Source organism: Luteibacter sp. ME-Dv--P-043b (genome assembly GCF_030209605.1).
GTDB lineage: Bacteria > Pseudomonadota > Gammaproteobacteria > Xanthomonadales > Rhodanobacteraceae > Luteibacter.
Map to the genome: position 1 here is coordinate 1 of NZ_JARVRT010000005.1, position 115,343 is coordinate 115,343.

At 64.7% G+C, this 115,343-nt stretch carries 84 protein-coding genes and 2 pseudogenes; 39 read left to right on the forward strand and 47 right to left on the reverse strand.

All coding sequences use genetic code 11. The features are described from left to right. Positions 1–73: 73 nt before the first annotated feature. Positions 74–1,579 carry an aminotransferase class III-fold pyridoxal phosphate-dependent enzyme gene (locus tag QRN34_RS03020; RefSeq protein ID WP_285401877.1) on the reverse strand — a complete coding sequence of 502 codons (1,506 nt, stop codon included), beginning with the start codon at positions 1,577–1,579 and terminating at the stop codon, positions 74–76. 202 nt (positions 1,580–1,781) lie between these two features. Here QRN34_RS03020 and QRN34_RS03025 point away from each other — a divergent pair, with 202 nt between their 5' ends. From QRN34_RS03025 to queA, 8 genes are read left to right on the forward strand one after another with little or no spacing between them, the layout of a single operon-like run. Beyond that, positions 1,782–2,702 carry an ABC transporter ATP-binding protein gene (locus tag QRN34_RS03025; RefSeq protein WP_285401879.1) on the forward strand — a complete coding sequence of 307 codons (921 nt, stop codon included), beginning with the start codon at positions 1,782–1,784 and terminating at the stop codon, positions 2,700–2,702. After that, positions 2,699–3,478, forward strand: coding sequence for an ABC transporter permease (locus QRN34_RS03030; protein ID WP_285401881.1), 780 nt, complete (start codon positions 2,699–2,701; stop codon positions 3,476–3,478). Before QRN34_RS03025 ends, QRN34_RS03030 begins: the two co-directional genes overlap by 4 nt. 6 nt (positions 3,479–3,484) lie before the next feature. Then, a complete protein-coding gene (locus QRN34_RS03035; protein ID WP_285401883.1) occupies positions 3,485–4,696 on the forward strand; it encodes a sensor histidine kinase in 1,212 nt (403 codons plus the stop codon). Continuing rightward, positions 4,693–4,860 (forward strand): hypothetical protein, encoded by a 168-nt coding sequence (locus QRN34_RS03040; protein ID WP_285401885.1) that lies wholly within the window; start codon positions 4,693–4,695, stop codon positions 4,858–4,860. The genes QRN34_RS03035 and QRN34_RS03040 overlap by 4 nt, the downstream gene beginning before the upstream one ends. Further along, positions 4,857–5,459: a response regulator transcription factor gene (locus QRN34_RS03045; protein WP_036140485.1), complete on the forward strand. Its 603-nt coding sequence runs from the start codon at positions 4,857–4,859 to the stop codon at positions 5,457–5,459. The genes QRN34_RS03040 and QRN34_RS03045 overlap by 4 nt, the downstream gene beginning before the upstream one ends. Beyond that, positions 5,456–6,685 carry a DUF3142 domain-containing protein gene (locus QRN34_RS03050; RefSeq protein ID WP_285401889.1) on the forward strand — a complete coding sequence of 410 codons (1,230 nt, stop codon included), beginning with the start codon at positions 5,456–5,458 and terminating at the stop codon, positions 6,683–6,685. Before QRN34_RS03045 ends, QRN34_RS03050 begins: the two co-directional genes overlap by 4 nt. Further along, complete coding sequence (locus QRN34_RS03055; RefSeq protein ID WP_285401891.1) at positions 6,682–9,054, forward strand: hypothetical protein; 2,373 nt, start codon at positions 6,682–6,684, stop codon at positions 9,052–9,054. Before QRN34_RS03050 ends, QRN34_RS03055 begins: the two co-directional genes overlap by 4 nt. Before the next feature lie 56 nt (positions 9,055–9,110). Beyond that, a complete protein-coding gene (gene queA, locus QRN34_RS03060) occupies positions 9,111–10,145 on the forward strand; it encodes a tRNA preQ1(34) S-adenosylmethionine ribosyltransferase-isomerase QueA (RefSeq protein ID WP_285401893.1) in 1,035 nt (344 codons plus the stop codon). Here the strand turns inward: queA and QRN34_RS03065 are convergent. After that, positions 10,142–10,915 (reverse strand): IclR family transcriptional regulator, encoded by a 774-nt coding sequence (locus QRN34_RS03065; protein WP_036140488.1) that lies wholly within the window; start codon positions 10,913–10,915, stop codon positions 10,142–10,144. The two genes, queA and QRN34_RS03065, sit on opposite strands and share 4 nt — an antisense overlap. A 176-nt stretch (positions 10,916–11,091) precedes the next feature. Here QRN34_RS03065 and fucP point away from each other — a divergent pair, with 176 nt between their 5' ends. Then, positions 11,092–12,393 (forward strand): L-fucose:H+ symporter permease, encoded by a 1,302-nt coding sequence (gene fucP / locus QRN34_RS03070; protein ID WP_285401896.1) that lies wholly within the window; start codon positions 11,092–11,094, stop codon positions 12,391–12,393. Next, positions 12,390–12,743, forward strand: a complete 354-nt coding sequence (locus QRN34_RS03075) for an L-rhamnose mutarotase (protein WP_285401898.1) — start codon at positions 12,390–12,392, stop codon at positions 12,741–12,743. Before fucP ends, QRN34_RS03075 begins: the two co-directional genes overlap by 4 nt. A gap of 68 nt (positions 12,744–12,811) precedes the next feature. Here the strand turns inward: QRN34_RS03075 and QRN34_RS03080 are convergent, their stop codons facing one another. From QRN34_RS03080 to QRN34_RS03100, 5 genes are read right to left on the reverse strand one after another with little or no spacing between them, the layout of a single operon-like run. Next, positions 12,812–14,131, reverse strand: a complete 1,320-nt coding sequence (locus QRN34_RS03080) for an enolase C-terminal domain-like protein (protein WP_285401900.1) — start codon at positions 14,129–14,131, stop codon at positions 12,812–12,814. Next, positions 14,125–14,988: a fumarylacetoacetate hydrolase family protein gene (locus QRN34_RS03085; RefSeq protein ID WP_285401902.1), complete on the reverse strand. Its 864-nt coding sequence runs from the start codon at positions 14,986–14,988 to the stop codon at positions 14,125–14,127. Before QRN34_RS03085 ends, QRN34_RS03080 begins: the two co-directional genes overlap by 7 nt. 10 nt (positions 14,989–14,998) lie before the next feature. Then, positions 14,999–15,796, reverse strand: coding sequence for an SDR family oxidoreductase (locus QRN34_RS03090; RefSeq protein WP_285401904.1), 798 nt, complete (start codon positions 15,794–15,796; stop codon positions 14,999–15,001). Further along, on the reverse strand, positions 15,793–16,626 hold the full coding sequence (locus QRN34_RS03095) for an amidohydrolase family protein (protein ID WP_285401906.1): 834 nt from the start codon (positions 16,624–16,626) through the stop codon (positions 15,793–15,795). Before QRN34_RS03095 ends, QRN34_RS03090 begins: the two co-directional genes overlap by 4 nt. Beyond that, a complete protein-coding gene (locus QRN34_RS03100) occupies positions 16,623–17,645 on the reverse strand; it encodes an aldo/keto reductase (protein WP_285401908.1) in 1,023 nt (340 codons plus the stop codon). Before QRN34_RS03100 ends, QRN34_RS03095 begins: the two co-directional genes overlap by 4 nt. A 349-nt stretch (positions 17,646–17,994) precedes the next feature. Here QRN34_RS03100 and QRN34_RS03105 point away from each other — a divergent pair, with 349 nt between their 5' ends. From QRN34_RS03105 to QRN34_RS03115, 3 genes are all read left to right on the forward strand, one after another. Next, positions 17,995–20,724, forward strand: coding sequence for a TonB-dependent receptor (locus tag QRN34_RS03105; protein WP_285401910.1), 2,730 nt, complete (start codon positions 17,995–17,997; stop codon positions 20,722–20,724). 96 nt (positions 20,725–20,820) lie between these two features. After that, positions 20,821–22,419: an alpha-L-fucosidase gene (locus tag QRN34_RS03110; RefSeq protein WP_285402137.1), complete on the forward strand. Its 1,599-nt coding sequence runs from the start codon at positions 20,821–20,823 to the stop codon at positions 22,417–22,419. Then, positions 22,416–23,471: a glycosyl hydrolase family 18 protein gene (locus QRN34_RS03115; protein WP_285401913.1), complete on the forward strand. Its 1,056-nt coding sequence runs from the start codon at positions 22,416–22,418 to the stop codon at positions 23,469–23,471. The genes QRN34_RS03110 and QRN34_RS03115 overlap by 4 nt, the downstream gene beginning before the upstream one ends. Here the strand turns inward: QRN34_RS03115 and QRN34_RS03120 are convergent. Genes QRN34_RS03120 through QRN34_RS03140 form a run of 5 tightly spaced genes read right to left on the reverse strand, consistent with a single transcriptional unit; the run spans position 23,455 to position 32,685 of the window. Continuing rightward, a complete protein-coding gene (locus QRN34_RS03120; protein WP_285401915.1) occupies positions 23,455–24,834 on the reverse strand; it encodes an alpha-L-fucosidase in 1,380 nt (459 codons plus the stop codon). The two genes, QRN34_RS03115 and QRN34_RS03120, sit on opposite strands and share 17 nt — an antisense overlap. A 30-nt stretch (positions 24,835–24,864) precedes the next feature. Next, positions 24,865–26,697, reverse strand: coding sequence for a beta-galactosidase family protein (locus QRN34_RS03125; protein WP_285401917.1), 1,833 nt, complete (start codon positions 26,695–26,697; stop codon positions 24,865–24,867). Then, on the reverse strand, positions 26,694–29,246 hold the full coding sequence (locus QRN34_RS03130; RefSeq protein WP_285402139.1) for a glycoside hydrolase family 3 protein: 2,553 nt from the start codon (positions 29,244–29,246) through the stop codon (positions 26,694–26,696). Before QRN34_RS03130 ends, QRN34_RS03125 begins: the two co-directional genes overlap by 4 nt. Positions 29,247–29,302: 56 nt before the next feature. Continuing rightward, positions 29,303–31,651, reverse strand: coding sequence for a family 20 glycosylhydrolase (locus tag QRN34_RS03135; protein WP_285401919.1), 2,349 nt, complete (start codon positions 31,649–31,651; stop codon positions 29,303–29,305). Continuing rightward, the gene (locus QRN34_RS03140; RefSeq protein WP_285401921.1) at positions 31,648–32,685 is read right to left on the reverse strand and encodes a glucokinase; all 1,038 of its coding nucleotides are present in this window, start codon (positions 32,683–32,685) and stop codon (positions 31,648–31,650) included. The genes QRN34_RS03135 and QRN34_RS03140 overlap by 4 nt, the downstream gene beginning before the upstream one ends. 258 nt (positions 32,686–32,943) lie before the next feature. Between QRN34_RS03140 and QRN34_RS03145 the strand changes: the two genes are divergently transcribed. The 13 genes from QRN34_RS03145 (at position 32,944) to QRN34_RS03205 (ending at position 47,893) form a co-directional block, all read left to right on the forward strand. Next, on the forward strand, positions 32,944–33,261 hold the full coding sequence (locus QRN34_RS03145) for an STAS domain-containing protein (protein WP_285401923.1): 318 nt from the start codon (positions 32,944–32,946) through the stop codon (positions 33,259–33,261). A gap of 10 nt (positions 33,262–33,271) precedes the next feature. Continuing rightward, positions 33,272–33,634: a response regulator gene (locus tag QRN34_RS03150; RefSeq protein ID WP_036140506.1), complete on the forward strand. Its 363-nt coding sequence runs from the start codon at positions 33,272–33,274 to the stop codon at positions 33,632–33,634. A gap of 50 nt (positions 33,635–33,684) precedes the next feature. Next, on the forward strand, positions 33,685–35,661 hold the full coding sequence (locus tag QRN34_RS03155; RefSeq protein WP_285401925.1) for a chemotaxis protein CheA: 1,977 nt from the start codon (positions 33,685–33,687) through the stop codon (positions 35,659–35,661). A gap of 403 nt (positions 35,662–36,064) precedes the next feature. Next, positions 36,065–36,580 carry a chemotaxis protein CheW gene (locus QRN34_RS03160; protein ID WP_285401926.1) on the forward strand — a complete coding sequence of 172 codons (516 nt, stop codon included), beginning with the start codon at positions 36,065–36,067 and terminating at the stop codon, positions 36,578–36,580. An 84-nt stretch (positions 36,581–36,664) separates the two neighbouring features. Further along, positions 36,665–38,392, forward strand: a complete 1,728-nt coding sequence (locus QRN34_RS03165; protein ID WP_285401927.1) for a methyl-accepting chemotaxis protein — start codon at positions 36,665–36,667, stop codon at positions 38,390–38,392. 2 nt (positions 38,393–38,394) lie between these two features. Next, the gene (locus QRN34_RS03170; protein ID WP_036140513.1) at positions 38,395–39,270 is read left to right on the forward strand and encodes a protein-glutamate O-methyltransferase; all 876 of its coding nucleotides are present in this window, start codon (positions 38,395–38,397) and stop codon (positions 39,268–39,270) included. After that, positions 39,267–39,926 (forward strand): chemoreceptor glutamine deamidase CheD, encoded by a 660-nt coding sequence (gene cheD, locus QRN34_RS03175; protein WP_036140514.1) that lies wholly within the window; start codon positions 39,267–39,269, stop codon positions 39,924–39,926. Before QRN34_RS03170 ends, cheD begins: the two co-directional genes overlap by 4 nt. A gap of 90 nt (positions 39,927–40,016) precedes the next feature. Continuing rightward, positions 40,017–41,144, forward strand: a complete 1,128-nt coding sequence (locus QRN34_RS03180; protein ID WP_285401928.1) for a chemotaxis response regulator protein-glutamate methylesterase — start codon at positions 40,017–40,019, stop codon at positions 41,142–41,144. Positions 41,145–41,160: 16 nt separating this feature from the next. Next, positions 41,161–42,342, forward strand: a complete 1,182-nt coding sequence (locus QRN34_RS03185; RefSeq protein WP_285401929.1) for a methyl-accepting chemotaxis protein — start codon at positions 41,161–41,163, stop codon at positions 42,340–42,342. 11 nt (positions 42,343–42,353) lie between these two features. Next, positions 42,354–42,659, forward strand: a complete 306-nt coding sequence (locus QRN34_RS03190) for an STAS domain-containing protein (protein ID WP_036140518.1) — start codon at positions 42,354–42,356, stop codon at positions 42,657–42,659. A 593-nt stretch (positions 42,660–43,252) separates the two neighbouring features. Beyond that, positions 43,253–44,941 (forward strand): collagen-like triple helix repeat-containing protein, encoded by a 1,689-nt coding sequence (locus tag QRN34_RS03195; RefSeq protein ID WP_285401930.1) that lies wholly within the window; start codon positions 43,253–43,255, stop codon positions 44,939–44,941. Positions 44,942–45,029: 88 nt separating this feature from the next. After that, positions 45,030–46,691: a POTRA domain-containing protein gene (locus QRN34_RS03200; RefSeq protein WP_285401931.1), complete on the forward strand. Its 1,662-nt coding sequence runs from the start codon at positions 45,030–45,032 to the stop codon at positions 46,689–46,691. A gap of 95 nt (positions 46,692–46,786) precedes the next feature. Next, entirely contained in the window at positions 46,787–47,893 is a 1,107-nt protein-coding gene (locus QRN34_RS03205) for a catalase family protein (RefSeq protein WP_185754302.1), read from the forward strand. Positions 47,894–47,897: 4 nt separating this feature from the next. Here the strand turns inward: QRN34_RS03205 and phbB are convergent, their stop codons facing one another. Together phbB and gluQRS are read right to left on the reverse strand one after the other, a co-directional pair. Beyond that, complete coding sequence (gene phbB / locus QRN34_RS03210; protein WP_036144051.1) at positions 47,898–48,638, reverse strand: acetoacetyl-CoA reductase; 741 nt, start codon at positions 48,636–48,638, stop codon at positions 47,898–47,900. Between the two features lie 57 nt (positions 48,639–48,695). Then, the gene (gluQRS, locus tag QRN34_RS03215; protein WP_285401932.1) at positions 48,696–49,586 is read right to left on the reverse strand and encodes a tRNA glutamyl-Q(34) synthetase GluQRS; all 891 of its coding nucleotides are present in this window, start codon (positions 49,584–49,586) and stop codon (positions 48,696–48,698) included. A 189-nt stretch (positions 49,587–49,775) separates the two neighbouring features. Here gluQRS and htpX point away from each other — a divergent pair, with 189 nt between their 5' ends. The 4 genes from htpX to QRN34_RS03235 all read left to right on the forward strand — a co-directional run bounded on the left by htpX (position 49,776) and on the right by QRN34_RS03235 (position 54,159). After that, positions 49,776–50,666 (forward strand): protease HtpX, encoded by an 891-nt coding sequence (gene htpX, locus QRN34_RS03220; protein ID WP_285401933.1) that lies wholly within the window; start codon positions 49,776–49,778, stop codon positions 50,664–50,666. A gap of 65 nt (positions 50,667–50,731) precedes the next feature. Continuing rightward, positions 50,732–52,600 (forward strand): molecular chaperone HtpG, encoded by a 1,869-nt coding sequence (gene htpG / locus QRN34_RS03225; protein ID WP_285402142.1) that lies wholly within the window; start codon positions 50,732–50,734, stop codon positions 52,598–52,600. Between the two features lie 215 nt (positions 52,601–52,815). Beyond that, the gene (locus QRN34_RS03230; protein ID WP_285401934.1) at positions 52,816–53,721 is read left to right on the forward strand and encodes an AEC family transporter; all 906 of its coding nucleotides are present in this window, start codon (positions 52,816–52,818) and stop codon (positions 53,719–53,721) included. Between the two features lie 39 nt (positions 53,722–53,760). Beyond that, the gene (locus tag QRN34_RS03235) at positions 53,761–54,159 is read left to right on the forward strand and encodes a S4 domain-containing protein (RefSeq protein ID WP_285401935.1); all 399 of its coding nucleotides are present in this window, start codon (positions 53,761–53,763) and stop codon (positions 54,157–54,159) included. Between the two features lie 186 nt (positions 54,160–54,345). On the opposite strand, the gene mutS is transcribed toward QRN34_RS03235, so the two are convergent. The 3 genes from mutS to QRN34_RS03250 form a co-directional block, all read right to left on the reverse strand. After that, positions 54,346–56,928, reverse strand: coding sequence for a DNA mismatch repair protein MutS (gene mutS / locus QRN34_RS03240; protein WP_285401936.1), 2,583 nt, complete (start codon positions 56,926–56,928; stop codon positions 54,346–54,348). 164 nt (positions 56,929–57,092) lie between these two features. Further along, complete coding sequence (locus tag QRN34_RS03245; protein ID WP_285401937.1) at positions 57,093–57,881, reverse strand: hypothetical protein; 789 nt, start codon at positions 57,879–57,881, stop codon at positions 57,093–57,095. Between the two features lie 254 nt (positions 57,882–58,135). Continuing rightward, complete coding sequence (locus QRN34_RS03250; protein ID WP_285401938.1) at positions 58,136–58,711, reverse strand: DUF1349 domain-containing protein; 576 nt, start codon at positions 58,709–58,711, stop codon at positions 58,136–58,138. Between the two features lie 356 nt (positions 58,712–59,067). Between QRN34_RS03250 and QRN34_RS03255 the strand changes: the two genes are divergently transcribed. The 6 genes and pseudogenes from QRN34_RS03255 to QRN34_RS03280 all read left to right on the forward strand — a co-directional run bounded on the left by QRN34_RS03255 (position 59,068) and on the right by QRN34_RS03280 (position 75,431). Then, the gene (locus tag QRN34_RS03255) at positions 59,068–60,723 is read left to right on the forward strand and encodes a ShlB/FhaC/HecB family hemolysin secretion/activation protein (protein WP_285401940.1); all 1,656 of its coding nucleotides are present in this window, start codon (positions 59,068–59,070) and stop codon (positions 60,721–60,723) included. A gap of 43 nt (positions 60,724–60,766) precedes the next feature. Then, positions 60,767–74,227 carry a hemagglutinin repeat-containing protein gene (locus tag QRN34_RS03260; protein ID WP_285401941.1) on the forward strand — a complete coding sequence of 4,487 codons (13,461 nt, stop codon included), beginning with the start codon at positions 60,767–60,769 and terminating at the stop codon, positions 74,225–74,227. Then, a complete protein-coding gene (locus QRN34_RS03265; RefSeq protein ID WP_285401942.1) occupies positions 74,224–74,430 on the forward strand; it encodes a hypothetical protein in 207 nt (68 codons plus the stop codon). Before QRN34_RS03260 ends, QRN34_RS03265 begins: the two co-directional genes overlap by 4 nt. A gap of 144 nt (positions 74,431–74,574) precedes the next feature. Continuing rightward, positions 74,575–74,863 (forward strand): annotated as a pseudogene (locus QRN34_RS03270) (transposase); the annotation flags it as partial. 72 nt (positions 74,864–74,935) lie between these two features. Next, positions 74,936–75,037: pseudogene (locus QRN34_RS03275) on the forward strand (IS5/IS1182 family transposase); the annotation flags it as partial. A 115-nt stretch (positions 75,038–75,152) separates the two neighbouring features. After that, positions 75,153–75,431, forward strand: coding sequence for a hypothetical protein (locus QRN34_RS03280; protein ID WP_285401943.1), 279 nt, complete (start codon positions 75,153–75,155; stop codon positions 75,429–75,431). A 1,139-nt stretch (positions 75,432–76,570) separates the two neighbouring features. On the opposite strand, the gene QRN34_RS03285 is transcribed toward QRN34_RS03280, so the two are convergent. Genes QRN34_RS03285 through QRN34_RS03295 form a run of 3 tightly spaced genes read right to left on the reverse strand, consistent with a single transcriptional unit; the run spans position 76,571 to position 82,177 of the window. Beyond that, positions 76,571–77,698: a phosphatidylinositol-specific phospholipase C1-like protein gene (locus QRN34_RS03285; RefSeq protein ID WP_285401944.1), complete on the reverse strand. Its 1,128-nt coding sequence runs from the start codon at positions 77,696–77,698 to the stop codon at positions 76,571–76,573. 17 nt (positions 77,699–77,715) lie between these two features. After that, positions 77,716–79,962 carry a GH92 family glycosyl hydrolase gene (locus QRN34_RS03290; protein WP_285401945.1) on the reverse strand — a complete coding sequence of 749 codons (2,247 nt, stop codon included), beginning with the start codon at positions 79,960–79,962 and terminating at the stop codon, positions 77,716–77,718. A 28-nt stretch (positions 79,963–79,990) separates the two neighbouring features. After that, positions 79,991–82,177 carry a TonB-dependent receptor gene (locus tag QRN34_RS03295; RefSeq protein ID WP_285401947.1) on the reverse strand — a complete coding sequence of 729 codons (2,187 nt, stop codon included), beginning with the start codon at positions 82,175–82,177 and terminating at the stop codon, positions 79,991–79,993. Positions 82,178–82,454: 277 nt separating this feature from the next. On the opposite strand from QRN34_RS03295, the gene QRN34_RS03300 reads away from it, so the two are divergent. The 3 genes from QRN34_RS03300 to QRN34_RS03310 all read left to right on the forward strand — a co-directional run bounded on the left by QRN34_RS03300 (position 82,455) and on the right by QRN34_RS03310 (position 85,951). Next, entirely contained in the window at positions 82,455–83,156 is a 702-nt protein-coding gene (locus QRN34_RS03300) for a TetR/AcrR family transcriptional regulator (protein ID WP_036140546.1), read from the forward strand. A gap of 101 nt (positions 83,157–83,257) precedes the next feature. Next, a complete protein-coding gene (locus tag QRN34_RS03305) occupies positions 83,258–84,049 on the forward strand; it encodes a lysozyme inhibitor LprI family protein (RefSeq protein ID WP_285401948.1) in 792 nt (263 codons plus the stop codon). Between the two features lie 27 nt (positions 84,050–84,076). Beyond that, positions 84,077–85,951 carry a peptidoglycan-binding domain-containing protein gene (locus tag QRN34_RS03310; protein ID WP_285401949.1) on the forward strand — a complete coding sequence of 625 codons (1,875 nt, stop codon included), beginning with the start codon at positions 84,077–84,079 and terminating at the stop codon, positions 85,949–85,951. A gap of 177 nt (positions 85,952–86,128) precedes the next feature. Here QRN34_RS03310 and QRN34_RS03315 read toward each other — a convergent pair whose 3' ends face one another. From QRN34_RS03315 to QRN34_RS03445, 27 genes are all read right to left on the reverse strand, one after another. Next, positions 86,129–86,671, reverse strand: coding sequence for a hypothetical protein (locus QRN34_RS03315; RefSeq protein ID WP_285401951.1), 543 nt, complete (start codon positions 86,669–86,671; stop codon positions 86,129–86,131). A gap of 52 nt (positions 86,672–86,723) precedes the next feature. Next, positions 86,724–88,406: a type IV secretory system conjugative DNA transfer family protein gene (locus QRN34_RS03320; protein ID WP_285401953.1), complete on the reverse strand. Its 1,683-nt coding sequence runs from the start codon at positions 88,404–88,406 to the stop codon at positions 86,724–86,726. Between the two features lie 185 nt (positions 88,407–88,591). Then, entirely contained in the window at positions 88,592–89,164 is a 573-nt protein-coding gene (locus QRN34_RS03325; protein ID WP_285401955.1) for a hypothetical protein, read from the reverse strand. Positions 89,165–89,328: 164 nt separating this feature from the next. Continuing rightward, on the reverse strand, positions 89,329–90,807 hold the full coding sequence (locus tag QRN34_RS03330) for an XVIPCD domain-containing protein (protein ID WP_285401957.1): 1,479 nt from the start codon (positions 90,805–90,807) through the stop codon (positions 89,329–89,331). Continuing rightward, on the reverse strand, positions 90,804–91,394 hold the full coding sequence (locus QRN34_RS03335) for a hypothetical protein (protein ID WP_285401958.1): 591 nt from the start codon (positions 91,392–91,394) through the stop codon (positions 90,804–90,806). The genes QRN34_RS03330 and QRN34_RS03335 overlap by 4 nt, the downstream gene beginning before the upstream one ends. A gap of 15 nt (positions 91,395–91,409) precedes the next feature. Beyond that, the gene (locus tag QRN34_RS03340; RefSeq protein ID WP_285401960.1) at positions 91,410–92,900 is read right to left on the reverse strand and encodes an XVIPCD domain-containing protein; all 1,491 of its coding nucleotides are present in this window, start codon (positions 92,898–92,900) and stop codon (positions 91,410–91,412) included. Continuing rightward, complete coding sequence (locus QRN34_RS03345) at positions 92,897–93,469, reverse strand: hypothetical protein (protein ID WP_285401962.1); 573 nt, start codon at positions 93,467–93,469, stop codon at positions 92,897–92,899. The genes QRN34_RS03340 and QRN34_RS03345 overlap by 4 nt, the downstream gene beginning before the upstream one ends. Before the next feature lie 98 nt (positions 93,470–93,567). After that, positions 93,568–93,750, reverse strand: coding sequence for a hypothetical protein (locus QRN34_RS03350; protein ID WP_285401964.1), 183 nt, complete (start codon positions 93,748–93,750; stop codon positions 93,568–93,570). Then, on the reverse strand, positions 93,747–94,319 hold the full coding sequence (locus QRN34_RS03355) for a hypothetical protein (RefSeq protein WP_285401967.1): 573 nt from the start codon (positions 94,317–94,319) through the stop codon (positions 93,747–93,749). The genes QRN34_RS03350 and QRN34_RS03355 overlap by 4 nt, the downstream gene beginning before the upstream one ends. A 98-nt stretch (positions 94,320–94,417) precedes the next feature. After that, the gene (locus tag QRN34_RS03360; RefSeq protein ID WP_285401969.1) at positions 94,418–95,005 is read right to left on the reverse strand and encodes a hypothetical protein; all 588 of its coding nucleotides are present in this window, start codon (positions 95,003–95,005) and stop codon (positions 94,418–94,420) included. Then, entirely contained in the window at positions 95,002–96,276 is a 1,275-nt protein-coding gene (locus QRN34_RS03365) for an XVIPCD domain-containing protein (RefSeq protein ID WP_285401971.1), read from the reverse strand. Before QRN34_RS03365 ends, QRN34_RS03360 begins: the two co-directional genes overlap by 4 nt. 4 nt (positions 96,277–96,280) lie before the next feature. Next, positions 96,281–97,588: an XVIPCD domain-containing protein gene (locus QRN34_RS03370; RefSeq protein WP_285401973.1), complete on the reverse strand. Its 1,308-nt coding sequence runs from the start codon at positions 97,586–97,588 to the stop codon at positions 96,281–96,283. A gap of 324 nt (positions 97,589–97,912) precedes the next feature. After that, positions 97,913–98,422, reverse strand: a complete 510-nt coding sequence (locus QRN34_RS03375; protein WP_285401975.1) for a hypothetical protein — start codon at positions 98,420–98,422, stop codon at positions 97,913–97,915. A 2,468-nt stretch (positions 98,423–100,890) separates the two neighbouring features. Next, entirely contained in the window at positions 100,891–101,982 is a 1,092-nt protein-coding gene (locus QRN34_RS03380) for a type IV secretion system protein (protein WP_285401977.1), read from the reverse strand. Between the two features lie 88 nt (positions 101,983–102,070). Then, positions 102,071–102,865, reverse strand: a complete 795-nt coding sequence (locus QRN34_RS03385) for a hypothetical protein (RefSeq protein ID WP_285401979.1) — start codon at positions 102,863–102,865, stop codon at positions 102,071–102,073. A gap of 43 nt (positions 102,866–102,908) precedes the next feature. Further along, positions 102,909–105,377, reverse strand: coding sequence for a VirB4 family type IV secretion/conjugal transfer ATPase (locus tag QRN34_RS03390; protein WP_285401981.1), 2,469 nt, complete (start codon positions 105,375–105,377; stop codon positions 102,909–102,911). Positions 105,378–105,438: 61 nt separating this feature from the next. Further along, positions 105,439–105,750: a VirB3 family type IV secretion system protein gene (locus QRN34_RS03395; RefSeq protein ID WP_285401983.1), complete on the reverse strand. Its 312-nt coding sequence runs from the start codon at positions 105,748–105,750 to the stop codon at positions 105,439–105,441. After that, positions 105,743–106,168, reverse strand: a complete 426-nt coding sequence (locus QRN34_RS03400; protein ID WP_285401985.1) for a TrbC/VirB2 family protein — start codon at positions 106,166–106,168, stop codon at positions 105,743–105,745. The genes QRN34_RS03395 and QRN34_RS03400 overlap by 8 nt, the downstream gene beginning before the upstream one ends. A 132-nt stretch (positions 106,169–106,300) precedes the next feature. Continuing rightward, complete coding sequence (locus QRN34_RS03405) at positions 106,301–107,326, reverse strand: transglycosylase SLT domain-containing protein (RefSeq protein WP_285401987.1); 1,026 nt, start codon at positions 107,324–107,326, stop codon at positions 106,301–106,303. Positions 107,327–107,358: 32 nt separating this feature from the next. Beyond that, entirely contained in the window at positions 107,359–108,405 is a 1,047-nt protein-coding gene (virB11, locus tag QRN34_RS03410; RefSeq protein WP_285401990.1) for a P-type DNA transfer ATPase VirB11, read from the reverse strand. A 7-nt stretch (positions 108,406–108,412) separates the two neighbouring features. After that, the gene (locus QRN34_RS03415; protein WP_285401992.1) at positions 108,413–109,681 is read right to left on the reverse strand and encodes a TrbI/VirB10 family protein; all 1,269 of its coding nucleotides are present in this window, start codon (positions 109,679–109,681) and stop codon (positions 108,413–108,415) included. Next, on the reverse strand, positions 109,678–110,487 hold the full coding sequence (locus QRN34_RS03420) for a TrbG/VirB9 family P-type conjugative transfer protein (RefSeq protein WP_285401994.1): 810 nt from the start codon (positions 110,485–110,487) through the stop codon (positions 109,678–109,680). The genes QRN34_RS03415 and QRN34_RS03420 overlap by 4 nt, the downstream gene beginning before the upstream one ends. Continuing rightward, entirely contained in the window at positions 110,487–111,518 is a 1,032-nt protein-coding gene (locus QRN34_RS03425; RefSeq protein ID WP_285401996.1) for a type IV secretion system protein, read from the reverse strand. Before QRN34_RS03425 ends, QRN34_RS03420 begins: the two co-directional genes overlap by 1 nt. A gap of 20 nt (positions 111,519–111,538) precedes the next feature. After that, positions 111,539–112,030, reverse strand: a complete 492-nt coding sequence (locus QRN34_RS03430; protein WP_345782886.1) for a hypothetical protein — start codon at positions 112,028–112,030, stop codon at positions 111,539–111,541. A gap of 789 nt (positions 112,031–112,819) precedes the next feature. Further along, positions 112,820–113,362, reverse strand: a complete 543-nt coding sequence (locus QRN34_RS03435) for a hypothetical protein (RefSeq protein WP_285402000.1) — start codon at positions 113,360–113,362, stop codon at positions 112,820–112,822. A 20-nt stretch (positions 113,363–113,382) separates the two neighbouring features. Further along, positions 113,383–114,591, reverse strand: coding sequence for a peptidoglycan-binding protein (locus QRN34_RS03440; protein ID WP_285402002.1), 1,209 nt, complete (start codon positions 114,589–114,591; stop codon positions 113,383–113,385). 7 nt (positions 114,592–114,598) lie between these two features. Beyond that, positions 114,599–115,315 carry a hypothetical protein gene (locus QRN34_RS03445; protein ID WP_285402004.1) on the reverse strand — a complete coding sequence of 239 codons (717 nt, stop codon included), beginning with the start codon at positions 115,313–115,315 and terminating at the stop codon, positions 114,599–114,601. Positions 115,316–115,343 lie beyond the last annotated feature (28 nt).

The following is a 115,343-nucleotide window of genomic DNA, read 5'->3' on the forward strand; positions in this document are numbered from 1 at the left end:
CCGAGCGCAGAGTGTGACCACCCAGCGCCTCCTCGCCGCGCCATACGAGCGACGGTGGTTCTGGCTTTGTCTCTTATGCTGCCCGCGTCGAAGCCGCCACCTGACGCCGCGGACCTTCCTTCAACGCATGGCGGATTTCCTCGATGATGAGGTCCACCTCGGCGCTGGTGACGCGGAAGTGCGGCGTGAAGCGCAGCGAGTTGGCCCCACCGTGGATGACGCCCACACCGCGCTCGCGCATGTATTCCTCGGTGGAACCTTCGCCGTAGCACTTGAACTCGTGCGCCAGCTCGCAGGAGAACAGCAGGCCCGTGCCCTGCACCTTGGTGATCAGGCCGCCCAGTTCGGTTTTCAGGCCTTCCAGCTTCTGCACGAACTCGCGACCGCGGGCGCGGATGTTTTCGCGCACCTCGTCGGTCAGCTCGGCCATGGTGGCGACGGCGACGTCGAGTGCGCGCGGGTTGGCGGTCATCGTGTTGCCGTAGATGCCCTTGCGGTAGAGGTCGGCGGTGGCCTCGGTGACGGCCAGCACGGACAAGGGGTACTGGCCCGCGTTGAGCGCCTTGGAGAAGGTTTCCATGTCCGGCGCGTCCAGCGACTCGAAGCCGGGATAGTCGACGATGGAAAGCACGCCGTGCGCGCGCAGGCCCGCCTGGATCGAATCGACCAGCAGCAGCGTGCCGTGGGCCTGGGTGAGTTCACGCGCGGCGGCATAGAAATCGGGCGTGAGCGCGCGGCCCGGATCGCCTTCGCCCATGACCGGCTCGAGGAACATCGCCTCGATGAACCAGCCCTGGCGGTCGGCTTCGGCGAACGCGGCGCGTAGCTGCGCCACGTCGTAGGGCTCCACCGTGATCAGGGTGTCCTCGTTGCGGAAGCTGGCCAGGTGCTGCTGGTAGTTGCGGCGCGAGGAATCCGAATACAGCGCCGGGCGCTCGGTGCGGCCGTGGAACGCGCCCTTGACCGCCAGGCGCTTGATGGTGCGACCGGCGTGGCGTGCGCCCGGGTCGGTCATCATGCGTGCGTTGACGTCGGCGATGCGGCCGGCCAGCGTCACCGACTCGGAACCGGAGTTCAGGCAAAGGAATCGGGTGTACGGGCTGCCGCCACGCGTGTGGCCCAGCTCGCGGCGCAGCGCGTCGGAGAGGCGCACCTGGGCGACGTTGGCAGTCATCACGTTGGCCATGACCTGCGGGCGCGACATCGCGTCGATGATCGCCTGCGGGTTGTGGCCGAAGCCGAGCATGCCGTAGCCGCCGTTGTCGTGCACAACGGCGCCCTTGAGCGTCACCACCCACGGACCGCGCGCGGCGGCCGGCACATAGGGGTTGAGGCCGTCGTCCGGATAGAAGTTGACCAGGCTGGCCTGCAACTGGTGGATCTGCGCCACTTCGTCCAGTCGCAGGAAGTCGGCCATGTCGGCGCGCAGCGCACGGTGATAGGCCACGGCATCCTCGATCGCCTGCACCAGCGCGGGATCGGTGGCGGCGAAGCGGGAAACCACCGTGTCGGGGAGGCCCCGCGTGCGCGCGGCACCACCGAAGTCGCGAAGCTCATGCAGAAGACCGATCACGTCCATAACCCACTCCTGGTACTTGTCGCACTGGATGACGCGGCACTGCCGCTAAGTGTCTATATGTAAAGGGTTTAATGAGCCAGCATAGCATGCGGCTTTTTGCCCCGTAACCCCCGGGTGACGCTTGTCACATCCGCACAATGACGCAAGCGACTGCCGTCAAGGGGTTGCCGTCAAATATGGTGCGACGCAAGGGAGGACACTCATGAACAACGACACCTGCATCGCACGTCTGGATCGCGTCGGCAAACGCTACGGCAACGTCGTCGCGCTAGACGGCATCGATCTTTCCATCCACCGGGGTGAGGTACTGGCCCTGCTCGGTCCCAACGGCGCCGGCAAGAGCACCAGCATCGGCTTGCTGCTGGGCCTGATCCGTGCCGACAGCGGCACGGCCAGCCTGTTCGATCGCGATCCCCAGGACATCCAGGCGCGCCGACGCATCGGCGTGATGCTGCAGTCGGCCAGCCTGCCGCCCACGCTGAAGCTGCGTGAACTGCTGACCCTCACCGCCAGCTACTACCCGGCACCGCGCGGCATCGCCGAGTGCGCCGCACTGGCTGGGATCACGGACCTGATGGGTCGCAAATACGCCGACCTGTCCGGCGGCCAGCAGCGTCGTGCGCAGTTTGCCATGGCCCTGGTCGGACGCCCCGAGATCCTGTTCCTCGACGAGCCGACCGTCGGCATGGACATCGCGTCGCGGCAATCGCTGTGGTCGTCCATCCGCACACTGGTGGCCGGCGGCTGTGCGGTGGTCCTGACGACGCACTACCTCGAGGAAGCCGAAGCGCTGGCCGACCGCGTCTGCGTGGTAGCCCGCGGCAAGGTCATCTCCGAAGGCAGCGTCGATGCGCTGCGCGCCCATGTGGCGGTGCGTCGCGTCCGCTGTATCACCCGCACGGATATCGCCACCGTATCCGCCTGGCCGGGTGTTACCTCCGTCGAGTTGCAACACGGTCGCCTGAGCCTCGCCACCGCGGATGCCGAAAGCGTCGTGCGCCGGCTGCTTGCCGCCGACGACGGACTGTCCGAACTGGAAGTGCAGCGCGCCGGCCTGGCCGAGGCGTTCGCCGAAATCACCCGTGAATCCGAGACCGGCGACATGGCCCAGGAGGCCGCATGAACACTATCGAGAGCATCGCCGCGCCGGTCATGAGCGGTCGCCGTGTCGTCAACGCCTATGTGCAGGAAGCGAAGGCGGAATGCCTGCGTTACCTGCGCAACCCGGGTTTCCTCCTGCCGACCCTGCTGTTCCCGTCGGTGTTCTACATCATGTTCGGGATTTTCCTGTCCCATGCGAACAGTGCCGACGCGCCGCGTTACCTGCTGGCGTCGTACGGCACCTTCGGCGTGATGGCGCCCGGGCTGTTCGGCTTCGGCGTGTCGCTGGCGCTGGAGCGGGACTCGGGCCTGCTGACGCTGAAACGCGCGTTGCCGATGCCGCCGGGTGCGTACCTGCTCGGCAAGATGTGCATGGCCATGCTGGTCGCCGCCATCATCTCGATCATCCTGATGAGCCTGGCCACCTTCGTGGCCGGGGTGTCGCTGCCGGTGTCGCGTCTTGCCGCGTTCTTCGTCCTGGAAGTGCTCGGTGTGCTGCCGTTCTGTGCGCTGGGCCTGCTGATCGGCACGCTGGTGAAGGGGCAGGGCGCGCCGGGCGTGGTCAACCTCATCTACCTGCCCATGGCCTTCCTGTCCGGACTGTGGATACCGTTGCCGGTGCTGCCGTCGTTCCTGCAGTCGATCGCGCCGCTGTGGCCGGCCTACCATCTGGACCGCCTGGCCCTATCCGCGGTGGGTCTGGGCGAGGGCGGCAACGTGATCCATGTGGGCGTGCTGGCCGCCTTCACCGTGGCCTTCCTGTGGCTGGCGGCACGGCGCCTGCGGCGGCACGGTTGAAGTAGCATGAACGCCCACCTGTCTTCGGATGCCCGCATGCCCCGCCCGTGGTTCACGCCGACGCCGGATTCGCTCTGGAACCGCTTCCGCGACAAGCCGCGCATGCGCCTTGCCAGCCTGTTCCACCTGGTCTGGACGGTGTACGCGTTCGGCGACCTGGCGTTCGCCAAGACCCTGGAGCCTCATTGGTGGCTGGTTACCGGCATCTCGTTTCCCGTGTTCCTCGTGTTCTACGTGCTCGCCTATACGCAGTCGCTGCGCTTGACGCCGTGGTTCGCCGCGGCGTCCGCACTGCTCGGCTTCGCGGTCATGGACGTCAACGCCAGCGCGTGCGGATGCTATGTCATCTACGCCTGCGCCATCGTCGGCTTCGAGGGATCGCCGCGGCGCTGGCTGGGCGGGACGGCCGCCATCCTGGGCAGCTTCGTGCTGGTGGCCTACCTCCTTCACGACTGGCCGCCGGCCATCATTGCCGGCTTGAGTTTCATCGCGCTGTGCGTCGGGGCAATCAACGTCATCTACCGTTTCAATTCGCAGCGCGATGCCGAGCTGAAGCTGTCCCACGATGAAGTACGCCGCCTGGCGGCGATGGCCGAGCGCGAGCGCATCGGCCGCGACCTGCACGACCTGCTCGGGCACACCCTGTCGTTGATCACGCTGAAGCTGGAGCTGTCGCGTCGCCTGCTCGATCGCGACGAGGTCGCCGCGCGACGGGAAATGGAAGAAGCCGAACAGGTGGCGCGGCATGCCCTGGCGGAAGTGCGCTCGGCGGTGACTGGCATCCGCGCGTCGGGCCTGGCCGCGGAACTGGCGTCGGCGCGCCTGTTGTTGAATGCGTCGATGGTCGGCTTCGAATACACCAGCGAGTTGCCCGTACTGCCCGAGCGGATCGAATCCGAACTGGCCCTGGTCCTGCGCGAGGCGATCACCAACGTGCATCGCCACGCGCAGGCATCCACCGCGGAAGCGCACGTCGCGATCGAGGGCAGGACGCTGGTGCTCACCGTGACGGACGACGGCAAGGGCGGCGTCGGCGGCGAGGGCAACGGTATCTGCGGCATGCGCGAGCGCGTGCGCAAGCTGGGCGGGTCCATCGGTTTCGAATCCGTCCGTGCGCAAGGCACGCGGGTGCGCATCGCGATCCCGCTGATGCCCGCCGACCGGCTGGCGGCGCCGCCACGCGGCGAGCTGTCCACCGATGCCGGGTTCGCCCCGTGACCTCTTCATGCCGCGACCTGCGCGTTACCCATATCCATCGCCATTCGCGTGCCACCGAGGCACGCGTGGTCATCACCCGGAACCAGGAGGCTTTCTCGATGCGCATCACGGACAACGGCTGCGGCGGTCTGGCGGCACGCGGCATGCTGGAGCACGCCGCATGATCCGCGTCTTGCTGGCCGAGGACCAGGCCATGGTTCGGGGCGCGCTGTCCGCGTTGCTCGGGCTGGAATCCGATATCGAGATGCTGGGTACGGCCGCCGATGGCGAAACCGCCTGGCGTGAACTGCAGCGGCTCAAGCCCGACGTGCTGGTTACCGACATCGAAATGCCCGGCCTGACCGGACTGGAGATCGCGCAGCGCGTGCATCGGCAGGAACTGCCGATCAAGGTGGTGATCGTGACCACGTTCGCGCGTCCCGGCTTCCTGCGCCGTGCCCTGGACGCCGGCGTCAGCGGCTACCTGTTGAAGGACGCCCCGGCGGAGAACCTGGCCGAGGCGTTGCGCAAGGTGCATCGCGGTGGCCGCGCCATCGATCCGCAGCTGGCGCTGGAAGCCTGGTCGGATGCCGATCCCCTGAACGATCGCGAGCGCCAGGTGCTGCGCCTGGCCGGCGAGGGCCAGTCGGCCGGCGACATCGGCGTGCAACTGAACCTGTCGCATGGCACGGTGCGCAACTACCTGTCTGAAGCGATCGGCAAGCTGGGCGCGGCCAATCGTATCGAGGCGTACCGGCTGGCCAGGCAGAAAGGCTGGTTGTGAGCGACGCCCGTCGACGTTCGATCCGTCGCCTGGGCTGGGCCGTGGCCGTGTCGCTGGCCCTGGTCGTGTCGGCATGCCGCCATGCGGAGGCGCCGCTCACCCACGACGCCTATATCTGGCAGCGGCAGTGGACACCGTCGCTGGGCGCGTCGGTCATGGCCTCGCGCGACCTGGTCAGCGACTGGCGCGTGCTTGTCGCCCAGGCCGACCGCGACGGCACGTTCCACACGTTCGCGCCCGACCGCGCGGTCCTGGCCGCCAGCGGACGCCCGGCGATCCTGGTCGTGCGCATCGATGGGCGGCTTGCCCGGCTGGATGAAACCGGGCTGGTGAGTCGCATCGTCGGCATCGCCCGCGACGCGTCGCTGCCTGCGGCGGCCATCGAGATCGACTACGACTGCCCCACGGCACGCTTGCCCGCGTACACCGCGTTCCTTCGCCGCCTCAAGACCGCCCTGGGCGACACGCCGCTGTCGATCACGGCATTGCCGACCTGGATCGGCTCGGCCGATCTGGACGACCTGCTTGCCGTGCCCGACGCGTCCGTGTTGCAGGTGCATGCCGTGCAGGCCCCGCAGGCGGGCCTGTTCGATCCGGCCGTGGCGCTGGGCTGGATCGACGACTTCGCGCGGCATACGCGCAAGCCGTTCCGCGTGGCCTTGCCGACGTACGGCTCGCGGGTGAGCTGGAACGCCGACGGGTCGATGCTCGCCGTGGAAAGCGAGCAGGGCCTGCGGGCCGCCGGCATCGCGGCGTCGGAGCTCTATGCCTCGCCGCTGGCTGTTCGCCGCGTCGTCGATCGGCTGGCCGCGCAGCGTCCCCGTGGCCTGGTCGGTTTCGCCTGGTTCCGGCTGCCCACGGCGGAAGACAGCCGGGCGTGGAGCCTGGCGACGTGGCGAGGCGTCGTCACCGGCCACCTCGATGCACCGCCCTTGCGTGCCATGCTGCGCCCGGGCAAGGATGGCGCCGCCGCCGACGTCGTGCTGGAAAACACCGGCGGTATCGACATGGCTCCGCCGCTGTCGGTTACCCTGCCGCGTGGCTGCGATGTCGCCGATGGCATCGATGGTTACGTGGTGCATCACACCGGGGAGGGTCTCGAGCTGGTGTCGCAGCAGGCACGACCGTTACCCGCACAAGCGCAACGCGCGATCGGCTGGGCACATTGCCCGGCCGGTACGCCATCCACCCTTTCCCTCCGCGCTGAAGGAGCGCCGCTTTCATGATGAAGACCCATTCGCTGGCGATCGGCTGCGTGCTGGCCCTGGCCGGCGCGGTGACTTGGGCCTGCGGGCCCTGGTTCCCGACGCAGACGCTGGACGATCGCGCGGCCACGCTGGCCGCCGTGCCGCAGAACACCTTCGCCTTCGAGGCGGCGCACCTGCTGCCGGCCACGGACACGCTGGCCGCCGTGGAGACGGCACCGTTCGAGGAGCCGTCGGTCAAGCCGGACCTGCCTGCCGACCAGGCCGAGCGGGTCAAGGCGATCATGGCGTCGGCCGGTGCGGCCGAGGCACTCGATGCCGGCAAGGACCTGCCGGACGACGTACGCCATTACGTAGCGGGCGCGGTCGAGTGGAACCGTGCGACGGCGGCGTGCCCCGCCGCACCGGAAAACGAATACGGCCAGCCGAGCGGCAAGCCGCCGTGTGCGACCTTCGACGCGGCGGCCCTGGCCAGCGCGCAGGCGCAGTTCGAGGCGGTGACGGCCTTGCCCCCTGAATCATCGAAGGCGCGCGGCGCGTGGGCGGCGTACATGCTGGGCGAGGTGCACGCGCTGCGTGCGGCCGGAGCCACCGGCACACCCGCTTTTGCGACGGAGCGCGCCGCGGCGGCGAAAGCGTTCCAGGACACCCGGGCCCGCGTCCTCGCAGGCGCGTCCGATGCCCAGGGCCTTGCCGTGGCCAGTTTCGGCGAGGAAGCGCGCCTGAGCCTGTATGCCGGCGACACCGCCTGCCTCTGGGTCGACATGGTCAAGGGCGAGGAATGCGTGGCGCAACTGGCGCCCAATGACCTCAAGCACGCCATCGCGCTGTATGCGGCCCAGGCCGGGCACGGATCACGTGGCGCGGTGGAATCGCTGGCGGCCATCGCCGGCGCGGTGCTGGCCGTGCCCGAGCAGGCGCAGGCGCTGGTGGAGGGTCCGGTGTCGCAGCGGCTGCTGGTCACTTACGCGCTGGCAAGGGTGGCCCCGCAGTCCACCGACGGCAAGCCCGATCCCGTGCTCGGCGCCTTGCTCGATGCGATCGACAAGGCCGGCCCGGACAAGGTGGCCGCGGCCGATCGCCTGGCCTCGCTCACCTACGAGCTGGGCCGCTACGACGCCGCACAGGCGTTGCTGGCGCATGCGGACGGTCCGCTGGCCAGCTGGGTGCGCGCCAAGCTGGCCCTGCGCCGGGGCGATCGCAACGCGGCAGCCCAGGCCTATGCGGAGGCGGCCAAGGCGTTCCCGCGCGCGGACGATCCGAAGGCCTCGCTGGAGCCCGGCAGCGTCCATCAACTGATGGGTGAGCGCGGCGTGCTCGCGCTGTCCCGTGGCGACTACGTGGAAGCCATGACGCGCATGTTCGAAGCGTCCAACGCGGTCGGCGGCGACGGCAATGTCGTCGACGAGGATGGCGAGAGCGCAGGCGCGGGCTACGGCAACGACACGATGTACATCGGCGAGCGCGTGCTCACCGTCGATGAACTGAAGACGTTCGTGGACGCCAACGTACCCACGGCATCGGCGGCTCCCAAGGCCGACGACAAGGACGTGACGGCGGCCTCACTGCTGTTCGGCGACCGCCTGCGCTGGATGCTGGCGCGCCGGCTCATGCGCGCCGGGCGCTTCGACGACGCGCTGGCCTATTTCCCGGCGGGCGTGGACAAGCGCTACGCCGAGGTGGACCTGCGTGCCACGGCCAAGGCCTATGCTGAAGACGTGCACGATGGCGATCATCGCTGGACGGATATCGGCAAGGCCGAAGCCCGCTTCGCCGCGGCGACGGTCGCGCGCGACCACGGCATGGAAATCCTCGGCTTCGAACAGGCCCCGGATTTCGCGGACAACGGCGGCGTGTTCCAGGGCGGGAGCGGCCAGTCGGCCGCGACGCTCAAGGGCGACCTGGTGACCGCCGGCGAGCGGCAACGTTTTGCCGACAGCAACGCACAGCCCGATCGCCGCTTCCACTATCGCTACGTGGCAGCCGACCACGCCGCGGCAGCGGCGGACCTGTTGCCGCCGCGCTCGCAGGCGTTCGCGGCCACGCTTTGCATGGCCACCCGCTGGATGCGCGAGGGTCCGCCCGATTACGACGAGGCCGCCGATGGCGAAGCGGATAAGCCGCTCAACGAACGGTCGCGCCGTGCCCGCATCTATTACGAGCGCTACGTGAAGCAGGGGCCGCATGTCGCGTGGGCCGACAACTTCGGCATGAACTGCGAGCCGCCGAACTTCGATCGGGCGCGTGAACTCAAGCGTGCGCAGCAGGTGAGGGTGGTCAAGCAGTTCGTGCACAAGCACCTGGTGATCGAGATCGTCGTGCTCGTCGCGCTGGTGGCGGCCATCGGTGCCCTGATCGTCCGCCGGCGCCGCCGCCGGACGGTGGCCTGAACGGCCCGGAGCGGGATGGGGGATAATCCCCACCCGCTCCCGATGCCGTACCCGCCGTGAAGAAATCCGATTTCGACTTCGACCTTCCGCCCGACCTGATCGCCCAGGCACCGCTGGCTCGGCGTTCGGGCAGCCGCCTTCTGGTAGTGGACGTGGCGGCGCACAGCAAGAAGGATCGCAAGTTCGACGAACTGCCCGAGATGGTTCGCCCGGGCGACCTGCTTGTGTTCAACGATACCCGCGTGCTGCCGGCCCGCCTGCACGGCCGCAAGGAGTCGGGCGGCGCGGTGGAGATCCTGATCGAGCGGGTCACCGGTGCGCACGAGGCGCGGGCCCAGCTCGGCGTCAGCAAGAAGCCGAAGGAGGGCGGCCGTATCGAGCTGGCCGACGGCAGCATGGTCACCGTGCTGGGACGCGACGGCGAGTTCTTCCTGCTGCGCTTCGAGTCGGGCGAGCCGCTGGAGCGGCTGCTGTCGCGCCTGGGCGAGATGCCGTTGCCGCCGTACATCGAGCGCAGCGCCGATCAGTCCGACATGGAGCGCTACCAGACCGTGTTCGCGCGCGAGCCGGGTGCCGTCGCCGCGCCCACCGCCGGCCTGCACTTCGACGAGCACCTGCTGCAGCGCCTGCGCGACGCCGGCGTGGACATGGGCTACGTCACCCTGCACGTGGGTGCCGGCACGTTCCAGCCCATGCGTGCGGAGGATGTGCGTGACCATGTCATGCACCGCGAGTGGCTGAACGTAGGGGCTGCGCTGGTGGAGAAGATCCGCGCCACGCGGGCGGCGGGTGGTCGGGTGATCGCGGTGGGCACCACGGTGGTGCGGGCGCTGGAAAGCGCCACGGTGGAGGGCGTGCTGCGTCCGTTTGCCGGCGAGACGCAGATCTTCATCTTCCCCGGCTACACCATCACCAGCGTCGATGCGCTGATCACCAATTTCCACCTGCCGCAATCGACGCTGCTGATGCTGGTCTCGGCGCTGGCGGGGAAGGAAACCATCCTGGATGCCTACCGTTACGCCGTGCTGCAACGCTACCGTTTCTTCTCCTACGGCGACGCGATGCTGATCTACCCGCCGCGCGGCGGCTAGAGTCCCGGCACGCCGTGCGACAGCTCGCGTGAGACTTCGGCCGCGGCGTCCGCCAGCAGGCGGGCGGTGGCCGTGATGTCGATCCTTGCGCCGCGCCGCTCGATGAAGGGCACCGTGAGTGCGCATACCGCATGGTTGCCTTCGATGATCGGTGCCGAGAGATCGGTGACACCATCCACCACTTCGCTGGCGATGCGGGCCAGGCCCGCGGCGCGTACCTTCGCCACCGTCGCGTCCACACGCGCACGGTCCAGCGCCGGATCGTGCGCGGCCATGGTACGCAGCCAGCGCTCGCGGGTGTCGTCGGTCTGCCAGGCCAGCAGCACATAGCCCGATGCGGAATGCGACATGGGGCGACGATGGCCCACGCGTACCACCAGTCCGGTCTCGCCGGGGGGATCGACCCGCGCGATCACCACGATCTGCTCTTGCGAGGGCACCACGAGATGGCACGACTGGTCGATGCCGTCGGCCAGCCGGTGCATCACCGGCATCGCGGTTTCGATCAGGTTCCTGACCGGCGGTTGTTCCATACCCAGCCGGAACAGGCGCGGCGTGAGCGAGTAGGCTCCCTCGCCGTCGGGTCGGGCGATATAGTCGCGTTCCTCGAGCACCTGGAGCATGCGGAAGATCTCGCCGCGCGAGCGTCCCACGCCTTCGGATATCTCGGCGATGGATAAGGGCTGGGTGGCCCGGGCAAGCAGTTCGAGGATGTCGAGGCCCTTGTCCAGGGCAGGGGCGCGATACTTCGGCGAATCGGCAGGGGGCATGGCATTCCGTGGCATGGGCAGAAACGGTGCATGGCAAGTCTAGCGTGTGGCTGGCTGCGGGCGTGTATATACATCGCTACCGACATGCCATGCTGCAGCGCAGCTTGTTATGCTGGTGAATAATAAGTTCATATTTGCACATCCCGCGTCCCGGGCCATGTCAGCGGAGACATCGCATGCAGCAGCACACGCCGATCACGGCGACCCCGACGCGCGCCCTGGCGCGAGCCCCGCTGTTCCCGCTCGTGCTGATCGTCAGCCTGTTCTTTCTCTGGGGCGTGGCCAACAACCTCAACGACGTGCTGGTGGCCCAGTTCAAGAAGGCGTTCACGCTGTCCGACTTCGATGCCGGCCTGGTGCAGAGCGCCTTCTATCTCGGCTATTTCCTCGTGGCGCTGCCGGCCGGCATGTTCATGCGGCGCTTCGGCTATAAACCGGCCGTGGTGTTCGGCTTGCTGCTGTACGGCGCCGGCGCCTTGCTGTTCTGGCCCGCCGCGGCCACGGCCACCTACGGCACCTTCCTCGTCGGCCTGTTCGTGATCGCCGCCGGGCTGGCTTTCCTGGAAACCTCCGCCAATCCCTACGTGACGCTGCTGGGCCCACGCGAGTCGGCCGCCTCCCGGCTCAACCTCGCGCAGGCGTTCAATCCGCTGGGCTCGATCACCGGTGTGCTGATCGGGCAGCACTTCATCTTCAGCGGCGTGGAACGCTCGCCCGAGCAGCTGGCCGCCATGGATGCCGCGGCGCACCTGGCCTACATGAAGAGCGAAGCGGCGGCCGTGCAGATGCCCTACCTGGTCATCGGGCTGGGTGTGATCGTCTGGGCGGCGCTCATCGCCATCACCCGGTTCCCGCGCACCTCGGTCGACGCATCGGAATCGGCAGGACCGGTGGATCGCGGTGTGCTCGGTCGCCTGCTGCGTGACGGTCGCTTCATGTCGGCCGTGGTCGCCCAGTTCTTCTATGTCGGTGCCCAGGTGGCCGTCTTCAGCTACATGATCCGCTATGCCCAGGCCACCATGCCGGGCACGGTGGACAAGGCGGCGGCCAACTACATCACCGCCGCGCTGCTGTGCTTCATGGCGGGACGCTTTGCCGGCGCCGCCATCATGAAATACCTGCGTCCGGCCCACGTGCTGCGCACGTTCGCACTGGTCAACGTAGTGCTGGCGGCGGTGGCTGCCTTCGTGCCCGGCCACGTCGGCATCTACGCGCTGGTGGCTTCCAGTTTCTTCATGTCGATCATGTACCCGACCATCTTCGCGCTGGGCGTGGAGGGCCGTGGCGATACGGAACGCAAGTTCGGCGCTTCGTTGCTGGTCATGGCCATCGTCGGCGGTGCCGTGGTCACGGCGGTCATGGGTGCCACGTCGGATCGCCTCGGCATCGCCCACGCCATGCTGGTGCCGATGCTGTGCTTCGTCGCCATCTTCCTGTTCGCCTGGCGGCGCACGGCGGCCAGGGGCGTGGTCGCATGAACTGGCAATGCCTCGCGCTGGACCTGCACGACGATCCCGCGTCGATCGCCGAATACGAGCGCTGGCACCGGGCCGAATTCATCTGGCCCGAAGTGGTGGCGTCCATCCGCACGGCCGGCATCCAAGACATGCAGATCTTCCGCACGGGCAACCGGCTGGTGATGCTAATGCGTGTCGGGCCGGATTTCGACGGCGCGGCGAAGGCCGCAGCCGATGCCGCCAGCGAGCGCGTGCAAGCGTGGGAAGCGCTGATGTCGACGTTCCAGCAGCCGCTACCGTGGGCCGCTGCGGGGCAGAAATGGGTGCCTATGCAGCGGATCTTCGACCTGGCGGCCTGCGCGGCTAGCTGAAAGCCGTCTTCCGGCGATCGCGACGGAGGCCGACGCCACGGCGGTGCCGGCCGGGCGTCGGCGTGTTGTCAGGCGCCCGCGACGAGCGGCAGGCTACGCCATACGATCCCGTCGGGAAACAGGTGGTCGCGCACCGAGCTCGTGTGCATCTGCGCGGAAAACCCTGGCGCGGACGGCGCACGGTAGCGGCCCTGTTCGATGCGCACCGGATCGACGAAGTGCTCGTGCAGGTGGTCGACGAACTCGATGGCGCGATCTTCCTTCTTGCCCGTGATGGCCACGAAATCCGCCATGGCCAGGTGCTGCACCAGTTCGCACAGGCCCACGCCGCCGGCATGCGGGAAGACACGCACGCCGAAGTGCGCCGCCAGCAGCAGGATCGCGAGGTTGTCGTTGACCCCGCCCACGCGCGCGGCGTCTATCTGGATCAGGTCGACGGCCTCGGCCTGCAGCAGCTGCTTGAACAGCACGCGGTTCTGGCCGTGCTCGCCGGTGGAGATCGGCGTGGGTGCCACGGCACGGCGGATGGCCGCGTGGCCGAGCACGTCGTCGGGGCTGGTGGGTTCTTCCACCCAGGCCAGGCCCACGCTTTCCAGCGGCTTCAGCCAGTCGATGGCGGTGCCCACGTCCCAGCGCTGGTTGGCGTCCACGGCGATGGCGATGTCGGGGCCGACCGTCTCGCGGGCGAGCCGGCAACGGCGGATATCGTCTTCGAGGTGCAGGCCCACTTTCAGCTTGATGGTGCGGAAACCGTCGGCCACCGCCTGGCGTGCCAGGCGCTGCATCTTGGCGTCGCTGTAGCCGAGCCAGCCGGGCGAGGTGGTGTAGGCGGGATAGCCTTCGGCTTCCAGCTGCGCGATGCGTGCCTGCTTGTGCGGCTCGGCCTCGCGCAGGATCGCCAGCGCCTGCTCGGGCGTCATCGCATCGGTGAGATAACGGAAGTCGATCTGCGCCAGGATCTGCTCGGGGCTCATGTCGGCGATGAAGCGCCAAAGCGGCTTGCCCGCACGTCGCGAGGCGAGGTCCCAGGCGGCGTTGATCACCGCGCCGATGGCCATGTGCATCACGCCTTTCTCGGGGCCCAGCCAGCGCAGCTGCGAATCGCCGTTGAGCTCGCGCGCGAAGTCGCCCAGGTGATCTATCACGCTGTCCAGCGGGCGTCCCACCACCATCGGTTCGAGCGCCGCCAGCGCCGCCGTCTGCACGTCGTTGCCGCGGCCGATGGTGAACACCAGCCCGTAGCCCGCCAGGCCATCGGGGCTGTCGGTGCGGATGACCACATAGGCCGCCGAGTAGTCGGGGTCGGGGTTCATCGCATCGGAACCGTCGTGGTCCAGCGAGGTGGGAAAGCGGACGTCGTACGTGTCCAGCGCCGTGATGTTCACCATGCGCGGCGGTCCCCCGGATGCGCCACCACATCCTGGCGCTGGCGCCCCAGCCCTTCGATGCCCAGTTCGATGACATCGCCGGGCTTGAGGTAGGTGGGCGGCTTCAGGCCCAGGCCGACGCCCGCCGGCGTACCGGTGCTGATCACATCGCCCGGCATCAGCGTCATGTAGCGGCTGATGTAGCTGACCAGGTAGGCCACGCCGTAGACCATCGTGCGCGTGTTGCCGCTCTGGTAGCGATGACCGTTGACCTCGAGCCACAGCGAGAGGTTCTGCGGATCGGCCACCTCGTCGCGGGTGACCAGCCAGGGGCCGATCGGGCCGAAGGTGTCACAGCTCTTGCCCTTGACCCACTGGCCGCCGTGTTCCAGCTGGAACTCGCGCTCGGAGAGGTCGTTGATGACGGCATAGCCGGCGACATGGCTCATCGCATCGTCGAGCGACACGTCGCGCGCGACCTCGCCGATGATGACGCCCAGCTCCACTTCCCAGTCGGTCTTCACCGAGTCGCGCGGGATCACCACGGTATCGTTCGCGCCGCCGATGGCGGTGGTGGCCTTCATGAACAGCACCGGCTGCTCCGGCACCGGCGCACCGGTCTCGGCGGCGTGGTCCGCGTAGTTCATGCCCACGCAGATCATCTTGCCGATCCCCGCCACGGGCGTACCGAAACGCGGCTGGCCCGCGACGAGGGGCAGGGATGCGGGATCGAGGGCGGCAAGGCGCGCGAAGGAGGCGTTGCCCAGCGTCGCGCCGGACAGGTCGTCGACGATGCCGGACAGGTCGCGCAGCTGGCCGTCGACATCGATCATGCCGGGCTTCTCCTGCCCCGGTTGTCCATAACGTACGAGTTTCATGCGTGTTCCTTCAGTTCGACATGCCACCGTCCACGACGTGGACGGTGCCGGTGGTGAACGACGATTCGTCGGAGGCCAGGTAGAGGGCCAGCGCGGCGATCTCCTGCGGATCGCCCAGGCGACCCATCGGCTGCCGCTCGGTGAAGCCACGCCATGCGGCATCCTCGTCGCCGCCCAGCGCACGCACGCGATCGCCCAGCGAGGGCGTTTTCACCGTGCCGGGGCAGATCGCGTTGCAACGGATGCCACGGGCGACATAATCCGCGGCGATGGAGCGCGTGAGGCCGATGACCGCGGCCTTGCTGGTGCCATACGCGAAGCGGTTGGGGACGCCTTTGATGCTGGAGGCCACGGACGCCATGTTGAGGATGCTGCCCGCACCGCGTTCCAGCATGCCCGGAAGCACCGCGCGGCACGTATGGAACATGCTGTCGACGTTGATCGCGAACGAACGGCGCCACGCGTCGATGTCCGTGTCCAGCAGGGTGCCCGCGTGCACGTAGCCGGCGCAGTTGAAGAGGATGTCCAGCGGGCCCGCGTCGGCGACGAGCGCTGCGATCGCCGCCGCGTCGGTCACGTCGAGGCGCTGCGTGCGCAAGGCACCGCGCACGGCCGACGGCGTGGCGGCGAGGTGCTCGTCGAGCGCAGCGGCCAGTCCGGCCAGTCCGTGCTCGTCGATATCCGTGGCCAGCACGGTGGCGCCTTCGGCGGCGAAGGCCAGTGCGGTGGCGCGGCCGATGCCGGCGCCGGCAGCGGTGATCAGGGCGTGCTTGCCGGCCAGGCGGCCGGAACGGGCGGACGATGTCATGGGGAAGACCTCGATGCGGCGGAGTAGAGAGCGATGGCGTTGTCGCCGAAGACGGACGACTCGGCATGGGGGGCATGACGCAGCACGCAGGCGCGGGCCACGGTTTTCCAGGCGTCGTAGGTAGCGTGCGTGGTGACCACCGGCCAGTCGCTGCCCCAGATGAGGCGTGAGGCGCCGAAGGTCTCGAACAGGTGGCCGACGTAGGGTTCCAGCGCGCGCGGGTCCGCGACGGCACCGGTGCGGTCGAGCAGGCCGGAGAATTTGCAGTACACATCCGGCATCTGCGCCAGTCGCGCGATGGCGCCGGCCCATTCGGCAAAGCCACCGCCGGTGATGTCCGGCTTGGCCGCATGGTCGATCACCGTGCGCAGGCCCGGGTGCCGGGCCAGTCGCGTCGACAGCGTGCGAAGGTGGCGACCGTCGACCAGGGCCTCGAAGACCAGGTCGCGGTCGCGCAGGTGATCGAACGCCCGGTCGAGCCCTGGCGAGGCCAGCCAGGTGACATCGGGAATATCCTGCACCATCGGACGGATGCCGCAGAGCAGGCCCTGGCCGTCCGCGAGCAGCCAGTCCAGGCGCGCACCGACATCGGCCGCTTCCATGTCGATCCAGCCGATCACGCCCAACACCTCGGGCCGTGCGCGGGCCAGTTCGAACAGGAAGCGCGTCTCGCGTTCGTCCGGTGCAGCCTGGACGAGGAAGCAGGCATCCGTCGGCGCGCCGGCATCCTCGGGAAGGAAGGTCGCTTGCAGCGAGGGCGGTGCATTGGCCAGCCAGCCGTAGTGCAGGCGCGACGGATCCCAGTAATGGCGATGTGCGTCGACGATCATGGCGTGGGCACCCCGGGGGCGAGCAGGCCTTCGTCGATCAGTGCCTGCCATGTCGCAGCAGGCACGTCGGTGGCGCGACGCCGCAGCGCGGTGTCCACTTCCGCCACCGAACGCAGGCCGCAGACCACGCTGGCCACCGCGGGATGGGCCAGCGGGAAGTGCAGGGCGGCTGCACCGACGTCCGCGCCCGTGCGCCGGCACACGTCGTAGAAACGCTGCGCACGCTCGCGCACGGCGGGCGAAGCCGGTGCGTAATCGTAGGTGGCGCCGGGATGGTCGGCGTTGCCGAGCAGGCCGGAGTTGTAGGGACCGGCCACCAGGATGGCCACATCGTCGGCCTGGGCCTTCGCCATCACGCGCGTGCTGGCGGCCTGTTCGAACAGCGTGTAACGACCGGCCAGCATGATCGCGTCGAGCCGGAAGCGGGCCATGACATCGAGGCAGACAGCTTCCTCGTTGACGCCGATACCGATGGCGCCGACCGCGCCTTCGTCGCGCAGGCGCGCCATTTCCGGCAGCGCTTCGTCGAGGGCCTGTGCCAGTACCTCGGCATGCCGCGGGCCATGCGTCAGCGCGCCGATGTCGTGCAGGAACAGGATATCGATGCGATCGGTGCGCAGGCGACGCAGGCTTGCCTCGAAGCTGCGACGCACGCCGTCGCGGCTGTAGTCGAAACGGGCGACACGACCGTCCACGGCAAAGCCGTCCTGGTCGCCGTGGCGACCGGAAGCATCCTCGACCAGTCGGCCCACCTTGGTGGACAGCCCGTAGCTGTCACGCGGCAGGTCGGCAAGCGCCTCGCCGATACGGTTTTCGCTGAGGCCGAAACCGTAATAGGGCGCGGTATCGAAGTGGCGGATGCCACCCTCCCACGCCTGCCGAAGGGTTCGCAGCGCCTCGGCCTCGTCCACCTCGGTGTAGAGGTTGCCCACCGGCGCGCCACCGAAGGCCAGCGACGAAAGCGTGGCGCAACGGGCGGGCGGCACAGTGGCGGTTGGGCTCGCGAACGGCAGCGGCATGGGGGCTCCAGGGAAACACACGGCAGACGGTATCGCCTGCACAGGTATAAATACTACGTTTATAGGTGAACCTGTGTACAGGTGACGGCGCGATGAAATTTTTGTTGCAGCGCAACTTGAATCGTGCGAAACATATCTGAATACTGCGTTCGCCAGTAAACGGACGGTGGGTAGCAACACACCACGGATGACAACGTTGTCGGCGCGGGGTCGATGACGGGTGCCACGAATACATGGGCGTTAGCCCGCGCCGTCGCCGACGGTTGCGGTTCCGTACGGACGAAGCGCACTGCCTGCCGGGCGGATCGCCAGCATCCGGAATAAGAAGAGTTTGGGGGAGGACATCCGCATGACCATCAACAAGACCCTGCTGTGCGCCAGCATCCTTTGTGCATTCGCCGCCGCCGCGCACGCACAGGACACCACGACACCCGCCGCCGCGCCCGCCAGCGCGCCCGCGGACCCGAACAAGCCGGACGCGGCCAAGACCGCCCAGGAACGCGCCGCTGAAAAGCAGGCTGCGACGCTGCAGGCCGTGACCGTCACCGGTTACCGCGGCAGCCTGGAAAAGGCGATCGACATCAAGCGCAACGCCAACGCCGTGGTGGATGCGATCAGCGCGACCGACATCGGCAAGTTCCCGGACACCAACGCTGCCGAGTCGCTGTCGCACCTGCCGGGCATCACGGTGGATCGCCAGTTCGGCGAAGGCGAGAAGATCAGCGTCAACGGCACCGACGCCGCGCTCAACCGCGTGCTGCTGAACGGCCAGACCATCGCCTCGGGCGACTGGGGCGGCAACCCGACCGACACCAGCGGCCGCACGTTCAACTACTCGCTGCTGTCGCCCGAGATCATCGGCAACATGCAGGTGTACAAGTCGCCCGAAGCGCACATCGACGAAGGCAGCATCGGCGGCACGGTCATCATCCAGACGCGCAAGCCGCTGGACCTGCCGGCCAACACGCTGCGCGGCTCGCTCGGCTACAACTACAACGACCGCTCCGCGCAGGGCAACCCGCGCGCCTCGGCGCTGTGGAGCTGGAAGAACGACGACAGCACGCTCGGTTTCCTGACCAGCGTCACGCACGACAAGGAAAACCTGTCGCGCGCCGGTATCGAGTTCTTCGGCTACACCACGGGCGACAAGATCACCAGCAACCCCACGGTGACCGGCGACCCGAACTACGCCAATTCGAAGATCCCGGTGGGCATCAACAGCGACTACTTCCAGCAGACCCGTGAGCGCAACGGCCTGCAGTCCACGTTGCAGTGGCGCCCGGACGACCACAACGAATTCAACCTGACCGGCCTGTACGTCAAGGGCAAGTACGACAACTTCAGCGAGGCGCGCTATGTGTGCCCGGGTTGCGGCGACCTCAACAAGCTGACCAGCATCACCAACAGCAACGGCTACATCACCAATGGCGTGGTGTCGCCCAACACCGGCAACGGCCAGCCGTATGCCGAGCTGGATACGAACTACCGCAAGACGGAAGTCTCCACCAAGAGCATCAACCTGCGCCACGATTTCACCGGCGACGAGTGGCAGTTTACCAGCCAGTTGGGCTACACCAGCGCCAGCGGCGGCAAGGATCCCGAGTACCTGATGAAGTACCTGCTGAAGAACGGCGGTTACAACTTCGGCTACGACGGCCGCAACACCAGCACCAACTACGACAACGGCTCCGCCGCCAACTGGGGCCTGCCGGGTTCGCCGGCCAACTCGCCCCCGGGCGATCCGACCCTGCCGGGCCAGAACCAGGCCGGTGGCATCTACTACGAGCAGACCACCGACCGCGAGCGTTACGCGCAGTTCGACGCGCTTCGCGACCTGTCGTGGGGCCCGATCAACCAGATCGAAATGGGCGTGAAGTACACCAACCATTTCAACGGCACGCAGTCGCGCGGCAACCGCATCAACACCACCGATCCGGTGTCGTTGACCGACTTCGATCCGGGTTCCACCCCCAGCGGTCTCTACGACGGCCTGCATGCCAGCGGCAACATGACCGACTGGGCCACGGCCAGCCAGAGCAGCGTGGTCAACTACCTGAAGTCGCAGCCGCAGGGCCCGTACACCATCAACTACCCGTCGATCTTCGGCGTGGCGGAGATCACCAAGGACGCCTACCTGCAGCTGGACTTCGAATCCGGCAAGTGGCGCGGCAACGTCGGCGTGCGTTATGTCGATACCAAGGACACGTCCAACTACTACGTGAACAACAACGGCGGTACGTACAGCGCCGTGTCGAACACCACGCACTACTACAAGCCGCTGCCGTCGCTCAACGTCGCCTACGACCTGGATGAGGACAAGGTGCTGCGTGCGTCGATCGCCAAGGTGATCGCCCGCCCGCGTTACGGTGACCTCGCCGGTGCCACGTCGCTCAACGGCGCTTCCACGGGCAACTTCACCGCCAGCGCCGGCAACCCGGACCTGAAGCCCTACCAGTCGACCAACTTCGACGTGTCGGCGGAGTGGTATTTCGCCCCGGCAAGCCTGCTCTCGGTCGAAGGCTTCGTGCGCAAGATTGACAGCTATATCGTGACGACCACCAGCGAGCGCTCGCTGACCGATCCGACCACGGGTCAGACCAACCTGTACCAGGTGACCTCCCCGGTCAACGCGTCCAACGCCAAGGTCTCGGGCCTGTCGCTGATCTACCAGCAGGACCTGGGCTACGGCTTCGGCATCCAGACCAACTACACGTACAGCAAGGCCACCACGCAGACCCAGGCCGACGGCGGCAAGCTCAACCTGCCGTACCTGTCCAAGAACACGGTCAACATCATCCCCTACTACGAGCACGGTCCGTGGTCGGCGCGCATCAACTACAGCCGCCGTTCCCCGTATTTCACCCAGGTGGGTCGCCTGAATTCCAACGTGTTCGCCGATGCGTACAAGGAACTGGACCTGAGCGCGTCCTACCAGGTCAACGAATGGATGGGCGTCACGCTGAGCGCGACCAACCTGCTGGATTCGACGTACTACCAGTACGCCGACATCAAGTACGCTCCGATCGGTGAGTACAAGAGCGGCCGTACGTACTCGATGACCCTGAACTTCAAGCTTTAGCGCGCTACCGGCGGCGATCGTCTCCCTGCGGCGCCGCCGGGTTTTTTTACGGAACGAGGAGTGCTTTCGATGGTGCGACGATCCCTGGTCCCCCTCATGGTGGCGGCGCTGGCGTTCGGTGCCGCCCATGCGGGCGAAGCGACGGCGCCCACCGCCGGCACCGTGTCGCCACAGATCCAGGACCTGCGCTGGCAGCAGGCCACCGCCCGGTTCGCCCCGGCGCGCAAGGCCATCCTCGATCATGTCGGTGCCGACGTCGCCAAGGGTCCGTTCCGGCCCGACTGGGCTTCGTTGAAGGGCTACCGCTCGCCCGCCTGGTACGACGACGCCAAGTTCGGCATCTTCATCCATTGGGGCGTCTACTCGGTGCCGGCCTTCGGCAGCGAGTGGTATTCGCGCAACATGTACCAGCAGGGCACCAAGGAATTCGCGCACCACGTGGCCACCTATGGCCCGCAGTCGCGTTTCGGCTACAAGGATTTCGTGCCGATGTTCAAGGCGGAGCGGTTCGATCCGGACGCCTGGGCGGCGCTGTTCCGTGAGGCGGGGGCACGCTACGTGGTGCCCGTGGCCGAGCACCACGACGGCTTCGCCATGTACGACTCGAAGCTGTCCGAGTGGACGGCGGTGCAGAAGGGCCCGAAACGCGACGTCATCGGCCTGCTGGCCAAGGCGATCCGTGCGCAGGGCATGCGCTTCGGCGTGTCGTCCCACCGGGCCGAGCACGACTGGTTCTTCGATGGCGGTCGCCACTTCGATTCAGACGTGAACGATCCCGCCAATGCCGGGCTCTACGGGCCGGCGGTGGACCACCTCAGCAAGGACGACCAGAACCTGGCCGACGACTGGACCTTCGTCTCGCAGGCCTGGCTGGACGACTGGCTGGCCCGCACGGCGGAGCTGATCGACGATTACCACCCGGACATCATCTACTTCGACTGGTGGATCGGTCACCCGACCTTCCGCAACACGCTGCCCACCCTGTTGTCGTACTACTACAACCAAGGCGCGAAACGCGACGGCGTGGTGGTCAACTACAAGCTGGGTGACTTCCCCGAGGGCGCCGGCACGCTGGATATCGAGCGCGGGCAGCTCACCGGCATCCACGCCACGCACTGGCAGACCGACACGTCGGTCAGCGAGGCCTCGTGGGGTTACATCGACCACGACACCTACAAGTCGCCCACGGTCATCATCCACCTGCTGGCGGACGTGGTCTCCAAGAACGGCAACCTGATGCTCAACATCGGGCCGCGCGCGGACGGCACCATCCCGCAGGGCGCGCAGGATACGTTGCGCGGCATCGGTGCGTGGCTGAAGGTCAACGGCGAGGCCATCTACGGCAGCAAGCCGTGGCGGGTGTACGGCGAAGGCCCCACCGAGGTCATCGGCGGCACGTTCCAGGATACGAAGACCAAGCCGTTCACCGCGGACGATTTCCGCTTCACCACCGGCAACGGCAAGCTCTACGCGATCGAGCTGGGCTGGCCGGCGGCCGGTAAGGCCACCGTGCACGCGATCAAGCCGACCGACGCCGTGTCGAAGGTCGAGTTGCTGGCGGACGGTAGCAACGTGCCCTTCACCCAGGACGGCACCGGGCTTCACCTGCGGGTTCCCTCCCATCCCGTCGGCAGCGACGCCTACGTGTACCGCATCACGCTGGCCACGCCGACCACCCCCAAGGCCTCCCCATGAATCGCTGGAAACTCCTCATCGTCGCCGGCCTGTTCTGGCTGCCGCTGGCCGCGTTCGCCAAGGCGCCCGTGGCGCTGTTCTACCTGATGGGCACGCAGAAATCGGTGGCCTCGTTCGAGGCGCACGTGGACAAGATCGACCTGCTGGTGCCCACCTGGTACGGCGTGGACGAAAACGGCCTGGTCTCCGGTGGTCCCGACGACTACGTGTTGAAGATCGCCCAGGCACACAAGCTGCCGGTGATGCCCATCGTGTCGGCTGCGGGCGACCGCGCCAAGTTCCACGCGCTGCTCACCAACGAAACCGCGAAGAAGGCGATGATCGCCAGCATGATCGAACAGGCGAAGCTGCACGGCTTCGTCGGCTACCAGTTCGACTTCGAGAACATTGCCTGGACCGATCGCGACGCGCTCACCCTGATCACGCGCCAGACCTACGAGGCGCTGCACAAGAACGGGCTGAAGCTGAGCATGGCCGTGGTCCCCAATGCACCGGGGTATGCGGGGCAGGGCGCCTTCGGCAAGTGGATGTGGGAATACTGGCGTGGCGCGTACGATCTGAAGGAGCTGTCCAAGGTGCTCGACCTGGTCTGCCTGATGACCTACGACCAGCACACGCGCTGGACCACGCCGGGCCCGGTGGCGGGCATGCCCTGGGTGATGGAACAGCTGCAGTACGCGATCAAGATCGTGCCCAAGGACAAGCTGTCGCTGGGCATCGGCCTGTACGGCTACCGTTGGTTCACCGGCAACCCGGTGGGCGCGGATGGCAAGGAAAACTCGAACATCTCCGGCACCTATATCGATGCCGACGAATCGTTCCCGCTGGCCAAGCAGTTCGGTGTCACCATGCAGTGGGATCCGGTGGAGCACGAGTCGTGGTTCTACTTCTACCGCGACCAGATGCGCGAGTGGGTGTTCCTGCCCGATGCCCGCGCCTTCCGCGACCGCTACGACGTAGTCAAGCAATACGGGCTGGAAGGCTTCTGCGCCTGGGTGCTGGGTTCGGAAGACCCGAAGATCTGGGACGAGCTGCCTAACGCGGTGCGTTGACCGCGAACAGCTTGAACTCCCGGATACGCGCCGTGCCCACGGCGGACAGGATGTTCAGACGGACGCGCCGTGCGGTAACCGGCGCGAAGCGATCGATCTTCATGTGACCGATCGCCTGGGCCTGGGCAACGGTTTTCCAGCCGTTGCCGTCCCACACCTGCACCGCATAGCCGTGCACGGTCTGGCCACCGTCCAGCCATTCCATCGTCATGGCGCGGTCGAAGGTGACCTCGCGACCCAGGTCCACCTCCAGCGTGGCGTTGGCCGCCCCGTTCGGTGCGGACCAGAACGTCGACGGATCGCCGTCCAGGGCCGCCGCGGTGTTGGCGTCGGTAGGCGCGTGCTGGGCCACCAGGTTGGCCGCATCGCCGTAGCGTGCCTTGAGCGCCTTGCCGAAGTCGGCCAGCCGGCGCACGTCGGCCTCGGGCAACAGGCCATGGGTGTCCGGCGCCACGCCCAGCATCAGCTGGCCGCCGTGGCCGACGCTGCTTTCCCAGTTGTCCATCAGCTCGTCCACGGTCTTCAGCGACGTGCCGAAGTCCGGCCTGGAGCTGTAGAACCAGTGGCCCTTGTGCAGCGGCGTGTCCACTTCCAGGGGCCGCCAGCGAAGCTGTCCGTGGCGGTCGATGACGTTCCAGTTTTCGCCCTGCACCACGCCGTCCTCGTTGCCGACCCAGCGGATGTCGCCGTAGTCGAACAGGGCGACATCGGCGAAGATCATCGCGTTGGTCTGGTAGGTCCGCAGCGTTTCCACGTATTTGGCGAAGTCGTAGACATGCCCCGCGCTGCCGGCACCGTCCAGCCACCACTCGGTGAGCGGTCCGTAGTGCTGCACCAGTTCTTCCAGCTCGGACAGGTAGTACTTGTCATACGCAGCGGCGTTGGCGTAACGCGGATCGTGTCGGTCCCAGGGGGATAGATAGATGCCGAAGCCCAGGCCGTTCTTCTTCGCCGCGTCGGATGCCATGCGCACCAGGTCGCCCTTGCCGCCCTTCCACGGGCTGGCCTTCACCGAATAATCGGTCTGGTCGGTGGGCCACAGGGCGAAACCGTCATGGTGTTTCGCCACCAGCACCATGTAGCGCACGCCGGCCGCCTTGACCGCGCGCGCCCACTGGTCGGGATCGACCTTGTCGGGGTTGAACACGCTGGGCGACGCGGTGCCGTCGCCCCACTCGCGGTCGAGGAAGGTGTTGGTGCCGAAGTGCACGATGACGCCGAACTCCAGGTCCTGCCAGGCCACCTGCTGCGGCGACGGCTTGACGTCGGTGAACGACTCGGCCGGCGCGATGCCCGGCAGGGCCGCCAGCAGCGCCGTCGCGAGGCAGGTCTTCAGGCGGCGGAACGGAACGGACGTCGACATGGGCAGGCACTCCAGCACAGGCGCAAAAAGTCAGGGTTGTTTGGCGGGGTCGGACCACAGCCGGTGATCGACACCCCTTACGACGGGTTTGTCGCGCGTGTCCAGGTCGAACATCACCACGTCGTTGCGGCCCCGGTGGAACCAGGGGCCGGGCGCGTAAAGGTCATGCTGGGGTCCGATCGACCAGATCCGGCCCAGGTTCACGTCGTTGAGCCACAGGGCGCCCTTGCCGAACGCCCGCGTGTCCAGGAACGTGTCGGCCGGCGTGTCGATAGCCACGTGGCCGCGGTGGAACGCCGGGCCCGCGACCGGGGCGGTCGTCCAGCCGCGCAGCGTGCGCGGTGTATCCATGGGCAGGGGATACACCTGCCAGCCGGTCAACACATCGGTGCCGAGCATCACCGGCTCGACCAGGCCGGCGCGGCCGTCGTCCAGGTGCGGCCCGTAGTTCACGCGGCCGGTGTTTTCCACGAGGATGTCCAGCGTGTGGTCACCGCTGCCCACATCGATCGGCATGGACACCTGCTTCAGTCGTCGGTCGACCGTGCCGCGCGCGTCGCGATCGAGGTAGACCGCCGCATAGTCGCGTACGTCGCCCAGGTACAGCGTGCCGTGGAACGGACCATGCACCGTGGTGCGGTAGAGGATGTAGCCGTAGGACTGGCCATACGCTTCCATCGACCGGGGTTGCTCGGACGCGTGCGGCGCCGGCAGGTTGTCCCACAGCGATGCGGATTCGTCGAGGGTAAAGGCGGGAAGGCTGCGCAGGGGCGGCGACGCCGGCACCGGGGGTAGGGCCTGCCCGGTCGCCTTCGCGATCACCTCGCGAAAGCGCAGGTATTTCGGGGTCGGGCGTCCCGCTTCATCCAGCGCCGCGTCGTAGTCGTAGCTGGTGGTCTGCGGCGTGTAGTGGTCCGAGGGGTTGCCCTGGAAATTGGCGCCGTTCATGAAGCCGAAACTGGTGCCGCCATGCACCATGTACACGTTGACCGAGTCGCCCCGAGACAGCATCCAGGCCAGTTCGTCGGCCTGTTGCCTCGTATCGGTGTCGGCATGCTTGCCGCCCCACGCATCGAACCAGCCGGCCCAGTATTCGCCGGCCATGCGCGGTGCATCCGGCCGGAAGCGCGCCAGCGTCTCGAAGCTTTTCTTCGCCTCGCCCGGCGCGAAGTCGATCACCGCCGTCACATCGGGCAGGGTGCCATTGGCGAGCAGGTCGGGGCCGTCATAGGTGAGCAGCAGGTCGTCCGCCAGGCCCGACCGTTTGAGCATGTCGCGGATCTGGCCGAGGTAGGCCTTGTCGTCGCTGTAAGAGCCGTATTCGTTTTCCAGCTCGGTGGCGACGATGGGGCCGCCGCGGGACGCGAGCAGGGGTGCCAGTTCCTTGCCCAGGCGTTGCAGGTAGCGGTCGGCGGCGGCGAGGAAACGCGGGTCGCGAGTGCGCACGCGCATGCCCGGTTCGGCGAACAGCCAGGCGGGGAAACCACCGGCATCCCACTCGCCGCACACGTACGGCCCTGGGCGCAGGATGACGTTCAGACCTTCGGCCTGCGCGGCTTTCACGAAGGCCGCCACATCGTTGTTGCCGCTGAAGTCGAACTGGCCGGGCGTCGGTTCCACCGCGTTCCAGAACACATAGGTGGTGACGGTGTTCAGCCCCATCGCACGCGCCTTGCGCAGCCGGTCGGCCCAGTACGCCCGCGGCACCCGCTGGAAATGGATGTCGCCGGCGATGATCTGGTAAGGCTTGCCGTCACGCATGAAATGCGCGCCGGACACGGTCAGCGGCGGGTTGGCGAAGGCCGTGAGCACCGCGAGCAGGCCGGCCACCAGTAACGCGAGACGCGGCACGAGGCGCGTCATCGCGGCAGCGCCTGCCGGCCCTGAAGGGTGAACTCCAGCGACTGGCCCGGCGCATCGCCCGGCTGGCCGCCGCCGAGGAAGAGTCGGTAGCTGCCGGGGACGACGGCACGCTGGCCAGCCGCATCCACGGAGCTGAGCCGGCGGGGATTGAGGACGAAGGTGATCCGGCGCGTTTCGCCGGCGCGCAGGTGCACGCGCTGCAGCCCGACCAGCGTGCGGTGCGGCGCGAGTTTGTCGCCTTCGGGAAAACCGAGGTACGCCTGGACCACTTCGTCGCCGTCGCGCTCGCCGCTGTTGCGCACGTCCACGCTGGCGGTGAGGGTATCGCCCGCCGTCAGCGCCGGTTGCGACAGGCGTGCCTCGGCGTAAGCGAAGCGCGTGTAGCTGAGCCCATGGCCGAAGGGGTACAGCGGCGTGCCGTCGAAGTAGCGGTAGGTGCGCCCCTTCATCTGGTAACTGGTGAAGGGAGGCAGGTCGCGCACGGAACGGTAGAACGTAACCGGCAGGCGCCCGGCCGGGTTGTCGTCGCCCGCCAGCAGGCGCGCCACCGCGGTGCCGCCGCTCTGGCCCGGGTACCACGCGGCGACGATGGCGGCGGCGCGCTCGTTCGCCTCGTCCAGAGCCACCGCGCTGCCGGACATCAGCACCACGACCAGCGGCTTGCCGCTGGCCGCGGCACGCATCAGCAGGGCGCGTTGCGCGGCGGGCAGGCCGATGTCGGTACGATCGCCGCCGGCGAAACCCGGTACCTCGATCCGCAGTTCCTCGCCTTCGACGTCGGGCGACAGGCCGACGAAGGCCACGGCGACATCGGCGTCGCTCAACGCACGGTCCACCTCGGCCAGCTGCGCGTCGGCGGGCGCCAGCCACTGCAAGCGGACGCCCTGGTCGTTGCCGCTGTGCACGTACTCCAGGCGGATGTCGTGTGGCCGGGTGTCGTCGAAGTGCAGGCGGGCCTGCATGCTCGTGTCGCTACCGTCGTCCTGCACCACGGGCTTGCCGTCGACGAACAGGCGCACCGGATCGTGGCCGACGCAGTCGAAGCAGCGATCCACATGCACCGCCAGCGTGTAGTCACCGGGGCCGGGCGGCAGCAGGGCGCCGGTCCAGCGTACCGCGTAGGTGCCCTTGGGCAGGCCCGCGGGGGTCACGTGGTCCCAGTCGAAGTCGATGGTGCGATCCACGCGCGTGGCGCGGGGCTTGCCCTGGAAACCGGTGCCGACGAAATAGCTGCCGCTGAGGCCGGTCGCGGCGCCGGGGGCGACCTGCGTGCGCAGCGCGGTTTCCGGTACCGGCACCGGCACGCCCACGGCCACCGGCGAGCCCTGCGCATAACGAATGCGTTCGGTACCGAAACGCGTGCGCAAGCCCTGCAGCGGCGTGACCGGTGCGCGCGACGTGGCGTGGTAGTTCGCTTCCAGGGTTTCCACGGTGTCGGCGTTGGGTCCGATCACCGCGATGTGCGGGGTGCCGCGCAGGGGCAGCGCGCCGTTGTCGTTCTTGAGCAGCACCATCGATTGCGCCGCCGCGTCCACCGCAAGCGCCGCATGCGCCGGCGACTCGGCGGGCCGGGCACGGGGCGATGCGGACACGCCCAGTTCGCCGAGCCGGTAGCGGGCCGCGAACAGGCGGACCAGGGCCGTATCCAGCACGGATACGTCCACGTCGCCGCGGCGCACCGCCTCGCCAAGCTCCGCATAGGCGAAGCCGCAATCCAGGTCGGTGCCCGCGCGCAGCGCGGCCGCCGACGAGCCGGCGTTGTCCGCGCGGTAGTAGTGGAACTTGGTCATGTCGTCCACCGCGTCGCAGTCGGAGACGACGAAGCCGGTAAAGCCCCAGCTCGTGCGCAACGTGTCCTGGAGCAAACCCGCATCCGCGCACACCGGTGTGCCGTGCAGCGCGTTGTAGCCGCACATCACCGAGCCCGCGTGGCCTTCCGTGATCGCGGCGCGGAACGCCGGCAGGAAGGTCGCTTCCCTGTCGTGCGGCGACACGTCGATATCGAAGCCGTGCCGACCGGCCTCCGGTCCGCTGTGCACGGCGAAGTGCTTCGGCGTGGCGATGGCGCGCGGGTGCGTCGGGTCGGGCCCCTGGATACCCTGCACGAAGGCCACGGCCAGCCGGCCGGTGAGGTAGGGATCCTCGCCGTAGGTTTCCTGGCCACGGCCCCAGCGGGGATCGCGGAAGATGTTGATGTTCGGCGACCAGATGGTCAGCCCTTCGTAGCGGCCGTGGTCGTGGCCCGCGCCGATGGCGTCGAAGCGTGCGCGCGCTTCCTGCGCTATCGCCTCGCCCACCTGCTGCAGCAGGTCGGGATTCCAGCTGGCGGCCAGGCCGATCGCCTGCGGAAACACCGTGGCATAACCCGCGCGTGCCGCCCCGTGCAGGCCTTCGTTCCACCACTCGTAGGCGGGAATGCCGAGCCGCGGTATCGCCGGCGCCGCGCTCTGCAACTGCGCTACCTTCTCGTCCAGGCTCATGCGCGAGACCAGGTCGCGGGCGCGTTGCTCGGGTGCCGCCGCCGGGGTGACGGCCGAGGCGTGGCCCACCCACAGCAGCAACGCGGCCGCGACGGCTGCGACACGCCGCGTCGCGTGACGGCCGCTCACTGCGCCGGCCCGGTCAGTTTCACCGAACCCAGGCCGTAAAGCGGGCCGGTGATGGGTGCGGTGCTGCGCAGGCACAGATCGTGGTCGCCACGCACCGCGGGCAGCTTGCCTTGCAGGACGAAGCGTTCGCCGAGGGATTTTCCCGGTGGCAGGGGCAGGGAGGCCAGCAGCGGGCCCGCGCAGGTGTCCTGGTGGATCTCCAGCTCGCCGTAGGCGGTTTTCGCCGGGTAGGACACGACCTTGGACAGCTCGTGCGCCAGGCCGTAATTGCGGGCCAGCCGGGCCACGTCCACGCGGATGCCGGTGATGCCGTCCAGCGGCGCGGCCGGGTAGGCCCAGCAGGCGTGGAATAGGTCAATGTCGAACACCGCGGTGTCCATCGCGCCCAGGTCGGGCAACAACGGCATCCGCAGGCCCAGGCTGCCATCGGCACACTTCGTCAGCTCGCCGGTGCGTCGGGTCAGCAGCGTGTCGCGGTCTATCACGCGGCTGCGTACCGCGGCCATCCGCGTGCCGTCCGGGGCGAAGGTCGCGGCGCGCACGGTGGTCGGCAGCGTCACGTCGAAGGGCGCGGCATAGGCCTTGGCCTGCGTATCGGGCAGGCTGCCGTCCGTCGTGTAGCGGATCGTGCCGAACGTCACCTGGGTGTCGATCCGCACCGTGGCCTTGCCGGCGCGCAGGATGCCGGACACCGGTTCGTCGAGGTGGATGCCCGGCGCGAACGCGGTATCCGACGCGTCGATGTCCAGTGCCGCATAGCGACGCACCTGCGCGGGCAGCCGCTGCAGGAAGCTGTCCCAGTTGCGCACGTCACGTGGCGACCAGGCGATTTCCGCCATGGCATCCAGGCGCGGGAACAGTGCATGCTGTATGTGGCGAGTAGAGGGAATGAACTCGCTCCAGAGGGTGGCCTCGGTACCCAGCACATGCCGGGCCTGTTCCGGTGTCAGCGACGCATCCACCGGTTCGAAACCATAGACGCGCTTGAGGTCGAGCACGGACAGACGACCGTTGGGTTCGTCGGCGCGGTCGCTCTGCAGGTTGTCGAAATACATCCAGCCGGCGGGCGCGAGCACCACGTCGTGGTCCTGCTTCGCCGCGGCCACCGCACCCTCGACGCCGCGCCATGACATCACCGAGGCCGTGCGCGGCAACCCCCCTTCGAGGATCTCGTCCCAGCCGATCAGGCGCCGGCCGTGCTTGGCGAGGTAATCGCCCAGGCGATCGGTGAACCAGCTTTGCAGGGCGTTTTCATCTTTGATGCCCAGTGAGGCCATCTTCGCCTGCACGGCGGGCGACTGTTTCCACTGGTCCTTGACCGCTTCGTCGCCGCCCAGGTGGATGTACGTGGACGGGAACAACGCCATCACCTCGTCGAGCACGTTCTCGATGAAGGTAAAGCTCTTGTCGTCCACGTTGTAGAGGTAGGGATTGACACCCCAGTCCACGGAAACCGCGGGGTGCTCGCCGGTGACACCGACCAGTTCGGGGTAGGCGGCCACCGCGGCCTGTGCATGGCCGGGCATGTCCAGTTCCGGCACCACCGTAATGTGGCGGGCGGCGGCATAAGCCACCACGTCGCGGATCTGCTCCTGGGTGTAGAAGCCGCCGTAGCGCTCCGGCTCGCCGAACGTGCCCGCGCCCGGCGGCGTTCGCCAGGCGCCCACGTCGGTAAGGCGGGGGTAACGCCTGATCTGGATGCGCCAGCCCTGGTCGTCGCTGAGGTGCCAGTGGAAGACGTTGAGCTTGTGCTCGGCCATGGCGTCGAGCACCTGCTTGACCGCGGCCACATCGTGGAAATGCCGGGCGACGTCGAGCATCAGGCCGCGCCATGCAAAGCGCGGCCAGTCACGGATGGCGACGTCGGGGACGTGTGTCGCACCCTGCTGGCCATCTGCGCTCGCCAGCTGCCAGAGGGTGACCGCACCGTAGAAAAGACCCGCGTCGCCGCGCGAGGCGATCCGGGCGCCGTCGCCGGTAATGTCGAGGGTGTAGCCGTCCGCCTGGGTCACGCGGGTTGCCGGATCGGTACGCAGCACGATCGCGCCATGGGGTGGCTGCCGCGTGGGGATGGGCGTCAGGGACAGGCCGCGGCTGCGTTTCAGTTCGGCGGCGAGGTAGACCGCGGCGGCTTCGGCGCCACGATCGCCGGGCGCATAGGCAATGACGGTATGCGCGTCGATGGCCAGCGAGCCTTCGGTCTGCCGGATGTCGGCGGGCAGGGGAATGAGCGGCAGCGCGTCGGCGTGCGCCAGGCCGCCGGTGCAGGCCAGCGCGGCGGCCAGGGCCAGGCGGCGGCCAAGGTGCCGTGCTGCGGGCTTCCGGCCGTTGCTGCCGACGGTCATCGTGAGCCCACCCGCGAGCCCGCGCGCATCGTGGCCGCGCCCAGCACGCCAAGGTGACCGTGCTCCACCAGCCACACCGGCACGCGCTCCAGGAAAGGTCGCATGACGCCCTTGTTGAAAAAGCGCTCGCGGAACCGGCTGGCCAGGACGACGTCGCTGATCTGGGGAAGGATGCCGCCGGCCAGGAATACGCCACCCTGCGCGCCGTAGAGCATGGCCAGGTCGCCGACGAAACCGCCCAGTACGGCGCAGAAGACGTCCAGCGCGGCATGCGCGGTCGGATCGGTACCGGCCATGCCGGCCGCGCTCACCTCGCCGGGGGTGGCCAGCGGCGCGTCCCGCTCGTCCAGTTCGGCGAGGGCGCGATAGGTGGCCAGCAGGCCGGGTCCCGACAGCAGCGACTCGACCGACACGTAAGGCCGGGTTCGGGCCAGGACGCGCAGAATGGCCGCCTCGCGCTCGTCGCCGGGGGCGAAGGCGATCTGGCCCGCCTCCGTGGGCAATACCGTGGCCTGCCCGTCGCCCGGCAGCAGCACGGCCGAGCCGAGCCCGGTACCCGGTCCCATCACCACGACGGGACCGCGCGTACCACCGGGGATGCCCGGGAGCACGGCGACCGCCTCGGCAGGGTCGATGAACTGGCTGGCGAAGGCCACCGCCTCGAAGTCGTTGACCACCTCCAGCGCGTCGCCCGCCACGGCGCGGATATCGCCGAGCGCCACCGGCCACGGCAGGTTGCTGTTGGCGACCTGGTCATTCAGCACATACCCGGCGATGGCGATGGCGCAGCGCTCCACCCCCAGCGGGGCCAGGTACGCATGGGTCGCCAGGAAATCCTTTAGGATGGCGGCCAGGCTGGGCCATTCGGCGCCGACGTAGCGGCGGTGGCAAAGCAGCTGGACGGCCGCCTGTGCTGGCCCCTGGGGATAGACCAGCGCGACGCGCGCGTGCGTGCCGCCGACATCCGCCGCAAGCACCGGGCGCCGCGCCGACGCGATGTCCGTGACGACCGGCTGGTTGGAGAAGGTTCCCATCATTGACCCCGTGATTGCTGGCGATCGCCGCGTGACGAAAAAGGTCATGCGGCGCGACGATACGGTTCGAGTTTTTTCCGCCATGACAACGTTGTCAATGAATATCATGTTCACTGGTGAAGATGGGTGAATTTCACAATGGTCGGCGGTGGATTTCATAACCGGTGACGCATCGCCTAAAGCTTTCCCCCGTGGGGCCGATAAGCCCATCGAACGACCCCAGGCGATCTGCGCCACGGGGTCCCCATGGTACGGACGATGGCCAAGAAATCCTCCAAAGAAGCCACCAGCTCAGCGCTGGCACTCGATGCCGACCTGCGCATCGCCGCGGCCCCCGCGCTGCGCGATACGCTGTTGGCGGCGCTCGCCAGTGGCGGTCCGGTCGGTATCGACGGTAGCGCGGTGGCCCAGGTCGACACGGCGGCGCTACAGTTGCTTGCCGCGTTTTCCCGCGATGCGCGGGCGGCAGGACGCACCGTCACCTGGACAGGCGTCAGCGATCCCCTCCAGCGCGGCGTCGCCGTGCTGGGTCTCAACAGTCTGATTGAACTGCCGGCCCACGCCGGCGTGAACTGAAGGTGCTTCGATGGCTAAGATTCTTGCGGTAGACGATTCGGCTTCCATGCGCAGCATGGTCGCCTTCACCCTGCGTGGCGCCGGTCACGACGTCGAAGAGGCCGACAACGGCCAGGCGGCGCTCGATTCCGCCGCCGTGCACAAGTTCGACCTGATCCTCGCCGACGTGAACATGCCGGTGATGGACGGCATCTCGATGGTTCGTGAGATCCGCACCCGTCCGGATTACCGCGGCGTGCCCATCCTCATGCTCACCACCGAGTCCAATCCGGAAAAGAAGATGGAAGGCAAGGCCGCCGGTGCCACCGGCTGGCTGGTCAAGCCGTTCGATCCGGAGCAGCTGCTGGCCACCGTCGGCCGCGTTCTCGGCTGATCTTTCCGCAAGTCGCTTCCTTACACGTTCCGGTCATCCAGGGTTCCCCCATGTCCAAAGTCGATCTGGCGCAATTCCACAAGGCGTTCCATGAAGAGAGCCTCGACGGTCTCGACGCCATGGAGCAGGCGCTCCTCGCATTGGACGAGGGTGCCGAAGACCCGGAACTGATCAACGTCGTGTTCCGTGCCGCCCATTCGATCAAGGGCGGTGCGGCCACGTTCGGTTTCACCGACGTCGCGGCATTTACGCACGTGGCCGAAAACCTGATGGATGAGGTCCGCAGTGGCCGCCGTCCGATGGAAAAGGCCGTCGTCGAATTGCTGCTGCGCTCGGGCGATACGGTGCGCGACATGCTGTCCCTGTCGATGGCCGGCCAGCCGGCCGCCACGCCGGAAAGCCAGGCGCTCCTGGCCGAGTTGTCGGCCATGGTCTCGGGCGCCCCGGTGGCGCCGGTGGCGGTCAAGGCCGCCGCACCGGTCGAAGCCATCGAAGGCTGGGACATCGCGTTCCGCCCGTTCGATTACCTGCTCAAGACCGGCAACGATCCGGCACGCATGTTCCGCGAGCTGGAGGCCATGGGCCCGCTCACGGTCACCTGTGACACCAGCAAGCTTCCCGCGCTGGCCGACATGGACGCCGAGTCGTCCTACCTCGGCTGGACGCTGAGCCTGGACGCCGGCGCCAAGCGCGCCGCCGTCGAAGGCGTGTTCGACTGGGTCGACGGCGACTGCGACCTCACGGCCACGCCGCGCCTGTCGGCACCGGTGGCCGCGCCTGTCGTCGAGGCCATCGCGCCGGTTGCGGCCGCCGCGCCACGCGCCGTCCGCGAACCCGCGGTCAACAGCGAATCCAGCTCGGTCCGCGTCGGCATCGAGAAGATCGACGTCCTGATCAACCTGGTCGGCGAGCTGGTCATCACCCAGTCCATGCTCACCCAGTTCAACGACGGCGTGGACGAATCGCAGCTGGAAATGTTCCGCCAGGGCCTGGCCCAGCTGGGTCGGCACACCCGCGAGCTGCAGGAAAGCGTGATGAGCATCCGCATGCTCCCCATCAGCACGGTGTTCAACCGCTTCCCGCGCCTGGTCCGCGACCTCGCCCAGAAGCTGGACAAGAAAGTCGTGCTGGACATGCGCGGCGAAACCACCGAACTCGACAAGACCGTGCTGGAAAAGATCGGCGATCCGCTGGTCCATCTGGTGCGCAACGCGATCGATCACGGCCTGGAGATGCCGGACAAGCGCCTGGCCTCGGGCAAGGGCGACACCGGCACGCTGCGCATGGAAGCTTTCCATCGCGGCGGCTCCATCGTGGTCGAAGTGGCGGACGACGGCGCCGGTCTCAACCGCGACGCCATCGTCGCCAAGGCCGTGTCGCGCGGCATCATCAGCTCTGGCGAGCACCTGTCCGACGACGCCGTGGCCGACCTCATCTTCGAAGCGGGCTTCTCCACCGCCGCCGCCACCACCGACCTGTCGGGCCGTGGCGTGGGCATGGACGTGGTACGCCGCAACGTCATGGACCTGGGCGGCACGGTCAATATCCGTAGCGTGCAGGGCCGGGGCACCACCTTCACCATCACGCTGCCGCTTACGCTCGCGATCATCGACGGCCTGACGGCGGCGGTGGGCGAGGAAACCTACATCGTGCCGCTGGTGTCGATCGTGGAGTCCGTGCAGGTCAAGCCCGATGCGCTGCGCAGCGTGGCTGGTGGCGGCGAGCTGTTCCGCTTCCGCGACCAGTGGCTCCCCATCGTCCGCCTGTTCGACGTATTCAACTGCGAAGGTCAGCGCCGCACCATCGACGAGGGCATCGTCATCGTGGTGGAAGGCGAGGGCAGCCGCATCGGCCTGTTCGTCGACGAATTGATCGGCCAGCAACAGGCGGTCGTCAAGTCGCTCGAGGCGAACTACCGCCGGGTCAGCGGCATCTCCGGCGCCACCATCCTCGCGGATGGCTCGGTCGCCCTGATCGCCGACGTCGCCGGCCTGGTGCGCCTCCAGGCCCGCCGCAAGGCCGCCTGACGCAGGCCGGCACCACGGGGCACACACACCCCGCGGTGCATGTCTGTATGTAGGAGCGCGCGCTCGCGCGCGACATCTTCTCGCGATAACCCCGGAGCTGGCGCGCCAGATCCGGGCTCACGGCCTCAAACCATGTCGCGCGCGCACGCGCGCTCCTACATGCGCCCAGGCGCCCATGCGCCCGACCCGGACGCGCCCGCACCAGACGCGCCCGCACCAGACGCGCCGGTCCCATAAGCGCCCGTCCTGCACCCGCGCGTCCCACGCCTGCCGCCCGCCCGGGCCTGCCTGGCTCACATCCGCGCACATCACGTTGAAATTGGCCCTCAAGCTCCGCTGGGGATAGCCGATACCCCAAGGGAAGGGGTCCCGAACCGCCGATCCGATCCGCCGTGGGAACGACATGAACCAAGCAGCCAATACCGCCATCGACGCGTCCGAAGAGGCCGCGCAATATCTCACCGTCAACCTCGGCAACGAGGAATACGCGGTGGACATCCTTGCCGTCCGCGAGATTCGCGGCTGGACAGCCGTCACACGCATCCCGCAGGCACCGCCCTACGTGCTGGGCGTGCTCAACCTGCGCGGGGCCATCGTCCCTGTGCTGGACCTGCGCCTGCGCTTCAGCCTGGATCGCGAGGATTACACGGCCACCACCGTCACCGTCATCGTGATGGTCAACGGTCGCCAGTTCGGGGTGGTGGTCGACGCCGTCTCCGACGTGGTGGAAGTCGCCCCCGGCAGCATTCGCCCGGTGCCCGACATGGGTACCTCGGTCGATACCGAATACCTCAAGGGCCTGACCTCCGTCGGGGAGCGCATGGTCCTCCTGCTCGATGTTGATCGCCTGCTTCAGCCGCAGGACGCCCAGATGCTGGAAGCCGCCCTGGCCTCCACGGATGTCAAAGCCGTCGCCTGAGCCTGAGCCTGTCGCGGTGGCCCCGGCTACTGCGGCACGCGATGCCCGGTTTGCCTTTGCCGCACCTTGCCGATTGGAATCGTAATGAAGAAGTTCAAGTTCAAGAAGCCCGCATTGACCGTCCGCGGTCGTCTCTACGGCGTGCTCGGCCTGCTCACGATCATGTTGCTCGGTGGCGCGGCCGTAGGCCTGGGCGCCATGCACTTCCAGAACGAAGGCATGCGCAAGATCTACCAGGAAGGACTTGCACCTTCGGAGATGCTCTCGCACATCGCCACCAATTCGCTGATGTCGTTCGTGGTGCTCGGCGAGGCCGGCACCAAGGTCAGCAACGCCGACCAGGTGAAGCAGAAGCTGGCGGAGTTCGACAAGTACCAGGCGGACATCGACAAGACGCAGGCCGAGTTCCTCAAGATCCCGATGTCGGCCAACGTCAAGAAGCTCTACGACAAGTGGGAAGCCACCGCGTCCGATTACGACCAGGCCAAGGCCGACATGGTCGATGCGCTGAAGCAGGCCGACGAAGGCGCTTCCGACGTCCTGGAAATGCAGGTGCGCCCGTTGCTGATGGATCGCCAGTCGCAGCTGACCAAGCTGATCGAGGCCAAGCGTGAGGAAGCCTCCGAGATCTACGCCACCGAGTCCTCGCAGTACGCGCTGATCCGCACGCTGAGCATCGGCTCGCTCGCCATCGGCCTGGCGATCTGCCTGCTGATCGGTGTGCTGGTGATCCGTTCGGTCATCCGCACGCTCAACGAGGCGGTCGACATCGCCAACAAGATTTCCGAGGGCAAGCTGGGCCACGACGTGAAGGTCACCCGTACCGACGAACTGGGCCAGCTGCAGTCGGCGTTCCGCGCCATGGACGAGCGCCTCAGCGACATCGTGACCGAGGTGCGCCACGGCTCCGGTTCGGTCAGCACCGCCGCGCAGCAGATTTCGCGCGGTAACGACGACCTCTCCCAGCGCACGCAGGAACAGGCCTCCAGCCTGGAACAGACCGCGTCCTCGATGGAAGAAATGACCTCCACGGTCAAGCAGAACGCCGAGAACGCCAGCCACGCCAACCAGCTGGCCCGCGGTGCCCGCGAGCAGGCGGAGAAGGGCGGTGAAGTGGTCGCCCAGACGGTCGTGGCCATGCGCGAGATCAACAGCTCCAGCAAGAAGATTTCCGACATCGTCAGCCTCATCGACGAAATCGCCTTCCAGACCAACCTCCTGGCGCTCAATGCCGCGGTGGAAGCGGCCCGCGCCGGTGAGCAGGGTCGCGGCTTCGCCGTGGTCGCCACCGAGGTTCGCAACCTCGCCCAGCGTTCGGCGGGTGCGGCCAAGGAGATCAAGGGCCTGATCAACGACAGCGCCAGCAAGGTCAGGGCCGGTTCGGAACTGGTCGACCAGTCGGGCAAGGCGCTGGCCGAGATCGTCGAAAGCGTGAAGAAGGTGACCGACATCGTCGCCGAGATCGCGGCGGCCAGCTCCGAGCAGTCCGCCGGCATCGACCAGGTCAACCATGCCGTGCTGCAGATGGACGAAATGACCCAGCAGAACGCCGCGCTGGTCGAGGAATCCGCGGCGGCCGCGCGTGCCATGCACGAGCAGGCCACCGAGCTCAGCCGCCAGGTCTCGTTCTTCCGCGTTACCGGCAACGTCGCCTCCTCCACGCACGCCGCCAAGGCGCCGCGCAAGGACGCCACGCAGCAGGAAATGGAAACCGTCTTTGCCGCGGTGCGCAGCACGCCTGTCGCCGCACCCGCCACCCGCGCATCCCGCCCGGCCGAGTCGGCCGACACAGGCGCCTGGAAGGAGTTCTGATCATGAACGCGCTCGTCCATTCCAGCGACACCGTCGCGCAGACGAGCGCGTCGGGTCCGAACCTCGGCGACGCCGAGTTCACCTTCCTGCGCGAGTTCGTGCTGCAGCATTGCGGCATCTCCCTGGGCGAGCACAAGCGCCAGCTGGTCCAGGGGCGCCTGCTGCGGCGGCTGCGCACGCTGCAGCTCGACGGCTTTGCCGCCTATTGCGACCTCCTGCGCCGCGATCCGGATGGCGAGCTGGGCGAACTGGCCAGCTGCATCAGCACCAACGTCACTTCGTTCTTCCGCGAGATGCACCACTACGACATGCTGGTCGACGAACTCCTGCCGCGCTGGCTGGAGGAAAAACGCAACGGTGGCCGCCTGCGTATCTGGTCCGCCGGTTGCTCGACCGGTGAAGAACCCTATGCCATCGCGATGGTACTGGCCGAGGCCATGGAGCGTACGGGTATCCAGATCGACGCGAAGATCCTCGCCACCGATCTGTCGCCCCAGGCGCTGGAATTCGGTCGCAAGGGCGTCTATCCGGTCGAGCGCCTGTCGGGCGTGAGCGATGCCAGGCGCAAGCGCTGGTTCCTGCGTGGCGAGGGCTCGTTCGACGGCTTTGCCCAGGTGCACCCGCGGTTACGCGAGCTGGTTACCATCCAGCCGCTGAACCTGCTCCACGACTGGCCCATGCAGGGCAAGTTCGACGCCATCTTCTGCCGCAACGTCGTCATCTATTTCGACAAGCCGACCAAGCAGCGCCTGTTCTCCCGCTACGCCGGCATGCTGGACAGCCGCGGCTACCTCTTCCTCGGTCACTCGGAATCCATGTACGGACTGTCCGAGGACTTCGACCTGATCGGTCGAACGGTCTACCGGAAACGCACATGAGCGACACCTTCGTTGCGCAGCCCAGGACGTTCGCCAATTTCGATCCCAAGGCGGTGCTGCCGGGGTTCGAACACATCCGGCGATTCTGGGATCCCGCGCAGGAAGTGGTTACGGTCAAGATCCTGCCCGGCGAGTACTACGTCAGCCGGCAGGAGGAGATGATCTCCACCGTACTCGGTTCGTGCGTGTCGGCCTGCGTGCGGGATACACGCCTGCGTATCGGCGGCATGAACCACTTCATGTTGCCCGAGCCGGCCGGCGAGCGCGACAGCTGGAGCTCCACGGTCGGTCGTGCCGCGCGTTACGGCAACGACGCCATGGAACAGCTGATCAACGCCATCCTCAAGGCCGGCGGTCGCCGTGACGACTTCGAGGTCAAGATCTTCGGCGGCGGCCGCGTGCTCGCCACCATGACCGACATCGGCCAGCGCAACATCGCCTTCGTGCAGCGCTACATCGCCACCGAGAAGCTGCGGCTCTGCGCGTCGGACGTCGGCGACATCTTCCCGCGCCAGGTGCAGTTCTTTCCGTTCAGCGGCAAGGTGCGCGTGCGCCAGTTGCGCGCCGCCCACGACAACAATCTTGCCGATCGCGAGAAACGATACCTCAAGCGATTGGCCGACGATCCGATAAAGGGAGAGGTGGAACTTTTCTGACGACGATATCGTCAGGCCGTTCCACCCAGACATTCAGCGCCGTTCGGTTCCACCGACCGGGACGTCACGCCACCCGAGTTGCAAGCATCCATGCAGAAAGTTCGCGTTCTTATCGTCGACGACTCGGCCCTGGTACGTAAGGTGCTGTCGACCATGCTCGAGTCCGATCCGGGCATCGAAGTGGTCGGCACCGCCGCCGACCCCCTGATCGCCCGCGAGAAGATCAAGCAGCTCAACCCCGACGTGCTCACGCTCGACGTCGAGATGCCGCGCATGGACGGCCTGACGTTCCTCGAGAACCTCATGCGCCTGCGGCCGATGCCGGTGGTGATGGTCTCCACGCTGACCGAGAAGGGCGCGGAAGTCACACTGCGCGCACTCGAGCTGGGTGCCATCGACTTCTTCACCAAGCCGTCGGCCGACCTCGCCAATACCTTCATGGAACACGCGCCGGAGATCTGCGCCAAGGTTCGCCTCGCCGCGGGCGCCAAGCCGCGCGAGCGTTCCGAGGTCACCCGCCTGGACACGCCGCGGTACGACGTGCCGCGCATGGACGTGCCGCCCCGTCTGTCCGCCGACGCAGTGCTGCCGCGCGCACAGACGGCGGGCAGCCGCGGCGGTACCCGCATCATCGCCATCGGCGCCTCCACCGGCGGCACCGAGGCCATCCGCGTAGTGCTCGAGGCCATGCCGCCGACCGCCCCGCCGATCGTCATCACCCAGCACATCCCTGCGGCGTTCAGCGGTCCGTTCGCCGCACGCATGGATACCTGCTCCGCCATGCGCGTGTGCGAGGCCCGCGACGGCCAGCCCATCCAGGCCGGCCATGCCTACATCGCGCCGGGTGGGCAGCATCTGCTGGTGATGTGGGACGGCGCCAAGCATGTGTGTCGCCTGCACGACGGCCCGCCGGTCAACCGGCACAAGCCGTCGGTCGACGTGTTGTTCCGCTCCATGGCCGCCAGCGTCGGCGCGGCCACCGTGGCCGTACTGCTGACCGGCATGGGAGACGACGGCGCCCGCGGTCTGGGCGAACTGAAGGAAATCGGCGCGCCCACGCTGGTCCAGGACGAAGCGTCATCGGTCGTCTGGGGCATGCCGGGCGCCGCCTGGAAAGCCGGTGCCGCCAGCGAAATGCTGCCGCTGGACGCCATCGCCGCGCGCTTGCTCGCGCTTGCCCAAACCCCCGTTTCCGCCGTCGCCCGCGTCGGCACCTGAAGAACGAGACATCATCATGGTCATCCCGAAGAACGAACGCAGCATCGGCTTTATCGCCAGTGCCATCGCCCTGGTCATAGTCCTGGTGTTCCACGCTGCCTGGGTCGCCCCGGTCGTCGTGGCCCTGCTGACGGCTACCTGGATCGCCATCAGCCTGGTGCCGGCCCCGCTGCCGGAGGTCGAGGTGGTGCTCAACTCGCATGCCACCAGCGACGAGGCATCCGTACGCGAGGCGATGGAAGACGTGCGCAGCGCCATCGTCGACGAACTGGGCCACGCCAGCCGCGAACTGCACCAGGCGCTCGACCTGGTCCGCGACGCCGTGGCCGAACTGGGCGGCGGCTTCAACGGCCTCTCCCACAAGACCGGCAAGCAGCAGAAGCTGCTGACGGAGATCATCGAAAGCGGTGGCCAGGGCATCTCGGTGCAGGATTTCGCCTCCCGCACCGCCGGCCTGCTCGAGCATTTCGTTGGCCTGATCGTCCAGCTGTCGCGCGAAAGCCTGCGCATCGTCTACCGCATCGACGGCATGGCGAAGGAAATGGACGCCGTGTTCGCGCTGCTGAAGAACGTCAACACGATCGCCGAAGAAACCAACCTGCTGGCGCTCAACGCCGCCATCGAAGCGGCGCGTGCGGGTGAATCCGGCCGCGGCTTCGCGGTGGTCGCGGGGGAAATCCGCAACCTCGCCCAGCACAGCAACCAGTTCAACGAGAAGATCGGCACCCACGTGGAGCGCTCGCGCACCGCCATGGAACAGCTGCGCGAACTGGTCGGCCACATGGCCTCGCAGGACATGAACGTGGCGCTGTCGGCCAAGGGCGACATCGACCAGATGATGTCGACGATCACCGAGTCCAACCAGCGCACCAGCGCCGCGGCGGACGAGGCGGCCACGATCAACCGCGGTCTCGGCAACGACGTGTCCACCACCATCCGTTCGCTGCAGTTCGAGGACATCCTCAGCCAGCTGCTGCACCAGACGCGCTCGCGCCTGGTCGAGCTGCAGGAGATCACCGCCGACTGCACGCGCGACATCGAAGAACTCGCCTGCGCGCCGTCCGACCCGTCCGAGCTCGGTGGCCGCGCCCAGCGAGTGCGTGCCCGCCTTGCCGAGCAGCGTGAACGTGCCCGCCTGCGTGCCCGCGGCCCCGCCCTCCAGCAGTCGATGGCTGCCGGCGACATCGACCTGTTCTGAGGAAGACACCCATGTCCATCAACGTTCACAACGATGCCGAGCACGGCTGCCTCACCCTCCACCTGGGCGATCGCTTCGATTTCTCGATCCACCGTGCCTTCCACGATGCCTGCCTGGGCGACGTGCTGGCGGCGCGCAGTTATGTGCTCGACCTGGAGCAGGTAACCAGCATGGACAGCTCCGCGCTGGGCATGCTGATGCTGCTGCGCGAGCACGCCGGCGGCGATCGTGCGGAGATCCGTATCGTGAATGCCGGGGCGGATTTGCGGAATACGTTGCGTATTGCGGGGTTCGATAAGTTGTTCACCGTGCATTGAGCGGTTTTTTCAGGTTTTGAAACACGCCCCGGTATCGGGGCGTTTTTTTTGGGCTGGTGGGGGGTAGGGCGGGCTCGGCTGCGCCATCGCGTTGGGTGGCTCGGCTTTGCCATCGCACTGCCCGGCTCGGCTACGCCATCGCGTGCGGTTGTAGGAGCCGACGATGTCGGCGAACCCTTGCCATTCATTGGGCAAGCGAAGCCTTGCGCCTGTCAAAGCCGGCTTCGTTTTTCGCTCGGAAACGCCAACACGTATGTGATGCATGGCCTCTTTCGCCATAGCCACGTTTAGGGTTCGCGCACGTGCGTGCGCTCCTACAACGACGTCAGGGAAATGACGTGGATTTTTTGGCGTTTTGATTAGCTTGCGCGAATTCGTCGTTTTGCTCGATCCAGCGCGTCGGCGGCTTGACGCAGCTACACAAATGGCCGAATCGGCTTGGAATATGCGCGTTTATTGGCCAAATTTGCGTAATACGGCACAGGCGCGCGGCGTTTCATGAATCACCGGGTGTGACGTGGGTCACAGTCGATGTTCCGCTCCCACATGTCGGGAGCAGTGTCCAAAATGCCATGCGTTCGGAGGGGTGAATCATGAGCGAGCAGAAATTCAGCAAGGTTCTCACACGTACCGTCCTCGTCAGTTGCCTGCTCGCAGGCGCCGTGTCGATCACGGCCTGCAGTGGTCATGGCTCCACCCGCTCCGGCAGCAAGACGGGCACCAGCGTGAGCCCCGGTACGGCCGGCGGTCCTAGCGGCAGCGGTAGCGATGGCTCGGGAAGCGGCGGCTCCGGAAGCGGCGGTACGGGGAGTGGCGGCTCGGACACGGCGGGCGGACCGTCGGGTACGGGAAGCACCGGTGGAACGGGAACGGGCGGCACCGGTAGCACCGGCGGCGACAGCACGGCCGGTGGCCCCAGTGGCACGGGTAACGGCGGAACCGGCGGCGGCACCGGTGGTACCGGCGGTGGCACGGGCGGTACCGGCGGCACCGGCGGTGGTACGGGAGGTAGCGGCGGCACGGGAGGCACCGGCGGTGGCACCGGCGGCGACGGTGGCACGGGCGGTGGTACGGGCGGCGGCACCGGCCCGACGACTGCGGCGGCCAGCACGGCCGTCGGATCGCTGGCGACGGGAGCGGGCGGCATCATCGCGGCGATCGGCAGCACGGTGACCGGCGTCGGTGCGCAGTTGCCGACGACCACGGTGCTGGGTGGTACGGCGGGCCTGACCGATGCGCTGAGTTCGGCGGTGCAGGGCGTGGGTGGCGCGGTGACGACGCTCGGCAATGCGACCAGCGGCGGCCTGGGCCAGATCGGCAACATCGCCGATCCGGTCGGTACGACGACGGACAGCCTCGGCAACGTGGTGACGCAGGTGGGCGGCGCAGTGAACAACCTGGGCGACGGTGTCGCGACGGTGGGTGCGGGTACGCCGATCATGCCGATCACCCAGGCCGTGGGCAGTGTCGTGGGCTATACCGGCTCTGGCGTGGGGCAGGTGGGGTCGACGCTCGGCAGCGAACTGGATTCCGCCTCGGGCAACACGTTGACGCAGGCCGTGAGCAACGTTCTCACGCCGGTGGTCAGCGCGCTGGGCGACAGCGCCTCGCCGATCAACTCGGGCAACCTGGTCGCGGCGGTAGGCTCGGCAAGCGGCAGCCTGGTCAGCGGTGCTAGCGCGGGCGTGTCGTCGCTGGGTAGCACCATTGCCGCGGTGCAGGGACCGGGCGCGACGTCGGGCCTGACCGCAACTGCCGGTGTGGCGGTGCAGAACGTGGCATCGACATTGGCGCCGGTGGGCGCGGGCCTTTCCAACGGCCTGGGCAAGGCTGGCGTCGGCGGTGGCGATACCGTCGGTACCACGCTCGCTGGAGCTACCGCGGCCGTCACCGGTGCGGGCAACACGGTATCCGGCCTGGGTACTGGCGCGCTCGCACCGCTGGCTCCGGTGACCTCGGCGCTCGGCACCACGGTGTCCAGTGTCGGCAACGGCGCCACGGCGGCCGTCTCGAACGGTGGCGCGCTGTCGGGCGCTACCGCTGCGGTCAGCACCGTGGTCAACACCGTGGCCGCGGCCACGGGTAGCGTCTCGGGCGCCACGTCAGGTGGCGGCTCGACCGGTGCGGCTCCTGCCGGCCTGGGCGCTGCGCTGACCGGCGTGACCAACACGGTAAGCGGTACCGTCGGCGGACTGGTGGGAGGCCTCACGGGTGGCGCATTGAATGCGAACGAAGGCTCCAAGCTCGGCGTGAAGATCGGCCTCGGCGGCGGTACCCGCTGATCCCATCGTGATGTCGAAGACGGGCGGCGCTCCGGCGTCGCCCGTCCACCTGTTCCGTTTCCGGTCCGATGGACCCAGGGGAGTGTCCATGAATCGATGGTTCGGCTTCCTTATCGGTATGGCCGTCGTGTGTTCCGCGCAGGGGCAGGTGCGTGCGCCTGCCAATCCGCTGCAAACCCTTCCCCGTACCGAGGCGCCCACGCAGGCGCCGGTCAAGGTGAACGTCGAAGCGCCCAGCCAGGCTGTCGAGGCGTTGCTCGCCCGTCACCTGACGCCCACCCGTTTCGATGTGACGGGCGTGAAATCCATTCCGTTCGACAAGGTGGCCGCCGAGTTCGCGCCGATGCGCGGCAAGGACACCACGGTTCGCGACCTGATCGCCGCCGCCGACCGCGTCACGGCGATGTACAAACAAGCCGGCTACGCGCTGTCGTTCGCGTTCGTGCCCAACCAGAACTTCTCCGGCGGCGTGGTGCGTGTGGCCGTCGTGGAAGGCTATGTGTCCGAGGTGCGCGTCACCGGCGATGCCGGCAACATGGAGTCGCGCATCCGCGCCATCGCGGCGCACGTGGTCGGCGAGCGGCCGCTGCGGCAGGACACCTTCGAGCGTTACACCCAGTTGCTCGGCCAGTTGCCCGGGCTGACCATCGGCGCGAACGTGCCACCGCCCACCACGACCGACGGTGCAACCCGCCTGGAACTGAGCGCGAAGCGGCAGCGCTACGACGTCAGCTACGGCATGGACCTCAACCACCCCGGTGCGCAGGGCGTGTTCACGCTGCTGGAAAACGGTGCCACGCCGCTGGGCGAGCAAGTGAGCCTGTCCACGCTGTTTCCGAACGGCGGCGGCCAGCGCCTCTACGTGCTCGGGTACATGCAGCCGTTCGGCTCGCAGGGCTGGCAGGGCAAGGTGGACGCGACCCGCTATTGGGGTACGCCCGACACCGACAACCAGCTGCCGGCGTACCTGGACCACCGGCTCACCCAGGACCGGCTCGCCCTTTCGGCCGTCTATCCGCTGGTGCTGACCAACAGCAAGCGCCTGAACCTGACGATGGGGATCTATGCCTCGAAGCAGGATGATCGCTACCGCAATACGCTCAACGGCGCGATGGTGGCATTGCAATCCAGCGTTCGCGTGCTGAACGCCGAGTTGTCGTGGTTGCAGGTAGGCACGCAACGCACGCAGCAGTTCAGCGCCGCGGTGTTCCACGGCTTCGCGGGCATGGGTGCGTATTCCCGCGCGGTCAGCAACACCGGTCCGCTGGCCATTGCCACGCCCGATGTCAGCTTTACACGCTACACGACCAGCATGACCTGGGCCGAACAGTGGAAGCACCGCTTCGGCACGGTATTCCGGGCGACCGGGCAATACAGCGACAACGCCTTGCCATCCACCGAGCAGATCAACTTCGGCGGACCGAGCTACGCCTATGCATACGATCCCGGCGACGCCGCGGGTGACAGCGGCTGGGCCGCCTCGGCGGAAGTGAACCGCAGCTTCGTCATCGGCAGCCGATGGGTCAAATCCGTGGTGCCGTACGTCGTGTACCAGAGCGCTCATGTTTACCTCAACGGCGCGCGTCCCCTGATCGACAAGCTGGACTCGGCGGCGGTCGGGGTGAGGGTGTCGGACAACCGGCACTATTCGGTGGATTTCGCGCTGGCCCGCCCCACGGGCGACCGGCCGCCGGAAAGTAACGATCGCGATACGCGGTGGAACCTGACCTTCAGCTACAAGCTGATGTAGCCGCGGTTCCGTGCACACACCGGGTGGCACACCGACCCGGTGTTCACAAGCACGGCGGCACGATCCTTCCACGCCACCTGCCCGGAAGCCGCCCCATGCCCCTCTCGTTGACGCCGCCGCCCATCCTTTTCGACGAATCGCTCGAGCAAGTCGCACCCGATGAGGCGGAGACCGCCGAACAGCTGATCGAGACGCTGACCCGCATCAACGAGACGACGCTGGAGCACGAGAAACACGCTTACCGTTCCGTGCATGCGAAGAGCCACGGCCTGCTTACCGGTGAACTGGTGGTGCCGGACGGCCTGCCGTCTGAACTCGCGCAGGGCATTTTCTCGAAGCCCGGGCGCTATCCGGTGGTGATGCGCCTGTCGACCGTGCCGGGCGACATCCTCGACGACAGCGTGTCGACGCCGCGCGGCATGTCGATCAAGATCATCGGCGTGGAAGGCGACCGTCTGCCCGGCAGCGAAGGCGATGCCACGCAGGACTTCGTCATGGTCAACGGCCCGACATTCGGCGCGCCCACGGCGAAGAAGTTCGCCGGCACGCTCAAGCTGGTGGCCGCCACCACCGATCGCGCGGAAGGGGCGAAGAAAGTCATTTCCGCCGTGTTTCGCGGCACCGAGCGCCTGATCGAGGCGTTCGGCGGCAAGAGTTCCACGCTGCTGGCGCTGGGTGGCCAGCCCGAGACCAATCCGCTGGGCGATACGTACTACAGCCAGGCGCCGATCCGTTTCGGCGACTACGTGGTCAAGGTGTCCGTGGCCCCGCATTCGCCGAACCTCACCGCGCTCACCGATGCCGAACTGAACGTCAACGGCAAGCCCGACGGCCTGCGTGACGCGATGGTCGAGCATTTCGCGCGCGAGGGTGGCGAGTGGGATGTCCGCGTGCAGTTCTGCACCGATAGCGAGAGCATGCCGATCGAGGATGCGTCGGTGGCCTGGTCGGAAGAGAAAAGCCCGTACATCGACGTGGCCCGCATCGTGTTGCAGCCGCAGTCCGCATGGGATGAAGCGCGCAAGCAGGCGATCGACGATGGGCTGTCCTTCAGCCCCTGGCACGGCGTGGCGGCGCACCGCCCGCTGGGTTCGGTGATGCGCGCGCGACGCGTGGCCTACAGCGTGATGGCGAAGTTCCGCGCTCACCATAACGGTCTTGCGATCAGCGAGCCGAGGTCCCTGGACGACCTCAAGCTCTGACGCCTTACCAGCCCATGTAGTGACCGCCGTTGATGGCGAGATTGGAGCCGGTGATCCAGCCGGAATCCTCAGAGGTCAGGAAGGCCACCGCATGGGCGATTTCCTCGGGCCGCCCCAGGCGTCCGACCGGAATCTGGGCGACGATCTTCGCGCGGATGTCTTCAGGCACCGCCATCACCATGTCCGTACCCACATAGCCGGGTGACACGGTATTGACCGTGATGCCGAAGCGCGCGTTCTCCTGGGCCAGCGAAATCGTGAAGCCGTGCATCCCCGCCTTGGCGGCGGCGTAGTTGGCCTGGCCGTACTGGCCCTTCTGCCCGTTGATCGAACTGATCTGCACGATGCGGCCCCACTGACGCAGGCGCATGCCCTCGATGACAGGCCGGGTGACGTTGAAGCAGGCATTGAGGTTGGTGTTCACCACCTCGGTCCACTGCTGGTAGTCCATCTTGTGGAAGGTGGTGTCGCGGGTAATGCCGGCGTTGTTGATGAGGATTTCCACCGGGCCGGCCAGGGCTTCCACCTCGCGGACCATGGCTTCGGCCGCGTTGGGGTCGGCCACGTCCCCCGGCACCATCACCACGTCGATGCCGTCGCGGATCATGTCCTCGCGCCAGGCGGTTGCGCGGGCCTCGTCGCGGTAGTTGGTGGCCACCCGGTGTCCCTGCCGGGCCAGGTAGCGCACCAGCGCCGTACCGATGCCGCCGGTGCCCCCGGTGACCAGCGCCGTGCGTTGCGTGATGCCCTGCTTCATGTCTGACCGTATCCGTGGGTGATCCGCTGCGCGGTAAGCCGACTTTTATAGCGTCGGCGTGTGGGTAAGACTACTGCGGCGAAGCGACGCAGGGTCGAAGACCGCCAGGGCATCGTGCAGGAAGCGCTCCGGGCGGGTGGCCGCAGAGTGGGAGGGCACGCCCAGCTGCGCCAGCGCAAGGCGAAGGGCAGGCAGCGGATCGGCCGGGTCCACCGGCCACGACGCCGCCGATTTGGACAGCTTGCGCCCCTGCGCGTCGCACACCAGGGGCAGGTGCAGGTAACCGGGCGACGGCAGGCCGAGCCGGCGCTGGAGGTAGTGCTGGCGGGCGGTGGACTCGAGCAGGTCGGCACCGCGCACGACGTGGGTGATGCCTTGCCCGGCATCGTCCACCACGCAGGCTAGCTGGTAGGACCACAGTCCCTCCACCCGGCGGATGACGAAGTCGCCTGCCGTCGCACGGAGGTTTTCCGTTTGCGGGCCCTGCAGGTCGTCGGTCCAGGCGATGTCGATGTCCGGCGTGCGCAGCCGCCACGCCGCGGGACGCGAGGGGTCGGGCGGTGCCACGCAGCGGCCATCGCGGTGCACGCCGCCGTAGGGCGCCAGGTCGGCGCGGCTGCATCCGCAGGGGAAGAGGTCGCCCTGGTCCCGCAACTGCGCGAAGGCCACAGCGTACAGGGTGCCCCGATCGGACTGGAACACCGGCGGCTCATCCGCGACCAGGCCGAACGCGTGCAGCGTCGAAAGGATGTCCGCCGCCGCGCCGGGCACTTCGCGTGGCGGGTCGATGTCCTCCATGCGCACCAGCCAGTCGCCCCCGTGGTGCCGCGCGACCAGCCAGCTGCCGACCGCCGTCACCAGCGAGCCCAGGTGCAGCGCGCCGGTGGGGGAGGGGGCGAAGCGTCCCCGATAGCGGGAAGGAGGCGGTGGTGCCACGGGTTGAGTCGTTTCTCAGGGCGTACGGGACGCGATCGATCCAGTGTAGGCGATGGCGCCGGGCGGCGAGCCGCGCCGCGCCGAGTCCGGGCCGGAGGCGTGGGCCCCAGGCATTGAATCGTTCAGCGTCCGCCCCGAAAACTTGCCGTGCGCGGCGCCTTCCAGCCAGCCGCCCAGAGAGAGAAGACCATGTTCAAACGTATCGCCCTCTTCATCGCGACCAACCTCGCGGTCATCCTGCTGCTCACCTGCGTCACCCACGTGCTGGGTATCGACCAGTGGGCCGCCCAACGCGGCATGGGCATCGGCGGCCTGATCGTCTTCGCCTCCATCTTCGGCATGGGCGGCGCCTTCGTCTCGCTGGCCATCTCCAAGTGGATGGCCAAGATGACCACCGGGGCCAAGGTCATCACCCAGCCGGTCAACGAGACCGAGCGCTGGCTGGTCGACACCGTGCGCGGCCATGCGGAGAAGGCCGGCATCGGCATGCCCGAGGTGGCCATCTACGACGCCCCGGAAATGAACGCGTTCGCCACGGGCATGAGCCGCAACAATGCCCTGGTCGCCGTCAGCAGCGGCTTGCTCCAGCAGATGGACCGCGAGCAGGTCTCGGCCGTGCTGGGCCATGAGATCGGGCATGTGGCCAACGGCGACATGGTCACCCTGACCCTGATCCAGGGCGTGCTCAATACCCTGGTGATCGTCCTGGCGCGCGTGGTGGGCCGCGTGGTCGACAGCTGGATGAGCGGCGGCCGCGAGCGTGACGGCGAGGGCGGCATCGGCTATTTCGTGGTGGTGATGGTGTTGCAGATCGTGTTCGGCCTGTTCGCCTCCATGATCGTCATGTGGTTCTCCCGCTGGCGCGAGTTCCGGGCCGACGCCGCGGGCGCCAGCCTGGCCGGACGCACCTCGATGATCTCGGCCCTGCAGCGCCTTTCCGCCAATCATGGCGACACCAGCCTGCCGCAGACGATCCAGGCCTTCGGCATCTCCGGGCACCTCGCCTCGGGCTTCAAGCGCCTGTTCATGAGCCACCCGCCCATCGAGGAACGCATCGCCGCCCTGCAGAAGGGGCGGTGACCCACCTTTTTTCCTCACGGGGGCGCCCCCATAATCCGCTGCCTGTCCACCCATGAAGGAACGGCATCGTGAGCCAGGAAACCCGTAAGTTCGAAGCCGAGGTCGCCCAGGTCCTGCATCTGGTCACCCACTCCCTTTACTCGCACAAGGAAATCTTCCTGCGCGAGCTGATCTCCAACGCCTCCGACGCATGCGACAAGCTGCGTTTCGAGGCGCTGGCGGACCCACAGCTGGCCGCCGACGATGCGGACCTGCGCATCCAGATCACCTGGGACCCGGATGCCCGCACCATCAGCGTCCGCGACAACGGCATCGGCATGAGCCGTGACGAGGTGGTCGCCAACATCGGCACCATCGCCAGCTCCGGCACGCGCCGCTACCTCGAGGCCATGTCGGGCGAGCAGAAGGCCGACGCCCGCCTGATCGGCCAGTTCGGCGTGGGCTTCTATTCCGCGTTCGTCGTGGCCGACAAGGTCACCGTCATCACCCGCCGCGCCGGCGCGCCGGATGCGGAAGGCGTGCGCTGGGAAAGCGACGGCAAGGGCGAATACCTGCTCGAGGACACCAGCGTCGCTGAGCGCGGCACCACCGTGGTGCTGCACCTGAAGGCCGACGAGGACGAATTCCTCAAGTCGTGGCAGCTGCGCTCGCTGGTCACCAAGTATTCCGACCACGTGGCCTTCCCCATCCGCATGCCGGTGGAGAAGGACGGCAAGCCCGATCCGACCGAGTGGACCACGATCAATTCGGCGTCCGCGCTGTGGTCGCGTCCGAAGAGTGAGCTGACCGACGAGGAGTACCAGGGCTTCTACAAGGCACTGGGCCACGACTTCAACGACGCCCTGGCCTGGACGCACAACCGCGTCGAAGGTAGCCAGAGCTTCACCACGCTGCTGTATGTGCCCGAGCAGCCGCCGTTCGACCTGATGATGGGCGGCCGCGAAGAGCGCAAGGGCCTGAAGCTGTACATCAAGCGCGTCTTCATCATGGACGCCGCGGAAGAGCTGCTGCCGAACTACCTGCGCTTCGTGCGTGGCGTGGTCGACGCGGACGACCTGCCTTTGAACGTCAGCCGCGAGATCCTGCAGCAGAACCGCCAGCTCGAGCGCATCAAGGGCGCCTGCACGAAGCGCGTGCTCGACCTGCTGGAAAAGGTGGCGCGCGACGAGCCGGAGAAGTTCGCCACGTTCCTGGCCGGCTTCGGCAACACGCTCAAGGAAGGCATCGTCGAGGACACCGCCAACCGCGACCGCATCGCCAAGCTGCTGCGCTTCGCCTCGACCAAGGGTGAGGGCGCGGCCAAGACGGTGTCGTTCGACGACTACATCAACCGCATGTCGGTCGGCCAGGACACGATCTGGTACGTCACCGCCGACAGCTACGCGGCCGCCGCCGGCAGCCCGCAGCTGGAAGCGTTGAGGGCCAAGGACATCGAAGTGCTGCTGATGTTCGACCGCGTCGACGAGTGGATGCTGGGCTACCTGACCGAGTACGAAGGCAAGCGCCTGCGCAACGTGGCCAAGGGCGAGTTCCCGCTGGACGAGGCCGACAAGGCGAAGCAGGAAGCCGCCACCGAAGCCGCCGCCCCGCTGATCGAGCGCGCCAAGGCTCTGCTCGGCGATCGCGTCGGTGACGTCCGCATTTCGGCGCGCCTCACCGACTCGCCGTCGTGCCTGGCGCTGGCCGATTTCGACCTCGCCCCGCACCTGGCCCGCCTGCTGCGCGAAGCCGGCCAGGACGTGCCGGAGTCCAAGGCCGTGCTCGAGCTCAACCCCGAGCATCCGCTGGTGAAGCGCCTGGCCGCCGAGACCGACGACGGCAAGGCCGGCGATCTCGCCGGGCTGCTGCTGGAGCAGGCCGAGATCACCGCCGGCGCGCAGCTGTCCGACCCCGCCGCCTTCGTGCAGCGGATGAACCGCGTGCTGCTGGCGTAAAGCTCACGGTGTCGCACCGTCCCCCGGTGCGACACCGTCCGTCTGCCCCGCAACACCCGCCCGTCGTAGGAGCGCACGATGTGCGCGACATGTTTTGAGGCCGAACCCACGACCTGGCGCGCCAGCTCGATGGGCACCGCGAAACCATGTCGCGCACATCGTGCGCTCCTACATGCCGCGCGGCGCAACAGGCGACGATGTTATCGTCCAACCCCATGTCCGCCCTGCTCATCCTCTTCGTCTGCCTCGCACTCGGCATCCTCTGCCGGCGTTTCACCAGCCTGCCCGAGGGCATCGTTCCGGGCATCAACTGGTGGGTGCTCAGCGTGGCGCTACCGGCGCTGGTGCTGGCGCTCGTCCCGCAGGTCACCGTCGATGCCCACCTGTGGTTCCCGGTCGCGGGTATGTACATCACCTTCTTCGGCGCCTGGGCCCTGTTCGCGCTGCTGGGCAAACTCCTGCACTGGACACCGCAACGGATCGGTTGCCTGACCCTCGTGGGTGGCTTCGGCAATACCTCGTTCATGGGCTACCCGCTGATGGAGGCGCTGCACGGCAAGCCGGGCTTGTCCATCGCGGTGATCGCCGACCAGCTCGGGTGCTTTCCGCTGCTGGCGGCGGGCGGCATCGTCGTGGCGTCGCTGTATTCGGGCAAGGGCACACGCGCCACGGCCATCGTGCGGCGCGTGCTGACCTTCCCGGCATTCCTGGCGCTGCTGGTGGGCGTGCTGGTGGGCATGGCCGGGGGCTGGCCTCCCGCCTGCGAGAAGGTCCTGCTACAGATCGGCCAGACCCTGACGCCGCTGGCGCTGTTCTCCGTGGGCCTTCAGTTCCGTCTGCAGATGCGCAGGGAAGAAACCCTTCCCCTGCTGGCCGGACTGGGCTGGAAACTGCTATTGGCGCCGTTGGCCGTGCTGGCGTTGGGCCTCGCCACCGGCGTGGGCGGGCTGATCCTCACCGTCGGAGTGCTGCAGTCGGCGATGGCGCCGATGATCTCGGCGGCCATCCTCGCCGACCAGCATGGCCTGGAGCCGCGGCTGGCGAACACGGTGTTGGGCGCGGGCATCGTGCTCTCGCTGGTGACCTTGCCGCTCGGCAACCTGCTGCTTCCAGCCGCGTGAGCGCTTGGTTTTGCCCCGGCGCGTCCGCACACTCAGCCCATGACCGATCAGACCAGTAGTTCCGGGGTTCGCGCTGACGTATGGCTGTGGGCAGCCCGCTTCTTCAAGACCCGCAGCCTGGCCAAGCAGGCCATCGAGGGCGGCAAGGTGGTGCTCAACGACGCTCCGTGCAAGCCGGCCAGGCCCGTGGTGGCCGGCGACACGCTGCGGATCACCCGCGGCGACGAGCGCCTGGTCTGTATCGTGGTGGCGTTGTCCGCCAAGCGCGGCCCGGCGCCGGAGGCGCGCAAGCTCTACACCGAGACTGACGAAAGCATCGCCGAGCGCGAGCGGCTGCGTGAGGACAAGCGGTTGACGGGCGGTGCGCTGCTGCGTCCGGACTCGCGGCCGGACAAGCGTTCGCGGCGACTGATCCAGGACCTGAAGAAAACGCTCTGACGCCCAAAAAAACCGCCCCCGCATCCCATGTCCCGGGCTGCTGACTCGGGGATGGGGCGGGGGCGTCACGGAGTCGGAAGATGGAGAGTCGTAAGACCCCGTGAAATCGACAACGCCACTATAGGCAGCGCAGTTCCCAAGGGGAATTCGATTGTTTAGATCGACCCGATAGGGTGACTCAATGGTTCAGCGCAGCATTTTTCGCAGCTTGTAGAGCTGGTCCAGGGCCGCACGCGGCGTCAGGTCGTCGGGATCCATCGCGCGCAGCGCTTCCTCCACCGGCGAGGGCAACGGCGGGGCGAACAACCCCATCTGCGGCGCGGCGGCCGGCGGCGTCGCCACGGCGGCCGTTACTTCGTGCCCCTGTTCCAGGGCAGCCAGATAACGCCGGGCATCGGCGATCACCGCCTTGGGCAAGCCGGCCAGCGCCGCCACCTGCAAGCCGAAGCTGCGATTGGCCGGGCCATCCTTCACCGTGTGCATGAAGACCAGCTGCTCGCCGTATTCGACGGCGTCCAGGTGAACGTTGGCGATGGTGCGGTAATCGCCGGCCAGTTCGGTCAGCTCGAAATAATGCGTGGCGAACAAGGTGTACGCGCAGCTCGTCGCCGCGAGATGGACGGCCGCGGCGCGGGCTAGCGACAGTCCGTCGTACGTGCTGGTGCCACGGCCCACCTCGTCCATGAGCACGAGGCTGCACTCGGTCGCGTTGTGCAGGATGTTCGCGGTCTCGCTCATCTCCACCATGAAAGTGGACTGGCCCCGCGACAGGTCGTCGCCGGCGCCGATGCGGGTGAAGATGCGATCGATCGGCCCGATGGTGGCGGCGGAGGCCGGCACGTAGCTGCCGACATGTGCGAGCAGCACGATCAGGGCGTTCTGCCGCATATAGGTGGACTTACCGCCCATGTTGGGGCCGGTGATGACGAGCATGCGCCGCGCGGCGTCCAGCGCCAGGTCGTTCGGCTCGAACGGCTCGTCGCGCACCTTCTCCACCACGGGATGGCGGCCGCGTTCGATGTGGATGCCGGGCACGTCGGTGAGCACCGGTGCGGCCCAGTCGAGGGCCTCCGCACGGTCGGCCAGGTCGGCCAGCACATCCAGTTCGGCCATCGCCGCGGCGGCGATCTTCAGCTCGCCCAGGCGTTCGGTCAGCTTGTCCAGCAGCAGTTCGTACAGCGCGCGCTCGCGCATCAGCGAGCGTTCCTTCGCCGACAGCACCTTGTCCTCGAACTGCTTCAGTTCCTCGGTGATGTAGCGCTCGGCGTTCTTCGTGGTCTGCCGGCGGGTGTAGTGCGTCGGTGCCTTCTCGGAGTGCGCGCGCGAGATCTCGATGTAATAGCCGTGCACGCGGTTGTAGCCGACCTTGAGCGTCGGGATACCGCTGGCGGCTTTCTCGCGTTCCTCCATGTCGACCAGGAACTGGTCCGCGTTGGTCGACAACTGGCGCAGTTCGTCCAGCTCCTCGTCGTAGCCTTCGGCGAGCACGCCGCCGTCGCGCAGCAGCACCGGCGGCTGTGCGATCACCGCGCGCATCAGCAGATCGGCCGTGTCGGCATGGTCGCCGATGCGCTCCACCAGGTCGTGCAGGAGCGGACTGTCCAGACCGGCGATATCGTCGCGCAGCGCCGGTGCGGCGGCCAGGCCGTCGCGCAGCGTCGAGAGATCACGCGGCCGCGCGGAACGGAGCGCAACGCGCGCGACGATGCGTTCCAGGTCGCCGATGCCGCGCAGGCGCTCACGTAGCGTGGCGTGGCGGCGCGTATCGATCAGGCTGCCGATGGCCTGGTGGCGGCCACGCAGCACGCCGCGATCGCGCAACGGGCGGTTGAGCCAGCGTCGTAGCAGGCGCGCCCCCATCGGCGTTACCGTTTCGTCCAGCACGCCGAGCAGGGTGTTTTCCACACGGCCGCTCTGGTGCGTGTCGATCTCCAGGTTGCGTCGTGTCGCCGCGTCCATGGCGATCGTCTCGCCGGCGTTTTCCACGGCCATGCCGGTGAGGTGAGGCAGGGCGGCCTTCTGGGTTTCCTCCACGTAGCCCAGCAGGCAACCGGCCGCGGCGACCGCCATCGGCATGCCGTCCACACCGAAGCCGCGTAGGTCGCGCGTACGGAAGAAGCGGCAGAGTTCTCGCGTGGCGGCATCGCCGTCGAAGTGCCACGGCTGTCGCTTGCGCAGGCCGGGCAGGGAGGCGACCAGCTTGGGCCAGGCCACGTCTTCGCCGACCAGCGTCTCGGCGGGTTGGAGGCGGGCCAGCTCGGCGGCCAGGCCCTCGGCGCCCGTCACCTCGGTCAGCAGAAAGCGGCCCGTGGACAGGTCCACCCAGGCCAGTCCGTAACCGGTCTGGCCGGCGGCGATGGACAGCAGCAGGTTGTCGCGACGCTCTTCCATCAGCGCGGCATCGGTCACCGTGCCCGGGGTGACGATGCGCACCACCTCGCGCTTCACCGGGCCCTTGGACAGGGCCGGATCGCCGATCTGCTCGCACAGCGCCACGGACTCGCCCAGCTTCACCAGGCGAGCCAGGTAGTTCTCGACGGCGTGGTAGGGCACGCCGGCCATGGGAATGGGCGCGCCGGCCGACTGGCCTCGCTGGGTCAGGGTGATGTCGAGCAGTCGCGCCGCCTTGCGGGCGTCGTCGTAGAACAGCTCGTAGAAGTCGCCCATCCGGAAGAACAGCAGGATATCCGGGTGTTCGGCCTTGGCCGCCAGGTACTGGCGCATGAAGGGCGTGTGGCCCGCCAAATGGTCGTCGTGTGCTAAAGCCATGATTTACCTGGACATGATGCCTTGTGGCACGCCGCCCGTGGCGCGCCGGTCGACCATGATACCGCCCCGGCGGCGGGCGAAGCCCGGCGCTTTTCCCTGGCTCGGGCGCGCTCATGCCTCTCGAACCCAGACAACACCAGGATCTGGCGACCTCGAGTTCTGGCCTAGTCGTTGGTGGAACCTAGCGATACAAGGCATTCGTCTCGACGCGATCGAAGCGCAGGATCATCGACGCGGCTCACCGCCGATCGGGTCAGAGCAACCCACTGCGCGGCAGCGGCCGATAGCGGCTCGATGTCCCGATCTGCGCAGTACCACGCCGTGCCCGGCAGATCCGGATGATTAGCGAGAAGTCTCAGGACGCCTGTGGGATTCGGCAGCAGTGCATGGCTGATCGCGGAATCTATCGATTCCGTGCGCCCGGCATCGGTGACTGGGCGAAGTGCTGCCACGGCTTCAAGCCAGTCGGCTTTCCCTGATTCAGCCTGATTGAAAGCAACTGACCACTCGGTTTCGGACATCGACTGTGCGACCCGCGAGGCGCCTCCGCGGCGCACCGTGTCGAGAAGCTCCTGGCCTGATCGCTCAGCGCACTGCGATGGGGCAGTGCATTGGGTGAATTGTGCGCAAAGCCTTGCCGAGATGTCGGATAGATGCCCGGTCTGAGCCGAGATTTCCAGATCGCCAGCGTTAGAGCAGGTAGCCCCTGCCGATACACCAGCGCAGTGTTTTGCTTCGGCGGCATCCATCGCTGCTTGGGTTGGCTTGTCCAGCGTCATCTTGTAGGCGTCCAGAGCATCGCGAAGGTCGGCTGGCGACAGACGTTCCAGATGCGACGCCGGGCACTGCCGTGACAGTTCAGAGGTGGGCATGGTGCCCTGAGGCTCGGCGAAGGCGAGCGAAACATGCGGCAGTAGTGCGACCAACAAAACAGTTCTGAGACGAAACGTCATCGTATGCTTCCCCGCGGCCGAGGCCGGACATGGGCCGACGCCGGCCGATAGACGGAGGTTCGCTCGCCAGCAAAGCATTACAGGGCAAAAGTAGTGAATATTCTCTTTTTAAACGTGGAAGATTGCGGGCAAATAGGTCCGTAAGTGACATGGCGAGACGGTGTCACAGACTATCGCCCTTGAAAGTCCCGCCGCCGCGATCAGCGCGCTAAGGTGGGTCACCAGCCTCTTGCGAAGGTCGGCACCCGCGTCTATTAACTCAGGTCGTGCAGGTCTTTGCTCTGCGCAAACCCGACCGAAAAATGACGAAACGTCACCCGCAGGCCTTCGCCCTGCGGCGAGCAACACATCGGCCCGATCGAAAGTCCATCTTCCGCGGGAAAGGGACATAGCCGAAGCAGTGGCCAGCGATGGCCATCGGTCGAATACTGGACACGTAGCACGCCGTCCTTCAGCGTCATCCGTACCCAGAAACCGCCGGATGTTTCGGGCATGCGACAGGTCGCCCAGTCGGATTGCCCTTGGGTCAGCACACTGCCGATCATCCGTTCGCCGTCGCTGAACTCCACGCCGGCCTTGCACCATGTCTCGGGACTTGCCCGTAGCATAAGGCCGGCCTGTTCGTAGAGATGCTGGAAGTCCGCTTCGACGAAGACCTGTGCGGTGAAGTGGGCGGATACCGGGACGGCGAGTACATGACCGGAGTCGTGCACGAAACCGTAGTAGGTATGGCGCCAGAAATCGCCCTCCGGACCTGTGGTGACGTGCAGGATGCCGTCGGCGATGTTCCAGTGCGGCGGTTCGTTGAGCCAGGTTCCTTGTTCCAGCATGTTTCGTCTCCGGTCTTCGATGGTCGAAAGAGGCTAGCTCAATCGAGGGCGTGTGGGATTTCAGGAGACGTCTCGTAAGGGATCGCTGTTGATTTACAAATGAGAAACGTTATTGTTTCCGACCCGTGGCCGTATGACCCAGGCCGAGTTTGGCAATCGACGCCTGATCCATCGCATCGGAACTATTTTTTTTGTAACAGCCCTAAAGCTTTCGGCAGGACGGCCGACAACATCGCGGATCGCCTATACAGGGGGCGGTCCCGTCATGGAGAAGCCGCGCTCGCGCGGGCTTCCCGCACATTCGGACGTGTGGAGTGGACAGCATGGGTTTTCAGGGGGCGCGCCGGTGGCGTGCCATGGGTCGGACGCTGCTGGTCAGTAGCGCCGTCCTGATAGCGGGGGTGGCGCTTGGGCAGACCACCCTCGACAAGCAGGAACAACTGCGTCGTGCGCAGCGGTTGGACCAGAAAGAGACCGAACGTCAGGAAGAACCGTTCCTGCCATTGCCGCCGAGGGCCGTCGAGCGGCTCGATGCGCCGTTGCCGAAGGAAACGCCGTGCTTTACCTTGCGGGCGCTCCGTCTGGAAGGCGATCGGGCCAACGAGTTCGGCTGGGCACAGCGTTACCTGGACCGGTTCGTCGGCCAGTGCGTGGGGCGGGCCGGGCTCGAGGCGTTGCAGCGACGTCTTTCCAATGAGCTGATCGCCCGGGGTTTCGTCACCACGCGTGTCGGCGTGCCGGCGCAGGACATCGCGCAGGGTAGTCTGCGCATGCTGCTGGTGCCGGGCACGATCCGGCGCATCCGTTTCGCCGAAGGCTCGCCGACGCTGGACTGGCGCACCGCATTTCCCCTGCGCGAGGGCGACCTGCTCAACCTACATGCCATCGAGCAGGGGCTCGAGCAACTCAAGCGTGTGCCGTCGCAGGACGTGACCATGGATATCGCGCCGGGCGGGGAGGTCGGCGAGTCCGACGTGGTGCTTACCGTGCATACCACGCGGCGATGGCATGTCGTCCTCGACGCTGGCGACGCCGGGTTGAAAGGCACCGGACGGTACCAGGGCAACCTCAATATGTCCCTGGACAACCCGCTGGGCTGGAACGATCTGTTCTCGATCGGCGCGGGCCACGCACTGGCCACGCACGCGGACGGCGGGAGCACCTTCAGCGAGAACGCGACCTACAGCGTGCCGCTGGGCTGGTGGACATTCAGCGGCTCGGTGTCCACGTATCGCTACCGGCAATGGATCGAAGGCTTCCAGAGGCGGTTCCGATCCACCGGCACGTCCACGTCCGGCGACGTGACCATCCAGCGCCTGCTCACACGCGGCACCTCGAGCAAGACCTCGGTCGAGGCACGCGTGGCGACGCGTAGCGCACACAGTTATATCCAGGGCGTGGAAGTGGGGATCCAGCGGCAGCGCGTGGCGAGCGCCGAGCTGGCCCTGGTGCATCGCCATTACCTGGGCCACGCGCAGCTCGACGCGCGCCTGGGCTACCAGCGCGGCACGCCGTGGTTCGGCAGCCAGTGGAACGCCTACGATCCCGCGATCGGCTTCCCGACCAACCGCTACGGGCTGACCACGCTGGACATCTCGCTAAGCCAGCCGTTGCAGCTCGGCATGCAGGCGGCGATCTGGGACAGCAGCCTGCGCCTGCAGAACTCGACGGATCACCTGCCGGCCGCGGAACTGCTGACCATCGGCGGCCGTTACTCGGTACGTGGTTTCGATGGCGAGCAGACGCTCGCCGGCGAGCGCGGCGGCTACCTGCGTAACACGCTGACCTTCCCCATGGGGAACCTCGCTCCGTATATCGGTGCGGACATCGGCCGGATCTCCGGACCCGGCTCGCAGGCCAGCCACAAGCAGTTGGCAGGCGCCGTGATCGGCATGCGCGGCAGTTACCTCGGCCTGAGTTGGGACCTCTTCGCGGGACGGCGCCTCCATGCGCCACGTGGTTTCGATACCGAGCAGCCGGCGACCGGCTTCCAGCTGATCTACCAGTTCTGATTTGCCAGACGACGCCGCCGAGCGGCGATCCAGGGAACATGTCATGAAGACGAGCAAGGAAACGACGGGCCGCCCGCAGGGCGCGCGAATCGCCGGTCAGGCGCTGCTACGCAGCGTGCCGCTCGCCGTGGCGCTGGCCGCGGTGGGCATCCCGGTGGTCTCCTGGGCCCAGGTGGTCCCGGATGCCGCGGCAGGCGCCCATCGGCCGAAGATGGACTCGGCGGCCAACGGGGTTCCGGTCGTCGACATTGTCGCGCCCAACGGTGCGGGCGTCTCGCATAACAAGTACCAGCGCTTCGATGTCGATCAGCGTGGCGTAATCCTCAACAACAGCGGGGCGATCTCACGTACGCAGCTCGGTGGCTACATCGCCGGCAACGACAACCTGAAGAACGGCGAAGCCTCGCTGATCCTCAACGAGGTGACCTCCAGCCTGCCGAGCAGCCTGCGCGGTTACGTCGAGGTGGGCGGCAAGGCCGCGCCAGTGGTGATCGCCAACCCGTATGGCATCACCTGCGACGGCTGCGGCATCATCAACAGCCCGCGTTTTACCCTGACTACCGGCACGCCGGTGTTCGGTGGCAGCGGCAGTCTGGACGCATTCCACGTCACCGGCGGCAGTATCGCCATCGACGGTGGTGGGCTGGACACCGCGACTATCGATCGGACCGACCTCATCGCCCGCGCGGTACAGGTCAACGGGAAAATCTGGGCGAAGGACCTCGGCGTCGTCGCCGGTAGCAACGACGTGGGTTACGCGGATGCGAGCATCCGTGCCGGTGAGGTGACGGGGGCGCGCACTGGTGTGGCGATCGACGTCGCGGCGCTGGGCGGCATGTACGCGGAGAAGATCCGCCTGGTGGGTACCGAGGCCGGCGTCGGCGTGGTCAGCAGCGGGGTCATCGCGGCCCAGGCCGGTGACCTCACGCTCAGCAGCGCGGGCGAGGTGCGCCTGGGCGGCACCACGGTCGCGACGAACCGGCTGGGGCTCGACGCGGCCGGTCCGGTCACGCTCGACGGCACGTTCGGTACGCAGACGGGCGATGTGTCGCTGACCACGCAGGGCGCACTGACCTTGCGCGGTAGCGTCATCGCGGCGAATGCCCTGAGCATGCGCGCCTATGGCGACATCGACCAGTCCGCCCGGGTCAATGCGGGTGGCAACCTAACGCTCACCACGTCGGGTGCACTGCGCAATAGCGGGGTGGTCTACACCGCGCAGTCATTCGATATCTCGACGGGCACCGGCCTGCGCAACGACGGCATCGTCTATGCGACGGGGAGCGGTCGCGCATCGGTGGGTGGCGCGGTCGAGACGACGGCCACGAGCACGCTGCATGCCGGTAACGCCTTGTCGGTGGATGCGGGCGCCGTGAGCAGCCTGGGTGTCATGGATGCCGGTGGCGCGCTTGCGATGACGAGCCGGGGCGACACCACGCTCGACGGTGCCGTCCAGGCCGGCACCGATTTTTCCATGCAGGGCGCTGGCGTAATCGCCAACCGGGCAAACGTCGTCGCCGGGGGGCGCCTGGACATGCAGGCGGCATCCTTCGGCAACGAAGGTCCAGGTGTGCTCTCGGCCACCGGCGCTCTTGCGGTGACCACGGCCGGTACGCTGGCTAACCAAGGTACCTTGTATTCTGGCGGCGACATGTCGCTGGCAGCGGCGGCGCTCAGCCAGACCGCGACGGCCCAGATCTACGCCGACGGCAGCGTCCAGGCGCGTGTCTCCGGGGATACCGTCAACGGCGGCAGCCTGGTCGGTGGCCTCGGTCTGGCCGTGGATACGCATGGGCTGCTCAGCACCGGCGAACTGGGCACACGGCAGGGCGATGCGTCGCTGACCAGTGCGACGGACATGACCCTCGCCGGCAGTACCGTGGTTGGTGGTGCATTGCGCGCACGCACGGCCGGTAGCCTGCAGCAGACAGGACAGCTCACCGCCGGCTCGCTGGACATCGACGCGGCCACACTGTCGAATAACGGCTCGCTCTACGTCCGTGGCGACGTGGCCGTGCATACGTCGAAGGACCTGGCCAACAGCGGCTCGCTTTACGGCGACGGTTCGCTGGCCCTCCGTGCCGACGGAAGCGTGGTCAATGCCGGCACGCTGCACGCAGGCGCCGACCTCGGCGTGCAGGCGCGCACGATCGACAGCAGCAAGCAGCTCGACGCGGGCAGGGATGTACGCCTTTCGGCGGATACGATCCGCACGGCAGGTACGGTGCAGGCGGGCCGTGATCTCTCACTGGCGACCGGCGGTACGCTGGACAACGACGCTCAGGTGGTTGCCGGCCGGGACCTCGGCGTCGACGCGGCCTCCGTGACGAACACGGGCGCCTTGTCCGCTACCCGCGACACGGCACTGACCGTCACGGGTGACGTCGCGAACAACGGCAAGATCTACGCCGGCCATGGCTTGAGCGTAAATGCGAACGCATGGTCGCTCGGCGCATCCGGCGCGGCGACCGGGGCGGATACCGCGGTCGTGAACCTGCGCGGTGATCTCCACAACGCAGGCAACCTCGTCGCGGGCACATCGCTGAGCGTTACCGCCGCAAGTCTCGATTCCAGCGGCTCATTGGGGTCGACGCTAGGCAGCGTGCGTCTCACGTCCACACAGGGCGACGTGCGCCTGACCGGAAACACCTCCGGCGCGGGCGCGCTGGTCACACGTTCGGCCCAGGACCTCATCGTCGACGGCACCCTCAGCGGTGCCTCGCTCGACATGGGCGCGGCGCGCTCGATGGCCTTGGCGGGATCGATCCATGCGGTGGGCGCAGCGGCATTCGACGCGGCGCAGTCGATGGCGTCGACCGGTACAGTCTACGCCGATGGCGACCTCTCAATGCATGCCGGCACCACGCTGGATGCCTCGGGCACCATCCACAGTGGCGCCGACCTGAATGCGTCGGCCGACGCGCTGACGACCCGCGGCGTACTCGATGCGGGTCAGGATCTCCGTCTTCAGGCCGGGACGACAACGCTGGGCGGCACGCTGCAAGCAGGACGCGACGTGGCGTTGAACGCGACATCGACACTGACGAACGGTGCCCAAGTCGTCGCAGGGCGCGACGTATCCATCGAGGCAGCTACGGTTACCAACGACGGTGCGATATCCGCGACGCGGACGCTCGCCATGACCGGCAGCGGCGATCTCACGAACAACGGACAGATCAGTGCGGCGCATGCCATCGACCTCGTGTTGTCGGGCGCCTTCACCAACGCGGGACGCCTCGTCGCCGGACAGGGCCTGTCCATCACCGCGGGCAGCCTCGCGAGCTCCGGGCAACTCGGCACCCTCGTGGGCGACGTCGCGCTGAGCGCGACGCAGGGTGATCTCATCCTCAGCGGCAAGACCGTATCCGCCGGTGGCCTGCAAGCCACCTCGGCCGGCGACCTGACGCAGATCGGCTCGTTGAGCGCGAAGACGCTTGTGCTGGGTGCGACGAGCGGGATCGACCTCTGGGGCAGCACATACAGCGACGCCGATGCGACGCTGAACGCGGGAACGACCCTCGCCGTCGACGGCACGCTCTCGGCGGGCACCCAGGCCACCTTATCGGCGGCCCAGGGCATCACGGTAGGCACCGCCGGTGTGGTGCATGCCGGTGGCGACATCAAGTTCGACACGGCATCGATCACCTCGCAGGGAACGCTCGACGCGGGCAACGACGCGGCCCTGAATGCGGCATCGGTCGATCTGGCGGGACGCGTACAGGCGACGCGAGACATTCATCTCTCCGGTGGCACGCTGCGTAATGCGTCGACGATGGTCGCCGCGCGCGACGTCATCCTCGGCAACACCCAAGCGACCAACCTCGCCAACGGCGCGATCAGCGCGCAGCGCAATCTCGCGCTGACCATCGCGCAGGATGTCGTCAACGACGGTGTGCTTTACGCGGGCCAGCTCTTCACCCTCGACGCGACCCGTTTCATCCAAGGCATTCAGGCGCAGACCACCGCCCAGGCCGGGCTGACCATGGGCCTGAGCGGCGCGCTCGACAGCGCGGGTAGCATCGTCGGCGGGAATGGCGTGGCTATCCAGTCCGGTAGCCTGCGTAGCACCGGCCAGCTCGGAACCACGCAGGGCGATGTCGACCTGGCGACGACGCAGGGCGACGTCACGCTCACCGGCACGACGGTCGCCGCGGGCAACCTGCGCGGCACCTCGGCCGGTGCGCTGAGCCAGACCGGCTCGCTCAGTGCGATGACGGTGGACCTTTCATCCGCGGGTGACCTGACGCTGGCGGGCGATACGTCCAGTCATGCGGACATGACCCTGGGTACCGCGACGGCGTTGCACAACAGCGGCACGGTCTACGCCGGCAATGGGCTTGGCGTGCATGCCGGTGGCGGCTTCGACAACAGCGGCGCGATCGGCGCGCAGGGCACCGCGACGCTCGATGTCGGCGGCGCCTTCACGCAGACGGCGTCCGGCACGCTGCAGGGTAATGGCGCGCTGACCATCGTGGCCGGCAGCGTCGACAGCAACGGTGTCATAGCCAGCGCCCAGGACCTGCAGCTGACCAGCCATGGCAACGTCGCGCTGGCGGGAACCACGCAGGCAGCCGGCATGCTCCGTGTCGACGCCAATGGCGATCTCGTCAATGCGGGCAAGCTGGCGTCCGGATCGACGATGACGCTGACCGGCACCCGTATCTCCACGGCATCTACGGGCAACCTTTCCTCCGATGGCACCCTGGTCATCGCCGCGCGTGGCGTGCTGGACAATCAGGGCACGCTCTATGCCGGCAAGGCACTGACCCTGGGTGCCTCCGCGCTCAACCAGGGCGCCTCAGCGCAGATGTATGGCGCGGACACCGTCGCCATCGACGTGGCGGGTGCGTTGCAGAACGCCGGTAGCCTCGTCGCGGCGAAGGGCATGGACCTGCGCGCGGGCAGCGTCGCCACGACCGGCACGCTCGGTACGCAGCAGGGTGACATGGCCGTGCTCGCGCGACAGGGCGATCTCACGCTCGGCGGCACGGTATCGTCCGCGGGTCGCCTCGATGTGTCGAGCGCCGCCGCGCTTCACCAGAGCGGCCAGCTGACCGCCACGACTCTCACGTTGACGGCGCAGGGCGACCTGACGTCCGATGGCGATATCGTCGTGCAGGATGCCGCGCTGAAGAGCGGGGGCACCCTGAGCCAGAACGGTACCCTCGGCGCGAATGGCATCACCCTCGTTGGAACGACCGTGAACAACAGCGGTCGCACGCTGTCGTCGGGCGACCTGACCGTGCGTGCCCAGACCATCGGCGTCGACGGCGTGCTCGGTGCCGGCGTGAAGCAGGACGGCTCGCTGGGCACCAGCGGCACGCTGCATACGCTTGCCGACGCGGGCCTGACGGCGCACGGCAGCCTGCTGGCCGGTGGTGCGCTCGACGTGCAAGCCGGTGCGCTGGACCTTTCCAACGGCACGCAGCGTGCGGGTGGCGACGCCTCGCTGATCGCTCGCGTCGGCGATATCGATCACACCGGTGGCGATCTCGCCATCGGCGGCGTGCTGACCGCGCAGACCAACGGCAAGCTCACCAACCGCAGCGCGAATGGACGCACGGCGCGTATGCAGGCGGGCCAGCTCTCGCTAACCACGGGCAGCCTCGACAACGGTGCGGGACAGCTACTGCAGACCGGCGTGGGTGCGACCTCGATCAAGACGACCGGCGTGCTCGACAACACCGGTGGCACGATCGCCACCAACGCGGCAGGCCTCGCCTTGCGCGGCACCCGACTGGTCAACACCGGTGGCAACGTGCAGGTGGCGGGTACGGGTGTGCTCGATATCAACGTGTCCCAGGACGTCGACAACCGGCAGGGCAACCTCACGGCCAACGGCACGACACAGGTCGTCGCTGGCGGCGGCGTCGCCAACGACGGCGGCCTCATCAATGCACACGGCGGGACCACCGTTTCTGGTGCGTCGCTGAGCAACACCGCCAACGGTGCGATATCTGGCAGCACGCTGGACGTAACGGTGTCCGGCACGGTAAACAATGGCGGTGGCCTGCTCCAGGCGACGTCGGGTACGACGCACGTCGGCGCGGGAAGCCTGAACAACGCGGGCGGAACGGTGCAAGCCGCCAATGGCGCGGTGAACCTCGGCATCGTCGGCATGCTGGATAACGGCGGCGGCACGATCGCCGCCGGTTGGGCCGCGCAGCTCGATGTGGCGAGCCTGAGCAATGTCGGCGGCGTGGTCTCCGGCGGTACGCTGGGGCTACAGATCGGCGACACGGTGAACAACAGCAACGGCTTGTTGCAGAGCCGCGGCAACCTCGACCTGCGCACGGCGAACGGCCTCACCAACAACGCGGGCCGGATCGAAAGCAACGGTGCGACGACGTTCCATGCCGGCTCGCTGGCCAATGTCGGCGGCCGTATCGCCAATGCGAGCGGGCAGGTCACCCAGGTCAGCACCGGCGGCGCGATCGACAACCGTGGCGGCACGCTCGGTGGACAGGGCGACGTCAATCTCACGGCATCGTCGATCGGCAACAGCCAGGCGGGTACGCTGGTGGCGGCGGGCAACATGACGCTGTCGACCGGCCAGCTGGACAACAGCAACGGCACGGCATACGCCGGCAATACCTTCACCTTCACCAACGGTGGTGCGACCGCCTACAACGCAGGCGGCAAGATCACCGCCGGTCGCCAGCTCAACCTCAGCCTGCTGACGCTGGAGAACAGCGGCGGCACAGTGCAGGCCGGCATCGACGGCCTGGGCGGCGTGGGTAACGTCGTGCTCGACATCCGCAACCTCGTCGGGCAAGGCACCATCGTCGCCAACAACACGCTGAGCATGCACCTGGTCGGCGACTACATCCAGGCGGCGGGTTCGAGCATCAAGGCGATCGGTGGCTTCAACCTCGCGGTGGATGGTCAGTTCGTCAACAACGGCAGCATCCAGGCGGTGCAGGGCCTGACCATCAGCGCGGCGAACATCACCAACAGCGCCGGCGCGCTTCTCAACTCGTCGAACACCCAGCTCAACACGGGCGGCACGATCACCAATGCCGGTAGCATCCAGGGCGACACGGTCGGCCTCCATGCCGGCTGGGTGAACAACACCGGCACGATCATGGGTGGCGACGTCACGGTGCAGGCGGGTACCGTGATCAACGGTGCCGATTTCGGCACGCAGACCGCTAACGCGGCGTACCAGAGCGGTACGATCGCCGCGACGCGCAACGTCGACATCTACACGAACTACCTGCTCAACCGCGATGCGCAGGTGTTCAGCCTGGGCAACATCAATATCGCCGGCGCGGGTCGCAATGGGCAGGGCCAGTTCGACACACGCGCCGGTCAGGTGGACAACTATTCCGGCTCGATCCAGGCGCAGGGCAGCATCCTGCTGGCGGCGAACCAGATCAACAACGTGCGGCGCGTGCTGCAGACCGACAGCCATACGTTGACGCAGGCGGAGTACGACGCCTCACAACCGCTGCCGCGCTCGGACTACACCTATGCCATGAACAAGGTGCAGGAGTACGAGACCTGGACCGAGTACCACACGATTTCGCAGTCCACCGTCGTGGCCGCGAGCGCGCAATCGCAGATCGTCTCGGGTGGCAACATCTCGCTATACGGCTCGGTGAACAACAACACGTCCACGATCGCCGCAGCGGGTTTCCTTGCGGTCAACCAGGCCGGTGCGGGTGGCGGTACCGGCATGGTGTTCGGTAACGAGAATGTGGCTAACCAGTCGCTGGCGTTGGGGCGCACGATCCAGGCCGTTGCCGTCAACCACCATATGGGCTGCGGCTGGCAACAGAGTCTCTGCCGCCCCGGTCAGGAAAAGGAATCGTACACGCGCCGCCCGGATACCGATCCGTCGCATTACATCCACGACAATTACAACGCATTGCCGGCCGTGATGTCGGGCAGCCAGGGTGTATCGATCGGCGGTGTGAACGTCAGCAACGGCGGTGTCACGGCCGACGGCCGTTCCGTGTCGAACGTGCGCCTCGACCCGAACGCGCAGGCGATCGGTCTGTCGACCGCGAACAAGGGCGGCGCGCAGGCCGGCGGCGGCATCGCCATCGGTGCGCAAGTCGACCCCGCGACCGGCCATGCACCGCAGGTGCTCGGCGGCGCGGGCCAGCCGCTGGCGGGCGTGACCCTGCCGACCGGCGGTATCTACTCGGTACGCGCGGCCGGTGCCGGCCAGAGCGTGACCGTGGATGGTGGCACTTCATCGGCGCCGTTGACCGGCGGTAGTGGTGGCAACACGGTCACCGTCGACGGTCCGACCGGCGACAATCTCGTGCGCAGCACGGGTGGTGGCCAGCGCGTGGCGGTAGGTGGCGTCGATGCGGGCGTGCTCTCGGCCGCCGCCAGCGGTGCGTCGGCGCGTTCGGTGGGATCGATGGGCAGCGCCTATCTCACGGCCTTGCTCGGCCACGCACCGAGCAGCAACTACCTGATCGAGACGAACGCACGCTTCGCCGACTACAGCCAGTTCATCAGCAGCGACTACCTGCTCGACCACTTGGGTGTCGATCCGGCCCGCACGATGATGCGCCTGGGCGACGGCTTCTACGAGCAGCAACTGGTCACCCAGCAGGTGACCCAGCTCACGGGTCGTGCGTACCTGTCGAATTACGCCAGCGGCCTGGCCGAGTACCAGGCGCTGATGAACAACGCCTCGAACGTGTCCCGGGCGATGAGCCTCAGCGTCGGCGTGGCGCTGACGGCCGACCAGGTCAGCTCGCTTACGCAGGACATCGTCTGGCTCGTGCAGCAGAACGTGCAGGGTCACGAGGTGCTCGTCCCGGTCGTCTACCTGGCCGGCGGCAGTCTGGGCCTCACCGCGCAGGGTGCGGTGATCGCCGGCAAGGACGTATCCATCGACGCCAGCGGCACGCTCGCCAACGATGGCCTGATTCGCGGCCAGAACAGCGCCGTGCTGTCCGCGCAAAACCTGCTCAACAGTGGACGGATCTCCAGCGATGGCCTGACCGCGCTCTCGGCGAGCAAGGATATCGTCAACACCAACGGCCGTATCGACGGCGCCGGCGTGGCGCTCGTGGCGGGTGGTGACATCCGTTCGGAGAACCTGGCCGGGCTCGGTGTGCGTGGCCTGGCGGGTTCCAGCATTACGGCCACTCAGGGCTTGCAGGTCAGTGCCGGCCACGACCTGTCGTTGAGCAATACGGTGGTTTCGTCGGGTGGGAACGCGCTACTGACGGCGGGTCACGATCTGTCGCTCAGCGGCAACGGCGTATCGGCTGGCGGCAGCCTGGCCCTGATGGCGGGCAACAACCTGTCGTTGTCGTCCACCGTCACTACCGAAACGCCGTACCGCTGGAGCAGCATCACGACGACGCGTGCCGATGGTATCGGTCTGAGCGCCGGCGGCAACCTGTCGCTGGTCGCGGGTAACGACATGACCCTGTCCGGCTCGGCACTGAGTGCCGGCGGTGACGCCATGCTCCAGGCCGGTCACGACCTGACCCTCGGCGCCGTGCAGACCGGCAACCGTTGGAACACGCAAACGTTAGCCACGCAGATCGATGCGGGCGGCTCGCTTGGCCTGTCCGCCGGCCATGACCTCAACGCCCAGGTCGCGACGCTGAAGAGCGGTGCGGACATGGCGCTGCTCGCCGGTCACGACCTGTCGCTGACCGCCGCCGCCAATGGCAATGCCAACCACGTCACCCATCAGGTGACGACCCTCGACGCCGGCGGCAACCTGAGCGTCGCCGCCGGCAACGACGCGCTGCTGCAAGGTACGCAGCTGACCGCGGGCAAGACGGTCGGCCTCCAGGCCGGCAACGACCTGACGCTGGCTACCGTCACAGACAGCACCTCGCAGACGTCGAGCGGGAAGGAAGGCAAGAAGCGCATCACCCAGACGACCACGGACGAAACCGTGCGCGGCGTGACGGTGAACGCAGGCACCGGCGTGCAGATGGTCGCCGCGCACGACCTCACGCTACAGGCGGCGGACGTCAAGACCGCCGGGGATATCGCGCTGGGTGCGGGTCACGACCTGTCGCTGGCGACGGCCGACGAGACGCATACGGTCGTTACCGATACGAAGAAAAAGAAGAGTGGCCTGCTCAGCAGCAAGACCACCACGACGCACGATGAAACCTCGAAGACCCTGGCGGTCGGCACGAGTCTCGACGGCGATAACGTCAGGCTGGTGGCCGGTAACGACCTCAATGCCACGGCCGCTTCGGTCACGGCCAAGGAGGCTATCGGCTTGTCGGCCGGTCATGACGTGAACCTGCTGACGGGTGACGACGTCTACGACGAAAGCCACAACAAGACGACCAAGCGCTCGGGTATGACCCGTGGTCTGATGCCTACCGATTACAACTACCAGACCCAGACCAGGGCGAACGCCGACGTCAGCGAGGATCACGTAGCGATCGGTACGCTCCTGAGCGGCGACACGGTGACGGTCAGCGCCGGTCACGACCTCACCACGCAGGCGGCGCAGGTCGCCGGCACGCACGATGTGACGCTTGCCGCAGGCAACGACCTGAACATCGGCACGGCCGTGAGTACCCACGCCGAAGGTCGCAAGCAGAGCGTATCCACCTCGGGCTTCATCCAGAACGGCCTGAGCGTCACCATCGGCAACCAGAAAGCGAAGAACACGCTGGAGGTCACCCAGGTCGATGCCACCGGCAGCATGGTGGGCAGTACCGATGGCAAGGTGACCATGGCGGCCGGCAAGGACGTGCATATCACCGGCTCGACCATCCTGAGCCAGACCGGCACGACCATCGTGGGCCAGAACGTCACGATCGACGCTGGCCTCGGCACGCTCGATACCAAACAGACCCAGTCGGTGCACTCCGGCGGGATCAACGTCGGTCTCACCGGTGGCATGGCCAGCGCGGCGCAGGGTGCGTACGAATCGGCGCATCGCGGCGGTCAAGCCGACGACGACCGCCTCAAGGCGTTGTACGCGATGCAGGCGGGTTACGGCATCGTCGATACGGTGAAGGGCGCTGGTGCCGCGGCGGCGGGCGCCCAAGGACAAGCGGCCGGCGGCAACGTTCCGGACGCCGACGGCAACACGGCCAGCGGCGCGGAGGGTGCGGCCAAAGCCAGTGGGGTCAGCCTGCGTATCGGTTTAGGTGCCAGCACGGCGAACAGCCGCGCCACCACGCATGACGACACCACGGCAGGAAGCACGCTGCGCAGCAGCGGCGACATCACCATCGCCGCGACCAACGGCGACCTCAACGTCATCGGTAGCCAGGTCGACGGCAAGAACGTCAACCTGGCCGCGACCCACGACCTCAACCTGCTGAGCCAGCTCGAAACGCACACGCAGAAGAGCAGCAGCGCGAACGCCAGTGGCGAAGTCGGCTTCAGTGTCGGCAGCCAGACGGGTATCTACGTGACGGCATCCGTCGGGAAGGGCATCGCCCACGGTAACGGCACGACGAATGCCAACACATCGGTCAGCGCGACCGACAAGCTGAGCCTAATCGCGGGTAACGATGCCAACATCCTGGGTGCGCAGGCCAAGGGCGAAACCGTCGTCGCAGCGATCGGCGGCGACCTCAACATGGCCAGCCACCAGGCCACCAACGACTATGCCAGCCAGTACTGGCAGGTCGGCGGAACCTTCGTATACGGCTACGGCAGCCAGGTCAGCGTCGCCGTCGGCAAGACCACCAGCAACTACACCAGCGTCGACCAGATCGGCGGCATCGGCGCCGGCAAGGGTGGCTACGACATCTACGTCGGTGGCAACACCGACCTGAAGGGCGCGGTGATCGCCAGCTCGGCGGACGCATCGAAAAACGCACTCAGCACCGGTTCGCTGACCTTCAGCGATCTTCAGAACAAGGCCGAGTACCACTCCTTCAGCGCGAGCGTATCCGGCGGCGGTGGCGGCTTCAGCGGCAGCATGAGCGTGCCGCAGTCGAAGGATTCGAGCAGTACGACCAAGGCGGGTATCGCCGAAGGAACGATCGACGTTCGTGAGCAGCCGGGCAGGGATCTGAGTGGGCTTGATCGGAACCCGGACATCGACGCCGGCGGGTTGAAGACGATCTTCGATCAGAAGAAGGTGGCTGAGCAGCAAGAGATGGGGCAGGTGGCTGGGGCCGTAGGCATGAGGGCCACTGGAGATATGGCGCAGTATATGTACCAACAGGCTGCAGCTAAGGGCGATTCCGAACAGATGGCGCTCTGGCAAGACGGTGGCAGTGCAAAAATTTTGCTCCACGGCATGGTCGGTGCGGCGGCAGCCGCAATGGGCGGCGGCAACGCGTGGCAAGGCGGCTTGGGAGCAGGTACCAGTGAGGCGGCAAGTGGCGCCATGCAGACGTATCTCGAACAGCACAATATTCCGCCGGGGAGCCGTGAGGGCCTAGCGCTGTTGCAGCTCGCAAGCGTTGCCATCGGCGCCGCTACGGGCTCTGGCGCGGGAGCGAGTACTGCCTTGGCGGGCCAGGTCTACAACGAGAAATTGCACCCTGACTTGCTGAAAGGTGTTTTGGCGAATGTTTCGGAGTTTGCCAAGGAAAACGGACTATCTAATGAAGAAGCACAGAATCGACTTGTTTTGGAAGCTATTCGGCTACAAGACTCGGGAATTGACCTTGGCCTTGGTACGGATCAAATCGGTGGTGGCAAAGGCCTCTCAGATGACTCGTTGGCCCGTGGCTTCTTGCAGAAGAACAACCTCTACCAAGTAGGGGGGGAGACAGTTGATATCTTTAAACCTATGGCACCCGAGGATGGCTCGAAGAATGCATTCGCGCTGTATGACTACCTCAGCAGCAACGACAGCGCATCCAAGGCGTACTATGGCGCCATGGAGTATGGTCTCGGCCAGCGCGGTATAGCGACCAACGAAGCCCAGCAAGGAAGCCTTCTCGCACATTGGGCTAATAAAGATGTTCTGATGAACTATTATGCCAGCGACGTAATTAAGCAGTCAGACAACGATTTCTATAAGTTTTACGGTCAGCTTGCCCTTACCGGAGCCAGTGGCGGCCTGTCAGCAGGGGTTCCAGCACTCGCTGCAGCAAATGCTGCTCGCCCGGCGGGCACGACTGTAAATTTAGTTGGCTTAATGTTGACTACTCGCGCGGGCGTGGCTCTTACCGGCGCCACGGTTAATGTTGGCGCTCAACTTATAAAAAACGATGGAGACATGTCGAAAGTGAATCCTATCGAAGTTGGAGTTGCCGGAGTAACCGGTGCATTGGGTCCCGGTGGCGGCCTTTGGTGGAATGCCGGCGTTAACGCTACTGGCGGCTTTGTACAAACAGAACTTACCAATGCTGTCTACGGAAAAAACGACAATGTGTTTGTTAATACGGTAAATTCCGCTATTACAGGTGGGATAGGTTTTCAATTTGGCGAGAAGGTTACATCTCTATCGTCTCAAGTGTTGCCATCATCGCTTACTCCGACTGTTCTTGGAAACGTGTTCGGACCTGTGTCAACCGAAAGCTCGAACGTGGTTGTGGATTATTTTATGAAGATCGATGAAAAGAAGGTAGATCATAATCAATGAAAAAAATGCTTTGGGTGCTGCTGTTTGGAATATTTAGTTTTTTTGCTTTTATTGTTTTTATACCTATTTTAGCTTATATAAAAACCTGGATGCTTGGCCTTCCCTTTGACCTATGGGCGGTCATGCCTATCGTAGTTAAATTCGGAGCATATGGTGCAGTTATGGTGATGGTTGTTGTCGCATTAGGAACGGTGAAAAGATAAGTACGAGTAACTTCGTTTTTGATAGTTACATATCGGCCGTCCTTCTCCTTTACATTTGACTCTATGTATCGCGGGTGGAAGCGAAGTCCCCAAAATTTGGGTGGCGCGCCGGTTTCGAGTTCAATTTCCTAAGGGCGATTGAGCGTGAAGAAGCGTTTTTCCGAAGATCCGATCATTGGCTTCCTGCGCAGGCCGAGGCCGGCATGTCAGTCAAGGACCTGTCGCAAGCACGGTTTCATTGAAGCCTTGTACTACCTGCGGCGAAACAAGTTCCGCGGCATGAGCGTGCCCGAGGCCAAGCGGCTGAAGGATCTGGAGTCGGAGAACGTCCGGCTTAAGACGCTGCGGGCCGAGAATCTCCTGAAAAATGAGGTTGTCAAGGAAGCCCTGCGAAGAAAATGGTGAGCGCACCGGACCGGCGCAAGCTGGCGCGCTATCTGATCAGCCAGGAAGTGAGTGAGCGCCGGTCGCTGGCGATCGCCGGCATAAGCGGAAGTGTCGACATCGGTTTGTCGGTATCGAACTGGGACGCGAGCCGATTCCCAATGAGGCAACGGTTGGTAAGTTCCGTCACTTGCTTGAGAATCTCGGCTTGACGGCCGACCTGCTTGTAACCGCCAGTTGCTATCTGCAAGGACATGGGTGCGTCTTTCTCAGGCCACCAACTTGCGAAGGCTAGCCGGATTTAAAAGCGTTAGAACTGGAAAGTGAAATGAGGACGCATGACGAGAGATGAATTTGATCAATATATTAAACCCCATTTGTCGGGATATGTACTTTCTTATTCTTCATTTAAAGGTGGTGACTTCGGCGACATAGAAAGGGTTGATTTGGAGGGAAAATCAAGGATAGGGGGAATCGACTTCTGGTCTGAGGGGTGGGTGGGAATTCATGTCGTCGACCTACGCATTCAGGAAGAAGTTATGAATGTAATGATTGGGCCGGATAGGGTCGGCGAAGTTCCCGTAATCTTCGATAAGTTGATCAAGCTCCTCTATTGAAAGGTCTTAGTTAACCATGAGATCAACCCATTTACTGCTGGCACGCGAACAAGAGATTAGGCCTACATCCCCCGTCCAAAGGAAGGTATGCCACCAGCAATCATCGTATAGTGAGGTCTGGCATTAGGTCTGGGTATATAATGTTTCTCCAGTTTGAGAATGGTCAGGAGCTTAGGTTATCCCGGACGGCAATGCGATGGAATTGTATGTAATCACTACTCGCTCTGGGGTTTTTTCCGTTATGTTAAGTGAAAAGAATGGCTGTTGAGTAGCTTGCAGTTGGAGTTAACTAGTATGAACTTTCACAAGTTGAGTGAAGGTGGGGTACGTAATGATGCCGGGGTACTAATCCAGATAAAGCATCCGGACTACTTGGAGTATCGTGACGGAGGATGTTCTGCGGACATATCGATTGGGTATGATCGGGATGGAAAAAAAATTTACGTGTATGCTCGCGATTTGACGCATTGGGTAAGCACGGACTTGCGCTCGGTTATATCCGAAGCGAAAAGGCAGGAGATATGTAATAACTTAATCGAAGGACTCGGACTTCTGACCGGTAACTATGTAATTTGCTAGGTTATAGAGTGGCTTCGAGAACAGTTGTGGGGTGATGTCGGAGGTGGTCGTGGACAGGCAAGATCCGAGAATGTACATTCTTGAAAATTGAGAGGGCAGAAAGTTCTTATTCTTGAAAAGTACTTGCAAATGCTGGGCTAACCCCGTCGAAAAAGTGATAGAGGGCTTAAGCCCCAGGGCGTTTCTTCCCACGCCGGAACGATCCATAGCGTACTGTTCAGAAGTATCTGGCTCGGCCGTACTTCCTTTCGCGCAGGCCGTCGGTGAAGACCTAATGGCTTGTTTTTTGTCACGCCGTTCAAGTCCGTAGATGTAGTTCTGTTGAATCCTTGGGCCGATGATCAAAGAGAACGAATCAGAGCAAGATTTTCGAGCTACGAAGATTGGCTCGAGTATGCAGCGAATGTTTCTCAAGTTGTTACTGATCGCGATCGCTTGGAAGATGATGATTGATTAAATAATTTGCCATTTGATTTTTTTTAGGAGCTGATGGAGAAGGCGCGAAAACATCAATTTTTAGTATTGAAGAATTATAATTAAGTCACCTATCCCAATAGTAGCTATCGGGCCTCCAGCGCCGCGTGCGGACACTGCCCCTTCGTCGTAACCACCGGATTGCACCGCACCGTCACCCCACCCGGAAAACCCACCGAGTAACCATGCTCCGACGGCTCGCCAGCCGGGTAATCCGTGCTGATCAGCTGGGCTCCGCTGGCCAGCACAACATCGCGGCGTGTCGTGTCGTTCTTGACGCCTTGTCCCTGCGCCGGATCGTCGGTCCGCGCACGCACGATATAGCCCCGACGCACCAGCGCGTCGATCTCGTCCGCCGAGCATTCGTTGCACTCGGTGAACGCGGCATCGTCGGCGCCCGGCGTGGCGTTGGTGAAGATCAGCCGGCCACGTAGCGAAGGATGACCCTCACCGTACACGACTTCCACCTTGCGCTGATCGAGCAGGAACACCACCTTGCCGCGTGCCTTGCCCAGGGTGGGCCAGCCTCCCGCGCGCACGGCTTCGTCGAGGCTAGTGTGATCGCCGCGCACATCGTCGGGAACGATCATCTCGTCGCGCGGGAACACCGAGGCGATCTCCGCATCCAAGGCATCGAAGACGGCGGGCGTGAAGGGCTCCGGCATGACGGTCGGGATCTTCGCCTTGAGCGGCTCATCCTTGGTTTCGACCAGCACGAACAGCGGCGCGTGTCCGGGGTGCGCGCGCGACCACGCACGCAGTTCGGTCAGGCATGCGGTGAATGGTTGGCAGGTGCTGCGCTGGTCCACGCCCTGGATGTGCATGACCTTGAAGCCGGGTTTCTCCCAGACGCCCGGCGCCGCGGTCGGCGGGTCGGGCGGGAGGCCGTTCATCGCGATGAGGTGGTCGATCGCCGGGTCGAGGTACAGGCCGCCCTTGGCATCCGCGAACACGTCCAGCTCCACCTGGCGCACGCCGTCGTCGAGTTGGCGGGTCAGGGAAGGGTGGCGATAGTCGATCGCCGCGAACTCCTTCGGCGCTTCCTTCTGCATCACGCGCGTGGCGCTGGGTGCAAAGCCGGCGTGATAGCTGTTGTGCGTGCCGATGACCTGGATCTGGTTGAGGCGGAGGTCACTCGTCGCGGCAAACGCAGCCGATGCGACGAGGAACGAAGCCGCGGCGAGCGGCAGCAGGCGGAAACGAAGGGAAGCCATGGGTATCCTCGGGGCGATCAGTGGCGGGCGCGTGTGCACAGGGCGAAGTCGGGGTCGGACAGGGACGGCGGGGGCGACGTGGTACCCCAGCGCGAGGGCGACGGCCCCATGACGAGGTCGAGGGTGCCGCCTTTGTCGATCTGGCCGTGGCGGAACCACGCCGCATCGAGTGGCTGTCCGTTGAGCGTGGCCGACTGCACATAGCGGTTCGTACCGTCCGGCGTGAAGTTCGTGGCATGCACGGTAAAGGTCTCGCCACCGCCCAGGTCGATCCGTGATTCGCTGAATGAGGGCGTGCCGATCAGGTAGACGTCCTGGCCCGCGTTCGGATAGAAACCCATCGACTGGAAGGCGTACCAGCTGGACATCGCGCCGGAATCGTCATTACCCGGAATGCCCGAGCGATCCGCACCAAACGCGCGGTGCAGGAACGTCGTGACGCGATCGGCGGTGAGGTCGGGGCGTCCTGCCCAGAGGTAGAGGTCCGGGATCAGGAAGCCCGGCTCGTTGGTCATGTCGAAATGCAGGTTGTCGAACACCGTGTCCAGGCGCTTCACGAAGGCCTCGTTGCCGCCCGACAGCGCGATCAACCGGCGGACGTCCTGCGGGGCGTAGAGCGAATACGTCCACAGATCGCCTTCGTAGTAGAAGTCCGGCCAGGTGCCTCGGCGGACCAGGTACTGCGCAGCCCAGCTGCCATCGGCGTTGCGGGGACGAAGAAAGCCGGTGACGCCTTCCTGCGCGCTCATGGCATCCCACAGGTTGGCCCAGTTACCGGCGTGCTCGCGGTAACGCTTTGCCTCGTCGGCGTGGCCCAGGCCACAGGCCAACTCGGCGATGGCAAAGTCGTCGTAAGCATATTCCACGGTGCGCGACCCGGCCCGCTCGGTGGGCTGGGCCACGTAGCCCAGGCGGTTGTAGGTCTCCAGGCCGCCACGTCCTTCCTTGCGTGCATCGGCGGGAGCGACGGTGGCGTCTTTCATCATCGCCTTGAACGCCGTGGCGTAGTCGATGCCGGTCAGCCCTTTGACGTACGCATCGGCCACCAGCACATCGGCATTGCTGCCGCCCTGCGTGCGTCCGTTATCGTTACCGACCCGCGCATCGGGCATGTAGCCGGTGTGGCGGAAGGTATCGACCAGCGAGCGAATGATGTCACGCTGCACGTCCGGCACGATCAGGGTCAGTAAGGGTCCCTGGCTGCGGAACGTATCCCAGATGGCCTGGAAGTCGTCGTAGTAAGGTTCGTTCGAGGTCCACTTCGGGTTTTCGTCCGTGTGGTCGGAGGGCATCATCATCGTGTGGTAGAGCGCCGTATAGAACATGCGGCGCCGGGTCGCGTCCGCCCCCGCGATCTCGATACGTCCCAGTACCTTGTTCCACGCTGCCACCGCCGCCTGGTGCACACCGTCGAAATCCCAGCCGTGCGCTTCGGTCGTCGCGTTGCGACGGGCCTGGGATTCGCTGACGAACGAGATGCCGACCTTCGCCTGGATCGCCTGGCCGGCCGTGACCGCGTAATCGAACGAGACCCCGAGTGGCATGGCGCCGGTGGTGCTCACCGTGGATGCATTGCTCACGGCGGTGTCGCGCCACGTACGAGTGGCCGACGCCGGAGTGTCGACGATCATGTCCACATACACATCGTACGGTCCGCCTTCGTTCCAGCCGCCGACGTAATGCCCCACGCCCGTCACCTCGGTGGGCGAGACCACGCGCAGTTCGCCGCCGAGGAACCGCTGGCTTTCCGGGCCGGTGTCCTTGTAGAGCAGGTCGAGGTCGAGCGTGATGTGGCCGTCGCCGTCCTTCGCGAAGGTGTAGCGATGCATGCCCATGCGGCGCGTGGCGGTCATCTCGGCTTTTACGCCGTATCGCGTGAGGTCCACGGCGTAGTAACCGGCGGCGGACACCTCGTTGGCCCGTGGCGAGTGGAACGCGCCGGGTTCCAGCTCGCCGGTGGTGGCCATGACGCGCACGTTCTCGTATTTGCCCGATCCGCCGCTGAGATGCAGGTGCGAGAAGCCGCGGATGTCGCCGGTGCTCTGGAAACCCTTCCGATAGCCATAGTCACGCACGTCGGGACCGACCTTGACCATGCCGAAGGGCAGCGTGGCGCCGACGAACACCTCGCCGAACCAGTCCGATCCGATGAGCGGATCGACGTCGCCGGCATGGTCGGTGGCCATGGCGGCAGGCGTTGCTAGGATCAGGCAGGCGAGGGCGACAGCGAAGGTGTTTCGTACCGTGGAGCGGTGGGTATGCATCGATGCACTTTCCTGTTCAACGGTCCGATCAGAACGTGTAGGTGGCCTGCACGGTGTAGTTGCGCCGTGCCAGGTAGTAGTACGTCGGGTCCTTGGCCAGGCCGTTGCCCTGGATCGCGGTGCGATGGTCGAACAGGTTGTTGGTCGACAGCTGTAGCCTCAGGTCGGGCGTGAAGCGGTAGCCGATGTTGAAATTGGTGTAGTTGTAGCGGGGCAACCGCGTGTTCGGGTTGTAAGTGGCGCCGCCGGTCTCGCCCACGCCGGCGAAGCGCGTGCCCACGTACTTGACCAGGAACGAGCCATACAGCGGGCCATGGTCGTAGATGAAGCCGGCATCCGCCGTGGACATCGGCGCATTGGCGATCTGCCGACGGGTCGTCTTCGAATACGCGCTGTTGATGCTGCCGTTGGCGGTCACGCTGAACCCGGAGTCGCCCAGGATGTGCGTGAGCTCACCTTCCACGCCCTTGTAGATCACGCCGCCCTGGTTCACGAACACGCTGACCAACGCGCCGCCGGGCCCGATCGGTTCATCGACGCTGGTGACCAGGTTGCCGAAGTCGATGTAGTAGACGTCCACGTCCGCCACGGTGGTCGGGGTCTTCCATACCACGCCGGCCTGGTAGTTCGTGGTGGTCTGCGGCTCGACGTTGCCGGTGCCGGCTGTGCCCTGCAGAATATTGACCTTGGGCGCCTGGAAGCCTTTGGCTACCTGCGCATACGCGGCCAGGCTCGGCGAGAACCGGTAATTGGCCGCCACGGAGGTGAGCGTGGTGGCGAAATGGCCGCTACCGCCCACCGGCAGGAAGTTGGAGACACCGTCGAGCGTGCGGTCGAACACGATCTGCTTCACGCCCGGCACAATGCTCAGGTTCTCCAGCGGGTGCCAGTCGATCTCGAGGTAGCTCTGCGTCGTGTTCGTGTGCTGGCGGGTGTCGATGATGTTGGCGTTCGGCTCGCCCTTGAGGACGCGCGGCGTCATCGTGGAAAGATCCACCGTCACCTGGTCCTGTACCTGGTAGGTGCGCTCGGCCCAGATACCCGCTTTCACGGTGCTCTGGAGCCAGCCGCTACCGACGTCTTTCTCCGCGGTGAGGAAATCGCCCACCGCGCGATACCGGCTGTTGTTGAACGCACCCGGGACACCGCCACCGGGTAGGAGTGCGTTGTTCGGCACCGCACCGATCAGGCTCACGGCCCCCGGGCCGCTGTCACGCAGGCCGTAGGTGTAAAACTTGTTGTCGACGCGCCAGTCGCCGTAGTCGCCATGCAGCTGGAGGTATTCGAAATCGGCATGACGGTCGTCGATGTTGTAGCTGGCGTAGCCCTGCGAGGTCGGATCGTCGTTCAGGCCACCGAATTCCAGGCCATAGAGATCGGTGCGCTTCCGGGGCTGGGCGGTGAAGGTGTTCCACTTCACCTTGTTGTAGTCGGCTACCAGGGTGAGCGTCGTGTTGTCGCCGACTGGTTGGTTGACCTTGAACAGCACGTTGTCCTGGCGAAAGCCGGCGTGGTCGATCAGGCCGTCGGATTCGGTGTGGCTGTAATTGACCGAGGCCTCGGTGCCGATCTTGTTCATCGCACCGGTGTTGCCGGTGCCGGCCACCTGCCACGTGGCGCCGCTGCCGTACATGGCGGACACCTGGCCGGACGGTTTGTCCGTAGTGGGTGCGGAGTACAGCGCCACGGTGCCGCCGAAGGTCGCGTTGCCGAGGTTGCTGGCCGTTCCCGGGCCACGGTCGACCACAACCTTGTCCAGGGACGGCCCCGGAAAGAACGCCGTGGTGGCGTGGCCGAAGGCTCCGGGATCGCCGAAGGGAATGCCGTCGAACGTCACGTCGTATTCGCCGTCCTGGAAACCGCGGATGGTGGCGCTCTTGCTGGACAGGCCGGCACCGTTCGGAGCGGCGTTCACCGCGGAAGGCGTGAGTTCCACCAGCGCCAGGTAGTCCGCCTTCGGTGTCGCGATCGTGTGGATGAAATTCGCGCTCAGCACCGACTGCGGTTCGATCTCGAACAGGTTGCCCTGTGAAGGCGCGAGCGCCGCGGCACTGCCGGGTGGTGCGAGATTCGGATCGTCCACGCCTGCGGATACCGCGACACCTTGCAGGGTGGTCGTCTGTTTCGTGATGCCGGCGTCCGTGGTGCCTGCCGTCGCGCCGATGGCGGTGGCGAGTGCCGCCAGGCCGAATCCAAACCGTACCGTCTGATGCATTGCGTCGAAACTCCTGCGTAAATCGGCCGCGCGGTGGCCCGCAACGGTCAGCTCTGACGAGGCCGAAGGGCATGGGATGGAAGCTGTGGGGGAGGGGTGTTTAAAACAGTAATCAAAGCTATCGTGTGCACGTGACAGTGCCTTGACGTTTACATGGCGTCTGGTGCGGAAAGTCAGCGTCTTGCGTTGCAACGTGCGTGCACGCATGGAAGAACTATCATGCGAAACCCTTCAACTGATCGTCAGAATTTGCGATCACTCCTTTCGAGGTAGACCCATGAAAAGCGTTACGCGTCGAAGGAAGAACGACGCGCGTCCGGCGATACCGCTGGACACCAAGCAGCAGCCGGTCCAGCAGCGTTCGCTGGAAACCTTCGAGTCGATCCTCGAGGTCACTGCGCGGCTGCTTGGAGAAGTCGGCGTGGAACGGCTTTCGACGAACCTGATTTGCGCCCAGGCGGGCATCTCGCCGCCGGCGCTGTATCGCTATTTCCCCAACAAGTACGCCATCCTCAAGGTGTTGGGCGAACGCCTGATGGCCTGCCAGAACAAGGCCTATCGCGCGTGGCTGGAAGAGGAACAGGCACTGGAGTACGACGGCTCGCGCGAGGCCAGCATCCGTGGCCTGCGCGACATGCAGGCGGCGATCAATGCCGCCACGCTGGCCTTTCCCGGTGCCGTGTGGATCATGCGAGCGCTGCGCGCCATACCCACGCTGCGCCATATCCGTCTCGATTCACACGACGACGTGGCGGAAACGAGCTTCAAAGGTCTACGTGACCGCTACCCGAGCGCGGACCCGGAAGCGCTGCGCGTAGCGATGAGACTCTCCACCGAGGTGATGTATGCCGCGACGGAAATGGCGGTGGATCATCCGACGATGGATGGCCATGTCATCAACAGCGAGGTTGCCGAGATGGTGGTGCGTTACTACGACAAGTTCGTCGAGGGCGAAAAGCGCGAGGCCGAAAAGCGCTAGGCGTTCGCGGAACGGGTTGGCGCGGGTCATGGCGAATCGTTCACTCTTTCGCTGTTACCCTCCCGCGCGGGAACAGGGGTTACCTCTCATCGGGAGTTGCAATGCGTGTGACGCGAAAGGATAGGATCCAGGTACGTGGTGCCCTGCGCGGGTGCGGCCTGGCCGTGGCGCTGGCCCTGTGCCATGTGGCTGCCGCGGCCCCGACCGGCCAGGACGAGGCGACACGTAACTACGACGCGCAGGATGTGCGGCTCAATGCCGTGTACAAGAAGCTGATGCAGTCCCTGGACGAGCCGGGACGCAAGGCGCTTCGCGACGAAGAGCGTCAATGGGTGGCCGGCCGCAACCAGTCCTGTGGCGTGCCCCCGGGCAGCACGGCCAAGAACGAATGCACCACCACCCAGGCCAGCTTCCGGGCCGACGAGCTCGCATCGCGCCTGAAAGCCGCCGGTGGCACGCGCGTATCCGCAACTCCGTCCACGACAGGCGCAGCCACAGGCACCGCCATCGTTGGCGACTGGGGCTACCGCAGCGACTGCAATCTGGGTCATGCCGCCCAGCTCGGCGTCACCGCGTCGACCGCAAAAACGGCCGAAGGCACCTGGTCCGACGGCACCCACCAGTCCGGCAGCCAGGGTCGCTTCAAGGGCGAGTGGCGGGACGGCAAGCTGTATACGCGTTTCTGTGCCGACCCGGCCGAGCGCGGCGGCTATCCCGCGTGCCCGGCCTATGGCGACGTCTCGGCCTATGTCGTGCCCGAGGGCAAGCGGCTGGCGTGGTACCAGGCCGAGGGCCCGGCCAGCGAAGGCAACTATTCGAAATACGTCACGCTTGACCGCGTGCCGAAGGGTGGCAGGGCGCCGCTCGATACCCAGTGCAAGGACGCCCCGTAACACCGACCGTTAACCAGGAGTTGGAAGATGCCAGGATTGACCGATAACGAAGCCAGGGCGCTGTCGTATTTCGCCATTGGCGTGAGTTCGGAAGGCGGCGATGTCGCCTACAAATTGAGTTTCGCGGGCAATGTGCGCAACGACGCGCACGGCAACCCAGCGATGCACCCGATCGGCAACAGCGGCTTTTCCATCGGTACGCTGCAGACCGACCTGGGCCAGCATCCCGAAGTGGCCACGCAACTCACCGACGCCTACCAGACGTGGGCGCGTACGGCGCATCCGGACTGGGCCCTGAATGCGGCCCAGCGCACCCAGACGATCGACGACCTGGGGCGCACCGGCCGCCAGATCACCGCCCAGCATGGCCGTCCGCTGGACGCGACGGTCAAGTCGCACCTGGACAGCTTCATGGCCAGTGATGCGGGCGTCGACTTCGTGCACCGTCACGACACCGCGCAGGTGGACCGCCTGATGACCAAGGCGATCGGCCCGCTCCAGCAGACGCCGCTGTACCAGCATGCGTCGGAGCAGGACCAGGCGCGGCTGATCACGATGACCGCCAAGCTCTACAACCAGAGCGAGGTGTACGGCAATCGCCTGGTCGGGCAGTTGCAGAACAACGAGCACCACAGCGTCGACGACGTCAAGCACTCGATCGACCGCTACCCGGATTACGTACGCGACGGCCGCGACCACGCGCTGGCCGGCACGGCGCTGTTCAACGACTTGCAAGCCACGGGTGCGAACCATCCGCTACGCCCGGCGTGGGACCACGTGCTCACCAACCCGACGGTCAATCCGACGCAGCTTGGCAACGATCCCACGCATCCCAACCTGCCGCACGAATACGCCGCCATCCGCGACGCGTTCACCGATCCGGCTCACTCGCGTGGCATGGTGCAGGCGCTGGGTGAGGGCGGTTCCTATGCGAATACGCAGAACAAGCGCGGGTTCGTGGCGGAAGGCCGCGACCTGGTGACGTGGGATCGCTCGGGACACGCGCAGGCGCTGGTCAACGGCCAGTGGAGCACGCTCAACAGCCGGGATATTTCCACCCACGTCAACGCCGACAAGACCCTGGACGTGAATGTGCATCGCAACGGTGCCGACGAGCGGCTGCTGCACGTTACCCACCCCGGCCATGTGCGTAGCCAGCCGGCCGCTGCGCCTGCCGCGCACGGACAGTCCGCATCGCACGGGCAGGGTGCGCCACAGCACAGCCAGGCTAGCGGGGAGCACATCCAGCGCGCCGGCACGTTGCGCGAACACGATCGCGCCCCGCAGGTTCAGGCCTTGCAGGGCCAGCTTGCCGCGCTGGGTTACAAGGGCGCGGACGGCAAGGCCCTGCATCCGGATGGCGATTTCGGCGGCAACACCAGGCATGCTTTGCAGTCGTTCCAGCGCGATCACCAGCTGACCCAGGACGGCATCGCCGGATCGAAGACCATGGAAGCATTGCACGCTGCTACCCAGCGTCCGGTGGCCCAGAGCGCCGGCCTCGCCGATCCCACGCACGCCGGTAACGCGATGTACAAGCAGGCGCTGGATGCCGTGCACGGGATCGATGCGCAGCAGGGGCGCACGCCGGACCAGATGAGCAACAACTTTGCCGGCTCGCTGGCGAACAAGGCCCACGAGCAGGGCCTGACCCGGATCGACCACGTGGTGCTCAGCGACGACGCCAAGCGTGCCTATGCGGTGCAGGGTGAGTTGAACTCGCCGTTCAAGCGGATCGCCGAGGTGGACGTGGCCCAGTCTGTGGCCAAGCCGCTGGAGCAGAGCAGCCGCGAGTGGCTGCCGGCGTTACAGCCGCAGAACCCGGCGCCGCAGCCGAGCCAGGCGCCGCAGCAGAGTCCGCCGACGCCGACGCCGCCTGAACCGATGGCTCCGCATCGGTGAGGCACTAAAAAACCGGCCGCCTTTTGGGCGGCCGGTTAGTTCGGTGGGTACGGTGGTCCGATTACCGCGCGGGGCCGCCATGCTGAAGGTTTTGCCGTTGGCTCTCGGCGTGTCCAGCATGACCGAGGCCCTCCATGTCGCTCTGTGCCAACGTGCCGCCTGGGCCACGCGACGCGATTATCGCCCCGGTACGCCGGTTTTCTCGATCGCAGGGTCGCTCTTCCACTTGAGCGTGGCGTCGATGAGCGCATCGTCTTCCGTGTCGATGATCTTGCCGGCTCGGCAGGTGCTCTGTTTCAGTGGTTTTGGCTGGCCATCCTTGATGACCGTCAATCCGCCATCCTGAAGGTTGTTGGCTCCCGATACCGAGTAGACGACGTATTTGAAACCCGCGTTGGTGAACGCATACGCATATCCGCCGCTGTTACCGCCGAACATGAGGTGGGTACGCGTGAAAGCGGCTGTTTCCCCGCTGGCAGGGTATGTCAGTTCAGGCGTGGCACCGACCCGGCCATAGCCGTAGTAGAAACGGCCTGCACCGTGGGCGACGTCCCCCGCCGCGCAGATGGAGACCGTCTTGCTTCCGCTAGCGAGCGGGCAGGAGAACACAGGCTGGTCGCCTTTGGCGCACATCGTCGGTGCGGACGTGGCGAAGCCGGCGTTGGTTGAGAACGGCGCCATGGCGGCGATCAGTAACAGGGTCCTGGAAAGTAACTTCATAGGTCAATCCGGTTAGTGACATTTCGCCAAACTACACGCAAGCGGCGGGTCATCAGATCGTCAGCGGTTCGACCTTCGCCTTCTCCATCAAGCGCGAGGTGAAGTACTTGTCCTGGTAATAGCGGATCTTCTCGCACATCACCGGATGTGGGATGCCCTCGTACAGGAACACTTCCTTCTCCGTACCCATCGCCTTGAGCTCCTGCGGCAGCATCAGGGCGCGCTTCTCTTCCGAATGGCTCTTGGAGATATCGCCCTTCTTGCTCTTGGTGATGTTCTCCCGGCGCACGGTGGTGTAGCCGAGCATGTCGGAGTAGTCGTTGGCATCCTGCTGCTCACGCGGCGCGTAGACGATCTGCAACGCGTGGTTGGTGATGACCGTGCGCGAGACGTCCTTCCCGTAGGTGGCATCCAGCTGGGCCATGCTCTGGATGATCGGCAGCAGGCGGATGTTGTAGCCGGCCATGTACGACACGGCGGACGCGATGATCTCCACCTTGCCAATGGAAGTGAACTCGTCCATCAGCAGCAGGCACTGGTGCTTGAGCGCCGGGTTGTTCTGCGGCAGCTCCTTGGTATTGAGGTTGATCAGCTGGCTGAAGAAGAGGTTGACGATCAACCGGCTCTCGGCCAGCTTGTTGGGCTGGATGCCGATGTAGATGGTCATCTTCTTCTTGCGCACATCGGTCAGCAGGAAGTCGTCTTCGCTGGTGGCCGCATCCAGCACCGGATTGATCCAGGCGTTCAGCGGCTCCTTGAAGGTGCCGAGGATGGACGCGAAGGTCTCGTTGGCCTGCGACAACATGTTGGCGAACGCCGACTGCGCGTTGGCGCTGAGGAACGGCTCCTTCGACAGGCGCGTGTAGAGCTCGCGCAGGTCGGTGCCATCACCCGAGGACAGGCGATAGATCATGCCCAGCGTGGGCTTGTTGCGCAGGATGGCCGGCAGGCCCTTGTTCTCGTCGTGCTCGTACTTCTCGCACAGGTACAGCGAGAACGCCATGAAGGCATTGCGTGCCTGGCTGACCCAGAATTTCTGGTCGTCCGAGCCGTCCGGGTAGAGCATCGAAGCGATGCTCATCAGGTCCGACACGCGGAACGCCGGGTCGTTTGAGACATAGCTCAGCGGATTCCAGCGGTGCGTGCGGCGGTCTTCCGCGAACGGATTGAACAGGTAGATCTCCTGTCCCTGCGACTTGCGCCAGCCGCTGGTCAGGTCGAAGTTCTCCTGCTTGATGTCCAGGACCACGATGGATTCCTGGTAGTCCAACAGGTTGGGGATGACCACGCCGACGCCCTTGCCCGAGCGCGTGGGTGCCGCGAGGATCACGAACTGCTGCCCGGGCAGGCGGACCAGCTCGCCCTTGAACTTGCCGATGAGGATGCCGTTGTCCGCGGGGGAGAGCATTTTCTGCTTGCGCAGGTCGGCGGCCGTGGCGAAGCGGGCGTCGCCATGCATCGCCTGCTTCTTCTTGCGTGTGAGAAAATACAGGCTGACCAACCATGCGGCCAAGGGCACGAAGAACCCGATGCCGCCAGCGGCCTTGATTTTCCACGCATACGGCTGGACCTGCGGGAGGTCAAGAGCGCGGATATATTCGTAGTAGGTGGCGAACCTAAGGGGCACCTGGCCCAGGCCGAGAAACGACAGGGTGAGGTAGCCCGAAAGCATCTCTCCCATGCCCAATGCGACGAGCAGAAGCCCGGCCGCCCAATATCCCCTGTTTTTGCTCATGCGTTTTTCGCCTTAGACCTTTGAATCACAAGGGGAGCGACGCCTTCGTCGCCCCTTCCTGGTACGCGTTTTGTGTGCCCGGATTGTAGCGCCCCGGGCTGATTATTCAGAGACTTGGACCTGACGTGTGGTGATGCCACTGATGAGTCGCTGGTACGGCATCGTCATGATCACGGTTCTTTTGCCTACTTCGACGGGTGGGCGGGAAGGGTGACGGCAAACGGCATCCGCTTGTCCGGGTCGGTCATCAGGAAATAATGCCCCGTGACCTTGATCTGGCCGTGGTCTTCGTGGAAGCCGTCCTTGCCCTTACCAACCCACGATGAGTAGGCGGTATCGACGCCCGGCACGTCAGCGCGTTGATCGCCCACGATCTTCCCGTCAGCCGGAGAGAGCTCCACGACGTCCAACAGCGTCTGAGAGAGCGCGGTAGCCGAGTCGGTGTCGCTCTGTACCAGCACGAAAAGCGAGCCACCCATGGCCAAACAGTGCGTGGCGCGGTTCTGGTAATAGTCGGGGGAAACAGGGATAGCGGTCACCCAGCGTGGCTGCTGCGTCCGGGTATCCTTGAAATAAACGAAGGCACGGCCGTTCATGCCTTCCTCCGTGACGTCGCCCGCGACGCATTCACCGCCTTCGGCGGCCGTCGAGCCATAGAAGCTGAAGTCCTCCGGCACCTTTGCGGACGCGGCCTTCGTGGTTGGCGTCTTAGCGGCGGCTGCTGCGATGACAGCACACGGAAAGGCGGCCATCTGCATGGCTAACAGAGTCCCCAGAACGCGCGCGTTCCAGTGGGCGGATATCGGACTTTGGGTCGCCACGCACATCTCCTGTTTGACGATCGGTAATAGTCATTCCGATGGAATCGATAAACATGCCGCCACCCGCTAGTGCCTACCACGACGATGTGAGGCGTGCCGGCTCAGGGACCGTGGCCGGGTGCGCTGTGATCGCGGGTGGACGGCTGCTGAGCCTGTGCTTGTGCCTGAGCCTGCGCCTGCGAGGCTTGTTGCGCCGCACGCGCCCATGCCTCGCTGCTCTGGGCCACACTGGTACTCACGGCCTGCTCGGTGGGCACCTCGGTAACCCGCTTCAGGGGTGATTCGGGAGTGCCCTGCACGCCGTAGATGCGCCGCGCATCGTCGCTCAACACGGCACTGTCGATGCGCTGCAGTCCGTCCTGGCGTGCCTTTACCACCAGGCTACCGGCAACATTGTCACTGATCCCGTCCGGCTGGCGACCCTGCGCCTTGTCCATCGCATGCACCGCTTGCTGTGCTTGCTGGAACAAGGGGTGGTCCGGATGAGCGGCGTGGTCCAGGGGCACGGTCGGCTTGTCATGGCTGAACCACGCGCCCGGGTGTGTCACGGTATTCCACGCGGCATGGGCTTTTTCTTCGGCGGCATGGAAGCCGTCTGCGATATCGCGACCTACGTGCTGCACGCCTTCCTTGAGATGATCGAAGCCTTCCCTGGCCTGCTGCGTCACACGCTCGACGCCGTGCTCCACGGCAAGTACCCCGGCACCCACCGCCTCACCCACGCGGTGCTCGATGTTGTCCCTCAGCTCGCCGATCGCCTTGGGAATCTCCCAACTGGCGGACAGGCCCAGGCGGATGTCGCGAACATCGTTGCGGTAGCGATCCACCATATGCTCGTGCGCCGCGTACCGCGCCTGGTTCTCCGGATCGATGATGGAGTGACCCAGCAGCTTGCTGTTGGGCACGAAGTTATCGATGGCGTGGGCGCTGAAGTCCGTCGCTTTGATGGGGTTGCGCGGAGTGAGGATGCCGCCGTCGTCCTTGTAGCCGGCGCGGGATAGCGTGTCGATGTCCTGCTGCGCCGCGTAGATGCGCACTTCGCCGAAATGCGGGCTGGCCGCACTGACAAGATCACCGGCGCGTACGTGGTCGATGACCTGCGTACCCCCTTCGGGTACGTTACCCCGCAGGCTGGCGGCGCCATAGGCGTTGAAGGTCTCGCCGTGCAGGCCGAACTTCGACGCGTTGAGCTCCGCCAGCGTACCGCCCAGGGAGTGGCCGGTCACCGTCACCTGCAGGGGGCGATGGTGCAAATCGGCATCGAGTTTGGCGCGATCGAGCACGCGCTGCGTAAAAGCTTCCGAATCGGCCTGCTGGAGGTTGATCCCCGCCAGCACCATGCCAGCGTCCACGCCGCCGTCCTGCACGGGTTCGCGTTTGAACTCGGTGCCGCGATACGCGATGACGACCTCGCCCGTATCCATGCGGCGGTAGGCCGTGGCCTGGAAGCCGGTGACGGGATTGTTGGCCACGTCGATCGCTTCGTAATTGACGCCACCCAGTTGCTTGGGTTTGTTGAGTACGGGATCCTCATAGGCATCCTGCGAAAGCAGCGCGTAGTCCGTCGATGAGAGGCTCACGGATGCTTCTCCTCGGCATGCAGCGTCACGGAGAACGTGGCGTTGGCTTCATCCTGGTACTGCGCGCGATCCGCCTCGCCCACGTCGACACGATCCATCTGTGTCGTGGCATAGGAACGGTGGGAGTAATACCGCGTGGCGGCCTTGCCCTTGAGCAGGTCGTCATGGAACAGCGGCGCGCTGAAGTCGACCTGCTTCACCCAGAGGTTGGCACTCGTGGCGACTACCGACCAATGGCAGACGCCCTTGCCGAAATAATCCTCGTCTTGCAGGAGGTCGGCGAAGATCTCGCCCTTGTAGACGTTGTCACCAGCCGGCGTGAGCTTGACCGGCACTCGCTTCTCCGGCGGCACCGTGGCGCCGGTGACCGGCGTCAGCGGTACGCACGCTTCGTTGGCCACGCGATAGTCCACCACGCCCTCGATACGATCAAACGGACCCGGCGCACCCTCGACCTTGACGGTGATCTCGTAACGCATCCGGGGATGGGGATTGAGCTTGATGTCGGGCTGGGTCATGGAGGCACCGTAGGCAGAAGAGTGGATGACGAACAGGGTGGCGACGGTTAGAGCGAGTCTTCGCTTCATGGCTGGCTCGTGCTCCTATCGGCTCATCGACGGGCCGGAATGGGTGGGCGGGGTTTCGTTAGAAACCGCGTGCTGTGCTGTCTGGCTGGCAACGACGGACGAGGTGGCCTGGGTCGCTTCGAGCTCGCGCCACGCGCTGCTGCTGCGTTCGATGGACGTAGCGATGCCGATTTCCGTGGGCACCTGGGCGGTCTTACGGAATGGCGAATACATGTCGCCGTCCACGGCATAGGCCCGGCTGAAGTCGTCGCTCATCGTGACCTGATCGATACGGCTAAGGCCTTGCCGGCGGGCCTCGACGGTCAGAGCCGCGGCGAGGTTCTCGCTCATGTGGTCGGGCTTGCGGCCGGTATCGGCGTCGATGGCGTGGACGCCGCGTAGCGCCTGTCTGTACAACGGGTTGTCGGGGTGCGTGGGGTCGTCCAGCCGGGGCGGGTGGAGCAGGCGCTCCAGTTCGGCGGAGTGCGTGGGTGACCCCCAGACGCCGCTGGCGACGGACTCGTGGACGAGGCCGAGGGTGCGGGCACCGGTGATGGCGGTGGTGCGTGCGTGGTCTGCGCCGACTTCCATCGCATGCCCCGCCGCCACGGCGCCGCGTTCTGCGGCCTCCACGACGGGCTTGCTGCGCTCAACCAGTTCGTTCCAGTCGTGTTCTAGCCGGTCGATGTAGAGCTGGCCGGCACGGATAGCCAAGGCCGGTGCGACGACAGCCGGTGTGGTCGCGACCTGCGTGACGATCTCGCGAGACGTGAGCACGTCGGATCGATAACGATCAACCAAGGTGCTGTTTGCCCTGTAACGGGCTTCACCTTCGGGCCCGAGCAGCGGTGTCTCGTCGCCTTTGGGGATGAAGTTGGACATCGAGTGGGAGCTTGGGCTGACGGCAGATAACGTCGAACCTAGACCGGTGTGCGGCCTGTCGTAGCCGGCGTGCTTCAGCGTCGTGATGTCGTCGGCGGTGGCGTAGATTTTTACTTCGCCGAAGTGTCGATTGGCGGCACTGACCGGGTCGCCGGCCCGCACGTGGTTGATGACCTGGTCGCCGCCCTCTGGCGTGCCACGTATCAGGCCGGCCGCACCATAGGCATTGAAGGTTTCGCCTTTGAGGCCGAACTTCGCGGCGTTGACTTCGGCGAGGCCGCCGCCGAGGGAGTGGCCGGTGACGGTGATGTCGGGCTCTCTGCCTGCTGCGCGGGCTTCTCTCGTAGCACGAGCAATCACTTCACGCGTGAATAGCTCAGATTCGAACTGCTGAAGGTTGATCTTTGACGCCGCCATTGTGGTGTCCACCAACGCATCCAAAGGATCGTCTGTTCCGCGGAACGCAATGACAACTTGTCCTGTATCGACATCGCGATAAGCTGCTGCGAAGAAGCCCGTTAGGCCATCCATGGCAGTGGATTCGACGGAGAAGGTGCGATCTCCATTCTTAATGCTTCTGTCAAGAGGGTTTGCGGCGTAAACCTTGGTGGCGAGAAATGCATAGTCCTCTGTACGATTCGTCATTGCTGCGTCGCCCTTGCCGTAACTCTGATAGAGAACGTATCCGCTGCATTCCGATATGCATTTCGGTCTGTGTTGCCTATGTTATGTGTATCGACATTGCTGTCGCGATAAGAATCAAAAGAGTAGTATCGCGTTTCGTCTTTTTTCGAAGAAAAGTTTTTAGAGGTTAGTGGGGTGGTGAACCTCATTCGGTTTTTCGTCACATTGACCATGACTGCTGCTAACGACCAATGACATGTTCCTAGAGAATAGTAGTCTTCGTCCTTGATAAGGTCCGCGTACATGTCTGCCACGTACGTCGTCTCGCTCAGCTTAGAAAGCTTCAGTGGTACATGCTTTTGGGGAAGCAGACGAGCACCGGATATAGGCTGCTCGGGGACGCAATCGAAATTCGACACGCCGTAGTCCACCGAGGCTTCGATGTTGTCGAAGGGGCCGGGCGCGCCTGCGATAGTCACGGTGATCTTGTAACGCATCGTCGGATGCGGATTCAGTTCGATCCTTGGGTCTTCCATGTTTCCACCACATGCAGTCAGTAAGAAAAACAGGCCGGGGACGGCGACCTGCACGATTCTCAGGGAAATCGCTAAATGAGCTACCCGGAGAGGTGCGCTAGGGACGAATCGCGCGAAACGAATGGAGCGATAAATGACCATCTGAGTGTGCGTCAGTCGCTGTTGTCGTCTAGGGCGACGTTCTGGTGGGCGCCGGCATGACGTTCGGTTGGTTTGTCCATGGTGATTTGGTCGCTCTGGTAGCCGCGTCCGGTCAGTCGTACTCTGTTCTCATCGTTCGCGGTCGTGTAATTGTCGAGCGCAATGTAAGAGTAAACTTCTATCTTGTATTTCATTGGATAGCCTCCCGTGCCAACAGCGTCACTGAGAACGTCTTCGATGGGGCGGCGTAGGCATTGCGATTCTCGTTGCCGGTTATGGCAAGACGCGTCCCACTTTCGTTGTAGGCGTCATAGGAGAAGTAGCGAGTAATCCCACCTTTTTCAAAGAATCTCGGCACGAAGAGCGGCGTGTCGAACTCCATCTTGCCATGGCGTGCCCGAATGCTTACCGCCACGAGTGACCACCGGCAAATGCCGTGCGCGTAATAGTCCTGGTCCTTCATTCGGTCGACGTATACCTCGCCTTGGTATGCGCCGTCTCCCGCTTGTTGAAGCTCTATTCTTACTCGCTTTCGAGGAACGATTCTTGCGCCCGATATCGGTTGTTCGGGGGCGCAGTCGTTATTAGTGACCTGGTACTGCGCGTCGGCTTCGATCGTGTCGAACGCTCCTGGCGCATCGGCGATGCTCGCCGTAATCGTGTAGCGCATCGTCGGATGCGGATTCAGTTCGATCCTTGGGTCTTCCATGTTTCCACCACATGCCGTCAGTAAGAGAAACAGGCCGGGGACGGCGACCTGCACGATTCTTCGGGCAACTGTTATACGAGTTGCCTGGAGATGTGCGCTAGGGACGAATCGCGCGAAACGAATGAAGCGATGACCGATCATCAGAGGGCGCTTTAGCCTCCGTTATCTTCGGGCTGCAGGCCCATGGAGTATTCATCGATCTCCTTGCCGTCGACCCACCCCGTGGCGCAATCGCCTGTGTAGTGACCGTCCGGCTTGAGCGTGCACGCGGTGCCGCTGGCTGGGCGACTCCATTCGACCTTCGCATCGGCACCCTTGCACATTTCGTTGCCCTTGCAGAGCTTCACGGTGCGGGTTGGGATCGCCTTGACGAGGGCGCGGAGCAGCACGCCGTCCTTGCGTTGCGTGGCCTGGATACAGATCAGCTGGTTTGCCCCCACGTGGGCGACGGGTTTGGCGGCAGCCGCCTTGAAGTTGTCCCCGAGCGTTGCGCCCTTGTCCGCCCCGATGACACCGAACGACATATTCGATGTGCAGTCGTCGCCGGCATCGACCGCTACGCTGTCGATGGTGCAGGCGGTATTGCCATGCTTGTCGCCGGTGCAGGTCACGGCGGACCCGGGTGACGATGCCTGAAGCAGCGCCTGCAAGGCGCGGGCATCGCCGGGCGCGGCAGACGTTGTTGCTGTAGTCAGGAGAAAGGTCGCTGCCAGCATCCATCCAGAGGTCTTCATGATCACAGCCCCGCCGGCGATGTGGGTTGTTGCTGCTGCGCCTGCTGTTGCGTCGGCTGGCTCCGGGCCTGCTCGGCGACATGCTGCTGCACGGCCTCGCTGCTCTTTTCCAGCGGTGTGGCCATGCCTTGCATCGTGTTGACCTCGGCAATCTGTTTGAAAGGTGAGTTGAGGTCGCCCTGGACGGCGTAGGTGCGGGTGGCGTCCGGGCTGAGCATGACGTGGTCGATGCTCTTGAAGCCGCCCTTGACGGCGTCGGCCGTCACCGATCCGGCCAGCTGGTGACTCTGGATGTCCGGCGTGCGACCGTGCTCGGCATCGATGCGGAACACGCCGTCTTGGGCTTGGCGGAACATCGCGTGGTACGGGTTGGCCGGTGAATCCAGGCGAGGGCCGGTGTGCGCCTGCTTGTCGAGCGCTTCCATCGTCTTCGTGCCAACGACGCCATCCGGGTCCAGCCGATGATCGCGCTGGAAGCGCTCAACGGCGGCCTTGGTGTGGTCACCGAAGCGGCCATCGGGGTTCAGGGCATGGCCGTTGTCGTCCTTGTAGCCGAGGCGGATCAACGATTCCTGGAGCGCGGTGACCTTCGCGCCTTCGTCACCCTTGCGAAGGGTATCGGGATGTGCCGCCGTCGGTTTTGCTTCGACGTGCTTCGGCTCGGCCTTCGTATGCGCGGTGGTATCCGCGTGTTGCCCGGTCTGCGTCGTGGCGTGACCATGGACCGGCTCGTGCGTGCGGAACTCGGGCTTCGCGCGCAGGGCGCCCACGATTTCCATGTTCTTGGTGAAATACGACCGGGCGTCCATCGTGACCGCTGCCGGGCCTGTGGACGTCTGCGAGCCTATGAACTCGATATTTCCGTGCGCGTCGTAGCCCTTGAAGATGGCGACATGCTGGTTCGACCCCGTCTTGCTCTTCAGCATGAGGATGTCGCCCGGTTGGAGATCACCCGGATGCTTCGACGCATCTGCCTTCGAGATGACATCGAAGTGCTTCTGCGCGTAATCGGTCGTCTTATTGCCGTTATAGAGCGCGTGCGTGCTGAACGGTTGGTCGCCCACGTCGTAGCCCGCGTTCTTCATGCCGCGCCAGACGAAGGACGAACAGTCGACGCCACGGTAGCCGTCACCGTCCAGATCCTTCTCTGTACGACTCCGGTCAGTCACGCCATGAGCCGAGTTGGTCTTGTTTTGCGAGTCGGGGCGGCCGTATTCGAACTTCATCCCGGAATGGAAGAAGTGCTCGTCGGCGGCATCGAGGATGTCTTTGCTCATGGCGTTATTCCCTGGGCGTCATCGCTGGGGCGGGTGAAGGCGTTTCGGCCTCCTGGACCGGTTGCCGGGTGTGTTCGGCAGGGGCGGCGGGTTTCTGGGCCAGCTTCGCGATGTCCGCGCTGCTTTGTTCGATCGGGGTGTTGACGGCCTTTGCGGTGTCGACTTCCGCCATGCGTTTGAGCGGTGAATTCAGCTCGTCCTGTACGGCATAAGCACGGCTGCCATCGTCGCTGAGCACAACATGATCGATCTTCGTCAAACCCTGGCGCTTCGCTTCGACGGTTGCCGCGCCAGCGAGCTGGTCGCTCTGCACGTCGGGTGTGCGCTTGTACTGAGCGTCCAGTGCATGGACGGCTGTACGTGATTGTTCGAAGAGGGTGTAGTCAGGATGTGCCGGATTATCCAGGCGGCCTGTGGCGGCGGTACGCTGCACGGCGTCCTGATGCTTGGCCTGCGCAATGGCTTCCATGGTCTTCGGTCCGGCAACGCCATCGGCCGTGAGGTGATGGTCGCGCTGGAAGGCTTCGAGTGCGGCGCGTGTGCCTGCACCGAAGACGCCATCCGTATGCAGTTCGCCGTGGGGTCCAGGCGTATAGCCTAGGCGCGCCAAGCTGCCTTGCAGGAGACGGACATCCTCGCCTTTTGCGCCCTGGGTGAGCGTGGTCAACGGGGCAGGGGCGTCCGCCGGATGCGACGGTTGCGGGCGTCCGACGTTACCTTCGGCAAGACGATGCATCACCTCAGGATTCAGGCGGCGCTGCCAGTCTTCGAAGCGGTTCTCGCGATCTTCCAGCCCGTTGTATTTACCGTTGACCGCTTTGGTCGCCGCGCGCACGTCTTCCTTCGCGTTGTCGGGAACGCGGTTCTCCCAGTACCACACGGCGATCTTCGACGCGTTCTGGGGATCGGCGGCGAGTTCGGGATGCTTGACCAGATCCAGGTCGAGCGCCTCGCCCGCTGCGCGGTAATTCGCCTTGCCGGTGAGCTGGATGTAGCCGCGCCCGTGGTACTTCCAGCCGTCACCCGGCTCGTCGTTGCCGTTGCGGCCGCCGTACATCAGTTCGGCCAACTTCTCGGGCTTGCCCATCAACGCCTGCTTGCGTGCGGCGTCCAGGGCCTCCGGACCTTCGCGCCAGGCCGACTGCACCGGGATCTGCGAGATATTGCGCGTGTAGCGAAAGCTTTCTTCGAGCCGGTTCAGCCCGTTGGATTCATGAGTGACCTGGGCCATGAAGTTGGCCAGCTCCCTCGGTCGCGTGATGCCCGCCGCAGTCGCGTCGTTCAGCACCTGGGTTTCACGATCAATCGCCATGTGGAGCTCCTGGTTGACTCGCGTGCCTTGATGCGTCCTTAAGCCTGTCTGATCCGCTGTCCTTGGCGGAGGCCGTTGTCGAATGCGTTATAGGGGGCTGGACTCAGCGCATGCGTGAGTCGGGGGCGCGGACGCGAAGCGCGGCAAGGCCAGTCTGCCTGGGGCAGAGGCGCCGGCTTGGACGGGTGTGCAAAAGGAACAGCGGCCGGAGCGTGCCGGCGGGAAACGATCAATCGTCATGTGTAACTCCTGGTTGATGTCCGGTTGGCTTTGCCTCTTGCTGGCCTTACCCGCCTTCCTGGTGGGGCGTTGCGTCATCTGACTTCAGGGTAGTGTCGGTGCCGGCAGGTGACTGGGATCGAAATCACTGAAAAGCACCGTGCCCAGCTCTTGACTTGTCAGGTCGAGGTGTTTCTCTTTGCCGGTCTCCGTGTCGGTTACCTTCCGGGCCACTCCTGAGGTGATCCAGTTCTTTTTATCACTGACGTAGGTGAAGGTGTACTCATCTGTCCAGCGTTCGCGGCTGCCGCCGCCGACGACGATGGTGAACTGGCTTTTGCCGATCTTTGAATAGGCATACGGGTCGCCGGAAACGCCGCCGCACAGGGCGCAGGGGATAATGCGGGCGTTTGCGGCTGCCTTGTGCAGCCGCCCCGCGTCGTCACGTACCAACAGTACGACGTTGCGGTTCGGGCCCTGGCCCAGTTTCTCATCACCTTTTGCGGGGGGATCGAGCACCAGGAGCACGTCGGCGTGGCCGGCGCCCGTCAGGTCGCCCTTGACCGACTCGAGCACCTTGGCGCCATCGGTGGCGAACGCGGTGAGGTCGTCCATGGCGTGTCCTTTGGCCGTTTTTGCGGCAGTCGGGGCGGGGGCGGGGCGGGCGTAGGGATTGGGGGTTTGGGCGTTCGTAGTCGAGGCAATGCTAAAACATAAGATGAGAGCGGCTAGAAACGATCTACAATTTGCTTTCATTTTTTAGTCTCGCTTATCTCACGATCCATGACAGCGGTGCATCCACGAAAGCGTGGAATAAACCCCGGAGATCTATCTGCGTAATTCCAACTAGGTGCGTCTGCAGTGTTAACTTACTGAATTCGAACAGGTAGGCTGCACGCGGAGTAATACACATGACAACCCGTATCCCCGCTTGTGCAGTTGTTCATAGCGCTACTTTCGGCTTCTGCTTGGTCCTGCCCGAGCCCGTGGTTAGCAACGCGTTCCCGGTAACCATCGCGATACAACCATTTCCGTAAGAAATAGCGACCGTGCAATGCGTACCGCCCTTTGATTTGCAATCGTTGAGCGCCGAGGTCTCGGCATCTTGTGTTGTGCTGCGGTCAATCGATGTCCCAAGAACTGCTTTACTTGAATCCGTCGCGATCGCTTGCCAACTCGAGCGCCAAACGGCCGCCGGTGCTTGTGGTGTCCCTCGGCTCTGACCAGATTCTGGGATAGGTACGCACGTTTGCCATCCTTGCCCCTGCTGAGGATATTGGCCAGGCGGACAGCCTCCTTCCGCCCAAGCGGTTACGCTCCACGAAGCGCAGGCAATCAGAGCAAATAAAGTCAGCTTTTCCATAAACTAAAGACTCTGTATTCGAGCATCCTAGAAAGGATGGTACCGATGCTGTACAGCAGCTAGCGCTGGACCAGGAGCTTGGTCGGGTGAAGATCAAGCGTAGTATTAAAAGTGATCCTTGGCCGATGAACAGCGCCATGGCGACTTTTAGAGCAAAAGTATGGCGCCAGTTACCATGGCCTGCTGTGGCTTATTGTGCGTCGCAATTCCTGCATTTCGCATCGCCTGATACCAGCTGTACCCAATTGATCGTGCTCAGGGCCTACTGGGTATAGGCTAGACTCTTGTCGATCGACTTAGATGTTGTGGACTCCCTGTCGCGGCGAAAAGGCCACGCGCTTCCTCATCGAGCTGCACGTTTGGTAGTCATGCAGGCTAATTGCCGCCAGTCTCAGCGAATTCTTTCTGCCAGGCTGCAAGCGGAATAATAGATCGTGCAGTTTGTGTCTTTTTTGCTGCATGCTTCCACAGCGCTATGTTCAGCAATTGCTTTTGTTGCCCCTCCTTCTAGATCCAACTTACTCCTGCCGACTGCCATAGCAATGCAGCCGTTGGCACTAGTTATCTGGAGCTCGCACTCAATGCCTCCCTTTCCTCGACAATCGCTCGTCGCCAGCTGAACGGCCTCGTCACGTGAGGCGGCGCCGTTGGAAGTACCAAGCGCTCCTTTACTTGCGTCAGTTACAACGGCTTGCCACTTAGAGACCCATTGTTCCTTGGGAACGCTCTGACTTTGGGACTGCCCATCACTGTAGCCAGGTATAGGCACACACGTCTGCCATCCCTGACCTTGCTGGGGGTATTGTCCCGGCGGACACCCGCCTTCCGCTCTCGCAGCGAAGGCAGTACATAGGCTACCGAGGCATATAACAGGTGCAAGCAACTTATTGAGCACTGTGCTTCCTTACTTTTGCCGTATCTTCGTGGCTTTGCCTCCCGCAACTACGTCAGCTAGCCATCTAAAGAATCACTGCTATAGAAAATGCTCGCATACGTTATATACCCATTGACGTAAAGCGGATATGCATACAGGTTCATCGTCCCTGATCTGCGTTGCGGCGCTAACTCGGAAAGTACTAAAGTGCGTTTGCGCTGATCTCACCATGGATATTCTTAAGTCAGCACCAGTAGGACGCTGTAGCAGCATATTCGGTCTGGTAACCCTCAAACTAGTGAGCATGTCGAAAGGCTGCTAACAATCCACACCATAGCAACCCTAAGTTCATTGAACCCGGATCGCCTGGCTGCATGCCGAGTAATACACTCGGCAGTTAGAATCATCCTTTTCGCACATGCGAATTCCTTTTTCCTCGGCTTCACTCTTCGTAGGGCCGCCATTAGTGTTCATGACTTTATCTCCCACGACCATTGCGACGCAGCCATTACGATAAGAGATTTGAACACCGCACTCTGAGCCACCTTTGCTGCGACAGTCGGCAAGCGCGTACTGCTCAGCCTCAGCCTGAGTAGAACTGTTCGTGGACGTACCAAGAATTCCTTTGGGATTGTCCGCCGCAATAGCAAGCCATTTATTAGCCCACACTACGGGTGGGGAGACTCGCTGCTGAACTGCGTCGGATGAGCCAGGAATAGGCACGCAAGTCTGCCAGCCTTGGCCCTGCTGGGGGTATTGACCCGGAGGACAACCACCTTCCGCAAAGCAACGTGTACTAACTGATAAGCACATCAGGAGTGCTGCAGCGATTATGATTTTCACTCGTCACCGCCTTTCATTTGCCGGAGCCTGCTTCATTTCATCGGTTTGCGCAAATGTCGGAGCTCCGCTGGTGCGATTATGGTTGAAGCCTGTACCCGTAATGTTGCCTGAGTTCGCTTGACCAACTCCGTCGCTGGGTGGGGCGTAATTTCGTCCACCCCACGATCCAGGCGGCTGCCCCTGCGGACCAGGACGCGCACCGCTGCCCTGGAACACGGAATAGGTCAGCGCACTACCCAGCGTGCCCTGGAAGAACATGGCGGCCATCGGCGGTACGGAAACGATCAGAATACTCAGTAGCAAACCGATACCTCCCTGCTGCATGGCCACGCTGCCCAGACCTTCCGTGTCGTTACCGAGCAGACGGTTGGCTATCTTTGCGCCCCAGAGTGCCTCACTGACATTAATCGTAAGCTTAAGAACCATGCTGGCGACCACACTGAGCAACGCCATGGAGAAAATGGTGCCGATGCCGTAAAGCAGCCAGCGCTGGAATAGCGGCTTGGTCTGGTCGAAGATCAGGCACAGGATGAAGAGTGGTCCCAAGCCGATGAACAGGGCCATCGCGAACTGGTAAAGCAGCAGCATGGCACCGGCCACCATGGGCGGGCTCGCGGTGCCGAAGGTTGCGATGAAGGCGGATCGATCCTTCGCCCCTTGCATTTCCGCATCGCCTGGTACCACCTGCACCGAATTGATCGTGCTTAGGGCCAATTGGGTGTAGGCCAGATTCTTATCGATCGATTCGGATGTCGTGGAGTCGTCGTCGCCGGTGAAAAGGCCGTGCACTTCCTTATCGAGGCCCACAGTCAACCAGTCGTGCAAGTTGGTACCTGCCAACGCCATGGTGGTTGCTGCACCAACGATCACTGCGATGCGACCCATGTTGAGCACAGTCTGCATCAGCGGTTCGCGCGACTGCCCCGTCAGGACCCGATAGCCCTGGAACAGGATCCAAAGGGTCACGACCACGAGAGCGATGCCAGCTGCCCAGATCATCATGCGCTCCATGAGCTTCATGCCAAAATCGCTGATCTGTTTGTTCAGATAGTCGTAGACCAGCCGGTAATAAATGAAATCTGCGATATTTGGCATGTTGCCTGATCCCTGTGTCGCTCAAGTCGCCTTGGCGACGGTGTGTATGAAAAACTGGTACTTCCTTGTGCATCCGAAGATGCCGGTGTTACTTAAACGCTGCTTTTAGCGCGACGACATTGACCAGCGTTCCGAAAGCGCTGGGGCTTCCGTTCATCGCCCTCCGAGACAGGTTTGCCTGCATCTGCTGAAGCATGGCAATCTGCGCATCCGATTGCTGCATGTTGGTCTGCCAACTATTGCGTGCAGTTTCCAAGGCTTGTCCGTATTGGGAAATCTGCGTGTTGGCAGCAGTCGCATTTGCGGGGCTGTTACCAATCTTGGACATCAGGCTGGTGGCGATTTTAGAAAGGTCACTAGTTGAATCTGAAATAGCATTGAGATAGAGCACGGTATCGTTGTATTTCTGATTCTTTGCTTCAACAATGAGCACGCAGAGGTCCTGTTGCTGAGAGACCACATCGCCATTCAAATTTGGCAGGAATTTGTCCAGCGCTGTATCCAGAACGGACGCGATGCCCCCGGTCTTGCCTGGACATTCCTGCTCGACGCCGAAGTCTTTGTCGATCTGCGTAAACTGATGTTTCAGCGCGAACAGTTGGAAGTCGAGGTTCTGCAGCTTGACTAGCTGTGTCTGCCAAAAGTTAGCTTCATCCGCAGCATGTTGCGCCATCTCCACGTAATGCCCCCAGGTTTGTTGCCACTTCTGCGCCTCTATTCCGTATTGGCGAAGGGAGTTGATGATCTGGGTGTAGTCGATCACTGGCAGGCCGGCTTTGGCCTGCTCGGTATGAAGCGAGCAGCCCAGAGCCAAGCCAGCGACCACGGTGGTCTTGATGGCCGTGCTAAGCACGAATTTTTTAACGGAAGCGGTCTTTTTCATGGCAATACGGTCCTTGATCGATGACGTGGCGCGATACATCAGGTTACGCGACACGCGCGGACGAGGATGACGATGACGGGGGGCGGGAAGGGCTGCCTTTACCGCTGCCCTTGCGGTTTTCATAGAACGATTCGAGCCATTGGTCGGGACGCAGATCGCCCGCCGACATGCCCGTATTTTCGGCGGTGACCTGCAGGATCTCGTGCATGATTTCGATGTTGTCAGTGGATGCCGAGATGACTGCGAGCGCGTCGTCCAGGCCGCGTAGATTCAGCTGGCACACGGCGGACGCATGTCCTTGTTTGACGACGAAGCAGCGCGAGCGTTCATCGAGTCCGACAACCACCTGGTATTCGGCTTCGGTGAGCTTCAGGCCATCGACGTAGTCTTCGCGGCTCGCGTTAGGGTTTGGCAGGAGAATCATCGTGGCGGTCTGCTCGATCAGCGCTGCCGAAATATCGCTGGCAAGAGCGTCCTCCGGACTCTGCGTGGCGAAGATGCCCATGCCGTTCTGCTTACGGATGGTCTTCTGCTTGTTCTTGGCAAATTCTTTCAGGCCGCCCTTTCCGTCGAGGATTTTCCAGAACTCGTCCATGACGTAGATAAGGCGACGACCGTCGATCAACGCTTCCAGTCGGTGCAGGAGATAGTTGATGACCGGCACGCGGACTTCCGGATTGTCGATAATGTCGGTGTAGTCGAAGCCAATGATGTTGGCCTTGCTCAGGTCCACGGTGTCACGGGGGTTGTCGAATACCCAGCCCAGCGAATTGCCAGAAGTCCATTTACGCATGCGGATGAAGAGGCCGTCGTCGCCCAAGTTGGGCAGGCTCTTCTGAAAATTGGTCATGTTGCGAAGGTGGATCGGCGTATCGAGCATGTTTTCGACGGCGCGGAAAATGTCTTCTTCCTCGCGGGAGCTGTATACACTTTTGCCGACCAGAACCTTGATCAGCTCCCCCAAGAACTGAACGTTCTCTTCGTTACGCTCGCATTGGAACGGGTTGAATCCGGTGGGCTTGCCGTTTTCCAGGGCAAGGTAGTTACCACCGCAGGCGCGAACAAATATTTCAGCGCCGCGATCCTTGTCGAAGAAGAAAATCGTTGGTGACGGATCTAATTTCTGCACCTGGCTCAGCAAGAAGTTAATCAGCGCCGTCTTACCGGTGCCGGACTTGCCGATGACCATCGTATTGGCAATGGCCTTCTCACCCAGTGAATTCTCCGCGGGATGAGTGGCGTGGAAGTTGAAATAGTAAGGCTGACCATTGGTGGTCTGTAGGGTAGTAACGCAGTCGCCCCAGGGGTTATTGTCTTTCTTGCCCGTAGCGAAGTTGTGGAGTGGCGACAGGCCTAGGAAATTCAGCGAACTGACGTTGGCCAGTCGCGTACGGAACTTCCAGTTTCCGGGGAACTGGGCGTAGAACGCCGATGTGACAGCCAAATCTTCCTTTACCGTCACGAAGCCTGCGTTGGACAGCTCGGCGCGGGTCGAGGCGATCTGCTGCGACAACAGTTCCTGACTTGCGGCATAAATGGCGATGGTGAAGTGGTACTCGCCGAGCACGAAGTTGCCGGACGCCAACTGATCCATCGCATGATCGAGTTCGATGATCTGACTGACTGCTTTGTCGCCAGACGAGATCATCATGCCCTTGGTGCGTTCGAGAGCGGATAGCGCGCTCGTCCGTCCCATAGGCGTGAACGAATGCGTGATCACATACTCGAAGTCCAGATATTTGAGTCCATTCAGGATTCCAGGGTAAGTGCCGTCCGTGTATTCCTTGATGTTGAGGATCGCGCCAAAGTGGTTCTCACCACTTGGTGTAGTCAGGACGAAATCACCCGTCTTAGCGGAAAAGCGCTGGCGGCTGATCGGAAGGTAATCATAGATCGGTGCGGTAAGCGACGGGACGGGCTCATCCACTCGATTGAGAATGTACCCATAGAGTTCGAGGATCTCCGAGAATACGACTCCGTTGGATGCCTCATAGAGACCCAGGCGGTAAGGTGCGTAATCTTTAAGAACCGCCTCAACGTTGCCAGCAAGTTCCAGGATGGTGGTGATGGCGTATGACTGTTCCTGCTGGAGACGGTCGACGCTGGACGACTTCTCCGCTAGACGACGATTTTCCGGCATCGGCCGGTACATCATGGTCAAGTAAAGCTCGTTCTGCATCAGCTTCTGGCCGGAAAGGGCATCGAAGTACTGATCCGATAGATCCTGGTTGAACTTTTGTTCGAACTGCGACTTGTCGCGCACCGTACGGCGGCGACGGATGTCGTGCACCCAGAACGCAACGTTGGTGTAATCCGGTGCGCGCAGCGTCTGCAGCATGCGATTGAATGTATTGTGGCGGTGCTCGATCTCCCATTCTTCGCGCCCGACGAAAGGTAGCCCTCCAAGGCGCCATACCAACAGGAAGTCTCCACCCGTCGTTTTGACGACGGTGGGGGAGACGTGGCTGGATAGGGTGACTTGGGCTGAAATAGGCGCGTCGGGAGTGAACATGGTGATTTATACCGTGAAAGCCGAAAGGCCCTGGCACCAGGTGCCAGGGCAGGGGTCCTTGTTACCGCTTTTCCTTTTTGCGCGGATCCCGATAGTTGTTGGGTGTGAACACCCACATGCCGTCGTGACTCTGCACGTTTCTTACCTTCGTCTTGAATTGGAAACGAAGGCCCAGAAGCCGGAAGATAAGTTCATCGCGACGCGCCATCTGGCGCATCACGAAGATCACGACCGGAATCAGGAGCAGGTAGAAATAATTGAAGTACATGGCCAGCAACAGACACGAACCGGCACCCATGAAAAAGGGTACGTAGGGCACCCCCATGAACATGGGGGGGCGCGTGCAGCCGCGGAATAGAACGTTCTTATGCATGGAGCTGCAGGAGATGCATGCCGTACTGGATGGCATCCATCATGAACGGCAAGGAGCTACCACCAGTGCTCGAGCCACAAGCATCTGTGTCGGTACCGACAACGGTCTTGGCGATCTGGGCTGCCGCGCCGATCATCACACCACCGATCAGTGCCGGCGCGACATCGGCGATACGCTTGTGAGCGAACGCAATCTGATAGCCGGAGAAGATAACGGCCACGGTGACGACGACGATAGATGCGGCGTTGAGGATGGTCTTGATGCTTCCGAAGAAGCCGCAAACCTTACCCTGCGTATCATCGGCGGCAAGAGCGATCTCTGGGATGAAGGCCAGGGCGAGGAGGGCGAACAACCCTACCGTGTTGAGCAGCGGGCGCTTGGACTTCGCGATCGTGGTGCTTAGGGCGGACAGGGCCATCTTTTTGTTCCTTCGTTGCGATGTAATCAAAGTGCACCGGCCGCGACATGCGCCGGTACTGGAAAGACTGCGTACCGCGCAGCCATCGGTGCAGAGGCCTCGTCCGAAATCCGTTCGGCACGGGCCTGCAAGTCAGAAAACGAGTGCATCGTCGTTGGATCTCGTTCGTGTATCTGCGTTGTCGACCTGACGGCCTTGGTATTGCGGTGATTGTGGCGTTGTTCCGGCAGGCGGGTCATTGGGTCCCCGTACCTGGGGTTCGAAGACGCCGTCGTTGCCGATTGCAGGAGGTGCAGCCTGGGACCCGGTCGGGGAGGCGGCAGAAATGCCGATCTGCGACATGACGGCGGCCGTGGCTGGGTCGGTCCTGATACGCCCTGCCTGTGGCTGATCCATGGTCTGAGGAAGCTGGGCACCGATCTGCGACATGACGGCGGCGGTGGCGGGATCCGTTGCGATGCGACCAGGCAGGGGTTGCGGCGTTTGCATCAGGGCGGGATTCGTCATCGGGACATCCTGCGCAGCCAGCAGTCGATCCGGGTCGCCCACGCCTGCCACCTGACCAACCGCTGCCGCGGCGACTGCATCGAGTACGCTGCTTCGCATCGCTACCCGATAGCTCGGACTGGTTTCGATGACGCCGTTCATGCCGTTGCCTACTTTCACCACCCTGACTGGCACCGCGCGAGACTGAAGCGGAATGGCCCTGGCAGCAGGGGTTCCAGTGCGCTCCATCGAAGCAAAGACTTTCTGGACGTACCCGTGGGAATATCCGGTAGTGAAGTTGCCGGAGTAGTAGCAGCTGAACGCCTTGCCCCAGTCATTACTGGCGCTGACATAGCACTGGTTGAGGATACGCGAACCCGCTTGCAGGTTGGGGCAGAACTCGAAAGCTTTTTCGAAGGTGTCCAGCCCGTACTTGCCGAGGTTTGCGCGGTTTACCTGCGCGACGCCAACAGAGTAGTTGTAGCCCTTATCCTCGAGCATCTTCACGGTGGCGATGGCTTCGCCGAGACTCTGAGGCTGGCGCACGAGTTGGCCTCCCACCACGCCGATGGCGTAGGGGTTGCGGCTGGACTCCACGTTGACGACGTGTTGCATCACCTCAGCCGGTACGGCAAGGTTTTGGCACGCCATCATTTCCATTCCCGGTATCACCGTTACAGCTCCTGTCTAATAACCGATGTGTTTCAGTGTTGTCCCTCGTCCGCACCTAGTGCACGAGCCGGGTTGAAATCGATGCCGGTGATATAGCGTCGCCCCGCATGTGCCTTGATGTGGACCACGATGTCGATAGTCAGCATCAACAATCGCTTAATCGTCGCGAATTCCAGTCCCGCACCTTCCGTGGAGGCCTTGACCATCAGTGCAAGCTGGTCCCACGTCTGTTCTACGCTACCTGCGTGGCAGCTTGTGATGGATCCCGGGTGGCCCGATGCGCAATTTCGGATGAAGTAAAACGACTCATCACCACGCAATTCAGCGAGGATGATGCGGTCCGGCTTCATGCGCAAGCACGCTTCCATACAGCTTTTCGCGGTCACATTAGCGGCACTTTGGCCGCCTTTCGAATAGATGAGATGCACGACATTGGGCTGGTCGATGAAGAGCTCGCGGGCATCCTCAATAGTGACCAGGCGCTCGTCGTCAGGGATGTGACCCACCAGCGACTTCATGAATGTCGTTTTACCACTACCGGTCGCACCCGCAACGACGATGTTCTTCTTGCTGAGCACCGCATGGCGAAAGAAGTCCGCATAGCGACGTTCAGCCCGCAATTCGAGCAACTCCTTGTCCGCCTGACTAAGTGTGTTGGCTCCTTCAAGGATCTCGTCGAAGAAGCCATCCTCGCTGTACTGGGCGAGGGTGCGGGTCTGTTTCGATGGCAGGCGAATCGTTATAGAAACGCGACCCGCCTCTACCGCCGGCGGAATGACGAACTGGGCTCGCTGACCCGTAGGGAAAGTCAACGAGACCACCGGGTCAATATCGGTGATGCGTTGGCCAGTGTTGCTCTCGTTGACAATGGCTGTGCAGAACTGGCGCGCACGTTCGAAAGTCAGTGATGGCACCTCTACGCGCTGCCAACCATTCTGGCGCTCCAGATAGAGCTCGCCAGGACGGTTGATGCAGATTTCGGTGACATCGGGAGAGGCAAGGAAATCCTTCACTCCCAGTACCTCGTACTGGTAGTCCAGGAAGTCATTGCTGACCGATGCCAGTGCGCCGTCGTCCATAACTGTCTCAGTACCTCGCCACGACGCCAGCGAAGTCCACATCCTTGGCGACGTAGATCGCAAGTACCGAACCCTGATTGATGGTTACGGTTGCCGGACGATTGGCGGAGCGACGTACGGCCTCGCCTGCCAACTGCTGAATGGTGTCGGCCGTGTTGCTTTCGAACGGCGTCTGCGTCACCACACCATTGCTGATTGTCGTGTTCTGCGGTCCGTGCTCGGCTGCTTCATACTTGAACGCGTCGCTCAGCAAGCTGATGAGCAGGGCCGACCCTATACGACTGCCCCAATGGGCATCGTAGTGGCCGGGATGGCCAGCGCCGCCGAGTGTGTCGATACCGGGGCTTGCCATGTTCACGTCGATACCGGTGGGTGTGACGATGCGGTCCCAGATGACGGCTACGCGAGGGCCGCTCGGTTCCATCTCGTACTTGCCCATCACCTTGCTGCCCTTCGGAAGGAGCAGGCGCTTACCGGTGAAGGAGTAGACCGGCTCGGTCACGATGCAGGACGTGAAGCCAGGCATGTCCGTGATGATGCGCGTCTCGAGCACGCAGCGAATGAACGTGCCGCGGAGCATGATCGTGTCCGGATGCGTGAGCGGCGATGCGCTGGAGACATCCGGCAGGTCTTTGGCCGTATAGTTGAGATTGTTGTTGGGGCTCATCCTCGGCGCGCTACCTGGAACCTGCGGTTCGCCGTTCATGCCCGGGGGCAGGATGAAGCCACCAGGAGCACCTGGCGCCCCGCCTTCAGCCGACATGCCACTGGCAACACCGTTTGTGCCTTGATTGGACGCTGCGATACGGCGCTCGAGCAGGGTGGGGCCGCGGGGGCGCTCTGCTTCTGGCATGGCAGGCGCCTGCGCGGGCAGCGGCGGCGTCCTGAGGGCGATCGGCTGCTGGGGCAGTACGGTTGGCACGTTGTCCGCAGGCATCGGCGGCGGTGCGCGCGGTGCCTCGGGGATGCTAACGGTCTCTTCGCGAGCTTTCGGCGGCTCTTTCTTGCTGCTGCCGGTAAATGCCCAGAATCCGATGACCAGCAGGAGCAAGGCGATGCACGCCAGCAAGCCTAGCGCCTTGCGATTCATGCGCTGCATGTCGTTCGACGTCAGCTGAGGCGCGCTGCTGTCAAGATCCGGCTGCCTCGCCTGGCGTGCGTTATTTGAATATGGGTTGTTCGCCAGCGGATCGTGCTGGTCGTCTGCACGACCCTGCGGCGGCACATGACCGTCGTTGGATTCTTCATCCGGATGGTAGGGGTTGTTCGGGCTCACTTCTTTGTGTTCCTTCGCAGACCCACGACATTGCTGTCGTGGCGGATGACCAGGTAGGCGTACGTGCCATGGACGACGATGGTATTGCCCTCAACGGTGGTGTTTACCACCGAGTCTTCGCCGTGTTCCTTTTCGCGCATGTACACGGTCGGGAAGTTGCCTGTCGGAAACTGCTTCAGGTCTGGCATCTTGATATAGGTGAAGCGCCCGTCGTCGTAGACGTTGATTGGCACAAGCCAGGGCGGGGTCCTGCGCGTCTTCGAGTAATCGTAGTCGAAGTTGTAGTCGCGTCCCTTTACCAACGTGGTATCCAGCGCGGGAGCCTGTTCGACCTTCTTGGTCTCCGCCATGAAGCTGGTATCAGCCGGATAGGCGAACGTGATCTTGTACTGCACACCCGCACGGCGAGCCTGGTCCAGCGTTTTCCAGTCCGTGGCCACGACCTTGAGCTCGAAGATGTACGAGTGGGTCGCGGTACGGATCATCATGTTGGTGTCGACGTCGACATTCTTCGGCTTGATGTAGAAGACGTTGTCGCGGCGGGTCAGGTCCCAGCCGGTGCTGAAGCCAGTGCTGTAGTCGAGAATTTTTTCGTTGGGGCTCAGTTCGATCTGGGTAGCAATGCCCAGGCCGGTGCGCACCTGGTAGATGCGGTCCGGCTGATATTCGTAGCTCGTGACGCCGGTAACCGCCTGGATAGCGGTCGTTTGTGCCGGCTGCCCGGTCTCGGCGAAGGCCAAGGGGAAAAGGCTCAGTGCAGCCACGCCGATAGCGGTGCGCACGGTCAGCTTGGTTGGTCTATTCATCAACGGCGCCCTCCATTGGCGGCGCTTCGGGGCGAACGAGCCGCAGGAGCGGCATTGGAAGGCACAGGAACAGGCGTCCCTGCGGATGGCTGCGCGTAAGCGCCGTCAACGGGAATGGGTGCCGGCGGCATGGCTGTTCGTTGCAGGGTTTCGTTGGTAGGCGCGACAGGGGGTGTCTGCGACAGCCCCGAGCCCTGAACTACGCCAGCGGGAGGCGCGTCGTCGGGATCAACGCCTGGCGATGCACTAGCGCCGGGAGTAGCTCCGGCAGCGGGCGCGACAGGGGCGACTGGCACTTCGGCGGGCACTGCTGAGCCATAATCGCTGTCGACGCGGTAGCTCGTCACCTGGAAGCCGAGAGGATTCTCGATGCGGCTCTGGTCGTCCATGCGGAGTTCCGGTTTGTACGTGAATTCCATGGTCGCAATCTTGCTATCCAGAAGCGCTGTCGCACCGTTGCTCTTGTCGTAGACACTTCGCTGGAAACGCACTGTGGCCCCCCGCGGCGGGGAGCCGTTGCCACCGCCAAGCAGGACGATGCTGAGAATCTTGACGCGTACAGCCTTGTCCCTGCCGTAGATCTTGTACGGGCTGTTGTCATTATTGGCCGCATGGAGATTCATGTAAGGCCGGGCCACATCGGGTGACGCCATGGTCAGGACGGTCGGCCAGTCGCGCATGTTGGTCAACGCTACGTCGTAAGCCTCGCGTGCGAGTATGAAGTGTGCAATGTTGCTGCGGTTTACCGCTTCACTGGCCGTCACTCGTTTGTTGACCAGGTCGTCCGTCAGACGCGCCAGAGAGCTGGTTCCCGAATAGGGGTCCGCCATGACAATGTAAGGGACCTTCTCCTTGAGCGGCAGCATGTAGAAATAGCCGCCCACGAGAATCAGCGATACACCAAGCGAGCACATGGCGACAATCCATGCGCGGCGCTCGCTGCGCCTTGCGAGGTCGGCCACGGTAACTTCGAAGTTCACGCTCTGCTGCACGGCAGCGTCGATCTTCGGAGAATCTTTCTTCTTGAGCATGTGTGTGCGCTGCCTGGTTGTTACTTCGAGTCGGGCGTCGCGGCGACATTGCCCGCATTGGATTTTGATACTGCAGCAGTCGGCATTGACCCGTTGGGCGCGGCAGGCGGCGCGATAGCGCTGACTTCCTCGACGATCAATTGCGAGCCGTCGACGATGATGGCGACGCCTTGGGCTGCATAGATCGCGCTGAGCTGCGACGTGGCGTCACGTACTTCGGTGGTGTGAATGGCGGCGGTCGTCTTCGGCAGGGAGAAGTCCGAGCGAAGCTTGTACGACAGCTTCATCCCGGTATCGGCCGTCCACCGCGTCAGCATCGTCTTCAACGTGCCATCCATCGGCGCCGCATAGTAGGTGTACGGCACGGCGAGCGGGATCTCGACCACTTTGTCGTCGTATTTGTTGACCGGCTTCCAGCGGCCGCCGAAGTCCTTGGCGGAAGGCGTGCCGCACGCGGTCAGCACCAGGGCGAGGCCCGAGGCAAGGAGAAGGGTGCAAGCGGGGTTGAGGATTTTTTTCACGCGTGGCTCGTAAGTCATGTAAGGCAACAGAAAACATCAGCGGCCCTCGTCGTCGGCCTGGCCGGGACGCGGGGTCGAGAAATCGTTTACATCGCTACGAAACTGACGACCCAGCCAGATGTCCGGCGCCTGGCCGGGTCTGGTTCGGTCGATTCGCCACGACGCGAAGCGCGTTCATGGCAAACACTCCCCTTGAACAGCTGAAACCTAGGGCCCAACGGCCACGAGCGTGATGCAAATCGTCCATAAAACATCCTGTATCGAGCGCCTGGGCGCCGTTGCACTACATAACCGCTAAAGACCGGCCGAACGGGTTCCCGGAGCGATGTGATCAATCGCCACTTGCGGTTGCCGCGTTGGAGCCTTGAGGTTTCCCCCACCCTGAATGGAGCTAGTCCACGTTGTTAAGATAAAGCAATATCCACGCGCTGACTAGGGGTCTGTATACGCGTTTCTGCGGCCGATATCACACAAATTCCGGCTGTAACGTGAATTACGCAGTCCGAAGGTGACGTGGATCACGTTCGTAAGGCTGGTGTAAGAGACATGGCGAAATGTCTACATTCCGTGAAGTGGTCTTTTTGCGCATATCTGGATCCCTTGCTCGTAACGGTGTCACGGGTATATGTCAGGTTTGCTACATGCCATTAGCGGCGTTGTGGAACTGGGCCGGCCCGAGAGACGACATACTGACCGAGGCATCGGTGAGGAAGCAGTCGTCCACGCCCATGCTTTTGGGTCAGTTGCGCCCGCGTAAGTTCTCCGGGCGTGCCCGTGCGCTCAACGAGCCAGGCGATGCCAGCGTTTGTTGACATACACGCACACGCCTCCCTCGGGACAGGGGCGCAAACTCCCACGTATCCGCGCCTCATGCAGTTCACCTGCCCAGGCGGTGTCTTCTCTGTAGGTATAAGTGCTCCAGCCGATGGTGCATGTGGCAGCAGCGATGGCCAACAGGGCGCCTCCTGTGGCGAACAGGGCTTTCCAGACACTGAGGGCGTGCAGCCGCTTGAGCGCATGGATCTTCTCCTCCAGACCCGTACTTAGTCGTGTGACCGTCGACGACGCGCCCACAAGCACATGCTCGAGGTCGGCCGTCGCGGCTTGCGTGCTCGACAGGATCGCCTTGCCCGCGTGGGACATCAGATCGGTCGTGGCCTGTCGTGCGCTGGCTTCCGCGGTGCTGGCCAGGGCGTTTGCCGTGCGCGCCAACTCCGTCTGCGCCCGTTCGGTCTGGCGCGTCAGCCGCTCGCCAAGGTCTTTCAGTCCCGCGGCCAGCATGCCCAGTTTCACCGCCAGTTCTTCGACGTCCGTTCTATCCATGTGTCCTTCCATTCCTCGTCTCAGAGCGACATCACCGGGCCGCTTCGTTGCGGCGCGGCCATGACTTCCTGTTGCTGTAGCTGGGCCTGCTGTGCCTGTTGCGCCGCCAGTGCGTCCTCGGCCGTCTGCTGCCTGGCTTGCTCGCCATCCATCAGGAACTCGCGTCCGCCCGGTGTGTTCGCATAGATATGGCCAACCCGGCAAAGGGCGTCGACGTCGCGATCGTGTCCTGCCTGGCACAGCGCCTCGAACATCTCGTGAATCGAAGGCTCCTTCGAAGCGGCTTCCGTCCGACCGGCGACCCTGTCATCGGCGTAAGGCCCCCGGTTTTCCTTCAGATGCCGATGCGCGACCTCTGCGGTGTCCAGGGTCCGCGGACCGGCCACGCCATCGACGGACAGATCGTGGTTATGTTGGAAGTCCATCACCGCACGGCGCGTGGCATGGCCGAAATCGCCATCGATACGCACGTCGTAGCCGAGTTCGTGCAGTTGTTCCTGCAGGTGGCGAACATCGGCGCCGTGCGCTCCGGCCCGCAGCGTTGCGGCTCGGAACGCGCTTGCAGGTTGCGAGGCCTGTAACGGCTCACGTCCGAGCAGGTCATCGGGGGTGAGGGTCCCCTGGCGAAGTCCCTCGACCAGTTCCGGGGTGATGACCGCCGCCCAGCCTGCTACGGCCTCCACCCGCTCGTCGTAGCCATTGGTACCGCCGTTGATCCGTCGCGTTACCGCTTCGACATCGGTCCGGTCGACGTGCTTTAGCCGCTGGTGCCAGTAGGCGACGGCGACATCGGCCGAGACCTCGGGGTCGGCGGCGCGCTCGGGGTGCTCGATCAGGTCGATCCCGACCAGGCGCCCGTAGGTTTCGTAGTTGGCGCGACCGGTCAGCTGGATGACGCCGCGTCCATGGAAACGCCAGCCATCGCCCGGCGTCGTGTTACCCAGGTCGGTACGCCCGTCGTAGAAGAGGTTGGCAGTCGCTTCCGGGTCGCGCGCGGCGAGCACGGCGGCCACTTCGTCACGGGTGTGTCGCTGGCGAAGCTGTCCGACCACGCTCATCGCCCGGTCGGCGCTGCGATAACGGAAATCCTCGTGGGTGCGGGTGAACCCGGCGGATTCCACGGCGGTCTGGCCCATGAGGTTGGACAGCTCCGCGGGCGAGGTAATGCCGCTGTCGATGGCGCGCTTCAGCAGCTGCGCGGAATGCGGATTGAATCGAGGCGTGCGCATAGCCGGGTCAGTCGTCCGTCGAGGTGCGCGTGTCCAGCAGGCGCTGCAGCGGCGCCACCTTCAACTCGCTCATGGGGGTAAGCGGAAAGTCGCGCGGGGAAGCGATTTCGCCGTATGCCATGACGACATCACTGTTGGACCCGGCGTTAGTCAGTACATAGCCCTGGCTCATGGAGCTGACGTACCAGTGGCCGTCGGCACGGTGATAGACAAAGGCAAAGGTCGTGTGGCGCCGTACGCCCTGGTTGCTCCAGGTGATCGCTCCCGGTTTGACCAGCAGGTTGTCGCGATAGGCCATTTCCCTCGGGCGATCCATGACCGGGTTGTCCACGCAGTCGATCGCCTCGCGGCTCCGCTCGGCCTCCTTCCATGTGCTTTGCGCGCCTGTGCCGGTGCCAGAACCCGTGAAGACGAGCAGTTCGCACGCGTTACCGGCTGAGGTGTCGGGTTGTTCCGTGAACCGGGCGCCGCGGTACACGGCGATCACGAGGTCCATGGCGCCATCGCCCGTGGCATCCGCCTTTTCATAAGCGAGGACAAGGTCGTCCGGGGCGAGGACTGCGCGGACCTCGTCTGGCACCGCAGGCATGGCATCCACCGCAGCCACGGCGGGCAAAGGTGGCGCGAAGAATAATGCCGCCATCGCACCGAGTACGATCGAACGGCAATACACGGTTGCCGTCACACCGCGGGAGATGCGGGATGGCTGACCGGTCCTTTCCATGGGGCGTGCTCCTTTCCAGGGCGCGCCG

Excerpts from the sequence above, each read along its gene's own strand:
- QRN34_RS03435 (WP_285402000.1), bottom strand. The coding sequence starts at position 113,362 with ATGGATAGAACGGACGTCGAAGAACTGGCGGTGAAACTGGGCATGCTG.
- QRN34_RS03025 (WP_285401879.1), top strand. The coding sequence starts at position 1,782 with ATGAACAACGACACCTGCATCGCACGTCTGGATCGCGTCGGCAAACGC.
- QRN34_RS03115 (WP_285401913.1), top strand. The coding sequence starts at position 22,416 with ATGAATCGCTGGAAACTCCTCATCGTCGCCGGCCTGTTCTGGCTGCCG.
- QRN34_RS03030 (WP_285401881.1), top strand. The coding sequence starts at position 2,699 with ATGAACACTATCGAGAGCATCGCCGCGCCGGTCATGAGCGGTCGCCGT.
- QRN34_RS03445 (WP_285402004.1), bottom strand. The coding sequence starts at position 115,315 with ATGGAAAGGACCGGTCAGCCATCCCGCATCTCCCGCGGTGTGACGGCA.
- QRN34_RS03365 (WP_285401971.1), bottom strand. The coding sequence starts at position 96,276 with ATGAGCAAAGACATCCTCGATGCCGCCGACGAGCACTTCTTCCATTCC.
- QRN34_RS03035 (WP_285401883.1), top strand. The coding sequence starts at position 3,485 with ATGAACGCCCACCTGTCTTCGGATGCCCGCATGCCCCGCCCGTGGTTC.
- QRN34_RS03120 (WP_285401915.1), bottom strand. The coding sequence starts at position 24,834 with ATGTCGACGTCCGTTCCGTTCCGCCGCCTGAAGACCTGCCTCGCGACG.
- QRN34_RS03315 (WP_285401951.1), bottom strand. The coding sequence starts at position 86,671 with ATGAAGTTACTTTCCAGGACCCTGTTACTGATCGCCGCCATGGCGCCG.
- fucP (WP_285401896.1), top strand. The coding sequence starts at position 11,092 with ATGCAGCAGCACACGCCGATCACGGCGACCCCGACGCGCGCCCTGGCG.
- QRN34_RS03290 (WP_285401945.1), bottom strand. The coding sequence starts at position 79,962 with ATGCATACCCACCGCTCCACGGTACGAAACACCTTCGCTGTCGCCCTC.
- QRN34_RS03075 (WP_285401898.1), top strand. The coding sequence starts at position 12,390 with ATGAACTGGCAATGCCTCGCGCTGGACCTGCACGACGATCCCGCGTCG.
- QRN34_RS03385 (WP_285401979.1), bottom strand. The coding sequence starts at position 102,865 with ATGAAAAAGACCGCTTCCGTTAAAAAATTCGTGCTTAGCACGGCCATC.
- QRN34_RS03300 (WP_036140546.1), top strand. The coding sequence starts at position 82,455 with ATGAAAAGCGTTACGCGTCGAAGGAAGAACGACGCGCGTCCGGCGATA.
- QRN34_RS03395 (WP_285401983.1), bottom strand. The coding sequence starts at position 105,750 with ATGCATAAGAACGTTCTATTCCGCGGCTGCACGCGCCCCCCCATGTTC.
- QRN34_RS03160 (WP_285401926.1), top strand. The coding sequence starts at position 36,065 with ATGAACCAAGCAGCCAATACCGCCATCGACGCGTCCGAAGAGGCCGCG.
- QRN34_RS03200 (WP_285401931.1), top strand. The coding sequence starts at position 45,030 with ATGAATCGATGGTTCGGCTTCCTTATCGGTATGGCCGTCGTGTGTTCC.
- QRN34_RS03065 (WP_036140488.1), bottom strand. The coding sequence starts at position 10,915 with ATGCCCCCTGCCGATTCGCCGAAGTATCGCGCCCCTGCCCTGGACAAG.
- QRN34_RS03080 (WP_285401900.1), bottom strand. The coding sequence starts at position 14,131 with ATGGTGAACATCACGGCGCTGGACACGTACGACGTCCGCTTTCCCACC.
- QRN34_RS03335 (WP_285401958.1), bottom strand. The coding sequence starts at position 91,394 with ATGAAGCGAAGACTCGCTCTAACCGTCGCCACCCTGTTCGTCATCCAC.
- QRN34_RS03020 (WP_285401877.1), bottom strand. The coding sequence starts at position 1,579 with ATGGACGTGATCGGTCTTCTGCATGAGCTTCGCGACTTCGGTGGTGCC.
- QRN34_RS03150 (WP_036140506.1), top strand. The coding sequence starts at position 33,272 with ATGGCTAAGATTCTTGCGGTAGACGATTCGGCTTCCATGCGCAGCATG.
- QRN34_RS03310 (WP_285401949.1), top strand. The coding sequence starts at position 84,077 with ATGCCAGGATTGACCGATAACGAAGCCAGGGCGCTGTCGTATTTCGCC.
- QRN34_RS03305 (WP_285401948.1), top strand. The coding sequence starts at position 83,258 with ATGCGTGTGACGCGAAAGGATAGGATCCAGGTACGTGGTGCCCTGCGC.
- QRN34_RS03105 (WP_285401910.1), top strand. The coding sequence starts at position 17,995 with ATGACCATCAACAAGACCCTGCTGTGCGCCAGCATCCTTTGTGCATTC.
- virB11 (WP_285401990.1), bottom strand. The coding sequence starts at position 108,405 with ATGGACGACGGCGCACTGGCATCGGTCAGCAATGACTTCCTGGACTAC.
- QRN34_RS03190 (WP_036140518.1), top strand. The coding sequence starts at position 42,354 with ATGTCCATCAACGTTCACAACGATGCCGAGCACGGCTGCCTCACCCTC.
- QRN34_RS03420 (WP_285401994.1), bottom strand. The coding sequence starts at position 110,487 with ATGAATAGACCAACCAAGCTGACCGTGCGCACCGCTATCGGCGTGGCT.
- QRN34_RS03390 (WP_285401981.1), bottom strand. The coding sequence starts at position 105,377 with ATGTTCACTCCCGACGCGCCTATTTCAGCCCAAGTCACCCTATCCAGC.
- QRN34_RS03245 (WP_285401937.1), bottom strand. The coding sequence starts at position 57,881 with ATGACGTTTCGTCTCAGAACTGTTTTGTTGGTCGCACTACTGCCGCAT.
- QRN34_RS03230 (WP_285401934.1), top strand. The coding sequence starts at position 52,816 with ATGTCCGCCCTGCTCATCCTCTTCGTCTGCCTCGCACTCGGCATCCTC.
- QRN34_RS03280 (WP_285401943.1), top strand. The coding sequence starts at position 75,153 with ATGACGAGAGATGAATTTGATCAATATATTAAACCCCATTTGTCGGGA.
- mutS (WP_285401936.1), bottom strand. The coding sequence starts at position 56,928 with ATGGCTTTAGCACACGACGACCATTTGGCGGGCCACACGCCCTTCATG.
- QRN34_RS03135 (WP_285401919.1), bottom strand. The coding sequence starts at position 31,651 with ATGACCGTCGGCAGCAACGGCCGGAAGCCCGCAGCACGGCACCTTGGC.
- QRN34_RS03100 (WP_285401908.1), bottom strand. The coding sequence starts at position 17,645 with ATGCCGCTGCCGTTCGCGAGCCCAACCGCCACTGTGCCGCCCGCCCGT.
- QRN34_RS03440 (WP_285402002.1), bottom strand. The coding sequence starts at position 114,591 with ATGCGCACGCCTCGATTCAATCCGCATTCCGCGCAGCTGCTGAAGCGC.
- QRN34_RS03195 (WP_285401930.1), top strand. The coding sequence starts at position 43,253 with ATGAGCGAGCAGAAATTCAGCAAGGTTCTCACACGTACCGTCCTCGTC.
- QRN34_RS03260 (WP_285401941.1), top strand. The coding sequence starts at position 60,767 with ATGAAGACGAGCAAGGAAACGACGGGCCGCCCGCAGGGCGCGCGAATC.
- QRN34_RS03095 (WP_285401906.1), bottom strand. The coding sequence starts at position 16,626 with ATGATCGTCGACGCACATCGCCATTACTGGGATCCGTCGCGCCTGCAC.
- QRN34_RS03180 (WP_285401928.1), top strand. The coding sequence starts at position 40,017 with ATGCAGAAAGTTCGCGTTCTTATCGTCGACGACTCGGCCCTGGTACGT.
- QRN34_RS03380 (WP_285401977.1), bottom strand. The coding sequence starts at position 101,982 with ATGCCAAATATCGCAGATTTCATTTATTACCGGCTGGTCTACGACTAT.
- QRN34_RS03170 (WP_036140513.1), top strand. The coding sequence starts at position 38,395 with ATGAACGCGCTCGTCCATTCCAGCGACACCGTCGCGCAGACGAGCGCG.
- QRN34_RS03375 (WP_285401975.1), bottom strand. The coding sequence starts at position 98,422 with ATGGACGACCTCACCGCGTTCGCCACCGATGGCGCCAAGGTGCTCGAG.
- QRN34_RS03090 (WP_285401904.1), bottom strand. The coding sequence starts at position 15,796 with ATGACATCGTCCGCCCGTTCCGGCCGCCTGGCCGGCAAGCACGCCCTG.
- QRN34_RS03055 (WP_285401891.1), top strand. The coding sequence starts at position 6,682 with ATGATGAAGACCCATTCGCTGGCGATCGGCTGCGTGCTGGCCCTGGCC.
- QRN34_RS03085 (WP_285401902.1), bottom strand. The coding sequence starts at position 14,988 with ATGAAACTCGTACGTTATGGACAACCGGGGCAGGAGAAGCCCGGCATG.
- QRN34_RS03285 (WP_285401944.1), bottom strand. The coding sequence starts at position 77,698 with ATGGCTTCCCTTCGTTTCCGCCTGCTGCCGCTCGCCGCGGCTTCGTTC.
- QRN34_RS03400 (WP_285401985.1), bottom strand. The coding sequence starts at position 106,168 with ATGGCCCTGTCCGCCCTAAGCACCACGATCGCGAAGTCCAAGCGCCCG.
- QRN34_RS03425 (WP_285401996.1), bottom strand. The coding sequence starts at position 111,518 with ATGCTCAAGAAGAAAGATTCTCCGAAGATCGACGCTGCCGTGCAGCAG.
- QRN34_RS03145 (WP_285401923.1), top strand. The coding sequence starts at position 32,944 with ATGGCCAAGAAATCCTCCAAAGAAGCCACCAGCTCAGCGCTGGCACTC.
- QRN34_RS03165 (WP_285401927.1), top strand. The coding sequence starts at position 36,665 with ATGAAGAAGTTCAAGTTCAAGAAGCCCGCATTGACCGTCCGCGGTCGT.
- QRN34_RS03155 (WP_285401925.1), top strand. The coding sequence starts at position 33,685 with ATGTCCAAAGTCGATCTGGCGCAATTCCACAAGGCGTTCCATGAAGAG.
- cheD (WP_036140514.1), top strand. The coding sequence starts at position 39,267 with ATGAGCGACACCTTCGTTGCGCAGCCCAGGACGTTCGCCAATTTCGAT.
- QRN34_RS03325 (WP_285401955.1), bottom strand. The coding sequence starts at position 89,164 with ATGCAGATGGCCGCCTTTCCGTGTGCTGTCATCGCAGCAGCCGCCGCT.
- QRN34_RS03110 (WP_285402137.1), top strand. The coding sequence starts at position 20,821 with ATGGTGGCGGCGCTGGCGTTCGGTGCCGCCCATGCGGGCGAAGCGACG.
- QRN34_RS03235 (WP_285401935.1), top strand. The coding sequence starts at position 53,761 with ATGACCGATCAGACCAGTAGTTCCGGGGTTCGCGCTGACGTATGGCTG.
- QRN34_RS03185 (WP_285401929.1), top strand. The coding sequence starts at position 41,161 with ATGGTCATCCCGAAGAACGAACGCAGCATCGGCTTTATCGCCAGTGCC.
- QRN34_RS03340 (WP_285401960.1), bottom strand. The coding sequence starts at position 92,900 with ATGACGAATCGTACAGAGGACTATGCATTTCTCGCCACCAAGGTTTAC.
- QRN34_RS03205 (WP_185754302.1), top strand. The coding sequence starts at position 46,787 with ATGCCCCTCTCGTTGACGCCGCCGCCCATCCTTTTCGACGAATCGCTC.
- QRN34_RS03370 (WP_285401973.1), bottom strand. The coding sequence starts at position 97,588 with ATGGCGATTGATCGTGAAACCCAGGTGCTGAACGACGCGACTGCGGCG.
- QRN34_RS03295 (WP_285401947.1), bottom strand. The coding sequence starts at position 82,177 with ATGCATCAGACGGTACGGTTTGGATTCGGCCTGGCGGCACTCGCCACC.
- QRN34_RS03265 (WP_285401942.1), top strand. The coding sequence starts at position 74,224 with ATGAAAAAAATGCTTTGGGTGCTGCTGTTTGGAATATTTAGTTTTTTT.
- QRN34_RS03255 (WP_285401940.1), top strand. The coding sequence starts at position 59,068 with ATGGGTCGGACGCTGCTGGTCAGTAGCGCCGTCCTGATAGCGGGGGTG.
- QRN34_RS03140 (WP_285401921.1), bottom strand. The coding sequence starts at position 32,685 with ATGGGAACCTTCTCCAACCAGCCGGTCGTCACGGACATCGCGTCGGCG.
- QRN34_RS03125 (WP_285401917.1), bottom strand. The coding sequence starts at position 26,697 with ATGACGCGCCTCGTGCCGCGTCTCGCGTTACTGGTGGCCGGCCTGCTC.
- QRN34_RS03320 (WP_285401953.1), bottom strand. The coding sequence starts at position 88,406 with ATGAGCAAAAACAGGGGATATTGGGCGGCCGGGCTTCTGCTCGTCGCA.
- QRN34_RS03045 (WP_036140485.1), top strand. The coding sequence starts at position 4,857 with ATGATCCGCGTCTTGCTGGCCGAGGACCAGGCCATGGTTCGGGGCGCG.
- QRN34_RS03250 (WP_285401938.1), bottom strand. The coding sequence starts at position 58,711 with ATGCTGGAACAAGGAACCTGGCTCAACGAACCGCCGCACTGGAACATC.
- htpX (WP_285401933.1), top strand. The coding sequence starts at position 49,776 with ATGTTCAAACGTATCGCCCTCTTCATCGCGACCAACCTCGCGGTCATC.
- QRN34_RS03350 (WP_285401964.1), bottom strand. The coding sequence starts at position 93,750 with ATGAAATACAAGATAGAAGTTTACTCTTACATTGCGCTCGACAATTAC.